The sequence below is a fragment of the Rhodococcus oryzae genome (genome assembly GCF_005049235.1).
Taxonomy (GTDB): domain Bacteria; phylum Actinomycetota; class Actinomycetes; order Mycobacteriales; family Mycobacteriaceae; genus Rhodococcus_G; species Rhodococcus_G oryzae.
In genome coordinates this window covers 338,965-451,095 of sequence record NZ_SUMD01000003.1, presented here as the reverse complement: position 1 = coordinate 451,095, position 112,131 = coordinate 338,965, and the positions used below count along the sequence as shown (strand labels likewise).

Here is a 112,131-nt window from a genome sequence, read left to right as displayed (position 1 = left end):
GTCCAGGTCGGTGGTCAGCGCCGGGCCTGCCGAATCGATCAGCGAACCGACCTCGTTGCTCGCGGCGGTGCCGGTCTCGATGAGGCGCCGCAGGTCAGGATCGCTGGCCCGGAGCTGGGCAGCCACCAGGTCCAGATCGGAGCTGAACTGGCGGATCGCCGAGGACTGCTCCGACTGGGTGTCGAGCACGGTCCTGGTGTCCCGGATCAGCGTCAGCGTCTGCGGCAGGTTGTCGATCCCCTCCTGCGAGAGGGTGTTGAGCGAATCCACCAGTACCTGCAGGTCGTCACCCTTGCCGTTGAACGCCTTGCCGAGCTCGGTGACCGTGGTGTTCAGCGCCTTCAGGGGCACCGACCGCACCAGCGCGTTCGTGCTCGCCAGCACCTCCTCCACCGGCACCGGGGTGGCGGTGTCCTGGCGAACGATCAGCGATCCGTCCTCCAGGTAGGGGCCCTCGTCGCTGCTCGGCTGCAGGTCCACGTACTGCTCACCGATCGCCGACCGGTTCGCCACCACGGCCTTGGCCGAGGACGGGATCTCCGGGGCGCTGGTGTTGATCTTCAGGTCGACCAGCACGCCGTCGTCGGTGAGATGCAGGTCCCCCACCGTGCCGACAGGCACGCCGCGGTAGCTGACCTCGGCGTTGGTGAAGATGCCGCCGGAGTCGGCGAAGTCCGCCTGCACCGTGTACTGGCCGAATCCCAGCAGGTTGTCGAGCCGCACGTACTTCGCGCCGACGTAGAGCAGGCCGACGATCGCGACCAGCGCGAACGCCACCAACTGCCAGCGCACCAGAGCCGACCTCATCGTCCACCCACTCCCAGCTTGTCGAGCAGACCGCTCAGCGGATTCTGGTCCTTCTTCTCAGCGACCGGCTCGGTGCCGGGCGCCACCGGGGCGCCAGGGGCGGGCGCGGGCTTCGGGACGATCGGCGGCAACGGCAGGATCGAGACCGTCGGCCAGCCTGGCCGCGGGCCGTTCCCGTTGTAGTACGGGTTCGACGGGTCCACCTTCGGGACGTATCCGCCGTATCCGGGCGGCGGCGGAACGTAGACCGGGTCGGGCAGTCCCACCCCGAGCGCTTCGAACTGCTGGCCGAGTCGCATGTCCAGCGAGAGGAAGAGGTTCATCGAGTTGCCGTGGATGACCTTCTCCGCACCGTCCGGGAACGGGAACGTCGGGATCAGCGGGAGCACGGTCACCAGGTCCTCGCTCGAGTCGGCGAGCGCCTGCAGGGTCGGCCGCAGCGCGCGCAGGTCGGCGATCAGGTTGTCCTTGGACTGGACCAGCACGTCGGTGCCGACCTGACCGAGCCGATCCAGCTGGGTGAGCATCTGGATGAACTGCGGTTCCTGCTCGTTCAGGACCTGCACCGCGGGAGGGATCTCCGCGAGGATCTTCTCGATCTGATCGGTCTGCTCGTTGACCCGACCGGTGAGGGTGTCGAGCCCGTCGAGGGCCCTGGTGATGTCGTCGCGCTGCTTGTTCAGACCGTCGATCAGCGTGTTCGCCTGGTCGAGCAGACTGCGTGCCTTGGACTCGCGGCCGTCAAGGGCCGTGGTGAGCTCGTGGATGATCGGCTGCAGCTGGGCGACCCCGCCCCCGTTGAGCAGCAGCGACAGCGCGCCGAGCACCTGCTCGATGTCGGTTGCGTGCCGGGTCCGGTCCACGGGGATCGTCGACCCGTCCGTGAGCCGGGCCGCGTCGGCGTTGACGGGCGGGGCCTTGAGTTCGATGAACTTCTCACCGAGCAGGCTGGTCTGCTGCACCGACGCGAGCGCGTTCGCCGGCAGATCGACCGCGGAATCGACGACAACGCCGACGGCCGCCGTCCAACCGTCTTCCGGGACGTCGATGCTCTGCACCCGCCCGACCGGGACGCCGTCGACCTTCACGGTGGACTGGGGCACCAGGTCGAGCACGTCATCGAACTCCACCGTCAGGTGCATCGGGTCGCTACCGAGGTCGGCGCCACCGGGCAGAGGAATGCCGTAGATGCCCTTGGACCCACAACCCGCGACCGTCAACGCGACGACGCATGCGCCGACACCGATCGCAACTGAACGCTTCACAGACCGTTCCTGCATCACTGGCCACCCCGCGGGATGTTCTGGTCGCTGAGGCCGGGGGCCTGCGAGTTTCCGAGTCGGGGCGAGACGTTTCCGGGGACCGTACCGGGCTGCGAGGGCCGCTGGAGGTTGTCGCCGCTGAGGATGCCGAACGGCAGATTCAACGACGGTGTCTTCACGCCCGCGGTCACCTGATCCATGATCATCTTGCAGTTCTGGATCAGCGGCGCCATCTGGCGACCGAGCGCGTCGAACTTCGGGTCGCCCGGCATCAGCTTGCCGAGGTCGATCAGCTTGCACAGCGTCCCGAACGGGTCCTGCGTCTCCGGGAGATTCACCCGTGAGGCCAGCGTTCCGGACTCCGCGTCGTAGGAGTTCACGACGTTGCTGATGGCGATCGGCAGGGTGGTCAACGCGTCGACCAGGTCCTGCCGGTTATCGGCGAGGGTCTGCGTCACCTGGACCAATCCTTCCGCATTGCTCGTGACGGCCTCCTGGTTGTCGCGCACGAACACCGCGACATCACCGAGTGCGAAGGAGAGCTGGTTCAGCGCGTCGCCGAGGTTCTTCCGTTCCCCGGCCAGGAAGCCGCTGAGATCGGAGAGCTGGGAGTTGAACTGGCGGACCTGCTCGTCGTTGGCCGCAAGCGCGCTGACGAAGGTCTGCAGGTTCCGGATCGTCTCGAACAGATCGCCCCGGTTGAGGTTGAGGGTCTCCGCCGCCTTGGACAGCTCGGTGATGGTGGCGCCGAGCGCCTCACCGTTGCCGTCGAGGTTCTTGGCCGCGGTGTCGACGAACTCGGACAGCGCGCCGTCCTTGTTCGCCCCCTCCGGCCCGAGCGCCCTCGACAGTTCGTCGATGCTCGAGTAGAGCTGATCGACCTCGACCGGGGTCGCGGTCCGCTCGCGGGGGATGGTGTCCCCGGACTCCATCACCTCGCCGCCCGAGTACGCGGGGGCGAGCTGGATGTACCGATCGGACACCACCGACGGGGTGATCTGCGCGGCCTTGGCATCTTCGGGGATCTTCACCCCGCGATCGACGCGCATGGTGACCCGGACCTGGTCACCCAGTGGCTCGACCTCGTTCACCGAGCCGACCTTCACGCCGAGCACCCGGACGTCCGAGCCGTCGTAGATGCCGACCGACTTGTCGAAGTACGCGGTGATCTTGGTGGTCCCCGCTCGGGTCAACAGCCACCAACCGCCGAATCCCAGCACCAGCAGCGCCACCAGTACCAGCGCGGTGGCCACGATCTGACGGCTGCTGAACTTCTGCATCCTTCCCGAGGTCACGCCGGTCATCAGTTGCCCCCAATGGTTCGAACGGGATCGCGGTAACCCGGGATGAGCGGGAGCGCGGGCGGCGTCAGGTTCACGACCACCTGGTCGAACCAACGACCGTTGCCGACGATGTTCGCGTACAGCCGGGTGAACGGTGCGTACAGCTTGATCGCCCGGTCCAGGTTGGCGTTGTTGTCCTGCAGAATCTGCACGACGCCGCGGAGCTGCTCGAGCGCGGGACCGATCTGCGCCTCGTTGTCCTTGACCAGCCCGGTCAGCTGCTGCGAGAGCCGCTGGGTGCCGGTGAGCAGCTGGGAGATCGCCTGCTGACGGCTGTTCAGCTCGCCGAGCAGCAGGCCTGCGCTGCCGATCAGCTTGGTGAACTCGGCGTTGCGGTCGGCGAGCACCTTGGAGGTGTCGGCGGTCGCGGCGAAGAGCTTGCGCAGCTCCTCGTCCCGGCTACCGATGGTCTTCGACAGCCGCGTCACCCCGTCGAGCGAGGCCCGGATGTCCGCGGGCGTCTCCGAGAACGCCTCGGACAGCGTCTTCATGCTCTGCGCGAGCTGCGGCGTGTCGATCGCGTCCAGCGTGGTGGTCGCGTCGCCGAAAGCGTCGAGCACGTCGTACGGGGAGGTGGTGCGCTCCAACGGGATCGTGTCCCTGGCGTCCAGGGTGTCGGATCCGCGCGGGTCGAGGGCCAGGTACTTCTGGCCGAGGACCGTCTTGATCTGGATCGATGCGGTGGTCTGGTCGCCCACCCAGGCGTCCTTGACCTTGAACGCGACCTCCACCTTGTCGCCGTCGAGCTCGACGGCGGTCACCTTGCCGACCTTGACGCCCGCGATGCGGACCTCGTTGCTCGGCTTGAGCCCGGCCGCCTCGGTGAACTGGGCCCGGTAGGTGGCGCCCGCACCGATGATCGGCAGGTCGTCGAGGAAGAAGGCCGACACCGTGGCGAGCAGCGCCACCACGATGCCGAGCGCGCCGATGGCGGCTGGGCTACGACGTTGCTTCACTGTCCGGCCCCGTTCGCCGAGCACCGCGGTGCGGAGTTGGTGTAGATCGGCTGATTGACGGTCGGGAGTCCCGTCGGCAGGTTGAGGTACGGCGACTCGCCGGGACCCGCGACGACGTCGAGTCCGCACAGGTAGAACTGGAACCACGACCCGTAGCTCGCGATGCGGGACAGCTTGTCCAGCTTCACCGGCAGGGTGGCCAGGATCTTGTTCACGTCGGCGCTCTGCGCGTTCAGCGTTCCGGCCAGCGTGTTGAGCGCGGACACCGAGCCCTGGATCGACGGCCTCGCCGGTTCGAGCACGTCCGCGGTGGCATCGGCCAGCCCCGCGAGCGAGGTCACCGCGCTCCCGACCACGCCGCGATCATTCGCCAGCCCCGTGACGAGCTGCTCGGTGTTGACGATCAGCGAGCTCAGCTCCTCGTCGTGCTTGTTGACGGTCTCGAGAACCCCGTTGAGGTTGTTGATCACGTCCCCGATCACTCGGTCCTTGTCCGCGATGGTGTTGGTCAGGCTGGCCGTGTTGCGCACCAGTTCGGAGATCGTCCCGCCCTCGCCCTGGAACACCTGGATGATCTGGAACGACAGCTTGTTCACGTCGTCGGCGCTGAGCGTCTGGAACAGCGGCCGGAAGCCGTTGAAGAGGGTCGTCAGGTTGACCGCGGGCTTGGTGCGCTCGATCGGGATGGTCGCGCCGCCGGACAGCTTCATGCCCTGCGCGCCCTCGCCCTGCTCCAGCGCGATATAGCGCTGGCCGACCAGGTTCCGGTATCGGATCGTCGCGGTCGAGCTGGCCGGGAGCCAGTCACGGTCGGTCAGCGAGAACTGGACCGCGGCCTCCCGCTCGTTGACGATCGCGATCTTGTCGACCTGTCCGACCCTTACACCCGCGATCCGGACCTCGTCACCCTTGTTGAGCGAGGCGACGTCCGTGAAGATCGCGTTGAACTTGGTGCCACCGCCACCGCTGGTGTTCGCGATGGTCAAGGCCAGTGTCACGGTCGCCAACACGGTGACGACGGCGAAGATGATGAGCTTGATCAGGGGAGCCGCGAGACCTCTCATCGGACACTCACCTCCGTTCCCCTCAGTGCCGGCGCGCCCAGCAGCGTCGTCCAACCCGGCACCGCCTCCGGCAGGGTGCCGGTGCCCTCCCCATAGATGACTGCCAATGTGTCCTGCTCGAGTGTCGATCCGGTGTAGGCGGCGGGCGTGTTCTGCCCGGCTGCCGGGCTCGGGACCACCGAGTACTGCGGCGCGGCGGGCGACGGCACGAACGAGGGGCCCGGGTTGCGCGAGGGCACCTGATAGGAACCGTCGTTGTACGAGCCGCCCGGGTACTGGCCGAACTTGTAGCCGGGCGCCGCCGGCTCGTAGCACTTGGCGCCGCGGTTGTCGAAGAGCCGGGGCTCGTCCTGGTTCGGCAGGTAACGCCCCTTCGGGTTCACGAACACCGTGGCAGCGCGGGCGCCCGGGTGGTCCTTGAGGCTGCCGTCCGGGTTGAGCCCGAGGATGGCGCTCGCGCTCTCCACGATCGGCACGAACTGCGAAAAGGTGCAGCCGAAGGTCGGCGATGCGGCCGCCAGGACCTCGAGGGCCTCCCGCGAGTCCGCCGCGATGGAGATCAGCGAGTCCTTGTTGACCTCGAGGAAGTCCGCGGTGCTGCCTGCGGTCGCCGTGACCGAGGACATCAGTGCCCGGATCTGGTTCTGCTGCTGGACCACGGTCGCGCCGGTGGTCCGCAGGTTGTCGAACGCGTTGATCAGGTCGGGAGCGGCTTCCGAGTAGGTCTGCGAGAAGTCCGCGAGACCGCGCAGGCCCTCCTGCAGGTTCGGCAGCTCCGTGTTGACCCCGGCGAAGATGGTCTCGAGTCGCTCGATGCTCAACCCGATGTCGTTGCCGCGCCCGGCAAGGGCCTGCGACAGCGCGCCGAGGGTGTTGGCCAGGTCCTGCGGCGGAACAGCCTGCAGCAGCGGCAGCAGCCCGTCGAGCAGTTCACCGACCTCGATCGCGTTGCCGCTCTTGTCCTGGAGCAGTGTGTCGCCCTGCGAGATCGGGGCGGCGGTGTCGCCCGTCGGCACGATCAGCGAGACGTACCGCTCGCCGAACAGGGTCTTCGGCAGCAGCCGGGCCGTCGCATTGGACGGGATCAGCTCGGCCTTGTCGGGGTCGATCGCCAGGACCGAGGTGACCTTGCCGTCCTCGGTCGAAGCGGAACGCACCTCACCCACGATCAACCCGCGCACCTTCACGTCCGCGTGGCTGGGCAGCGAGTTGCCGACCGAGTCGGTCACGAGGTTGACCTTGACGACCTCTTTGAACGACTTGTTGTACATCCCGATCGTGAACACCAGGAACAACGCGAGAACGAGAAAGAAGGCCAGGCCCAGAATGCGTCGGCGCAGCACCGAACCACCGTCGGTCATCCGGCCACCCTCACTGTGGTCGTGGTGCCCCAGATGGCGAGGCTGAGGAAGAAGTCCAGCACCGCGATCGTCACGATCGCGGTCCGCACGGCCCGGCCGACGGCGACGCCGACGCCCGCCGGTCCGCCGGAGGCGTTGTAGCCGTAGTAGCAGTGGATCATGATCAGCACGAAGGCGAAGACCAGCACCTTGCCGAAGGACCAGAGCACGTCCACCGGCGGTAGGAACAGGTTGAAGTAGTGGTCGTACGACCCGCTCGACTGCCCGTTGAAGACAGTGTTGATCAGCCTCGACGCCAGATACGCGGCCATCAGACCGACGATATAGAGCGGCACGACCGCGATGAACCCGGCGATCATCCGGGTGGTGACCAGGAACGGCACACTGGGCACCGCCATGACCTCGAGCGCGTCGATCTCCTCCGAGATGCGCATGGCACCGAGCTGGGCGGTGAAGCCACAGCCGACCGTCGCCGACAGCGCGAGGGCCGCCACGAGCGGGGCGATCTCACGGGTGTTGACGTACGCGGACAGGAAGCCGGTCAGCACGGAACTGCCGAGCTGCTCGAGCGCCGCGTATCCCTGCAGGCCAACGACGACGCCGGTGAAGCCGGACATCATCACGATGACGCCGATCGTTCCGCCGATGACGGCCAGCGCACCGCTGCCGAAGGTGACCTCGGCGAGCAGCCTGAGGACCTCTCGGCCGTAGTGCGTGAGCGTCCGCGGAATCCAGCCGATTGCCCTTGCGTAGAAGGACATCTGGTCGCCGGCGCGATCGAGAACGTGCAGCGGCGCGCGAGTCACCTTGCGCGCACGCATCAGTGTCCAGTCGCCGCGACCCTTGGCGATCGTCATGGGTTAAGCCCCCTTGGCAGGAACGACTTGCAGGTACACCATCGTGAGGATCAGATTGGCGAAGAACAGCAGCAAGAAGGTGATGACGACCGTCTGGTTCACGGCCTCGCCAACGCCCTTCGGCCCTGGATTGGGGTGCAGGCCCTTGTAGGCCGCGACCACACCCGCGATGACGCCGAACACGGCGGCCTTCGCCTCCGCGATGTAGAGGTCCGGCAACTGCGCGAGCGCGGAGAAAGAGGACAGGTAGGCGCCGGGGGTGCCGCCCTGGAGGATCACGTTGAAGAAGTACCCGCCCGCGATGCCGACCACCGAGACCAGCCCGTTGAGCAGCACCGCCACCAGGATCATCGCCAGCACGCGGGGGACCACGAGGCGCTGGACCGGGTTGATACCGAGCACCTCCATGGCGTCGATCTCCTCACGGATGGTGCGCGACCCGAGATCGGCCGTCACCGCCGAGCCCGCCGCACCGGCGATCAGCAGCGCGGTCACGATCGGACTGCCCTGCTGGATCACCGCCAGCACGCTGGCCGCACCCGTGAAGGATTCGGCGCCGAGCTGCTTGATCAGCGATCCGGTCTGCAGTGACACCACCGCGCCGAACGGGATCGCGACCAGCGCTGTCGGCAGGATCGTCACGCTCGCGATGAACCAGGCCTGTTCGATGAACTCCCGGAACTGGAACGGCTTCCTGAACGTGTTCCGCACGACATCGACGAAGAGCTGAAATATCAACCCGGCCTGTGTCAACGCGGCCGTCAGCGGACTGAGCAGCGTGCTCTTGGTACCCCCCATCGGCGCGTGCTACCCGCGTCCCCAGGAAGACGTCTCCATGCCGGAGTCGTCATATGCGGGAATCACCTGAGTGTTGTCCTCGGTGTCAAGGCTCTCCTGGATCGCGATCTGGGCATTGTGCGGCAAGGTGTGCATGATCTGGCGGACGCGCTGCTGACGGCGGGCGACGGCCTGACGGAACGGCATACCGGGGGTTGCCTTCATCTGCGGGACGATGCCCTCGACGTCGTCGACGCCGCCGTGGTGGTGGCCGGCATCGACCATCGCCTGCTCCTGCGCCATCTGCGCCTCGTCCTTCTCCTCGGACATGCCGATCGGGCCGAGCATGCTGCCGTTGAGGAACTGCTTGACCACCGGCTCGTCGCTGGTGAGCAGCACCTCGCGGGGGCCGAACATGACGAGTTCCTTGCGGAACAACATGCCGATGTTGTCCGGCACGGTGCGCGCGAGGTTGATGTTGTGCGACACGATCAGGATCGTCGCGTCGATCTGCGAGTTGATGTCGATCAGCAGCTGGCTGATGTACGTCGTGCGGACCGGGTCGAGACCCGAGTCGGGCTCGTCGACCAGGATGATCTCCGGGTCCAGCACCAGCGCCCTCGCCAATCCGGCGCGCTTGCGCATACCGCCGGAGATCTCGCCGGGGAGCTTGTTCTCGGCACCGATGAGTCCGACGAGCTCCATCTTGCCCATCACGATGTTGCGGATCTCGGACTCGGACTTCTTGGTGTGCTCACGCAGCGGGAAGGCGACGTTGTCGAAGAGGTTCATCGACCCGAACAGCGCACCGTCCTGGAACAGCACACCGAACATCTTCCGGATCTCGTAGAGCTCGCGGCTGGAGCACTCCAGGATGTCGGTACCGTCGATGACGATCGACCCGCGCTCCGGACGGAGCAGGCCGATCAGCGACTTCAGGAACACCGACTTGCCCGTACCGGACGGGCCGAGCAGGGCCGTGACCTCCCCCGGGGGGAGCGTCAGGGTGACGTCCTGCCAGATCTTCTGCGAGCCGAACGACTTGGTGAGTCCCTCGACTACTACCTCTACTCCCACCGAAAACCTCCACGCTTTTCGACACACTGACCCAATGTGGGTTGGGTCACTCTATCGCATCGAAGTGGTACCTGTGACGCTGAATGCTACTCATGAGTAGGGTTCGAGGGCAATCCGGCCCCCCCATGTCCGATTTATCCCCTCTGAACTGCATCGATGCGTCGCCACAACGCTGAACAACCGTCCACTTCCGACACCCCCGAGGTTCGGATTCCGGGCACGAAAAAGGGCCGCTCCCCTGACGGGGAACGGCCCTTTTGTCGAGCGTGAGCGCTGCGTTGTTACGCGGCGGTCTTACTTGATGGAGATGGTGGCGCCTGCGGCGACCAGCTTCTCCTTGGCGGCCTCGGCCGCATCCTTCGCAACCTTCTCGAGGATCGCCTTCGGCGCACCCTCGACGAGGTCCTTGGCCTCCTTCAGGCCCAGGCCGGAGACGACCTCACGGACGACCTTGATGACCTGGATCTTCTTGTCGCCGGCCGACTCGAGGACGACGTCGAACTCGTCCTGCTCCTCAGCGGCGTCCGCGGCGGCGGCCGGGGCACCGGCGGCGGCAACGGCGACCGGCGCAGCAGCGGTGACCTCGAAGGTCTCCTCGAACGCCTTCACGAACTCCGAGAGCTCGAGGAGGGTGAGCTCCTTGAACTGGTCCAGCAACTCTTCGGTGGTGAGCTTCGCCATGATGGCGGTCCTTCCTGTAAGTCCCATGTCGCTGATCCGCGACGAGGTGGGAGTGGTTTGGTACGTGATACGCAAGACCTTGTTCACACCCGTGAGGGCGCCCGTCCGGTCTCGTGCGGATCAGCTTTCGGCTGCGGAGCCTTCCGCGGCCTTCTTGTCCTGCAGCGCAGCGGCCAGACGGGCCATCTGCGAGGCGGGGGCATTGAACAGGCCAGCGGCCTTTGCCAAGTTGCCCTTCATCGCGCCGGCGAGCTTGGCCAGCAAGATCTCGCGGGACTCGAGGTCCGCGATCTTGTTGACCTCGTCCACGGACAGCGCGTTGCCGTCCATGTAGCCGCCCTTGATGACAAGCGCCTTGTTGTCCTTCGCGAAGGCCTTGATGGCCTTCGCTGCGTCAACCGGCTCGCCCTTGATGAACGCAATGGCGGTCGGTCCGACGAACAGGTCGTCAAGGCCCTCGACGCCCGCCTCTGCGGCGGCGCGCTTGACCAGGGTGTTCTTGGCGACGGAGTAGGTTGCGCCTGCTCCGAGCGCGCGTCGCAGCTGCGTCAGACTGGTCACCGACAGACCACGGTATTCGGTGATCACGGCGGCAGTCGAACCCTTGAACTGCTCAGTGATCTCCGTGACTGCGGAGACCTTTTCGGGCTTTGCCATACTTCGCCTCCTCTCGTGACATCGTGTTGGTGCACCCTCGGGATGCGGCCGTGACAATGCAAAACGCCCCGGTGCAGGCACACGGGGCGTTACGAAGAGATCCGGACCCAGCTCGCGCGAAGGCCCACCACTCCCCTACCTCGTCCTCCTGCGTGGGCCGTCGGGCTGTGTCCCGAACCTTCAACCAATGCCTCGCGGCATCGGTGACCAACGGTCTTGGGTAGAACTTCTTGGGGTGAACTCGAAATAGATCGAACTCTTCCGGAGAGAGTACCCGAACGGGCGTGACCATCCAAAACGAGCCGCCACCGGAGCCATGTATCGTGACAGTCATCACATCACACCCCCGGGAGTGACGGACCAGTCTCAAGTTGACTGTTATATGTAGTTACACATAGCGAGTACCGTCACAACCCATGACCACGCTGGAACGCACCAACCCACCCGACAACCGGGTCGAGCTGATCTCCTCGCGCGCAGGGCGATTCGCGGCACTCGCCGTGATCTGCCTCGCGGAACTACTGGTGGTTCTCGACAACACGATCGTCAATGTCGCCCTGCCCTCGATCGGCGTCGAGCTCCATACCGGGGTGAGCGGATTGCAGTGGGTGGTCGACGCCTACACCCTCACCTTCGCCGGCCTGCTGCTGGCCTGCGGCAACCTCGGAGACCGGTACGGCCGCCGACGCATCATGATCATCGGCCTGATCGGCGTCGGGGTGATGTCCGTGGCAGGCGCCAACGCGGAGACCCTCGGGCAGGTCATCGCCGCCCGGGCCGCGATGGGCGTGTTCGCCGCCGCTGTCTTCCCCGCCACCCTTGCCCTGATCATCAACATCTTCACCGACACCCGCGAGCGCGCGCTTGCCATCGCCGCCTGGACCGCCATGGCCGGCTTCGCCATCGCCATCGGACCGATGTCCGGCGGCTGGCTGCTCGAACACTTCTCCTGGCACTCGGTGTTCTGGATCAACGTCCCCGTCGCCGCGGTCGCGATCATCGCGACGCTGCTCCTCGTCCCGGAGTCCAAGGCCGCCGTCGTCGGCCGGCTCGACCTCCCCGGGATCGTGCTGTCCATCGCGGGCATCACGCTGTTGGTCTGGTCGATCATCGAGGCCCCGCGCTACGGCTGGCTCAGCCTCGCCACCCTCGGTGGGATCGCGGCCGCGGCGGTACTCCTCGGCGCGTTCGTCTGGTGGCAGTTGCGCACCCCGACACCCATTCTCGACATGCGCCTGTTCCGGATCCGCAGGTTCTCACTGCCCGCGCTGGCCATCGCGATCGCGTACTTCTCGATGTTCGGGTTCCTGTTCCTGATCACCCAGTACTTCCAGGGCGTGCGCGAGTACACCCCGCTCGAGTTCGGGATCGCCTCACTCCCCTTCGCGGTGAGCGTTGCGGTCGGCGCGCCCATCGCCACCTTGCTCGCGCAACGCATCGGCACCACCGCGGTCATCGTCTTCGGTCTGCTGCTGACCGGGCTAGGCCTCTACCTCGGCGGACTCGTCGACGTCGACAGCACCTACCTCGCCGATGTGTTGCCGTCGATGGTCTCGATGGCGCTCGGCCTGGCGATCGTCCAGGGCCCCGCCACCGAATCGATAATGTCCTCGCTCCCCCTCGACGAGGCGGGTGCCGGCTCGGCCGTCAACGACACCACCCGCGAGATCGGCGGCACCCTCGGTGTGGCCGTGCTCGGGTCCATCGTCGCCTCGTACTACTCGACGAAGATCTCGCCGATCATCGACCGGGTGCCCGCGATGCTGATGAACGACGACGAGAAGGGATTCGCGCGGGCGACGGTCCTCAGTGTTCTCGAGATCCGCAAGCGGGAGATCCCGACGATGCTCGAACCGCAGCGGGAGAACCTGATCACGGCGATGAAGTCGGCGGTACTGCAGGGCTCGCAGACCGCCTCCCTTGTCGCGACCGGTGCGGTGGTGGTCTGCGCGATCATCGTCGCGATCTTCCTGCCCTGGGCGCCGTCGAAGGAGAACGCCGTCCTGCTCGCCTGGCGGAAGGACGAGGCAGACCCACAGGCGTAGGGACCGCAGACACGAAGAAGGCCGGTACGGAGATCCGTACCGGCCTTCTTGTCGAACTGTCTTACTCTGCAGCATCCTCGAGGAGGTTGCGGGTGCGGTTCGGGTCCACCGGGATGCCCGGTCCGGTGGTGGTCGAAACCGTGACCTTCTTGACGTAACGGCCCTTCGCGGAGGACGGCTTCGCACGCAGGATCTCGTCCAGCGCGGCGCCGTAGTTTTCCACCAGCTTGGCGTCGTCGAAGGACGCCTTGCCGATCACGAAGTGCAGGTTGGCCTGCTTGTCGACGCGGAAGTTGATCTTTCCGCCCTTGATCTCGTTGACGGCCTTGGTCACATCGGCGGTGACGGTGCCCGTCTTCGGGTTCGGCATCAGGCCACGCGGTCCGAGGACGCGGGCGATGCGGCCGACCTTGGCCATCTGATCAGGGGTCGCGATCGCGGCATCGAAGTCGAGCCAACCGCCCTGGATGCGCTCGATCAGGTCCTCGGCACCCACCGCGTCCGCACCGGCGGCCTCGGCCTCTGCGGCCTTCTCGCCGACGGCGAACACGATCACACGGGCGGTCTTACCGGTGCCGTGCGGGAGGTTGACGGTGCCGCGAACCATCTGGTCCGCCTTGCGGGGGTCGACGCCGAGTCGAACGGCGACCTCAACGGTCGCGTCCATCTTCGTGGAGGAGGTCTCCTTGGCGAGCTTCGCAGCCTGCAGTGGGCTGTAGAGCTTGGCCTGGTCGACCTTCTCGGCGGCGGCGAGGTACGCCTTGCTGCGCTTTGCCATGTGTTCTGTCCTTACTAATGGTTCAGTTGTGGTTTCGGGCCTGGCCGGCCCTCCCACGCGATCTGGAGCTGCTTAGCCCTCGACGGTGATACCCATCGAGCGTGCGGTGCCGGCGATGATCTTCGCGGCCTGCTCGATGTCGTTCGCGTTGAGGTCTTCCTGCTTGGTCTTCGCGATCTCGCGCACCTGGTCCATGGTCACCGTGGCGACCTTGGTCTTGTGCGGCTCGCCGGAGCCCTTCTGCACGCCTGCGGCCTTGAGCAGCAGTCGCGAGGCGGGCGGGGTCTTCAACTTGAAGTCGAAGGTCCGGTCCTCGTAGACGGAGATCTCCACGGGGATCACGTTGCCGCGCTGCGACTCGGTGGCCGCGTTGTAGGCCTTGCAGAACTCCATGATGTTCACGCCGTGCTGACCAAGCGCGGGACCCACGGGCGGTGCAGGGTTAGCCTGACCGGCCTGGATCTGAAGCTTGATGAGCCCGGCGAGCTTCTTCTTCTTGGGGGGCATCTTTCGTTCCTAATTTCTTGGGTGTGTCTTGCTACTGCAGTGCAAGTTTTTGTGGCTAGATCTTCGCGACCTGCGTGAAGGACAGCTCGACCGGCGTCTCGCGACCGAAGATCGACACGAGGACCTTGAGCTTCTGCTGCTCGGCGTTGACCTCGCTGATGCTGGCGGGCAGCGTCGCGAACGGGCCGTCCATGACGGTGACCGACTCGCCGACCTCGAAGTCCACCTCGATGAGGGGCTTCGCGACGGAGGCTGCGGCTTCGCCGGTTCCTGCGGCAGCGGCGACGGGCTTCTTCGCGCCCTCCTGCGGCATCAGGAACTTGACGACCTCGTTGATGGTCAGCGGCGACGGCCGCGAGGTGGCGCCGACGAAGCCGGTGACACCGGGGGTGTTGCGGACCGCGCCCCACGACTCGTCGTTCAGTTCCATCCGGACCAGGATGTAGCCGGGCAGCACCTTGCGATTGACCTGCTTGCGCTGGCCGTTCTTGATCTCGGTGACCTCTTCGGTCGGGACCTCGACCTGGAAGATGTAGTCGCCGACATCCAGGTTCTGCACGCGGGTCTCGAGGTTGGTCTTCACCTTGTTCTCGTACCCGGCGTACGAGTGGATCACGTACCAGTCGCCGGGGGCGCGGCGGAGCGCGGCCTTCATCTCGGCAACGGGATCGACCGGCTCCTCGGAGTCGGCGGCGATGGCGTCGTCTGCGGAAGCTGCCGGCTCCTCAACGGGAGCGTCACCCTCGCCGAGGACTGCCGCGTCAGCGGACTCCGCGGCGACCGCGTCATCGGCAACATGCTCTGCGGCTGCAGCCTCAATTGCGTCGTTCTCGGGGGTGCTCACTGGCGCACTCGCTTCCTCTCATCACGTTCGGTGTCCGGCGTCAGCCGAACAGCCAACTGACGCCCTCACGGAACGCCAGGTCCAATCCACTGATGAACGCGACCATGAAGGCCACGAACGCCAGTACAACGGTGGTGTAGGTGATCATCTGCTTGCGGTTAGGCCAGATCACCTTCCGGAGTTCCGCGATCACCTCACGGAGGAACTTCCTCAGGCGCTTGAAGAGATTCTCCTTGCGCGGCTTCTCCGGCTTGGCCTTCGTGGCCAAGGGGGTGCCTGCGACCTTCGCGGCCTGCGACTCGGTCGCGGCGGCATGGGTACGACGACCCGGACGCTTTCCAGTCGGACGAGAGGCGACGGGAGCTGAATCACTCGTGCCGGCCGCGGTGGCGTCGGCGTCCGGAGACCCCGCCGCGTTATCGGCCTTTCCGCGATCCTCGCTCACCGTCGTTCCTCTCAGTCGCTGACATCCGGGGCAGGGGCGACAGGACTTGAACCTGCAACCTGCGGTTTTGGAGACCGCTGCTCTGCCAGTTGAGCTACGCCCCTCTGGTTGACCGACGCGTCCCGATCATCATGATCCGGACCGATCAACCTCTCCGTGACCACACAACACGCGCGCTACCCTCAGCGGCCCGAATGGGCACGTAGGGCAGCGCGCAGCGCTGGTTGATCCCAGAAATCTCAGTGTACTGCACGGTAGTCGAACAAACCGAATCGGCTGGTTACTCAGCCGAAGCGCACGGTCGCGGTAGCGCGACCGAAGATCTTCTTGTCGTCCACTTTGGCGACGATGGCGACCACGGCGGAGCGGGTCTCCTCGTCGATGGACTTCACCTTGCCGGTGAGGACGATCACGGCACCCTTGCCGTCGTTGGGCACGACGACAGGACTGGTGAAACGAACGCTGTACTCGGTGACCGCGCCCGGATCGCCGAGCCAGGAGGTCACATAGCCGGCGCCGATGCCCATGGTGAGCATCCCGTGCGCAACCGCACAGGGGAGGCCGAGCTTCTGGGCCGTCGCGTCATCCCAGTGGATGGGGTTCGGGTCGCCGGAAACGCCTGCGTACTGCACCAGGTCGGACCTGGTCAGGGGCACGGTCTCTTCGGGCAGTTCCTGTCCGACGGAGATCTCCGCGAAATCGCGAACGGACATCACTCGACCTCCTCGGCGTGCCGACCGACCAGCGTGGTGTACAGGGTCTGGACGACCTGGCCGTCCTGATCGGTGATCTCGTTGCGGGTCACGATGATGTCGCTACCGCCCATCGTTCGGATCGAGTCGACGTACACGTCGCAGTACAGACGGTCGCCGACCTTGACCGGACGGTGGTAGACGATGCGCTGATCGGTGTGCAGAACCCGGCTGAGATCCAGCTCGACGTCCAGGGCCTTGAAGAACTCTTCCTGCGCGAGGAAGCCGAAGACAGCAATGAAGGTCAGCGGGGCTACGAGCGTGTCGTAGCCGATCTTCCTGGCGGCAGCTTCGTCGCGGTAGACCGGGTCGTCGCTCTTGACGGCGCGCGCATACTCGCGCACCTTCTCACGACCGACCTCGTAGTAGTCGCTGAACCTGTGATGCAGGCCAACGAGATCAGAACTCAACTTCACCGGAACGCAACCTATCTGCTTGGGACGCAGCTAGGCCAGGAAGCCGGGAACCGACCCCTACGATCTCCGCGTCGACTCGAAGAGTACTAGCGCGACTCGCGGTGCGCCTGATGCGTTCCGCAGTTCGGGCAGAACTTCTTGATCTCGAGACGATCGGGATCGTTACGACGGTTCTTCTTGGTGATGTAGTTGCGGTGCTTGCATACCTCGCAGGCCAAGGTGATCTTGGGCCGAACGTCAGTCGAGGCCACGGGATGCCTTCTTTCGGATAAATCTGATCGGGGTCAATCAGGGAGTGTTCTATGTGTCCACTTGTGTAGCGATGGCCGGACTTGAACCGGCGACACAACGATTATGAGTCGTTTGCTCTACCAACTGAGCTACACCGCCTCGGTGCATCGGTGCCAGTCTTGGACACCCAATCCAGCGAGCCCCCTAACGGAATCGAACCGTTGACCTTTTCCTTACCATGGAAACGCTCTGCCGACTGAGCTAAGGGGGCATGCTTCCGCGCACTTCGTTCATGCGTTGAAGCCTCCAAGAGATTACACAGCGGCGGGTCCGAGTGCCAAACCCGCAGGTCAGGAGCTCTTTCCATCCGTGTAATCAACGAGCCCCGGCGAGCTCACGCTCACCGGGACCCGGTTGTGGCAGATGTAGGATTCGAACCTACGTAGGCATAAGCCGACGGATTTACAGTCCGCTCCCATTGGCCGCTCGGGCAATCTGCCGGGTGACATCCAGGTCAGATCCGAAGTACTCCGGACCATCTCTGGCGCGGACAAGAGAATACCTCTACCGGGGCGGGTAAACGCAAACCGTGTGGTTATCGTGGGGTTCTCACGCGCTGGCGCAGGCCCGCGCACGATGAACAAGGGAGTTGCCGTGGCGGATTCGTCCTTCGATGTGGTGAGCAAGGTTGACCGACAGGAAGTGGACAACGCGCTGCACCAGGCAGCCAAGGAGCTCTCGACGCGCTTCGACTTCCGCAACACCGGTGCGAGCATCGACTGGTCCGGCGAGGAGGCGATCACCCTGACCGCCGACACCGAGGAGCGGCTGCTGGCCGCACTCGAGGTGTTCAAGGAGAAGTTGATCCGCCGGGACATCTCGCTCAAGGCGTTCGACGCAGGCGAGCCCGCGCAGTCGGGCAAGATCTACAAGCTGACCGGGACCCTGGTCCAGGGCATCACCACCGAGAACGCGAAGAAGATCTCGAAGAAGATCCGCGACGAGGGGCCCAAGGGCGTCAAGGCGCAGATCCAGGGCGACGAGCTGCGCGTCAGCAGCAAGAAGCGCGACGACCTGCAGGCCATCATCTCGCTGCTCAAGGGCGAGGACTTCGGCATCGCCCTGCAGTTCGTGAACTACCGCTGATCACCCGATAACGCATCGAGGGGACCGCGACGGCCACATCGGCCGCGCGGTCCCCTCTGCGTCGGCGGGGGCCCGGCTCGGCGGGGCCGATCCGCATCCACCCGGAGCAGCCGGCGAACGACCTTGTCCCCCAGTGGCATCCGTCACTCGGGCAGTCGTCGGCCTGCCATCTTCTCCAAGCGGTCGATCCGCTCAGCCATGGGCGGGTGGGTGGAGAACAGCCGGCTCATCTTGTCGCCCGCCCGGAACGGGTTCGCGATCATCATGTGCGACTGTGCGGCGATCTTCGGCTCCGGCGGCAGCGGGGCGGCCTCCACGCCGCGCTCCAGCTTGCGCAGCGCCGACGCGAGCGCGAGCGGATCACCGCTGAGTTCCGCCCCGGACTGGTCGGCCTGGTACTCCCTCGAGCGCGAGACCGCCATCTTCACAACCGAGGCCGCGATCGGGCCGAGCAACGAGACGAGCAGCAGCGCCAGCGGGTTCGGCCTGCCCTCGCCGCGGCCGCCGAACATCGAGGCGAACATCGCCATGTTGGCAAGGCCCGAGATGACCGCGGCCATCGCACCCGCGACCGAGGAGATCAGGATGTCGCGGTTGTACACGTGCGAGAGCTCGTGGCCGAGCACGGCCCGCAGCTCCCGCTCGTCGAGGATCTGCAGGATGCCGCTGGTGCAGCAGACCGCCGCGTTGCGTGGGTTGCGACCCGTGGCGAAGGCGTTCGGCGCCGCCGTGGGGCTGATGTAGAGCCGGGGCATCGGCTGGTGTGCCGTGGTCGCCAGCTCGCGCACGATCTTGTAGATGACCGGCGCCTCGACCTCGGTGACCGGCTGCGCGTGCATGGCCTTGAGCGCCAGCTTGTCGCTGTTGAAGTACGCGTAGCCGTTCATCCCGACCGCGAGGACGATCGAGAAGATGAGGATGCTCCTGTTGTTGAACAGCGCCCCGATGAACACGATCAGTGCGGACATCCCCACCAGCAACGCAAAGGTCTTCAACCCGTTGGAATACCGGTGCACGTTGGGCCCCTTTTCTCGCCGGACACTCAGTTGATCAACGAAAGAGCCCGGTGGGACGTTCCCCCGCACGCAGCGTGTCGGCGAGCCACGTGGACCCGAGCCGAGACGTTACCGTCAGCCGACCCGCGCGATCGTGTAATCCACCAGCCTGCCGAGCGCGTCGTTCGCCGGCCCCTGCGGCAGCTCCGCGAGCTGCGCGTGCGCCAAGTCGGCGTACTCCGCCAGCTTGGCCTTGGCCGCCGCCATGCCGGGGGAACGCTCCAGCAGCGCCAGCGCCTCCGCGACGGCGTCGTCGTCGGTGACCGGGCCGTCGAGCAGCACCCTCAGTCGATCGGCGTCGGGGCCCTCCTCGCGCAGCGCGTAGAGCACCGGCAGGGTGTGCACCCCCTCGCGCAGGTCGGTGCCCGGGGTCTTGCCGGACTGCGCGGCGACCGAGGAGATGTCGATGATGTCGTCGGAGATCTGGAAGGCGGTGCCCACCGCGTCGCCGAGCCGCTCGAGGCGGACGACGTCGTCGGCGCTCGCGCCGGAGAAGGTGCCACCGAACCGACCGCAGGCCGCGATCAGCGATCCCGTCTTCTCCCACACCACCTTCAGGTAGTGCTCGACGGGATCCTGCTGCTCCTTGACGCCGATGGTCTCCCGCATCTGCCCGGTGACGAGCTCGGCGAAGGTCTCGGCGATGATCCGAACCGCCTCGGGTCCGAGCGTGGACACCAGCCGGGAGGCGTGTGCGAACAGGTAGTCGCCCGCCAGGATGGCGATGGAGTTGCCCCAGCGCGAGTTCGCGCTCGGGGCGCCGCGGCGCATCGTCGCCTCGTCCATCACGTCGTCGTGGTAGAGCGTGGCCAGGTGCACCAGCTCGACGACGGTGGCCGCGGTGATGGTCGCCGGGTCCGTCGGATTGGGGCCCAGCTGCGCCGTCAGCAGGGTGAACAGCGGCCGGAACCGCTTGCCACCCGCCTTCGCCAGGTGCAGCGCCGCCTCGGTGAGGAAGTCCTCGCCATCCGAGAGCTCACTCACCAGCAGGCTCTCGACCTCGGCGAGACCCCCACGCACCACCTCGGCCAGCGCCGGATCCCCCAGATCCACGCCGGCAACGACCGTGCCCATCGCTTCGCTCGTGCTCACGATCTCAGTACCCATCCCGTCTCGCGTGATGCCCAGCAACCGATGCCATAACTGTCACGGTAGTGAACCTATCGGGTTCGCGGCCCGTCGGGCTGACCACAGCGGTCGACCCCGGCCTGAGAAGATACTGGGGTGGTGCCCTCGCCTGTCGACCCCGATCCCTCCGCCGCCCGTTCCGAGGCGCCCGATGGCGTCCCCTCGCACGCCGAAGTGGTGGTGATCGGCGCAGGTCCCGCGGGTTCCGCGGCGGCGGCATGGGCCGCGCGCGCGGGCCGCGAGGTGCTGCTCGCCGACTCCGCCACCTTCCCGAGGGACAAGACGTGTGGCGACGGACTCACCCCGCGCGCCGTGGCGGAGCTCGTCCATCTCGGCCTCGGCGACTGGCTCGCCACCCGCGCCACCAACCGAGGCCTGCGGCTGAACGGGTTCGGGCAGGAGTTGGAGCTGCCGTGGCCCGGCGGCTCGCTGCCGAGTACCGGCAGCGCGGTCCCGAGGACCGAACTCGACGACCGGATCCGACAGGTCGCGCTCGACGCCGGTGCCCGGATGGTCCAGGGCGCCAAGGCCGTTGACGCCGACCGGGACGGAAACCGGGTGCGGTCGGTGACCCTCCAGACGGCCGAGGGGCCACGCACGGTCCGCTGCGAGCACCTCATCGTCGCCGACGGCGTGCGATCCACCCTCGGCAAACGTCTCGGACGCGAGTGGCATCGCGACACCGCGTACGGGGTTGCGGCCCGCGCCTATGTCCGCTCGGCCCGCAGCGCCGACCCGTGGATCACCTCGCACCTCGAACTGCGCGACCGCGAGGGGACCCTGCAGGCCGGCTACGGCTGGGTGTTCCCGCTCGGCACCGGCGAGGTCAACCTCGGCGTCGGCACCCTGGCCACCGCGAAGCGGCCCGCGCCCGGCGCCCTGCGGCCGCTGATCGAGCTGTACGCGGAGCAGCGCCGCGACGAGTGGCGGCTCGACGGCCCCGTGCGCGCGGTGGCATCGGCGTTGCTCCCGATGGGCGGGGCGGTGTCCGGGGTGGCGGGGACCAACTGGGCGATCATCGGCGACGCCGCGGCCTGTGTGAACCCGCTCAACGGCGAGGGCATCGACTACGGCCTGGAGACCGGCTCGATGGTGGCCGAGGTGCTCGGGGCCCCGGACCTCACCGAGCTGTGGCCGACCCTGCTGCGGGAGCGGTACGGGCAGGCCTTCTCCATCGCCCGTCGGCTCGCCGGCCTGCTCACCGTCCCCCGGGTGCTGCCTGCCTCCGGGCCGCTGGCGATGCGTTCACGTGCGCTGATGACGATCGCGGTCCGGGTGATGGGCAACCTCGTGACCGACGCGGATCGTGACCTGACCGCGCGGGCGTGGCGGGCGTCGGGGTCGTCCTCGCTGCGACTCGACTCGCGGCCGCCGTTCAGCTGATCCCGGCCCGATCTGCGACGGTCCGCCGAACGGCGAACACGGGGAACCGCTCCCCCGATTCCGCCAGCCGGAACTCCACCCGCACCGACCGCTCCGGATGCACCGGCAGCTCTCCCTCGATCCAGGTGTAGATCCAGGGACCCTCGTCGAGCTCGACGATCGCGAGCGTGCACGGCACCAGCGCCAGCGGGAGGTCGACGGACGAACAGTCCACCACCGTCCACGACACCACGGTCCCCGTGCCCGCGGCCCGCACCCGTTCGAGTTCGTCCCGGCCGCAGGAGGTGCACGCCGTCTCCTCGGGGGCCAACAGCGTCGCGCACTCCTCGCAGCGCAGGATCATCAGCGCCCGCCGCCGGGTCCGGACACTTCTCGCACCTGTGGATGAGCACTGCACCTGTTGCTCGAACATCGGGGGACCTCGGCTTCCTGGAGCTGATGACGACTCAAGTGTCCCTTTTGCCCTGGTCCCCGGCGACGGTGGAACCACCCGGGTGGGTACCTGTTTTCTCCGCTGACCGACCCCGACGCGATCGTCAGAGCGTTCGGGTTTCGACCTGCGCCTGCTCGACGACCCACGCGGCGATCTGCGCGCGGGAGGTGAAGCCCATCTTGGCGAGAACGTGCTCGACGTGGCCCTCGACGGTGCGCGGGGCGATCACCAGTTGCTCGGCGATCGCCCTGTTCGTCAGGCCCTGCGCGACCAGGTCGGCGACCTGCCGCTCACGTCGGGTCAGTGCCGAGGCGGCGCCTTCGGTCGGCGACCCCTGGAGTTGCTCGTCCAGCGCGTACGCGATGCCGTCATCGAAGCTCAGGTTGGCGCCCTGCTCGAAGGCCGACTCGTAGGCGCGCTTGGCGAGCGCGCTGCGGACCTGCAGCTCCGACTCCTCGCGATACGCGAGCAGGGGCGGTATGACGATCCCCGCGCTGCCCACGACCCGCCACAGCGAGTTGGCGATGCCGAACAGCACGGCCGCCCGCCGGGCGAGCCGATCGCCCGCGGCGACCCAGGCCAGCGCCTCGACACAGATCGCGGATCCGAGCGGATCGTCCACGACGCGGCTGAGCCGAAGACCCTGCTCGAGCAGCCCGGCCGCCCGCCGGGGATCGCTCTGCCACAACGCGAGACCGAGGGTCGACAGCGAGTAGGCCCGGTACACGGACTCGCCGCGGGATTGGGTGATCTCGAGAGCCTCCTCCTGGCAGGCGATCGAGCGCGTCGTGTCCCCGAGCAGCCCGCAGGCCAGCGCGAGGCCGAGCAGCGTCGCGAGCCGTAGCACCAGCTCCCGTCCCGTGTGGAACGCGTCGGCGATCTCCTCGAGGGAGGAGGCGGCCAGCTGCATGTCGCCGCTGCACACCGCGAGCTGCCCGACGGCGAGGGTCGCGAGCGCGCGAGCCTGGGCGTCGCCGAGGACCTCGGCGGCCTCACGCGCCCGCTCGACCAGCGCCGCCCCCGCCTCGATGTCGCCCTGGTTGCCGGCCAGCACGCTGTTCGCGTACAGCCCCCATAGCAACTCCACGGTCGGCTGCCCGTCCTGGCGGTCGAGAAACTGATCGAGCCAATGCCTACCCTCGCCGAGCAGGCCCCGGGACAACCAGAACGGGGCGAGGGCATCGGCGGTGCGCAGGCCGGCCTCCTCCTCTCCCGGCTCGGTCAGGCAGAATTCCATCGCCTCACGCAGGTTCGGCTGCTCCCGCCCCAGCCGTGCCATCCACTCCACCTGCCGCGGACCGATCCACTCGGCCTCCACGCAGATCACGAGCTGCTGGTACCAGTCCCTGTGCCGTCGCCGCATCGAGGCGTGTTCACCGGATTCCGCCAACTTCTCACGGCCGTACTCGCGGAGGGTCTCGAGGAGCCGGTAGCGCACCACGGCACCCGCTTCCTCCCGGATCAGGATCGACCTGTCGACGAGCGCCGCCACCACGTCCAGCAGGTCGTCAGGGCTCAGGTCCCCGGCACAGATGCCCTCCGCCGCATCGAGCTCGAAACCACCGGTGAACACCGATATCCGCCGCCACAGCATCCGCTCCCGCTCGGTGCACAGCTCATGGCTCCAGTCGATGCACAGGCGAAGCGTCTGTTGCCGCGTCGGCGCGCCGCGACTACCCCCGGTCAGCAGGCTGTAGCGATCGTTCAACCGGTCCAGGATCTGTTCCGCGGACATCGCCCGCAGGCGCCCCGCGGCCAACTCGATGGGCAGCGGCAGCCCGTCCAATCGCTGACAGATCCGGGCCACCGCGACCTGGTTGTCCTCGGTGAGCCCGAACTCCGGGACGGCGGCGGACGCCCGTTCGGCGAAGAGCGCCACGGCGTCGCCCCCAGCGAACCCGCGCCCGGACGGGCGCCGATCCGGATCCGGGACCGACAGCGGCGGCACCCGCAGAAAGGCCTCCGCTCCGATGCCGAACGGCTCGCGGCTGGTCGCCAGGATCCGGAGGTCCTGGCAGCGCCGCAGTAACGACTCGGCGAGCGCCGCGGCCGCATCGAGTACGTGTTCACAGTTGTCCAGCACCAGCAGCAGTCGTCGATCCGCGAGGTACTCCGCCAGCGAGTCCTGCGTGCGAGACGTCGACTGTTCCCGCAGTCCCAGCGTCGCGGCCACCAGGTCGGGCAGCAGGGCCTCCTCCTGCAGCTCGCCCAGCTCGACCAGCCACACCCCGTCCTCGAACGACCGCCGGGAGTCCTCGGCCACCCGGAGCGCGAGCCTGGTCTTGCCGACCCCGCCGATCCCGGTCAACGTCACCAGGCGCGAGACAGACAGCAGCCGCCTCGTCTCGGTCACCTCGCGGCGACGGCCGACGAAACTGGTCAGCTCGAGCGGTAAGTTCCCGACCTTGCCCCGGACAGCTGTAGCCATCGAACCGTCACTCTCAACACACGGTCCCCTGCCCAATCGACGCTACCCCCGGAGCGGGGTCGAAGGGGGCCGTGTCAGGCGACTCGCACGGCAGGCGCGTGTTGGCAGCCGTGGAACACCGGGTACCGCTCGTCGGGCTCCAGATGGTCGAACTCCACCCGGACCGGGCGGCCGGGGCGCACCGCGATCTCCCCCTCGATCCAACTGCAGATCCAGGGCCCGTCGTCGAGCGCGACGACGGCCAGCATGCACGGCAGGGCGTCGTCGTCCGCGCCGGCCCGCGCGCGGTCGGCCAGCTTCCAGGTCACCATCGACCCGAGCCCGGTCGACGGTACCCGCGACAGGTGGTCGCTCCCGCACGAAGAGCAGGTCACCGCGACCGGCGCGAGCAGCAGCTCACAGCATTCGCAGCGCCGGATCATCAGCGTGCGCGCGGACAGGCCGGCCCACAGGTGGGTCCCGCCCGCGGCCGTCACAACGTCACCGCCGCGGGTGTGTGCGGCTGCGGCTGCTCCGCACCGAACACGGTCGCCATCGCGGTGCCGAATCCGTGCGGGTTGTCGATCAGCCAGCCGTGGTTGCCCGCGACGGTGACAACCGTGGGATTGCGGAGCGCGATGCGAAGGGATTCGAAGCTGGCGCGCGGGATGAACGTGTCGTCACCGCCCCAGAGCAGCGTCACCGGAAGGCCGCGCTCCGCCAACTCGTCGAGTTCGCCGAGCAGGTCCGCGGTTCGGGCCAGGTGCGAGAGGCGCCACATCCCGAGCGGATTGCGCAGCACGTTGCCCACCGCGTCCGCCGTGATCGCCAGCAGGCCCGCGACGGACGGCCGAATGGCGAGGGCGTCGCCGGTGGCCGCCGCGCCCCAGGCCCACAGGGGCCGCTCGCCGATCGGGCGCACGTCGCCGTCCCCAGGGGACCATGCCGCGCCGCCAACGGAGTTGACCAGCACCAGCCGCGCCACCCTTGGTCCGAGGTCGTGTGCGGACTGGATCGCGACCCCACCTCCGAACGAGTGGCCCACGAGCGTCACCGGTCCCGCGATACCGATCGAATCGAGGAACCCGTCGAGCCAGCGCGCGTACCCGGCCAGGTTCCGCTCCTGCGGGGGAAGCTCCGCGGTGCCGCCGAATCCGGGAAGTGAGGGCGCGAACACCCGAACTCCCTGAGCCGCCATCCGCAGCAGTGCGCGGTCATACGCGCGGGGGGTCAGCGCGTACCCGTGCAGGAACACGACCGGAGCACCCGCACCCGCCACCGCATAGGACGCCGCCCGACCCTCGACGAGGGTGTTCTTCCAGCTGGTGTTCCTCGCCTGGCTGACGACGTAGGGGTGGCTTGTCGGGTGCTGCAACATCGAGGGCCTCGGCTTCGCGGTCGCGGATATGACCCAGCACACATTGCCGCTTGCGCCCGTTGACCGTCAGGGCGGAACTACCCGGATGCATACCTGTTTCTGATCAAGCCCCCCGTTGCGCGTCCGACTCCTGCTCCCGCGTCCGCTCGAGATACCAGGCGGCGATCTGGGTGCGCGAAGTGAACGCGAGCTTGGCCAGCACCCGCTCGACATGCCCCTGGGCCGTCCGCGGGGAGATGACCAATTTCTCGGCGATCGCCCTGTTGGTGAGGCCCTGCGCGACCAGCTCGGCGACCTGCATCTCACGCCGGGTCAGGCTCACTGCCTCCTCCACCGCCCGCGGCCCGGCGGGGCGGCGTTCACCGAGTGCGTAGCCGATCGCCTCGCGGAAATCCATCCCCCTGCCGCGGCGCCGCGCATCCTCGAAGGCGCGATCGCCGAGTGCCGCTCGTGCCCGCTGCTTGCACTCCGCGTGGTGGCTGAGCAGGTTGGGCAGGGTCACGGTGATGCCCCCCTCCGCCTTCGCCAGCGCGTTGGCGGCCCCCAACAGCACGGCGGCCCGGTCCGGCGCATCCTCGATCGCCGCGATCCACCCCATCGTCTCGAGGCACCAGGTGGCGATGATCGGGTCATTGACCCGGCGCACCAGGCGCAGGGCCTGCGCCAGCTGTGCGGCCGCCCGCGTCACGTCACCCTTGTGCAGGGTCGCGAGCCCGAGCCCCCACAGTGCGTACGCGCGATAGTAGGACTCGCCACGCGATGCGGTGATGGCAAACACCTGCTCGTAGCAGCCGACCGACCGGTCCTCGTCGCCGAGCAGCCCGCTGGCGACCGCCAACCCGAGCAGGCACCCGATCGCCCGGTGGAGTTCGCCGGTCGGCCGACTCGTCTGCAGCGCGTCTTCGAACGAACGCCGCGCGCCCGTGAGATGGCCGCTGAACAGCGACTGGAAACCGGTCGCGTACCCGGCGGCGGCCCGCAGCATCGGATCGCCCAGCTCCTGGGCGAGCGTGCCGCACTCCTCCACGAGGATGGCGGCGGTGGCGAATTCCTGCTGCATGCCCGTCATGACGCTGCACCCGAACAGCGCGAGCACCCGGTCCGCCGTGCGCCGATCGCCCGACCGCGCCAGCGCGCGATCCAGCCAGCGCCTGCCCTCGCTGATCAGCCCGCGGCAGATCCAGTACAGGTACAGGGAATTGACCATCCGCAGGCAGACGTCGGCCTCGGCGTCACCGGGCGCGGTCAGACTGAACTGCAGGGCCTCGCGCAGGTTCGACGTCTCCCGCGCCAGACGAGCGATCCACGACACCTGGTTCGGCCCGATCCACTCGGCCTCGGCCGTGTGGGCCAACCGCGCGTACCAGTCCCGGTGCCTGCGATGCAGCCCGTCGCGATCACCGGATTCCCGCAGTTTCTCGTTCCCGTAGGCGCGGAGGGTCTCGAGCAGCCGGTACCGCGCCGCGGGACCCTGCTCCTCGCGGATCAGGATCGACTTGTCGACCAACGACGCCAGGACGACGCGCAGTTCGGCCGAGGACAGCTCACCCGCACAGATCCCCTCCGCGGCATCGAACTCGAATCCGCCCGCGAATACCGACAGCCGGGCCCACAGCTCCTGTTCCCGGACCGAGCACAGCTCGTGGCTCCACTCGATGCTGGACCACAATGTCTGCTGACGGGTCGGCGCGCCGCGGCTGCCAAGGGTCAGCAACCGGAAACGATCGGTCAACCGCTGCAGGACCTGCTCGGCCGTCATCGCGCGCAGCCGCACCGCCGCCAACTCGATCGGCAGCGGCAGGCCGTCCAGCCGGTGGCAGATCCCGGCGACCGCCCGCCGGTTGTCCTCGGTGAGGGTGAACTCGGGTACCGCGGCCGAGGCCCGCTCGGTGAACAGCGCCACCGCGTCGTATCGGGGAAGGCCCTGCAACGAGGACGCCTCGTCGCTGCTCGGGGCCGTCAGCGGCGGCACCCGCAACACCGCCTCGCCGCTGATGCCGAGGGCCTCTCGGCTCGCGGCGAGAATACGCATCTCGGGGCAGGCCGTCAGCAACGACTCCGCCAGGGCCGCGACCGCCTCGACGAGGTGCTCACAGTTGTCGAGCACCAGCAGCAGGCGGCGGGTGGCGAGGTGGTCCGCCAACACCTCCTCGGGAAGGTGGGCGAGCTGGTCCCGAAGTCCGAGCGCGGCGGCCACCGTGGCAGGCACCAACGTCGGGTCGTACACCTCACCCAGTTCGACGAGCCATACCCCGTCGTCGAAAGCACGCCGGGAATCCTCGGCCACTCGCAGTGCCAGCCGGGTCTTGCCGACCCCGCCGATCCCGGTGAGCGTCACCAGACGGGACTCGGACAACAGCCGTCGCGCCTCGGTCACCTCATGGCGACGGCCGACAAAACTGGTCAGCTCGAGGGGCAGGTTCCCGACCTTGCCTTGCACGGTGGGCGGCATCGAAGCGTCACTCTCATCACACGGTCCCCTGTGTTTTCCACGTTACCCGCCGCGATCGTGCCTACGGGCGGGTTGCCGTGGGCAGGACTACCGTTCGGCGCGGTGCAACGCCACGACGCCGCCGGTGAGGTTGCGCCACTGCACGTTCTTCCAACCGGCCGCCTCGATCTTGAGCGCCAGCTCCTCCTGCGTTGGCCAGGCCCGGATCGACTCCGCGAGGTACACGTAGGCGTCGGGGTTGCTGCTCACCGTGCGCGCCACCACAGGCAGCGTCTTCATCAGGTACTCCATGTAGACCGTGCGGAACGGGCCGAAGGTCGGGGTGGAGAACTCGCTGACCACCAGGCGACCGCCCGGCTTGGTCACCCGGGCGATCTCCCGCAGGCCCGCCTCGAAGTCGGAGACGTTGCGCAGCCCGAACGAGATGGTCGCGGCGTCGAACACCGCATCCGCGAACGGCAGTGCCATCGCGTCGCCCGCCACCATCGGCACCCGACGGTCGGCGCCTGCCTTCAGCATGCCCTTGGAGAAGTCTGCGGCCACCACCCAGGCGCCGGAACGCCCGAGCTCCACGGTGGACACGCCGGTGCCCGCCGCGAGGTCGAGCACCCGCTCCCCCGGCTTCAGGTCGAGCGCCGCGCGCGTCGCCCTGCGCCAACTGCGGTCCTGCCCGAACGAGAGCACAGTGTTGGTGAGGTCATACCGCTTCGCGACGCCGTCGAACATCGACGCGACCTCGTGCGGATCCTTCTCCAGCGAGGCCCGAGACCCGTGTGTTGTTGCCACATCGTTGACGTTACAGGCGCGCGCCGGGCGCCTCGCGCCCAGATGAGCGCGCGGTGGCTCAGGCCGAGCGCTGCGCCGGGACACCGCGCGAGCCCGTCACGTCCTCGTAGTGGCCCAGCAGTTCGCCGCACACCGAGGACCACGTGCGGTGCAGCACCGACCTCCGGGCGGACGCTCCGAACCGGGCGCGCGTGGCCCGGTCCCGCAGCGCGATCACGGCACTGGGCAGCAGCTCCTCGAAGCGCTCGACCGGCAGCAGGTAACCGTTGCTGCAGTGCGCGACGAGATCACGTGGTCCCCCTGCGTCCGGACCGATCACCGGAACACCGCTGGCCAGGGCCTCCTGCACCGCCTGGCAGAAGGTCTCGTGCTCGCCCGGGTGCACGAACAGATCGAGGCTCGCGTACGCGTTGGCCAGCTCGTCTCCCCCGAGTTGCCCTGTGAACACAGCGGACGGCATCAGCCGCTGCAACCGCGCCCGTTCGGGGCCGTCACCGACGATCACCAGCTGCAGGCCGGGGTCGGCGGCCAGCACGGCCAGCCGCTCGACGTGCTTCTCCGGGGCCAGCCGGCCGACGAACCCGATCACCAACCGATCGGCGTCACACCAGCTCTCCCGCAGCTCGGCGCTGCGCCGGGAGGGCGCGAACCGCGTGGTGTCCACCCCGCGACCCCAGCGGAACACCCTTGGCACACCTCGCGATTCGAGCGCCTCGACGGCGGCCGTGGACGGGGCGAGGGTGCGGGCGGCCCCGCGGTGCAGGCGGCGGGTCCACCGCCACGCCGCCCTGCTGGTCAGTCCGAGGCCGTAACTCTGCGCGAAGCCGGCCACATCGGTCTGATAGACCGCGACGGCGGGCACGTCGAGCCGGTTGGCCGCCGCCAACCCGCCGGCGCCGAGCAGAAAGGGCGACGCCAGGTGCACCACGTCCGGGTCGAAGGACCGCAGCGCGGAGGTGATCCCGGGCTGCGGGATGCCCACGGGCAGGGAGCTGACCCGCGGGATCATCACGGCGGGCACGCGGTGCACCGGGAACCCGTCATGTGAGGTGGGCGCGGCCGGCCGGCCGGCGACACTGTCGGGGGCCACGAGCAGCGCCTGGTGTCCGTGGCGCTTGAGGTGCTCGAGCACCCGGATCACCGAGTGGGTGACCCCGTTCATGTTCGGCAGGAACGACTCCGCGACGATGGCTACTCGCACCAGCCCAGTGTCCGCGCCGCGCGGGCCGGGACGGGAAGGCCGAGGTGTCCGGGCGGCGAAGTTCCGGCGAAACCTGAGCTACCGGGGTCAGTCGGGCGGGGCCGCCGTGACATGAGGCGGCTCGGCCGCCGTGACATCAGGCTGCTCGGCCGCCGTGACATCAGGCTGCTCGGCCGCCGTGACATCAGGCTGCTCGGCCGCCGTGACATCAGGCTGCTCGGCCGCCGTGCGCCGCCGGACCAGCCACAGCGCCGGCAGGGCGATCAGCCACGTCACCGCGATCACCGACCCGGCCGGGACCAGGGCCACCCGGACATCGCGACCGGACACCCGGACCAGGTCCGGATCGGACCTCGCGTACTCGACGTCGATCCGCTGGCCGACGATCAGCTCGGTCGGGTACAACACGCCGAGCCGCGGGTTCTTGGTGACCCCGTCGGGGGTGACGAAGCTGATGGCCGAGCGCAGCCGGCCTGCGGAGAGCACCTCCGCGGTGGCCACGCCCTTGTCGGACTCGATCGTGAGGTCGTTGCGCCAGGCCGCGACCACCAGCAGGACCGCGAGCACCGAGATCCCGATCGCCGCGACCAGGATCCCCTTCCCGACCCGGCCCGCCACCGTCGGCGTCACAGCTGCGCCCGTACCGCGGCGTGCAGTTCGCGCAGCCCGGAACGTTCGGTCGCGACCTCGAGGACCCTGATACCCGCGGTGTTCGGCTCGGTCAGCGCCACCGCCAACTGTTCGGGGTTCACCGCGTGGTGCTCGACCCGGTAGGCGGCGCAGAGCGCGGACAGGTCCATCCCGTGCGGGGTGCCGAACACCCGCTCGAAGACACCCGCGTACTGCGGGTCGCCCTGCTCGAGGAGCTCGAAGATGCCGCCGCCGTCGTCGTTGGCCACGACGATCGTGAGGTCGCGCGGCCGCGGTTCCCCGGTGCCGATGAGCAGGCCGGAGGCGTCGTGCAGGAAGGTCAGATCGCCCATCAGCGCGAGGGTGCGGGTGTTCTCCCCCTGCGCGGCCATCGCCGCGCCCACCGCCGTCGACACGGTGCCGTCGATACCCGCGACACCACGGTTCGACAACACCCGGACGCCTGGCCGTGGATAGCTGACCAGGGCCGCGTCCCGCACCGGGTTGGACGCACCGAGCAGCAGCTGGTCGCCCTCGGACAGCGAGTCCATCACCACCTTGGCCACGTGCAGACCGGTCGGCTTCGGATGCGCCGAGAGCTGTTGCCGCACAGCCTTGTCCGCATGCTCGGTCAGGTGCCTGCAACGCTCGAGCCAGGCCACGTCGGGGGCGCCGGACACGACGGCGCGGGTGCCGGTGGCCAGCACGTTGCCGGACACGTCGGGCCAGCGCGGGCCGGTGGTGAGCGCGAACACCGACACCCGGGGGTCGGCGAGCAGCTTGGCCACCGGGCGGTGCAGCGTCGGCCTGCCGGTGATCACCGCCTGCCGGGGCTTGAGCTGGGGCAGCGCCAGCGGATGCAGCGGGATGCCGTGCATCGGCGCGGTCGGCTCGGCGACCGTCGGCAGACCGACGAGCTCCGGCCGATGACCCGAACCGTGGCCCGAGATCACCACGGTGTCCGGCGTCAGGTCCAGCTCGAGCGGCACGTCGAGGGTCGCGTGCGTGGTGGTCGTCCACGGGGCGCCGTCGGGCCTACCCTCCGGCACCGGGCCCTGGACGTGGGCGCCGGGCACCAGCGGCTCCCGCAGCGGCACGTCGAAATGCACCGGTCCCGCGTTGCCGGACCGTGCGCCCCTTGCCGCGGCCAGGACCCGGCAGACCGCCGAGCGCCACTGACTGTTCTGGTCGACGCCCTCCTCGGCGAGGCCGAGGCTGATGGTGGCCCGCACCTGGCTGCCGAACAGGCCCAGCTGCTCGATGGTCTGGTTGGCACCCGTCCCGAGGAGTTCGTAGGGGCGGTTCGCGCTGAGCACCACGAGCGGTACCCGGGCGTAGTTCGCCTCCAGCACCGCGGGGCCGAGATTCGCCACGGCGGTGCCGGAGGTCATCACGATCGGCACCGGGTGCCCGCTGCCGATCGCCAGGCCGACCGCGAGGAATCCGGCGGTGCGCTCGTCGATCCGCATGTGCAGCCGCAGTCGCCCGGCCGTGTCCGCGGCCTGCAGTGCGAAGGCCAACGGCGCGTTGCGCGAACCCGGGCAGAGCACCACGTCGCGCACCCCGCCGCGGATCAATTCGTCGACGACGGCGGTGGCCTGGGCTGTGGACGGATTCACGGTTCCAGGGTGTCAGACGGCCACCCACCGACGGGCGGCGGTCCGGGCACACCGTCAGTTAGGATTGCCTGAGCTAACCACCCCGCGAGGAACGAGACCATGGCCAAGCGCAGCAAGTTCGTCAAACCCGAGGACCGGCACATCACCAGGGCCCGGGTGCTCGGCAGCAAACAGGTGAGCCCCAACTTCATCCGCGTCACCATCGGCGGCGAGGAGCTGCGCAGCTTCACCCCCATGGGGTTCGATCAGTGGTTCCGCATGTTCATCCCGCAGCAGGGCCAGACCACGCTGCGGGTACCGAGCGCGACCAGCAACCTGTGGTACGCCCAGTACCTGGCGATGTCCAAGAGCACCCGGCCGGTGGTCCGGAACTACACGGTCCGCGGATTCCGCGGCGCGGACGAGGCGGTGTTCGGTGAGAACATCCCCGAGCTGGACATCGATTTCGTCTCGCACGGCGACACCGGACCGGCGTCGGCGTGGGCCGGGTCGGCAACCCCAGGGGACGAGGTCGCGCTGCTCGACGAGGGCCTGATCTACAACCCGACCCCCGAAGCGCAGTGGCAGCTGCTGGTCGGCGACGAGAGCGCACTGCCCGCCATCATGGGCATCCTGGGCTCGGCCCCTGCCGATCTACGCGCCGAGGTCTTCGTGGAGATCCCGCACGCCGAGGACGCCCAGCAGGTGACGACGCCCGAGGGCGTGAACCTGCACTGGCTGGTCCGCTCCGACCCGCACGATCGACCCGGGGTCCTCGCCCTGGAGACGGTGCGGCAGGCGGAGCTGCCGACGGGGCCGTCGTACACGTTCGTCGCGGGCGAGAGCGATCTGTCGACGGGCCTACGACGGCATCTGGTCAACGACCGCAAGGTGCCCAAGTCCGACATCGCCTTCACCGGCTACTGGCGCCACGGCAAGTCCGCACCCTAGGCGGCTGCGCCGCCTGTGAGTCTTTCTGGCCCCGTGAAGGGCCAGAAAGACTCACAGGGGTGACTACGGACGCCCGGTCAGGTACATCCCGCTGTGGTCCTGCCCCGCCGTGTTGCGGCAGGTGAAGTTGCCGCTCGGCTTGGCGTACAGCAGGTCGATGCAGCGGCCGAGCGCGAGCTGGCCGAAGTAGTTCGGGTGCATCGACTCCTGCCGGGTGCCCTGCGTGGTCCACCCCATGTCCAGCCAGCGCATCCACTCGCTGGTAGCCCCTGACGGCGCCGACGAGGCGCTCACCTGCTTGGCCGCCTTGGCGCAGACCTCGTGCCCGTCGAAGGCATCGCCGAGGTCGAGGAACTGCACACCCTTCGCGGCAGCGACACCGGCGAGGCGGTTGGAAATCTGCGGCACCAACGAATCTCGGGCCCAGTTGGCGTCGCCGTCCCAGAGCGGGCAGCCGCCGGTGTTCGCCCGCGCCCAGCCGCTTTCCGAGTACCGGTTATCCGCCGCGCGTGGGGTCGGCGAGGGTGCGGATTGCAGCACCACGCGATAGTCGGCGGCCGCGTAGCCGGCGCCGGACATCACGGCCCGGATCTCGTCGATGGACTTGGCGACACCGGCCATCGCGGCATTCATCTTGCCGTCCACCGCCGCCTGCTGGTCGTCGTTGCAGTAGGAGTACCAGACCAGGTAGTCCTGGACGCAGGTCGAGATGACGTCGGCGAATCCGAGGTCGTTCCCGCCGATCGAGAGGGTGATCAGCTTGACCTTGTTGGCCGCGGCGACCGCGGCCAGCTGATCGGCCTGCGGCGCCTCACCCTTGAAGGCCTGGCCGCCGTTGGCCGCGCGGAAGATGTTGGCGGTGACGGCGCCGGAGCAGGCCAGGTTGATCCTGGTCTGCGCTACGGACGTGGCGCTGTTCACCTCGGCCGAATCGGAGCGGTCGCAGCCGTTGGCGAAGGTGTTGCCGTACACGCGGGCGGGGTCGTAGCCGCTGCCCGTCCAGGCCCGGTCGGTGCCGTCGCGGCTGCCGGAGGTGGTGAGACTGTTGCCCTTCCAACGTCCCGCCTCGCCGGACATGTAGCTGTCGCCCATCGACACGCTCGCCGTCGGCCCGGCGGGAACGGCCGCGGCGGGCGCGGCGAACACCGACAGACCGGCGGCGGCCAGGGGTACCGCCAGCAGGGCGGCGAGCAGACTCCTGGCGCTGCGGCCGGCGGCAGATTTGTGGCAGGTTTCGACCAACGCGGGCTCCTGGGGATGGGCACACCTGTCCTACGAGGACAGGCACGCATTCGTACTGGGGAGGTCGCCGGCCGGTGACGCCAGGGAGTCTGGCACGGGCCCACTTGCTACCGCCGGGTAATCGCAGTTTTTGCGTTAAACACTTCGGCGGCGATCCGACGGCCCGACCCCACATACGACGATGGGCCGGATCCCCCAGGGATCCGGCCCATCGACTACCAGCGTCTTAGCTTGCGTGCTTCTCGACGAGCGCACCGAGTCGCGGCAGCGCCTCGATGACGTTCTTCTTCGCCGACGGGCGCATGGTCGAGTAGACCTTCTTGATGGCGGACTTGCTGGTGCCCTCGATCTTCTCGTCGGTCACGCCGAGCAGCGCGTCCGCGACCTGCTCGCTTCGCGCGCTGAGGAAGTCACCGAAGCCGGCGCCACCCGCCGCGCCGAAGTCCTGCCAGAACGGCTCGAGGCGGGAGATGAATCCGGGCAGCAGTCCCTCGACGGCCTCCGGCACGATCGACGGTCCGACCTTCTTCACGGCTCCGTAGCCGCCCTTGACCGCGAGGCCCGAGGCGCCCGTCTTCTCCGAAACCTCGGCGTCGATCAGCTCCTGCACGTCCGCGACCACGGCGGGCAGCCGGGACGGGTCGAGAAGGGTGTCATTCAGTGCTGCAACCACTTTCAATGCCTCCGATGTTGACTTGGGTGTCGCGCCAGACCTTATACGACGCGGAGCCAACTCGGCTTACTCAGCATCCGCCGAGAGCAGCCCGTGACACCGCTCGAGCCTCGCGACCCACCACCGTGTGCGCTCCGGTGAGGCCAGCAGCCCGGCCAACAGCTCCGGGTCCGGTACGACGGCCGAGGCCGGCAGCGCCCCGTCCACCATCGCGCGTGGCGCCGCGACATCGGCCTCGAACAGTCCGCCGGTGCCGAGCCCGCAGGCGTACTCCAGCTGCGGCAGCGCGGCCGCCGCCGCCAGCCCCGCACCCATCCCCACCGCGGAGTCGAGCGCGCTCGAGACCACCACCGGCACACCGTGACCCGCCAACTGAGCGGCGAGGCGCAGCAGTGCCCGCATGCCGCCGAGGGGCGCGACCTTGACCACCGCCACATCCGCACCGCCCGCGCGGACGACCCTCATCGGGTCCTCGGCCCGGCGGATGCTCTCGTCGGCGGCGATCCGCACCCGTGCGCGACCGGACGCCGCCGCGTGATCGGCCAGGCGCCTACGCAATTCGACCAGTTCGGGGACGGAGGCGCACGGCTGCTCCGCGTACTGGAGCGGTCCATCCGAGGACAGCGCCAGCAACGCCTCCTCCGCCTCGCCGAGACCCCACCCGCCGTTCGCGTCGACCCGCACATGCTCGATCTGCGCACGGACCGCCGCGACCCGCGCCAGGTCCTCGGCGAGCGACTGCCCCCGCTCGGCGACCTTCACCTTCGCCGTCTCCGCGCCGGGGAACCTGGACAGGATCTCGGGCACCCGCGCCGCCTCGACCGCGGGCACGGTCGCGTTGACGGGCACCAGCGCACGCAGCGGCGCGGGCGGGCCCAGCCAGGCCGCCTCGATCGCCGAGCGCAGCCAGGACGCGGCCTCGGCGTCGGCGTATTCGGGGAATGGGGCGAACTCGCCGAAACCGGCGGGCCCGCGCAACAGCATCACCTCGCGAGCGGTGATGCCGCGGAAGCGGACTCGCATCGGAAGGCTCACCACGACGGCGCCATCGCGAAGCTCGGACAGTGGCGGCAGCGGAACCGGTTCGCCGCTCATGACGCGGCGTCCACGAACGCCTCGCCCCGCAGCAGCGGGACCACGGCGCTGGTGTCGAGTTCGGCGGCGATGTCGACATCGTCGCCGAATCCCTTGTCGACGAGCTCCCGGCCGCTCGCGCAGTCATGCAGCCTGCCCCACAGGTCGCTCTCGGCCGCGGCGAAGGCCTCGGCAGCCGCGCGGGCCTCGGGAGACACCGCCTCCGCGCCCAGCGCCCCGAGCGCACGGAGCACCGCGCCCGCACCCCAGAGATCCTCCAGGCCAGGGCGGATGGTCCCATCCGGCCAGCGCTCCCCCGCCGCGATCACCGCCACCCGCGGCGGCCGCGCCGCACCGCCCCGCGCCGAGAGCCAGCGCGCCACCGCGGTGGCGTTGCGCAGCGAGGCCCCCACCACCTCGACCCCGGCGTCGGCCAGCCCGAAGGACAGCGCAGATCCGTTAGGGGACGGCAGCACCAGCCGCTGCCCGCGCGAGTCAGGAGGCCGGGCCGGGCCGAAGGCGGCCCGGACCGATCCGGGCGAGAGGCTAACCTCTCCCGGCACCGCGCGCGATCGGCCGACCGCAAGGGTCGCCCCGCGTTCGGCGGCGTAGCCGGCGGCGGACTCGGGGTCCCATCGATAGGGGTAGACGCTCACGCCGCCGTCCAGCGCGACGGTCAGTGTGGTGGTGAACGACAGCACGTCGACGACGACCGCGACGTCGCAGTCCTCGATCAGGGCAGCGGCGCCCGCCGGTCCCCAGTCGAAGCGGAGTCGGTACGCACCCTGACGGTGAGCGGGAAGCATGCCGTCATCCTCGCACCTGACCTCATGGCAGGCCCGGCAGCAACACCACCATCAGCGCCCCGCGGTCGGGCGGGGCCTATCCTTGGCGATCGTGACCTTCAATGCGCAGCTGTGGCGTCCGGTTCCCGGGTTCGAGAACCTCACCGATATCACCTATCACCGGCACATCACGCAGGGCACCGTCCGCGTCGCCTTCAACCGTCCGGAGGTGCGCAATGCGTTCCGGCCGCACACGGTCGACGAGCTGTACGCCGCCCTCGACCATGCCCGGATGACCTCCGATGTGGGCGCGGTGCTGCTGACCGGCAACGGTCCCAGCCCCAAGGACGGCGGCTGGGCGTTCTGCTCGGGAGGCGACCAGCGCATCCGCGGACGCAGCGGCTACCAGTACGCCGCGGGCGAGACCGCCGACACCGTGGACAAGGCGCGCGCGGGCCGGCTGCACATCCTGGAGGTGCAGCGCCTGATCCGTTTCATGCCGAAGGTGGTGATCTGCCTCGTCAACGGCTGGGCCGCGGGCGGCGGGCACTCGCTGCACGTGGTCTGTGACCTGACACTGGCCAGCCGCGAACACGCCCGGTTCAAGCAGACCGATGCAGATGTCGGCAGCTTCGACGGCGGATACGGCAGCGCCTATCTCGCGAAGATGGTGGGGCAGAAGTTCGCCCGCGAGATCTTCTTCCTCGGCGATGCGTACACCGCCGAGCAGATGCATCAGATGGGCGCGGTCAACAAGGTCGTCGACCACGCCGAGCTCGAGGACGTCGCGCTGGAGTGGGCCGAGAAGATCAACGGCAAGTCCCCGCAGGCGCAGCGGATGCTCAAGTACGCGTTCAACCTGGCCGACGACGGCCTGGTCGGCCAGCAGCTGTTCGCCGGTGAGGCCACCCGGATGGCCTACATGACCGACGAGGCCGTCGAGGGCCGAGATGCGTTCCTGGAGAAGCGCGATCCCGACTGGTCGCCGTACCCCTGGTACTTCTAGGCCTACAGCCCGAGCGCCTGCCGCAACGTGGGCCACGCCTTGGGCAGCCGGTCCTCCCAGTAGGCCCAGGCGTGAACACCGGTGGGCTCGTAGTCGACGGTGGCCGGGATGCCCAGCTCCTGCAGCTTTCGGTCGAGCCGCTTCGTGCACTGGTTTGCCGCGGCCTCGATGGCCCCGCCGACCACGAACCGCTCGGCGTCGGTGCCGGGGCCCTCGTGCTTCCCGGGAATTCCGGTGCCGACCGACAGGTAGATGGGCTTGCCGCGCAACGCCTCCGCGTGACGCACCGTGTCCTGCGCTTCCCACTCGGGACCACCAGGCACACCCCACATGTTGGCCGGATCCCCGCCGCGGGAGGAAACCGTGACCTGCGTGCTCAGCCGCCCGACGTCGTCGGTGGTCGAGTAGCACCCACTGAAGACCGCGACGCCGCGGTAGAGGTCGGGACGCCGGTGCGCGAGCATCATCGCGCCCTGCGCGCCCATCGAGGTGCCCGCGATCGCGTTGACGCCGTTGGTCTTCAGCCGCGCGTTGATCAGTGGCGGCAGCTCCTTGGTGATGAAGGTCTCCCACTTGTGCAGCCCGATCTTCGGATCGCGCTTGTCCCAGTCGGTGTAGAGGCTGGCCACCCCGCCGTTGGTCATGACCACGTTGGCGTTCTTGTCGGCGAAGAACTCCGGGGCCCCGCCCATGTACATCCACCCGCTCTGGTCCTCGCCCGCGCCGACGCCCTCGAGCATGTACAGGGTGGGCCGCGGGACGCTGCCGTCCGCGGGCAGGAGCACGTCCACGCCGACCTCACGGTGCAGCGCGGGCGAGGCGATGAGGAACCGCGCGACCCGTTCCGAGGTGAACTTCTCCGAGACGATCGCCGGGGTGACGATGTCGTCGCGCAGTGGGGGTATCGGGCCCGGGTCGTCCTGCCACGACTCGGGCATCGTCGATCCGGAGGTGACGCTGCCCGAGTCCGAGCTGCCGCCCGCGCTGCCCGAATCCGAGCTACCCGAACTGCCCGCGCTACCCGAGTCGCTGCCCGTGCCCGGTGCCGCGACGGCCTCGCCGGACCCTGCCAACACCGCGATCGCGACCAGGGCCACACCCATTGCCCGGCCCCACACAGGACGACGACACGCGAAATTCATGGACTCCCCCAGCCTCGATGGTGTCGATCGGATACGGGCACCAGACGGCCCGGACCGCCGGCCTCCTGGGCGACGGCACCGATCGCCGAGACGGTACCGCGTTCGGGTTGGCCGCGCAGGGGAATTCGTTTGCCACTGTCACGAATCTCGCGCCCGCGACCGACACCGGATCGGGCACACTGAACGCATGGGCGTCGACCGCGAAGAGCCTGCACCCGAACACCGTCGGCCCGACGGTGTCACCGACGCCGAGATCGCCGCCGCCGGACGGGTCTCCGAGGCCCTCGAGACTGTGGAGCGGGCCCGCGGGCACCTATACGGGTTCCACCAACTCATCGGGCACGCACACCTGCAGCTCGCCGAGGCGGCCGATATGCTGCGCGCGGCCGGCCACAGCGAGCGGGCCGACAAGATCCTGGAGGAGCTGGTCGGCCGCAATGTGCTGGCGGGCCGCTGGACCTTTCAGGTGGTGGAGGAGTTCGACGACGGGTACTGGTCGGAATTCCGCGAACACGAGCAGGCGGTGCGCGAGGAACTGCTCGGCGGGCGCAGGCACCTGTACGAGGCGGAGATGAAGCAGCGCAGACGGACACCGGGCAGGCCCGGGCACGAGGCCCGACCCGCGGAGCAGGAGTGAGCATGGAGATTCTGAGCAGCCGGACGATCCTGCGGCCGGCCGACTATCCGACCACCCTGGCGTTCTACGCGCAGACCCTGGAGCTCGCGGTCGCGCGCGAGTATCCGGGCGGCACCGTGTTCTTCGCCGGGCAGGGATTGATCGAGGTCGCCGCGCACGGCGCATCCGGGGTGAGCACCCGCTTCGACGGCGCCCTCTGGTTTCAGGTTCGCGATCTCACGGCCACGCAGACGGAACTGGTGCTCAAGGGCGTGCAGATCATCAGGGAGGCGCGGCAGGAACCATGGGGCCTGCACGAGTTGTGGATCGCCGACCCCGACGGCGTCCCGATCGTGTTGGTGCAGATCCCGGCGGACCACCCGATCCGGAGGGACGGCCGCCCGGCCCCCTAGGCGGTTGCGGGACCGGTTCTCTCGGCGCGGCGCCGTTGACGACCGGGGCCCTGGCAGCGGACGATTCGTGCACTGCGGAACCCATCGACCCCGAGGTCACCGATGAGCACAGCTGCTCGGCGCACATCCTCCACCCGAACTGGCAGCGGTACAGGCAGCGGCCTGGTGCTCGCGGTGCTGGCCTCCGGCCAGTTCCTGATGACGCTGGACAGCTCCGTCATGAACGTCTCGATGGCCACCGTGGCCGCGGACCTGAACACCACGATCACCGGGATCCAGACGGCCATCACCCTGTACACCCTCGTCATGGCCACGCTGATGATCACGGGCGGCAAGGTGGGCAGCATCCTCGGCCGTCGCCGTGCCTTCGGCATCGGACTGGTCATCTACGCCGCGGGGTCCTTCACCACGGCCCTGGCACCGAACCTGGGCGTGCTGCTGATCGGCTGGTCACTCCTGGAGGGCATCGGCGCCGCGCTGATCATGCCCGCGATCGTCGCCCTGGTGGCGAGCAACTTCGCGCCGGAACGTCGCCCCGCGGCCTACGGCCTGGTCGCCGCGGCCGGGGCGATGGCCGTCGCCGCGGGCCCCCTCATCGGCGGCGCGGTCACCACGTACGCGTCCTGGCGCTACGTCTTCCTCGGCGAGGTCGTCATCGTCGTGTTGATCCTGTTGGTGCTCAGGAGAATCGAGGACACCCCTCCTGCGAAGGTGCACCTCGACCTGGTGGGATCGGCCCTGTCGGTGCTGGGGTTGGGCATGCTCGTGTTCGGTGTGCTCCGCTCGAGCGAATGGGGCTGGATCCGGCCAACGCCCGACGGCGTCCAGTTGATGGGGGTATCGGCGACCCTGTGGTTGATCCTCGCCGGGTTGCTGGTCGTCTATGTGTTCCTGCTCTGGGAGACCCGCCTGTCCAAGGCCGGCGCCGAACCGCTCCTCGATCCCCGACTCCTGCAGAACCGCCAGCTCAGCGGCGGCCTGACGATGTTCTTCGCGCAGTTCATGGTGCAGGCCGGGATCTTCTTCGCGGTCCCGCTGTTCCTCTCGGTGGTTCTCGAACTCGACTCGCTGCAGACCGGCCTGCGTCTGCTCCCGCTGTCGGTGGCTCTCCTGCTCGCCGCCGCGGGCATTCCCAAACTCTGGCCTCGTGCGGCTCCCCGCCGGGTGGTGCGGTGCGGTCTCGGTTCGATGATCGTCGGGATCCTGGTCCTCGTCGCCGGGTTGGACCCCGGCGCCAACGCCGCGATCGTCGCCGTCCCGATGCTCCTGATGGGGCTCGGGCTGGGCGCGCTGGCGTCCCAGCTCGGCGCGGTCACCGTGTCCGCGGTGCCGGACTCGCAGAGCGCCGAGGTCGGCGGGCTGCAGAACACGGCGACCAACCTCGGCGCGTCGCTGGGGACCGCACTGATCGGTGCGGTGCTCATCACGACGTTGAGTGCCGCGACCGTCGACGGAATCCAGGACAACCCCGACGTGCCCGTCGCCGTGCAGCAGCAGGCCACCACCGAGCTGGCCGCCGGGGTCCCGTTCCTGTCCGACACCCAGCTGACCGCGGCGATGGACGAGGCCGGGGTGAGCGGCCCGACCGCCGACGCCGTCCTCGCGGTCAACGCGGACGCCCGGCTGGAGGCGCTGCGAGTGGCGTGCGGCCTCGCCGCGCTCCTCGCCGTCCTCGCGCTGTTCTTCACCGCGAACATCCCCCGCGAACCGGTCGGGTCGGGCGGCCAACCGCGGCGTGAAGAGTGACGGGTCCTGGCCCCTGCATGCGGCTCGGCGATCCGATCGGTCCGCCCCGGTGAGCTTCGACACATTTCGTTCCGGACTCTGACGATTCGCATGCCGACGGAGCGGTGCGCGCGCCGTTCGGGGCCCGCCCGAACCGCCCGGACCTGGCCCGACGGTCGGCGGCGCGGCGCGCTCGAAAGCACGCGCGAACAGCGGGTACAGACTCGACTTTTACGCGTTCGTAACGGAGGATCGAGGCCGTGAACGCGGAACTCATCGTTCTTCTTGTCGTAGTTGTCACAGCCCTCGGGTTCGACTTCACCAACGGCTTCCATGACACCGGCAACGCGATGGCGACGTCGATTGCGACCGGGGCACTCAAACCCAAAGTCGCGGTTGCGCTTTCCGCAATCCTCAATCTGGTGGGCGCGTTCCTCTCGGTGGAGGTCGCGGCCACCGTCGCGAAGGGCGTGGTCAACCTCAACTCCGTCGGAGGCGAGGATCTGCTGTTCATCGTCTTCGCCGGACTTGTCGGCGGAATCATCTGGAACCTGGCCACCTGGCTGTTCGGCATCCCCTCGAGTTCCTCGCACGCACTGTTCGGCGGCCTGATCGGCGCGGCCCTCGCCTCCCTCGGGATGAACGGCGTGGAGTGGGGCGGCGTGCTGAGCAAGGTGGTCATCCCGGCACTGCTGGCACCGGTCGTCGCCGGCCTCGTCGCCACGGCGGGAACCTGGCTGATCTACCGGATCACCCGCGGCGTCAGCGACGAGACCAAGGATTCCGGATTCCGGCTCGGCCAGGTCGGCTCCGCGTCGCTGGTGTCCCTCGCGCACGGCACCAACGACGCGCAGAAGACGATGGGCGTGATCTTCCTGGCCCTGGTCGCGCACGGCACCCTCAACGCCGACTCCGACATGCCGTTCTGGGTGAAGCTGAGCTGCGCGGTCGCGATCGCCCTCGGCACCTACCTCGGCGGCTGGCGCGTGATCCGCACCCTCGGCAAGGGCCTGGTGGAGATCGCGGCGCCGCAGGGCATGGCCGCGGAGGCGTCCTCGGCCGCCATCATCCTGACCTCCAGCCACCTGGGGCTGCCGCTGTCCACGACGCACGTCGCCACCGGCTCGATCATGGGTACCGGCGTCGGCCGCCGCGGCGCCGAGGTGCGCTGGGGCGTCGCGGGCCGGATGGCGGTCGCCTGGCTGATCACCCTGCCGTCGGCCGCGCTTGTCGGCGCCGTGTGCTGGGGCATCGCGCAGCTCATCGGCGGCCTGCCGGGCGTGCTGGCGGTGTTCGCGATCCTGCTGCTGCTGGCGGGCTGGATGTATGCGCGTTCACGCAGGCAGCCGATCGATTCGAGCAACGTCAACGCGGAATGGGACGGCGGCCTGATCCCCGCCGAGGACATCCCCGGGCCGCCGGCGGCGAACCCGACCCCCGCGCCCGCACCGGCCGCGGAGCCTGCCCCGCGCGACAACGTGACAGCCTGAGGAATACAGCACCATGGATCTTCTCTCGAAAACCGTCGATTCGCTGTGGCAGGTCATCGCGGTGGGGCTGCTGCTCGGGGCCGGCCTGCCCGCGATCTTCGCGCTCGGCCTGCGGGCACTGGACTCCGGTTCCACCACCGATCCCGCCACGGCGACGACCACCCGCAAGCCAGTCGCCGTCATCGCAGCAGGCGCATGCTTCGCCGTGGTGATCGTGGCGATCATCACCGGCATCCTGTTCGTCATGCAGGGCTTCCTCAGCCACACGTTCGGCATCGAGATCTTCTAGCGTCGGCCCACGAGTCGAGAGGCAACAATTCGTGACCTCAGCAAAACAAGCGTTCCCACTGTCCGTACTGACCTGGCTGCAGGACGGGTACCCGCAGGGCATCCCGCCGAAGGACCGCATCCCCTTGGTGGCCCTGCTCCACCACGAGCTGACCGCCGAGCAGATCAAGGACGTGGCCGTCGCGCTCGCCGAATCGCGGGGCGAGGGCGAGGACCCGACCGTCACCCGCGCCGAGATCGGCGACCTGATCGAACAGATCACCCACGAGGCCCCGTCGGATCACGACATCGCCCGGGTCCGGTCCGTGCTCGCCGCGGCCGGGTGGCCGCTCGGCGACGAGCCGTAGGACGCACCGCCGTGGCCCTTCCACCGTTCCTCACCTCGATACTCGGGTGGCTGCGTGCCGGGTATCCCAACGGTGTGCCCGAACAGGACTACATCCCGTTGATCGCCCTGCTCCGCAGGCGCCTTTCCGACGAAGAGGTCCACGCGGTCACCGACGCACTGGTCGAGCAATTCCCGCCGCCGATCGACAAGATCGACATCCAGGTGCTCATCACCAAGGTCACGGACGAGATGCCCGTCGAGTCCGATGTCGAGCGGGTGCGCGCACACCTCGCGGCCGGGGGCTGGCCGCTCGCCGACGAACCCGGTGACGGGCCGAACGGGGCGACGACCCTGCGCGCGCTCGACCGTGACGCCGAGTCGGCCGCCGACGACGGGGCATCGGCGGACGGGGACACTCCCCCGGAGACCGGCTAAGCGATCAGCCCGTCGATGATCCCGCGGGCAACCGGCGCCGCCTCCGACTCCCCCATCCGCAGCGCGGTGTTGACCGCACCGAGCAGCGCTTCGATCTCGAACGCCAGCGCCGCGGCATCCTTCCCCTGCGCCGCGCCCTGATCCTGGGCCCGCCGGATCTCGCGCGTGAGCAGCTCGCGCCAGTCCCGCTGATCGGCCGCGATCGCGTCACGCACCGGCCCGGGCCTGCTGTCGAACTCGGAGACGGTCGCGACCCGGAAGCAACCGCCGGGGAACACCGGCGCCGACACGAAGTCGAACCAACGGTCGATCAGCGCCCGTAGCCGAGGCATCCCGCCGGGCTCCTTCAGGCTCGGCCGGACGACGTGCTCGATGAACACCTCCCTGGCCGACTGCACCGCGGCGACCTGAAGGTTCTCCTTGCTGCCGAACAGTGTCGCGACGCCGCTCTTGCTCAGCCCGAGGTCGGTGGCGAGCCTGCCGATGCTCAGACCGGTCAATCCCTCGACCGAGGCGACGTCCGCCGCGTGCCGGGCGATCGAGGCGCGAGCCAGCGCCCCCTTGATCAGCCGCTGGTCGGAAGTCTGAGCCGTATCCACCATCGCTCCATTCTCCACGAGTTCTTGCCAAATTGCACGAACGGTCGTACGTTCAGTATCTACACGAACGATCGTACGTTTTCTTCGCCCCGGCCACCCTCGTCGGACCCCCTCCGAAAGGAACCCACCATGACCGAAGTGTCCGAGCAGGCACCCTCTCCGGCGCGGGCGTCCTCCCGCATCGCTCTCCTGATCGCCTGCAGCGCAACCTTTGTCGCCTTCCTCGACCTCTCCGTCGTCAACATCGCGTTCCCGGCGATCGCCCGGGACTTCACCACTGCCGCACCTACCACCCTCACCTGGGTGGTGAGCGGCTACGCGGTGGCATTCGCGGCACTCCTGACGCCGGGAGGCCGACTCGCCGACAGTCTGGGCCGACGGCGGATCTTCCTCGTCGCCCTGGTCGGGTTCGCCGTCACCTCGCTGCTGTGCGCGGTCGCACCGAGTGCGCCGTGGCTGATCGGCAGCCGCGTCCTGCAGGGCGCGACCGCCGCGCTGATGATCCCGGCGGCACTCGCACTGGTGTTGGCCACCACCGCCCCCGACCGGATCACCGCCGCGATCGGCGCATGGTCCGCCGCGGGTGGATTGGCGGCGGTGGTCGGCCCCGCGATCGGCGGCGCTCTCGTCGAGTCGTTCGGCTGGCGCGCCGTGTTCGTCATCAACATTCCGATCGCGGCGGCCCTGGTGGCGCTCGCCGCGGGCCTCCGAACCGGCGAGCCCGCGCACCGGGAAGTCGGCGCACCGGCCGTCCCCGACATCGTGGGCACCCTGGCCGCGGCGCTCGGCATCGGCGCGGTGGTGGCGGGCGTGACCGAGGGGCAGAGCTGGGGCACGACGTCGCCTGCGACGCTCCTCACCGTCGGCGCCGGACTGATCCTCGTGGCGGTCGCCCTCGTCCGGTCCAGGCGGCATCCGAGTCCGGCGATCGCGGTCGACCTGTGGCGCAATCGGCGATACGCCCTCACCAACGCCACCTCGTTCGTGTTCGGTGCGGCGATGTTCGCCTGGCTGCTGGCCGGCCCCCTGTTCCTCGACGCGATCTGGGGTTACACAGTCCTGCAGTCCGCCGCGGCGCTCAGCGTCGGAGCGGTGGCCGCCATGGTGACGGCGACGGTAGCCGGCCGCGCGGGCTCCGCCAACGCACTACGCCTACTGGGGGTGCTGGGCGCACTGATGTTCGCGGGCTCGGCGTTCTGGGCGAGCACCGATGCGTTCGGCGCAACGCCGCACCTGTGGTCCGTCTGGGCTCCCGCCTCCCTCCTGGGCGGCGGCGGTATCGGCTTACTCGTCACGGTCCTCGGCACCGCCGCGGCGAGTTCCCTTCCGCCTCAGCAGTTCGCGTCGGGGGTCGGGATGAACCTGATGTCCCGCCAGGTCGGCGGTGCGCTCGGCGTTGGCGTGCTCGCCTCGATCCTCGCCGCCCATCCGGGCGACGCGCTGGCCGGTTTCCACCTCCTCTTTCTCACCTGCGCGGTCACCGCGGTGGCCGCCGGAATCCTCGTCGCCGCCCTGACCGAGAAGCAGGCGACCCATTCCGACACCGACACCGACACCACGATTCTCGCCGAGAGCTAGGGGTAACAGCGATGAGCCACAACATGATCCGAACCGAGGCGACCGATCCGATGTGCCTCGACGCCGACGAGATCCGCGCCCTGCTGACCGACGCGCCCTGGTCGCGGTTCGCGGTCATGGGCGACTCGATAGCGAAGGGCATCGGTGATCCCAGCCCCGGCTACGAGACCGCCACCTGGGCGGACCGGGTCACGACGGGACTGCGGTCGGCGCGTCCGGACGTGTCCTACCTGAACACCGGGCGGATGGGCGCGACCAGCGCGCAGGTCCTCGACGAGCAACTGCAGACCGTGCTCGACTTCGACGCCGACCTGGTGCACATCACCTTCGGCGGCAACGACCTGTGGCTTCCGGATGCCGACCTCGACGCGATGGCCCGTAATCTCGAGACCGCATTCGCGGCGATACACCGGTCCGGCGCACAGATTTCCACGCTCGCGCTGGCCGACGTCTTCGTCGACAAGCAACTTCGGACCATGCGCGATCGCATCGCCCATCTCAACGACGTCACCCGCGCCCTGGCCGCTCGCTATGACGCGGTCCTGATCGACCTGTGGGAGCACCCGCTTCGGCTGCGGCCGGATCTGATGAGCGCGGACCAGATCCATTTCACGATGAGTGGGTACGCCGTGGTGGCGTCGGAGATGGTGCGGGCGCTGCACGATCGCCTCGCACGAGCGACGCTCTCGGCGTGAGGGCCTGAGACGCCCGCTGGGGATTGGCCGCGGCCGGCCGCTACGGGAGACCGTCTGCGGCCGGCCCTTCGCCCCGCGCATCTCGCCGCGGCCATGACCCACCCCGCTCGCGTATGCCGGCCTCCCTGCGGGCGTTGGCCTTTCGCCGGGCGCGCTCGAGAAGCTGTCGCGGGTGATGGCGGTGGTTGACGCGGGGTTTCTGCTCAGGGTCGATGTGCGGCGGTGCGATCCACTCGGTGCGGCCCGCATATTCGGTGCCCTCGGGGGCAGTGACGGTCTTCCAGCCGCCGGGCCCGTCGTGGATGAGGGCGTGGCAGCCGTCGCACCCGAGGGTCAGCGCGCCGATGTCGGTGACGCCGCCCCTGGACCAGTCGTGGACGTGGTGGACGGCGGTCATCGTGGCCGGGGCGTCGCAGCCGGGCCGGGTGCAACCACCTTCGGCCGCGATCAATGCGAGCCGTTGGTCGGCGGTGGCGAGGCGTTTGCTCCGTCCGAGGTGTAGTGGTCTGCCGTTGTGGTCGAAGAGCACCAGCACGGGATGTGACCGTTCGGCGAGCTTGAGGGCGTCCTTGATGGGGACGATTCCCCCGGATGCGGTGGTGACCACACCTGTTTGTTGTTCGAGTTGATCGACGGTCATCGTCAGGATCGTCGTCACCGGCAGCCCGCGATGGGAGCCGAGGACGCCGGAACCCAGAAGGGCGCGCAGCGCTTCTTTGAAGGCGTCGTGGTTGCGTTGTGCGGTGGTGCGGGTGTCGCGTCCGGCGGCGGCGGCAAGCTGGTCGCGGTCGACACCAGGGTGTTCGGCGGCGCCGGTGGGTGATTCGGGGTCGTAGGGATTGTTCATCCCGGGCCGCGCCCACTTCGCCAAGATCGGGTCGAGCAATGCTCTGGCTTCGGGGTCGAGGTGACCGGAGATCGGGGTCATGAGGTTTTTGTCCTGGCGGCCGAGGCGGATCCCGCGCAGACGCTTGCGGTCTCTCTCGTCGGTGAGGTTGCCGTCCGGATTCAGGTGCGCGAGCAGCTCGTGCCCGGCCTTCTCGACGTCCTCCGGTGTTGCCGAGCGCGCCAGCTCGGCGAGGACCTGCTCCGCGGCGGTGACGTCGGTACTGCTGACTGCGTGGGGGATCTTGCGGATGGTCTCGCGTATCGCGCGGGCGTGGTCCGGTCCGATGTTGCCGTCGCGTTGCGCGGCAGCGGTTTCGGGCAGGTCCGCGGGTAGCGGCTGGCCGGACAGCGCATGCCAGGTGCCCAGCGATTTCGCCGCGGTGACCCGAGCGGAGGCATCGGCCGCGGAGATCCGCAGCACGGCGATGAGCAGTTTGTTGACGGACTTGTGGCCCAGCTTGCCGGGTAGGGATCGTTCTGCCGTCTCCACGATCAGCCGGTGCCCCACCGCCCCGGCCCGACGAAGCGACTTTTCGACCTGCTGCATGACCGACGTCAGCTCGCCGTCAGACAACCCGGTCAGATCGCACGCAGTGAGCCCATCGATAGCGGCGGCCAACGCAGACAGGTGTTCCTGCACCTGCTCCCCGGCCCCGACCCCATCGATCGAACTCATGTTCTAATTCTACTGCCAGGGTCCGACATCCATCCGGCGACACACTCCGAGCTACCGGATCCGTCAAGCGGCGATGAGAGTCGGTTCAGTTACTGATTGCCGGTGCCGCTCCGATGTAGGTGACACTGCCGACCTGCGCGGCCGTGAACGCGGCGATGTCCGCACGGGTGATCGACCACCCGATCTTGTCGGTGCCGAAGAACCCCTCATGCGCGACGCCCTGTGCGGTGCCGGTCCTTCGGGGCGATGAAACGGACGAAGGTCCAGTCGAGCCCGAAACGGCGAACTTCATCGTGCGGTTACTCCTCGTTCTGTTCCGACCGCGTCACGCACACGAGGGGACAATGTCGGCCGAGAGACGGGCCGTCGATTCCCGAGACCTGGTGGGCGCGCACAGGATCTTCAACCGCAACGCAGGTCATGCAGTCGCGATCCTGAGCACCACCGCGGCGACTGCCGCCAGCCCGAGCACGACCGCGGGCGCGATCGCATAGTCGTGGGCACGCACGTGCGCGACGACGGCGCCGAGGAAGTACAGCGCGACACCGACCGCCGCCGCCACACCGATCACCGGCACCACGAGGCCGATCAGCAACCCGGCGGCGCCCGCCGCCTTGGCGAGGGCGAGACGCGGCAGCAACGCATCGGGAACACCGAGTTCCGCGAAGCCCCCGACCAACTTCTCGTTGCGGGTGAAGGTGAGAAATGCCGAGGTACTGAGAGCTAGGGCGAGGACCACAGCGATGACGGCATAGGCGATGAACATGAGCGACCTCCAATGGTTAACAGGCAAAGATCGTTGAAGCGTAACAATGATTGAGGAGTCTCCAAAATGGAGGTGCTGATACGGTGGCTGAATGGCTGCAGAACGGGTCGACGGCGCCCCCACCGACCGCCTCGGATTCCTCCTCGCCTGGCGCGGCGAGGCCACCAGCGCCCGGATTCGCGGCGCCCTCGGGGTAACCGGACTGCACCCGCGCCACGCGATGACTCTGATGCACCTCGGCACCGGCCCGGTGAGCCAGCGAGCGCTTTCCGACATGCTCGAGGTCGACCCCAGCCAACTCGTCGCGATCCTCAACGAACTGGAGAGCGATGGCCTGGCCGAGCGCCGCCGCGATCCCGCCGACCGGCGGCGACACATCGTGGAGATCACCGAGGCGGGGACGGCGGCACTCCGGAAGGTCGACTCCGCGCTGAACGAGGCCGAACGCGAACTGTTTGCCGCCTTCTCCGAGCGCGACCTCGCGTCGCTGAGGACCATGCTCGACTGGGTCGACGTGGCGTCCGTGCAGCACGAGTGCTCGGAAGACTGAGTCGGTGACCGGCACGCTCGAGGTCCTACCCGTCCGATCCGGCCCGGCCACCCGAGAAGCACTCCCCCAGCTCGAACGCGCGCTCGCGGGCGACGGACCGGCGCTGCTCCCCGTGCCCGCCGACGACGACCGTGAGATCCGGCGCCTGACCGATGCCCTGCACCCGGGTGAGCCGATCGACGGATCAACCGCTCTGGTCGTCGCGACTTCGGGGACCACCGGGACCCCCAAGGGGGCCCTGCTCACCGCCGCCGCGCTACGCGCCAGCGGCGAGGCCACCCACTCCCGCCTCGGCGGGCCGGGGTCGTGGCTGCTGGCGCTCCCCGCACACCACATCGCGGGGATCCAGGTGCTGTTGCGCGGCCTGCTCGCCGGCACCGAGCCCGTGATAGTCGACGTCGCAACGGGTTTCGACCCCACTGTCCTGCCGGGCGCGATCGCTGCGATGACCGGGCCGCGCCGCTACACCTCGCTGGTGCCGACCCAGTTGATCAAGGCGCTCGATCACCCGGCGGCCACTGCCGCGCTGGCCGAACTCGACGCGGTGCTGCTCGGCGGCGCCGCCACCCCGGCGCCGGTACTCGAACGGGCGCGCACCGCGGGCATCACGGTCGTCCGTACCTACGGGATGAGCGAGACCTGCGGCGGCTGCGTCTATGACGGGGTACCGCTCGACGGGGTACGGGTGCGGATCGAGGACTCCCGCGTGCTGTTGGGCGGACCGGTGTTGGCCTCGGGGTATCGCGGGCTGCCCGACCATCCGGCGTTCGCGGAACCGGGCTGGTTCCGTACCGACGACGCGGGCCTGCTGTCGGACGGCGTGCTGTCGATCACGGGCCGGCTGGACGAGGCGATCTCGACGGGCGGGCTGACGGTCGTCCCGCAGGTGGTGGAGGCGGCCCTGTCCGCCCATCCCGCGGTGGCCGAATGCGCGGTGTTCGGGGTTCCCGACGCGCGGCTCGGCCAGCGCGTGGTGGCGGCGGTCGTGCCTGCCGCGGGCACCGCGCCCACCCTCGAGGATCTGCGCGCCCACGTGGAGCGGACCGTGGACTCGACCGCGGCGCCCCGCGAACTGCACCTGATGCCTGCGCTGCCGCTACGCGGACCCGGCAAGGTGGACCGCCGGGCACTGGCCGAGCAGTTCACCGGCCCCGCGACGGGATAGCGCTCTCACTCAGCGCGATGCGATCCCGTCGAGGACCGCTCGCACCAAGCCGTCGACCAGGGTTGACTCACCGGGCTTGCACCGCGACAGCAACGACTTCGCGCCGCGACAGCGCCCGCATGCGCGACGCAAGGCCCGTGCAAGGGCGGCCCCGCACTGTTGTGTCATTCGAATTCCACGAAAGGACACCGCATGAACCTCTCGGTTCCCCCCGCCATCGAAGCGGTTGGGTTGGTCAAGCGATTCGGAGACGCCACGGCCGTCGACGGCGTCAGCCTCACCGTCCCGACCGGTTCCGTCTACGGCGTGCTCGGCCCCAACGGTGCGGGCAAGACCACCACCGTCCGGATGCTCGCCACCCTGCTCCGACCCGACGGCGGGCAGGCCCGGATCTTCGGCCACGACGTGGTGCGCGAACCCACCGCCGTCCGCTCCCTGGTCGGGGTCACCGGCCAGTACGCGTCCGTCGACGAGGACCTCACCGCCACCGAGAACCTGATGATCTTCTCCAGGCTGCTCGGCCTGTCCCGATCGGACGCCCGCCGCAAGTCCGCCGAACTGCTGGAGGAGTTCGACCTCGTCGAGGCCGCGACCAAGCCACTGAAGAACTTCTCCGGCGGCATGCGTAGGCGCCTCGACCTGGCCGCCAGCCTGATCGCGCACCCGCCGCTGCTGTTCCTCGACGAGCCCACCACCGGCCTCGACCCGCGCACCCGCGCCCAGATGTGGGAGACCATCCGCCGACTCGTCGCGGAGGGATCCACCGTCCTGCTCACCACCCAGTACCTCGACGAGGCCGACCAACTGGCCGACCGGATCGCGGTCATCGACCGAGGCAAGGTCATCGCAGACGGCACCGCCGACGAACTCAAGGCCTCGGTCGGGATGTCCGCGCTGCAGCTCAAGCTCGTCGACAAGACGCGCGTCGAGCAGACCCGATCGCTGCTCGCCGAGTCTCTCGGCGTCGAGGTCGCGATCACCCCGGAGGCGGGCAGGCTCACCGCCCCGCTGACCGATCCGTCGGTCACCCCCGAACTGCTGATCCGGCTCCGAGAGCACGGGATCGCGGTCGACGAGATCACGGTCAGCAAGCCCAGCCTCGACGAGGTCTTCCTCACCATCACCGGCCACGGAACCGACGAATCCGATTCCGCCGCAGCCGAGTCCGATACCGAACGGAGCGTCGCATGACTACCGCCACCCTCGCGCCCGACACCAGGAGCACCCATCCCGGACCGCCGCCCGCGGCTCGGTCGATCAGCCTGAGCGAGACCGTCACACAGTCGATCACCATGGCCCACCGTGGCCTGATCAAGCTCAAGCACAATCCCGAGCAGCTGTTCGACGTGGTAATCCAGCCGCTGATCTTCACGGTGATGTTCACCTATATCTTCGGCGGCGCCATCTCCGGCGACGTCAAGTCCTACCTGCCGATCATCATTCCCGGCATCCTCGTGCAGACCGTCATCACGGCCTCGATCGTGACCGGCACCCAGCTGCGCGAAGACATGGACAAGGGCGTGTTCGACAGATTCAAATCCCTTCCCATCGCCCGCATCTCGCCGCTCGCGGGCGCGCTGCTCTCAGACATGGTCCGCTACTTCATCGCCACCACCATCACCTTCGCCATGGGCCTGGCGATGGGCTACCGACCGGGCGGCGGCGTGATCGGCGTCGTCTCGGCGGGACTGCTGGTGATGGTGTGCGCCTTCGCCATCAGCTGGATCTTCGCGCTGATGGGCGTGCTGATGAACAAGGCCTCGTCGGTGCAGGGCATCTCGATGCTCATCCTGTTCCCGCTGACCTTCATGTCCAACGCGTTCGTGCCCTCTCACACCATGCCCGGCTGGATGCAGGCCTTCGTGAACGTGAACCCGGTCTCGCACCTGGTGACCGCGGTGCGCGATCTGGCCAACGACGGCCACTTTGGCATCCAGGTCGTATGGGCCCTGCTCGGTGCCGCGATCATCGTCGCGGTGATGGCCCCGCTGACCGTCCGGACCTACATGCGCAAGACCTAGCCGCGGCGTTTTCCACCCGAGAGATCCGTATCCCGTTCGGGGTACGGATCTTTCGTGTCGCGGCTACTCCGAATCGTTCGCCTCGGCGGTTCCCGAGTTCCCCGGGCGCGGCCAGGGCCGCCCGGCGAGTCGTTCGATGTCGGTGTTGAACCGCTTGAGCCACCCGGCGAACGCCTCGACGTCCTCCGGTGCCCAGTCGGCCATCACGCTCCCCAGCGCGCGGACGTTGTAGGACCGTTCCGCCTCGAGGCGGCGGTCCCCCTCGGCGGTGATGGCGAATTTGCGGGCCATGCCGCCGTCGGGGTCCGGGATGCGTTCGACGAGTCCGGAATTCAGCATGGCCGAGGTCTGGCGGTGCAGGGTCGAGACATTGAGCCCGAAGGCATCGCTGAGCTCCCCGATGGACATCGGGCCGCCCATGCTGATCCGGCTGAGCAGGGTGTAGGCACTGCGATCGAGCTGATACTCGTCGCGCCGCGGGCGGGGATTGTGCAGGTTGAGATGCCGCCCGAGCAGCATCGTCTCGAACTCGATCAAGTGCGTGGGCTTGTCCATGCGGCCTTCCGTCGATCCCCGTGGCGCCCGCCGGTCCGGGCTTCCAGAGCGGGTGTCGCCTCGGTTGCACGATACCCATCGCACGCACGGTGCAGGCGATTTGCATTATGCAATTGATGTGTATTGTGCAATCTCTGTGTATCTAGCACATCCAGTGCTTCAGTGAAATCGAGGAGATGGTCCGTGTCAGGTCCGAGCCCCACCGTCAACCCGAATGGCCTGGTCGGGGTGCTTGCCTTCACCGGCATCGTCGCCGCGCTCATGCAGACACTGGTCGTCCCCCTGATCGGGGACCTGCCGCGCCTGCTCGACACGACCGCGTCCAACGCCTCCTGGGTGATCACCGCGACGCTGCTGGCCGGAGCGGTCGCGACCCCCGTCACCGGACGACTCGGGGACCTGTACGGCAAGCGCCGCATGCTGCTGGTCTGCTCGGTACCGCTGATCGCCGGCTCGATGCTCTGCGCGGTGGCGTCGTCCGTGCTACCGATGATCGCCGGACGGGCCCTGCAGGGCATCGGGATGGGCATGATCCCGCTGGGCATCAGCGCCCTGCGGGACCTGGTGCCGCCCGCGCGCCTGAACTCCTCGATCGCCCTGATGAGCGCATCCATGGGTATCGGCGGCGCGGTGGGCCTGCCGCTCGCCGCGGCAGTGGCCGAGGGCACCAGTTGGCGTGCGCTGTTCTGGGGCGCCACCGCCCTGAGTGTCCTGGTCGCAGTGGCGATCTGGCGGTTCGTGCCGGGTACCCCCGTGCTGGGCGCGGGCGGCCGGTTCGACCTGCTCGGCGCGCTCGGGCTCGGCGTCGGCCTGGTGTGCCTGCTCACCGCCGTCTCCAAGGGCGCCACCTGGGGCTGGACCAGCGGCACCACCGTCGCCCTGTTCGTCGGCGCCGTCCTGGTGCTTCTCGCCTGGGGCTGGTGGGAGCTGCGCACCGTCGACCCGCTGGTCGACCTGCGGGTGACCGCGCGACGGCAGGTGCTGCTGACCAATATCGTCGGCGTGGTGATCGGCTTCGCGATGTACGCGCAGTCGCTGATCATCCCGCAGTTGCTGCAGATGCCCGAGTCCACCGGGTTCGGCCTGGGTCAGTCGATGCTGGCGATGGGCCTGTGGATGGCGCCCGGCGGCCTGGTGATGATGCTGGTCGCCGCCCTCGGTGCCCGGCTCTCCACTGCGCGCGGACCGAAGATCACCCTGCTGGCGGGCAGCCTGGTCATCGCCACGGGCTACGGGTCCTCGATGCTGCTGATGGGCTCGACCTGGGGCCTACTGATTGTGGTCTGCATCTGCAGCGCAGGCATCGGCCTCGCCTACGGGGCGATGCCCGCGCTGATCATGGGTGCGGTACCGCTGTCCGAGACCGCGTCCGCCAACAGCTTCAACACCCTGATGCGCTCCCTCGGCACCTCGATGGCCGCGGCCGTCGTCGGCGTGGTGCTCGCCCAGATGAGCGTCCAGGTCGGGGATTACACCCTGCCCACCGAGAACGGGTTCCGGACCGGACTGCTGATCGGCTGCGGGGTCGCGCTCGTCGCCGCCGCTGTCACCGCGGCCATCCCCGCACGCCGCGCGAGCACCCCGGCGCCGAGCCCCTTCGCCACCGAACCACACGAGCTGTCGAAGGCCTGACCGTCATCGGCTGCCCGCGCCCCGGCGCGGGCAGCCGGTTCACAGTGGCGTTTTCTCCCCGTCCGTACGGTCACGCAGGGCCACCAGGATCTCGTCACGCGCGACCCGCCGCGGCATCCGCTCGACCCGTGCCAGTTCCGCGTCCACCCGTTCCACGCCGAGCGCCTCGCGCGCCACGCCCAGGTGTCGCGACGACTGCATCGACGGAAAGTCCTGTCGGGCGGCGACCCTGGTCGACAGGGCGATCATCCGCAACCCGCCCTCGGGGTTCCTCCCTGTCGCGATGTCGAAGCTGCCCACCGCGCACGCCACCCCGCCGGTCTGCGGAAGATCCGGGTAGCCGTCCGGACCGAGATGTGTCATGACCATCCCAGCGTAGGTGTCGACCAGATCCGCGATCTCGTCGCCGCGACCCGCCAGCGCGTGCGCGGCCACCGTCGCCGCCAGCAGCATGAATCCGAACGGATCGGGGGTCACTCCCGTGTTCTCCCAGCCGACCAACTCCAGCGCGTGCCGGTACCCGCGCAGCCCCGCATCCACCGAGCCCTCGGCCAGGTCCACCTCGGCCATTGCCGCCGCGATCGCGCCCGCGCTCTGCCTGGCATCGCCAATGCCGAACGTCGACCGATCCCCCGCGATGGACAGTTCCACCGCCTCGACAGCCGAGCCGCCCGCCACCAGTTCCCGTCGAGCCTCCTCGACACGGCCGGCACCGACGAGCGCGGCCCCGATATAGCTGCGCAGCGTGGTGCTCTCCTCGTACGCGTGCAGGTCCCAGAGCAGTTCGGCGGCCCGCCGGTAGTACCCGACCGCCTCTCCGTACCGCGCGGACTGCCCGGCCAGGCTGCCGAGGTGCTGCAGCACCATCGCCAGGCCCCAGACGTCTCCGCCCGCCTCCGCGATGTCCCTGGCTGCCATGGCGTCGGACCAGGAGCCGTACAGGTCGCCGCTGTTCTCCCGCAGGTTGGCCCGCGCCATGTACGCCGACGACCGCGCCGACGGGTTCTCGGACCGGATTGCGCGAGCGAGCTTGCGGGCCAGACCCTTTCCCGATACGGGCATGATCACCAGCGAGGCGTTCATCCGCACCGCCTCGTCGATGTCCGTCCGAGACGCCAGGATCGCCCGGAGCCTGAGCCGGGTCACGGCCAGTGCCCTGCTGACGCCGACGAACGCGGTGTGGCCGACGATGACCAGGTAGGTCAGCGCCAGGCAGTTCCCCGACAGCGACTCAGGGCTGTACCTCCTCGGGTCGATCTCGAGGACCCTCGGCGCGAGTGCGATCACCTCGGAATGGGCCCCGCGGAAGGACCACGTGACACCCAGCACCGGGAACACCGTCAATGCGCCGACCCCGTCACCGACGGACAGCGTGTGGCGCAGCACGGCGAGCAGGTTGTCGTGCTCGGCCTCGATCCGGAGGGCGGTGGCGACCTGATCGCCATCGAGGAAGTCCCGCACCGCAGCCAGGCAGAACGACTGTGCCCAGGCGACCGTCCTGGCAGTGACCTCGTCCGATTCGTCCGCGCGCGCCAACTGCCCGTCGCCGAATTCCCGCACTGTCTCGAGCATGTGATAGCGCAGGCCCGACGAGTCCGCCCCCTCGACAACCGAGAGCATCGACTGGTTCACCAATCCGTCGAGGGCATCGGCGATATCGGACACCTCACCCCACTGCGCCACCTCGACGGCCGCGGCGAGGGTGAAACCCGCAGGGAACCGGCACAATCGACGCAGCGCGGCCTGCTGGTCCGGTTCGAGCAGATTCCAACTCCACTCGATCACCGCCCGCAAGGTCCGGTGCCGCTCCGGCGAGGTCCGGTCACCGGAGCGCAGCAGCGCGAACCTGTCGTCGAGCCTGGCGTTGATCTCCGCGACGCTCATCGTGCGGACCCGGGCGGCCGCCAACTCGATGGCGAGCGGTAGGCCGTCGAGCGTCCGGCACAGCCGCGCGACCTCCACCGGATCGAGCCGAGCCGCCGGACGCACGGCCAGCGCGCGAGCCCGGAAAAGATCCGTTGCGGGCGAACCGGACTCGTCGATCACCAGGGGCGGCAACGGGTACACGGCCTCGGCGGTGATCGCCATCGGGGCCCGGCTGGTGGCCAGCACGGTCAGGTTCACGCTGGCCGCCACCAGGTCGGCCACCACCTCCGCGACATCGTCGATCAGGTGCTCGCAGTTGTCCAGGATCAACAGCGTCGGCCGGGCAGACAACGCCTCCCGGAGCCGATCGCGAGCGTCGTAGATACGGGCCCTGTTCAATGCGGTGCCGGGGGTGAGTTCGGCCTCGCTGAGCCCGAGCGTGCCGCTGATGGCCGTGACCACATCCTCGCCGCTGCGCAACGATGCGAGCTCGACAAGGGCGACCGGAACCCGCTCCGCGGCCCGCGAACCGAGCGCGTGCGCGACTCGGGTCTTTCCGGTTCCACCGGGACCGAGCACCGTCACCACCCTGGAGGTCGCCAGCAGGTCCTCGATCGCGTCCAGATCCCCCTCGCGTCCCAGCAGCGCGTTCGGCGCTGCGCGCAGGCCGACCGCCATCAGGGCAGGCCGGGGCGCAGCATGAGCGGGCTCCGGCGCCGCGTCCGCCTGGACCGCACGCACCGGCAGTTCTCCGTTCAGCACAGCGGCATTGAGCCGAACCAGCCGCGGTGAGGGGTCTGTCCCGAGTCGGTCCGCGAACCTGCCGCGGAGTCCGGCGAACACCTCCAGCGCGTCGTTCGCGCGACCGAGTCCGTTCAGCACCACCATCAGCTGTTCGTGCGCGCGCTCGTCGAGCGGGGCGCGCGCGGCCCTGTTCTCGGCCAGCGGCAGCGCCTCACCCAGTTCACCCGCCTCGATGAGGGCGACGACCTCGACCGTGGCGAGCGCAGCCAGTCGCGCCTGCCCTTCGTCGACGAGTTCCCGCGCCAGCTCGCCTGCCGGCAGGTCCGCGCCCGGTTCGCCGCGCCACAACGACTTGGCCCGGCGGATCGTATCGATGGCCCCACGCGGATCGCCCTCGGAGATCAGCTGCTGCGCCTGTTGCTCCCACATCCGGGCGAGCGTGAGGTCGACCTGCGCCCGGGTGAGGTCGAGCCGGTATCCCGCGGGCCCCATCTCGATCGCGCCCTCGGGCAGTGCACCGCGCAACCGCGAGATCTGGGTGTGCAGCGCATTGATCGGCGAACGCGGCGGAGTGTCTCCCCACACGTCCTCGATCAGGGCCTGGGCGCTGCGGCTGCGGCCGGGCCTGCAGGCCAACGCCACCAGCAGGCTGCGCGCCCGTGCCCCCGGCAACGGCACCAGCTCACCGCCCCGGCGCGTCGAGATATCACCCAAAAGGGACACGACAATCAGTGGCCGGGGATCAGCGGTCACTGCGGAGTCGCTCGTATCGGGTTGCACCGGCGACAATGCTAATCGGAGCGGCGGTCCGCGTGCGGAATGTGGGTAGGTGCAAGGATCGCCTCATGGCTTCTGTCTCGCAGTGGATCGAGGGTGCCCGACCGCGCACCCTGCCGAACGCGATCGCCCCGGTGCTGGTCGGCACGGGCGCCGCGGCCTCCCTGAGCGGCGCGGTGTGGTGGAAGGCCGTGCTGGCATTGGTGGTCTCGGTGGCGCTCATCGTCGGGGTGAACTACGCCAATGACTACTCCGACGGAATCCGCGGCACCGATGACGTCCGGGTCGGGCCGCTGCGACTGGTCGGCTCGAAGCTGGCTTCACCCGCCGCCGTGAAGCGTGTGGCCTTCGCCTGTTTCGGGCTCGCCGGGGTGGTCGGGGTGGTGCTCGCACTGTCCTCGGCCTGGTGGTTGATCCTGGTCGGCGCGCTGTGTATTGCCGGCGCCTGGTTCTACACCGGCGGCAGGAATCCGTACGGGTACAGCGGGTTCGGCGAGGTCGCGGTGTTCGTCTTCTTCGGACTGATCGCCGTGCTGGGCACCCAGTTCGTCCAGGCGGAGCGAATCGACTGGGCGGGCGCGGTCTCGGCCGTCGCGGTCGGGTCGTTCTCGAGCGCGGTCCTGGTGGCGAACAACCTGCGCGACATCCCGACCGACACCGAGTCCGGCAAGCGCACCCTCGCGGTGCGGCTCGGCGACCGGGGCACCCGCACCCTGCACCTGGCGCTGCTGGTGGTGCCGTTCGTGGTGACCCTGGTCCTGATTGCCCGCACCCCGTGGGCGCTGGTGGGACTGCTCGCACTTCCGTTGGCGGTCAAGGCCAATGCCCCCGTGCGCTCCGGCGGGCAGGGCCTGGCCCTGATCCCGGCGCTGGCCGGGACCGGGCTGGCGATGCTGGTGTGGGGCGCAACGACCGCGCTGGCGCTCGGCCTGGGCTGAGCTGAGCTAGAGCGCCGAACAGACGAACGGCGCGGCACCGGCGTACAGGTTGTCGAAGGGGTTCGCGTCGAGCCCGACCCCGAAGGCGGACGCGACGACGGGGTTGAGGATGAGCGCGGTGGAGAACGTGTCGTTGTCGTAGACCACCGTCTGGCCCGGCGCGATCTCGGCGGCGTGGTTCGTCACCGAATATGTCAACGGAATCCACACCGAGGTCCCGACCCCGCGCACCGGCGCCGACCCGACATTGGTGACCGTCGTGAAGACGTGCGCGGAGGTGCGCCAGTCCGCGGGGCCGGTGCCCGTCGTGCGGCAGCCGTAGCCGACGCTGACCCGCAGGTCCCCGATCCCCGCGCTGCCGGCGCTACCCGCGCTGCCTGAATCCGCCGCCGCCGCGGGGCCCGCGCCCAGTGAGAGCGCCGTCACCCCCACTGCGGCCGACACTGCTAACCGTCGAAAGTTCACGGAGCCTCCCGGGTTGACGCACGACCGTCGCCTGACGCCTGTCCTGTTCGTATCGACGTCGGCTGCCTCAGCGTTTCGCCGAGGGCACCACCGCGGTGAGCACGAAATTCACGATCGAGATGATCAGCGCGCCCCAGACCGCCGTCCAGAACCCGTCCACGGAGATACCGAACTCGGTCGTCTCGGTGATCCACGAGGTGAGCATGAGCATCAGCGCGTTGATCACGAGGGTGAACAGGCCGAGGGTGAGGATCAACAGGGGCAGCGACAGCAGCTGCACCAGCGGCTTGATGAAGGCATTGATGACGGTGAACACGAACGCGATGAACAGGATCACCAAAATGTCGTTGCCCGTTCCCCCGTCGGAGGTGGCGATGTCGATGCCGGTCACCCAGGAGGAGGCCAGCCAGATCGCGATCGCGTTGATCGCCAGACGAATCAGCAAAGTCATGCGTGCATGCTGGCACACCGGAGAAAGCGGGCGGCGCGGCGGCGGCCCAGCGGCTAGAAAGGACGGGTGATCCGTTCGGCCACCGCCACAGACCTCGTCCACCTGCCCGCCATCGAGATCGCCGCGGGCGTGCCGTTCCGCTCGGTCGGGATGGACGCGGTGGCCGACGACGCCCCGCCCACGGTGAGCGAGCTGGCCGAGTATCAGCGCGCTGGCCGCGCCTGGGTCGCGACCACGGACGACGACACCGCGATCGGTTACGCGCTCGCCCTGGTGGTCGACGACTCCGCCCACGTCGAGCAGGTGTCCGTCGACCCCGCCCACGCCGGGCGTCGACTGGGTGCGGCGCTGATCGACGAGGTCGAGCGCTGGGCCGCCGAGAGACACCTCCCCTGGCTGACCCTCACCACATTCACCGAGGTGCCCTGGAATGCCCCGTACTACGAGCGGCTGGGGTTCCGGGTGGTGCCCGCCGACGAGGTGACGCCCGGGCTGAGGTCCATCCGCGAGCACGAGGCGGAACACGGCCTCGACGCCTGGCCCCGGGTGACCATGCGGCGCATCGTGGGATCGACACTTCCGCAGCGGCCGAACCGGCGCGATACTGACTGAGGGAGGGCCCCGGCCGGGTTCGAGCACGCGGACGACCCGGGCGGCGCAACGCCGGGGGCACGAGGAGCCATCATGAGCGTGGTCGTCATCCTGCACTTCGACGTCGCGGATGTGTCCGCGGCCAAGCAGTCACTCGCCGACAACGCCGCCATGCTCGACGAGATCAGCGGCGACGCGAAAGCTCTCGGTGCCCGACATCACCGGTTTGCGGCGAACTCGGGCGGACTGGTCGTGGTCGACGAGTGGGACAGCGCGGATGCCTTCCAGCGATTCTTCGACGGCAACGACAAGGTCGCACGGGTCACGGCGGCGGCGGGCGTCCAGGGCCCGCCGACGATCGAGGTCCTGGAACCGGTCGAGGCGGCAGGCAGCTTCTGACCGAGCGGGACGCCCCCTCAAGGCCCTAGGCCGCGCGGTCGAGCAGTTCGAGAATCTTGCCACGCAGTTCGTCCGGGTCGACCTGCGCCGCCATCACGTCGCGGGCACCCGCGTCGTCCGTACGGAGAATGCCGAGCAGGATGTGTTCGGCACCGATGTGGTCGTCCTTGCGCGCCAGGGCCTCCCGGAGCGAGAGCTCGATGGCCTTCTTCGACGCCGCCGTGAATGGGATGTGCCCGCCGACCAGCCGGCCGAACCAGCCGCGCCGCTCGCCCGGTTCCGCGCGATCGAGGGCGTTCTCACCGAAGCCCGCGTCGAGGCTCTCCCGCACCGCATCGAGATCGATGCCGATCGACCTGAGTGCCTCGGCGTCCTCCGCGCCGAGCGCCCGGCCGCCCCTCGCCTCGGCGGCCGCGGCACGCGTCGCCTCGAGCGTGAGTCCGGCATCGTCGAGCGTGCGCCCCAGCGGTGTATCTGCCGCTGCCGCGACCACGCCGAGCAGCAGGTGCTCGGTGCCGATCTGCGGGGCCTTGAGCGCCTTGGCCTCCGCCTGCGCCCCGATCACCGCGGTGCGCGCCTCGGTCGTGAACCGTTCGAACATCCCGCTACCTGCCCTTCCTGTTGTGCTTCTGGTGAACTGCCTGCCTGCTGACCTCGAGCGAGTCGGCGATGGCCTGCCAGGACCAGCCCTGCCTACGGGCGTTCTGGACCTGGATCGTCTCCAGTCGCTCGAGCAGCCTGCGCAGCGCGAGCACCGCCCGCAGGCCCACCTTGGGGTCGGGGCTGCCCGCCGCGGCTGCCAGATCCGTTGCTTCGGTCATGTCTGTCAATTTAAATTGACAACCCGAAGGTGTCAAGCAGGGTTGACACGAGGGGTCGCGACAGAACAACGGCTACCGTGGTGACGAGTTGACGTCGATCCGAGGAGCATCACCGATGGCATTGCCCAAGACCGCCGTATCCGCGCTCGCCGCAGGAGGACTCGTCGGCGGTTTCGCCGTCGCCCAGCAGACCGGCAACCGCCCGCTCGGCGGCGCCGTGCTGGCCGCGGTCGGCGCCGTGTGCACCACCAGCTGGGTGCAGGGATCGGGACCCGCGCGGGGTGTCGCGTTGCTCGCCACCTACCTCGGCGCGTTCGGCGCCTCGCATCCGCTGGCGAAGAAGATCGGCGCGTGGCCGTCGGTGGGAGCGGTGGCGGCGGGCACCGCCCTCGCCTCGCAGCTGATCAGCAAGAGCTAGGTCGGGCTCAGCCCGCCTGTCGCCCGCTCAGAAGAGTGACTTCGGCTTGATGTGCGCGACAATGGCGTGGATGGTTCCGTCCGGGACCTCGAAGGTCTCGGTGATCTCGACGGTCATCAGGCGCACATCGCCGACGCCCGCGTCCAGCAGGTACGTGGTGGTGACGACGTCGCCGGACTCGGACATCCGCAGGTCCCTGATGCCCCGGATCACCCGATACTGCGGGCCGTGCTCGAGGTCCCTGGTCATCTGCGGGCCGTTGAAGCCGGTCTTGAGCCCGGCCTCGACCCGGGTCGCGTCGGGGGCGAACTTCACGGCGGACGCATCGTGCGAGATCAGCGCGTCGATATAGGCCCTGGCCACCGCCTCGCGCTCGGTGTCGACCCGTGCCGGGTCGGCCGACACGGCCGGACCGGCGGTCGCGGGTCCGGCCGCGACCACCGCGACGGCCACCGCAGTGGCGATTCCGGCGGCTGACAGGGCAAGGATTCGACGAGTGCGCATGGGCGAATCCTAGCTAGAACCTGTTCCAGATGCGACGAGTTCCGGCAGCGTGCGAGTCGATCGACCCGACCGTTCCGTCGCGGAATCGCTCGGACTGCGGGACCATCGATACAGGCGAGAGCCGTGCTGCGGGCAATCCCGCCCCGCCGCCGCCTCGGTTCTCCGAACGAACGGATCCGGAATGACCGCCGTGACCAAGTTCGCCCGACTGGCCGTACCCGCCGCCCTCGCCACACTGTGCGCGGTGAGTGTCGGCGCTCCCGCACTGGCCACGCCGCCGTCGGGCGTGACCGCGGAGGACCTCGCCGAGCTCGAACTCAACCCGTCGCTGCTCCCCCCGCCGCCGCCCGGGCACCCGCCGGTCCCCGGCGAGGTGGAGGGCACCCTGCGCCGGATCGTGATCGCCCCCGGCGGCAGTACGGGATGGCACCACCACAACGGCCACGTCCAGGGGATCGTCGCCGCAGGCACGCTGACCCGCGTGTTCGCCGACTGTTCCCGCCAGTCCTCCCCCGCCGGCTCGTGGGTCACCGAGGACCCAGGCGGGGACCACGTCGGACTGAACCTGGGAACCGAGCCGGTGGTCCTGCTCGTGACGTATCTGCTCCCCGACGACGAACCCTTCGCCCAGGACGCGCCCGCGCACTGCCCCTGAGGACCCTCGGCGATGACCGGAACACCGGCTTGACCTCAAGTTCACTCGAGGTCTTACGGTCGGTGCAGACGGACGGGAAATCCGGGTATGTCGGACCCCCGCCGTAGCGTTGCACCGGTCACAACCAAACCCGAGAGGTCCACCATGAGCATGGAATCCGTCGCGTGGAGCTCGATGTACCGCATGATGAACTCCCACGACGAGAAGCGACCCTTCTCGATGGCGACGGTCCGTCGAATCCTCGGCTTCGCCACCCCGCACCACCGCAAGCTCGCAAAGTTCCTGCTGATCAGCGTCGTCACGGCCGCCCTCGCCGTCGCCACCCCCGTGCTGGCGGGACGCGTGGTCGACGGCATCGTCAACGGCTCCGACACCAGCGTCGTGATCAAACTCGCGGTGTTGATCGCGCTGATCGCGATCGTCGAGGCGGGCCTCGCGCTGTACAACCGCTTCCTGTCCGCGAGCATCGGCGAGGGCCTGATCCTCGACCTGCGCACCGCCGTCTTCGACCACGTGCAGAAGATGCCGATCGCGTTCTTCACCCGCACCAGGACCGGGGCGCTGGTCAGCCGCCTCAACAACGACGTCATCGGCGCCCAGCGGGCGTTCAGCGACACCCTCTCCGGCGTCGTCGCGAACCTGGTCACCCTCACCCTGACCCTCGTCGTGATGCTCAGCATCTCCTGGCAGATCACCGTGCTCTCGCTGCTGCTGCTGCCGGTCTTCGTGTTGCCTGCCCGCCGGATCGGATCCCGGATGGCGCACCTGCAGCGCGAGGCCGCGAACCACAACGCGACCATGAGCACGCAGATGACGGAGCGGTTCTCCGCTCCCGGCGCGACGCTGGTCAAGCTGTTCGGCCGCCCCGCAGAGGAGTCCGCCGAGTTCGCCACCCGAGCAGGCCGGGTGCGCGACATCGGGGTGCGCACCGCGATGGTGCAGTCCGCCTTCGTCACCGCGCTGACCCTCGTCTCCGCCCTTGCCCTCGCGCTGGTCTACGGACTCGGCGGCTTCTACGCGCTCAAGGGTCAGCTCGACGCGGGTTCTGTTGTGGCCCTGGCGTTGCTGCTGACCAGGCTGTACGCCCCGCTGACCGCCCTCGCGAGCGCACGGGTCGAGGTGATGAGCGCGCTGGTCAGCTTCGAGCGGGTCTTCGAGGTGCTCGACCTCGAGCCGCTGATCGCCGAGAAGCCGAACCCGCTTCCGGTGCCGGACGGGCCGGTGTCGGTGGAGTTCGACAAGGTCCGCTTCGCCTACCCGTCCGCGGACAAGGTGTCGCTTGCCTCGCTCGAGGAGGTCGCGCAGCTCGACAACCGCGGCGGTGTCGAGGTCCTGCACGAGCTGTCGTTCCGTGTGGAGCCCGGCCAGATGGTCGCGCTGGTCGGCTCCTCCGGCGCGGGCAAGTCGACCATCGCGCAACTCGTGCCCCGGCTCTACGACGCCGACTCCGGCGCCGTCCGGCTGTCGGGGGTGGACGTGCGGGAGCTGTCCGCGGCGTCGATCCGCGGCGCGGTCGGGATGGTCACCCAGGACGGGCACCTGTTCCACGAGTCGATCCGGGCGAATCTGCTCCTGGCCCGGCCGGGGGCGACCGAGGAGGAGCTGTGGGAGGTGCTCGGCCGGGCCCGCCTGACCGAACTGATCGCGGCGCTGCCCGACGGACTCGACACCGTCGTCGGCGAGCGGGGATACCGCCTCTCCGGCGGCGAGCGTCAGCGACTGACGATCGCCCGCCTGCTGCTCGCGCATCCGCGGGTGGTGATCCTCGACGAGGCCACCGCGCACCTGGACTCCACCTCGGAGGCCGCTGTGCAGGCTGCACTCGGCGAGGCCCTGGCCGGCCGGACCTCGGTGGTGATCGCGCACCGACTGTCCACGATCCGGGCCGCGGACCAGATCCTGGTCATCGAGGAAGGCCGGGTCCTCGAGCGCGGCACCCACAACGAGCTGCTCGCCGCAGGCGGACGGTACGAGGAGCTGTACCGCACCCAGTTCGCGGACACCGACGCCGACGCGAAGGTCACCGCGAGCTGAGAGTCCGGGCAGGCCGCGGTCGACGATCGCGGCCTGCCCGGTCCCGGCGTCCGATCGGGCCGGAATTATCCGGTCGCGGTGACCACGGCCAGCACCGACTCGAGCGCCGACGCGGTGACCGAGGAGTCCAGCCCGACGCCCCACCGTGTGGTCCCGTCGATTCGGCACTGCGCGAACGTGATCGCCCGGCCGTCGCTGCCCTCGCCCACCGACTGCGCCGCCAGGCTCAGCACCTCCAGTTCCCACCCGTACCCGGACAGGATCCTGGTCAGCGCCTCGACGGGTCCGCTCGCCGTCGCGGCCCCCACGACGGGTGCGCCGCCCACCGTGGCCTGGATCCGCAGCTCGTCACCGTCCTCCCGGTGCTCGACCGTCCACCGCGCGAGCCCACCGTGGTTCCCGTACTCGGCCAGCAGCAGGTCCCACAGCTGCCGCGCGGTCACCTCGGCCCCGCTGTGGTCGGCGGTGCGCTGCACCCGCCGCGCGAAGTCGATTTGCAGGCCCCTGGGCAGGTCGATGTCGTAGCCGCTCTGCAGCAGGTACGCGATGCCACCCTTGCCGGACTGGCTGTTCACCCGGATCACGGCCTCATAGTCGCGGCCGATGTCACGGGGGTCGATCGGCAGATAGGGCACGTCCCATGACGCCCGGTCCGGATCCGTCCCCGCAGCCCGCGCCGCGGCGTGGTGGTGGGCGAAGCCCTTCTTGATCGCGTCCTGATGAGTGCCCGAGAACGCGGTGTACACAAGGTCGCCGCCGTAGGGATGGCGCTCGTGCACGTCGATCCTGTTGCAGTGCTCCACCGTTCGGCGCACCGCGTCGAGGTCGGAGAAGTCGATCATCGGGTCGACGCCCTGGGCGTGCAGGTTCAGCCCCAGCGTCACCAGGTCCACGTTGCCGGTCCGCTCGCCGTTGCCGAACAGGCAGCCCTCCACCCGCTGCGCGCCCGCCAGCACCGCCAGTTCCGCGGCCGCGACGCCGGTGCCGCGATCGTTGTGCGGGTGCACCGAGAGGATCACCGAGTCCCGCCTGGCCAGGTGTCGGTGCATGTACTCGATCTGATCGGCGTAGACGTTCGGGGTGGCGATCTCCACCGTCGCGGGCAGGTTGTGGATCACCGGCCGGTCCGGGTCGGCGTCCCACAGTTCGGTGAGGCTGTTGCACACCTCGAGGACGAAGTCCGGCTCGGTCAGGTTGAACACCTCGGGCGAGAACTCGAAGCGCGTGCCCGTCGCGGTGTCGCCGCACCGGGCCACGTCCTGCGCCGCATCGAAGATCAAGCGGTGCAGCTCATCTCGATCGCGTCCGAGCACGACCGACCGCCAGGTCGGTGCGGTCGCGGTGTACATGTGCAGCACCACGTTCGGCAACCCGCGCACCGATTCGAAGGTTCGCTCGATCAGGTCGGTGCGGGCGGCGGTGAAGACCACAATGGTGACGTCGTCGGGTACCAGCCCGAGCGTCACGAGGTCGCGGACGAAATCGAAATCGGTCTGGCTGGCGGACGGGTAGCCGACCTCGATCTCCTTGTATCCCATGGCGATCAGTTGCTCGAAGAAGCGACGCTTGCGGGCCGGATCCATCGGCTCGGCGAGCGCCTGGTTGCCGTCGCGCAGATCGACGGGCACCCAGAGCGGCGCGACGGTGGTCCGGTTCGAGGGCCAGGTGCGCTCGGTCAGCGGCACGGGCACCCGGTCGGGGTACGGCCGGTAGCGGTGCGAGGGCATCGGGGACGGGGCTTGGGGATTCCAGTTCACGGTGGGGCTCCTGTGCGGATCGCGATCGATCGACCGGCACGGCCGAACCCCGCGGCGGGGAGCCGGTCCGGTCAGACCCCGCCGCGGCGTCCGAGGAGCAGTCCGCGAATGGCCACGTCGGCTAAGCTAGACGAAAACAACTTGTCTGACAACCTGAGGAGTTTGTGTGGTCGCGGCGCCCCGTCGAAACCTGCTCGCCGACCAGACCGCCGAGCTGCTGCTGGCGCGACTGAGCACGGGCGAATGGGCGGTCGGCGCGAAACTGCCGGGCGAGACCACCCTCGCCGCCGAACTCGGCGTCGGTCGATCCACCGTCCGCGAGGCGCTCCGGATGCTCTCCGGGCAGGGACTGCTGCGGTCGCGGCAGGGCGCGGGCGTGTTCGTCGAGCGCACCGAACCGCTGCCAGCCGACGGCTGGGACGGCGTGCTCCGCGCCGAGGCCATCGCCGCGGTCGTCGAGGTGCGCAACGCGATCGAGGTGGAGGCCGCCCGGTTGGCTGCGCAGCGCGCCACCACGCGGGACGTGACGGCGATGCGGCGCGCACTCGAGCTGCGTGCGGCCGCCGTCACGGCGGACCATCACGCCTTCGTCGAGGCCGACATCGCGGTTCACCGCGCGGTGGTCGCGGCCGCGCACAACCGGGTTCTCAGCGAACTGTTCGAGACCTTCGTGCCACGGCTGACCGAGGCGCTGGTCGAGATGATCGAGCTGCTCGACCTGCGCAAGGCGGATCCGGAACCGAACTCGGACGAGCACGTCGCCCTGGTGGAGGCGATCGCGGCGGGCGACGAGGAGGTCGCGGTCCGGGTCAGCCGCGCACACCTCGGCGGAATGCTCGCGGCGGTCCGCACGCCCGGCTGACGGCGGCGATCGGCACCACCCGGCGAGGCGACGTCAGGCGGACCAGCGCCCGGTGGCCGCGAAGGCCTCCAGCACCGCGGTCGGCTCGGTCAGGTCCATGCCCTCGCCGCGCACCCACTCGTCGTTGAAGTACGTTCCGGCGTACCGTTCCCCGCCGTCGCAGAGCAGGGTCACCACGCTGCCCGTGCGGCCGGCGGCCAGCATCTCCGCGATCACGCCGAAGGCGCCCCACACGTTGGTCCCGGTGGACCCGCCGACCCGTCGGCCGAGGACCTCGCTGACGTGCCGGGCGGCCGCGATCGACCCCGCGTCCGGAACCGGCACCATCCGGTCCACGACCTGCCCGACGAACGAGGGCTCTACCCGCGGCCTGCCGATGCCCTCGATCCGCGATGGCATTCCGGTCTCGTAGGCGGCGGACGCGGTCTCGTAACCACCGATGAACGCGGAGTTCTCGGGATCGACCACCAGCAGCCGGGTGGCGTGCCTGCGGTAGCGGATGTATCGCCCGATGGTGGCGCTGGTGCCGCCGGTGCCCGCACCGACCACGACCCAGTCCGGGATCGGATGCTGCTCGAGCGTCATCTGCTGGAAAATCGACTCGGCGATGTTGTTGTTCCCGCGCCAGTCGGTGGCCCGCTCCGCGTGGGTGAACTGGTCCATGTAGTGGCCGTTGCACTGGGACGCGAGCCTGCTCGCCTCGGCGTAGATCTCCGAAGGGCGATCGATGAAGTGGCAGCTGCCGCCCTGCGCCTCGATGAGCGCGATCTTCGCTGGGCTGGTGCTCCGCGGCATCACGGCGACGAAGTCCAGGCCCAGCAGCTTCGCGAAGTAGGCCTCGCTGACCGCGGTCGACCCCGATGACGCCTCGATCACCGTGGTGCCCTCGGTCACCCAGCCGTTGCAGATGGCGTACAGGAACAGCGACCGCGCAAGCCGGTGCTTGAGGCTGCCGGTGATGTGGGTGGACTCATCCTTGAGATAGAGCTGGATGTTCCACTCGACCGGCAGCGGATAGCGCAGCAGGTGGGTGTCCGCACTCCGCTGCGAATCGGCGTCGATCAGCCGAACCGCGTTGTCCACCCAGTCCCTGGGCGCGCTGTGGTCGACGACCCCCATCGCGGCGGTCACTTGCGGCCGTCTGCGTCACCGGATCCGTCGCCGCGCAGCTTGGCCCGCAGATCGTCGCGGTCCGCTCGGCGCTTGGCGTCCACCGCGGAGATCTCCTCGTTGACCCGGGTACGCAGCTTGCCGAACAGCACGAGCGAGAGCGGCAGCGCGATGATCACCGCGAAGATCAGCGCCACCAGCAGCGGCACGTCCACGTTCAGCAGCGCACTGACCCCGAGGATGATCGCCGCGATCAGGACGACGAGACCCAGCCGGGCCACGGTGTACAGACCGAGGTCCCGCGCCAGCGAGCGTTTGGCGTTCGACGGGGCGGGGTTCTGCGAGGAATCAGTCACCCTCCCAGGTTACCGACCCGCCGATCACCGACCCCGGGTGCCGGACTTATCCGATTTGCGAATTACCTCCGCTTTACCAAATCGGGATTGTTCGAGTACCCGGGGCACCGGGTGCCAGGATGTCCGCACGTTCGTACCGCACAAGCGCATGGAGGATTCTCGATGAGCGCCCCGTCGTTCCGCGCCGCCCAGGAATCGCTGCTGACCCCAGGTCAGGTTGCCGCCCTGTTCCACGTCGACCCGAAGACGGTCACCCGATGGGCTCACGCCGGACGCCTCGGCTCCCTGCGCACCCCCGGCGGTCACCGCCGATTCCGCGAGTCCGAGGTGATGGAGCTGCTGCAGTCGCTGACCACCGAGGCCACCATCCGCTGACCGAGCCCGGCCCGCCGCCTCACGTCCGCTAGGGTTCCGGCGGCACGGCCGCGCCCTCGCGCGCATCGCGCTCGGCCCACTCGAGCAGCGGCGCGATGTCGAACGTCGCGTCGTCGATCCCCTTGTGCAGGTCGCCGAGCTCGGCGAATCGAGCGGGCATCGTGCCGATCGTGAAGTCCTCGGGCCGCGCATCGTCGACCTCGTCCCAGCGCAGCGGCGCCGACACCCGCGCGTCCGGGACACCGCGCACCGAGTAGGCCGCGGCCATCGTGTGGTCGCGGGCGTTCTGGTTGTAGTCGACGAACAGCGCTGCCGGGTCCCGATCCTTGCGCCACCAGGTGGTGGTCACCTCCTCCGGCGCGCGCCGCTCGACCTCCCGCGCGAACGCCAGCGCCGCCAGCCGGACGTCGCCGAAATCGTGCTCCGGCGTGATCCGGACGTAGACGTGCAGGCCGCGCCCGCCGGACGTCTTCGGCCATCCGGTCGCGCCGATCTCGTCGAGCACCTCATGGACGACGGCCGCGACCCGACGCACCCTGCCGAAGTCGCACTCCGGCATAGGATCCAGGTCGATCCGCCATTCGTCGGGCTTCTCGGTGTCAGCGCGACGGCTGTTCCAGGGATGGAACTCGACCGTGCTCATCTGCACCGCCCAGGCAACGGCTGCCAGTTCGGTGACGCACAGCTCGTCGGCGTACCTGTCGTAGCGCGGGAAATGCAGGCGGACCGTCTCCAGCCAGGGCGGCGCGCCGCGGGGGATCCGCTTCTGGTGCACCTTCTCCCCCGCCAGTCCCTCGGGGAACCGGTGCAGCATGCACGGCCGCTCGTAGAGCGCGCGCACGATGCCGTCGCCGACGGACAGGTAGTACTCGACGAGGTCGAGCTTTGTCGCTCCGGTTGCGGGAAAATAGACGCGATCCGGGTTCGAGACACGCACCAACCGGCCGTCGACCTCGATCTCGACGGCCGGACTCCCGCCCTTGCCGGCAGCCATGGTTCACAACGTATCCGGATCGGACGCCCGCTGGGCGGGATCTCGCCCTCGACATCGCCGATCCCGTGCGATACTGCAACACGTTCTACTTCGGGGCACCGGCCCCGACCGTCCGATCAGGCTCGACAGCAGATGAGGTTTGCATGAGCGACACCGCCACACAGGCCGCCGGCGACAGCGTCACACCAGCAGTAGCGGGCTGGTTCACCACCGGCCCGGCACCGGCCCTGATCGGCACCTCGTGCCAGTCGTGCGGCACGATCTCGTTCCCGCGGGAGACCACCTTCTGCAAGAACCCGGCCTGCTCGGGCGAGGAGTTCGAGGACGTCGAGCTCTCCCGCCACGGCAAGGTGTGGTCGTACACCGACGCCCAGTACCAGCCGCCCGCCCCGTACATCCCGGCCACCGACCCGTACGTGCCGTTCGCACTAGCCGCGGTCGAGCTGCCGGAGGGCCTCGTCGTGCTCGGACAGGTGGCCGACGGGTTCGGCGTCGACGACCTGAAGGTCGGCGACGACGTCGAGTTGGTCGTCGAGCCGCTCTACACGGACGAGACCGGCGTGCGCACCATCTGGCGCTGGAAGCCGACCACCACCGACACGAACCCGAACGGAGCACAGGCATGAGCGGCGCAGGATCCAACAACGACGTCGCGATCCTCGGCGTGGGGATGCACCCCTGGGGCAAGTGGGGCCAGTCGTTCGTCAAGTATGGCGTCGCTGCGGCCCGTGCCGCCCTCGCCGACTCCGGCGTGAACTGGAAGGACGTCGACTTCATCGTCGGCGGCGAGACTGTCCGCAATGGCTATGGCGGATACGTCGCGGGCGCCACCTTCGCCCAGGCCCTTGGCTGGAACGGCGCCCGCGTCGCCACCTCGTACGCGGCGTGCGCCACCGGCGCCCAGGCCCTGGACACCGCCCGCGCGCGGATCCTCGCCGGCCTGAGCGAGGTCGCCCTCGTCGTCGGGGCCGACACCACCCCGAAGGGCTTCCTGGCCCCGGTCGCAGGCGAGCGCTGGGACGACCCGGACTGGCTGCGGTTCCGCCTGATGGGCATGACCAACCCGGCGTACTTCGCGCTCAACGCGCGCCGCCGCATCGACCTCTACGGTGCGACTGCGGAGGACTTCGCCGCGGTCAAGGTCAAGAACGCCAAGCACGGCCTGAACAACCCGAACGCCCGGTACCGCAAGGAGGTCACGGCGGCCGACGTGCTGGCCTCCCCCGTGGTGTCCAACCCCCTGCACCTGCTGGACATCTGCGCGACCTCCGACGGCGGCGCGGCGATCATTCTCACCTCGATGGAGTACGCCCGCAAGATGGGCATCGCGGAACCGGTTCGGATCAAGGCGATCTCGACCGTCACGCCGACGTTCCCGCAGACCATCATGGACATGCCGAACTTCTCCACCGACTCGGCCTCCGCGGTGCCCGCCCCGGAGCGGACCTTCAAGGAGTCGATCGGCTACGCGGCGTACGAGGAGGCCGGCATCTCGCCGGAGGACGTCGACGTCGCCGAGGTCTACGACCTGGCCACCTCGGTCGAGCTGGACTGGATCGAGGACCTCGCGCTGTGCAAGCGCGGCGAGGCCGAGCACCTGCTGCGCGCGGGCGAGACCACCATCGGCGGCCGGATCCCGGTCAACCCGTCTGGCGGCCTGGCATGCTTCGGCGAGGCCGTGCCCGCCCAGGCGCTGGCGCAGGTCTGCGAGCTCACCTGGCAGCTGCGCGGACAGGCGGAGGGCCGTCAGGTCGAGGGCGCCCGCATCGGCATCACTGCGAACCAGGGCCTGTTCGGCCACGGCTCCTCGGTGATCGTCTCGGCCTGACATCACACGCCTGTCACGAACGGGCGGTCATCGGAGCATCGGTCGACAGACCTGCCCGAAGACCGCCCGTTCGTGTGTTCCGACAATGGTGCCGCCGCGCCGTGACGCGGCTACGCTCGAATCAAGGAGGTGCGTCGTGATCTATCTGGTGACGCTGATAGCGCTGGTGATACTGGCGGTGCTGTTGTGGAAGGCCTTCGGCCCCGACACCTCCGCGCCGCCCGCGGGACGTGTTCTCGGTCCGGACGACGACCCGGAATTCTTGTGGCGGATGAACCGTCGGGCCCACCCCACCACGGGCGAGAACCCCGAGAGCGGCCCGGTCGACCCCAAGGAGTGAACGGGACGCCAGTGATCAGGGAGTCGGCGGCTTCGCCATCTCCTTGAACAGCTTGCTTGTCATCTTCACGGCCTGGTCCGAGCCGTCCGCGTCCTTGACGAAGACCGCGAACGCCAGATCGCCCTTCGACCCGTAGAACCACCGGTCGTCCTCGAACGAGCCGGTCATCCCGATGAGGTCGCCTTGATCAGCCAGCATCGAGGCGGGCCCGCGGTGCACGTTCTCCCACATCATCGTGCGCAGCCGGTCGTTCACCTCCCGTGGCATCGGTGCGGGCGACTCGTCGGTGGTGGCCGGCTGACCTGCGGCGATCACCGGCACCGCGGTCGATCCGCGGGCGACCGAGGCCGCGACGAGGGTCATCCCGAGGGGGCTGACCTTCACCTGCTTGTCCGTGTCGGGTCCCGACGCCGTCCGCATGAGGTTGGCGCCCTTCCCGTCGAGGTCGTCGGTCCGCTGTTCGAGGCCGGGCATCTCGTAGTCCATGCCGAGGCCGAGCTGGCGGGCGGCCTGCTGGATGTCGGTGTTCTGCGCGGTGGCCGCGGCGCCGACCAGGTCGAGGGTCGATCCGGCCGGGAACTGCCCGGTGAACGCCACCGGCCCCATCTCCGCGGCCTGGTTGTTCTGGGTGACCGCCAGCACCGCGCCGGTGGAGGGCTGCATCATCACGATGACGGCGGGCGTGCCGACGCTGACCACCGCCTCTTCCGCGGCCAGCTGCACCCGCGGGTCGAGGGTGGACCGGATGTCGGGCCCGGGCGGCCCCTGGAATCCGGTCTGCCGGATCAGCGTGCCGTCGGGGTCGACCGCGTGCACCGCCCAGCCCGCCGTCGCATCTCGGTTGAGCTGCCAGACGTTGCGCATGGCGTCGACCATCGGCCCCGAGACCCGGCGGTCGTTGCTGATCAGCTTGAGTCGCTGATCGATAACGACGCCGGGGACGGCCCGCAGGTCGTCCTCGAGCACCGCGAAGTCGTCGTCGCGCAGGCTCACCGCGGTGATCCGCTGGCCCGGCGTCGCGGCCAGTTCCTGCATCAACGTGGGCCCGGTGATGAGCGGCGCGACCGGCTCGATGACCTTGGCCAGCCTGTTCGTGCTGAGCACAGGGTCCGGCATGGCACCGGGGTCGAGGGTGACCGTGTTGATGCGCTGCTCGGTCATCATCAGATTCCCCGCGATGTCGAACACCCGCGGGGGCGCGGCGTCCGTGCGGTCGTAGCGCAGGGTCCGGCCCTGGCCCAGACCCGGCGCGAGGGTCTGCGGTTGCCACGAGACCCGCCAGCCGATGCTGAGCTTCCTGACGCGGCCATCGATGTTGTACTGCCAGTTCTTTCCGTCGCCGAAGCTCCAGTCCGCGGTCGCGTTGAAGATCCCTGCGTCGTCGCCGAGCGGGATGTACTGGTTGACGTCGAACGTGGCCTTCTCGGCGTGCAGACCGTCGAAGGCTTGGGTGATGGCCGCCTCGGCCGCCGCCGGGTACGAGGTCAGCTCGGCGGCCTCGCCGATGTCACCCTCGGTGAGGGCCGCGGCGAAGCGCTCGACCACGGATTCGGGGTCGGTCTTGGGCTCATCGAAGAACCCGCTGACCACCCCGACCGCAAGGGAGAGTGCCGTGGCCAAGGCAATGCCGTTCCACATCCGAAGCTTGTGCCGGACCGCGCGCATGTTCCGATCATCCGCCCGAAGCCCGTTATCGCAGCGAACACGGGGTCACAAGTCCGCCACAGTTGGGTGACGTTGCGCGAACGCTGAGGGTGACCTTCAGGGTCAGGTCACGCGATGCTCACGGTCCGATCACGAGCAAATCGCTTGCGTCAGAGCCGATCTTGCATCGCGAAACTCGACATCGGGAAGTCCGCGGCAACCGCTGCGGCCAGCTCGAGCAGGGCGTTCCTGGTCTGCGGGCGGAGCCGGTCGAGGTCGATCTCGGCCCCCTCCTCCAGGTGCGGGTCGAACGGGATCAGGCGAACCGCCCGGCAGCGCTGCTCGAAGTGCTCGACGACCTTCGCGAGGTCCACCTTGCCCGACCGCGGGCGAACGGCGTTGACCACCGCCACCGACTTGCTCACCAGATCCGCGTAGCCGTGCGCGTCGAGCCAGTCCAGCGTCGCCGACGCGCTGCGGGCACCGTCGACGGAACCCGAGCTCACCACGACCAGTGAGTCGGCCTCCTGGAGGATGGTCTGCATCGCCGAGTGCATGAGTCCGGTGCCGCAATCGGTCAGCACGATCGAGTAGAACTTCTCGAGCATGTCGATGGTCGTCGAGTAGTCCTCGGCGCTGAATGCCTCGGAGACGGCCGGGTCACTGTCCGAGGCGAGCACCTCGAGGCGATGCCCGCTCTGCGAGGTGTACCCGCGGACGTCGCTGTACTTCTCGATGCTGTCGGCGTCGCGCAGCAGGTTGCGCACGGTCGCGGGCGTCTCGAGCGGGATCTTCTGGCTCAGGGTGCCGCGGTCCGGGTTCGCGTCGACCGCGATGACCCGGTCGCCGCGCAGCGAGGAGAAGGTGGAACCGAGCGTCGCGGTCGTCGTGGTCTTGCCGACGCCGCCCTTGAGGCTGAGCAGCGCGATTTTGTAGCAGCCCTGCAGCGGCTGGTTGACCTGCTTGGTCAGCTCCAGGCGGCGCTGCTCCTTGGCGCTGTTGCCGACGTTGATGTACCGGCCCGACAGCTGGTAGAGCGCCCTGCGCCACCCCCCGGTCGGGGCCGGCTTGACCTGCTTGAGCAGCAGCGACGTCGACAGGTCACGGGCCGAGACGACGTGGTGTCTCTCGGGTGCCTGCTGCGCGGCCGCGTGCCCGGCCTGCGCGAACGGATCCGGCACCTGGACGGGACGGGCAGGCGCGGATGGCGCGGACGGGCCAGACGGCTCTGCCGCCTCCGGACTCACGGACTCCCACGAACCGACGTTGTTCTGCGCCACGGCGGCACTCCCCCTGTTGCTGACACTTCCCCCAGAACTCGCCCCAGCGCCGAGTCCGCGCTGGACAATAGCAGGCCGCGCGGTCTGGTTCCTATCGGAGAATCAGTTCAGACCGGCGTAGGAGTGCAGGCCGGAGACCACCATGTTGATGATGAACAGGTTGAACAGCATCGCGACGAACCCGGCGATGTTGATCCACGCGGCCCTGGTGTCGCGCCAGCCGGAGGTCGCCCGCGCGTGCAGGTAGGCGGCGTAGATCACCCAGGCGATGAAGGACACCGTCTCCTTGGGATCCCAGCCCCAGAACCTGCCCCAGGCCGCCTCCGCCCAGATGGCGCCGAGGATCACGCCCGCACCGAACAGCGGGAAGGCGATGATCGTGGTCTTGTAGGCCAGCCGGTCGAGGGTCTGCGCGTCGGGCAGTCGCTCGGCGACCTTGCCCCAGAAGCCGTCGCCCTCCTCGCCCTTCGGCTGCCGCATCCGGAGCAGGAACATCAGGCTCGCGACGCCGGAGACCAGGAAGATGCCGCTGCCGGTGGCGACGATGGTGACGTGGATGGGCAGCCAGAACGACCGCAGCGCAGGCACGACCGGGGCAGCGTCCGCGTAGAGCACGGTCGCGGCCATGAACATCAGCGGGACCACCACGACGAGCACGAACACCCAGAGCGAGCGGTAGGTCTGCTTGCGCAGCAGCACCAACCCGATCAGCATCGCGGCCGCGGTCGCCATCGTGACGAACTCGTACATGTTGCCGAGCGGGAACCGGTCGGTCGCGAAGCCGCGGAGCACGATCGACCCGATGTGCAGCGCGACGCCCACCACCAGCAGCGACAGTGCCATGTTGCCGAGCCGCTCGGACCACGGCTTACGCGGCGCCTCGACCACCTTGCCCGGCACGGACGGCGCCGCGGGCGCGGTGACGCCACCCGCGGCCACCAGCTCGCGCGCCTCGCGGGCCTGCACCTCGTTCGCCCGGGCTGTCGCGTACTGCGCGATCAGCAGCACGAAGGCCAGGACGTAGATCGCGAACGCAGACTCGAACGCCCAGTCGCTGTACTGGGCAATGGTCTCGTTGATCGGCATGGTTTTCTCCTGCGCCTCAGGCGCGGTTCTCCGAGGTGGTCTTCGTGTTCAGATCCGCGAGCAGACGGCTGCTCAGCCGGTCGAACTCGTCGCCCCAACCGGCCTGGTCGGTACGGGCGAGCCCGCCCAGCTCTACTACGGTACGTCGTCGATGCGGATCCAATGTATCCGACATCGTGTCGGCATCCGGATCGGCGGGGTACACGCGCACCCAGATCCGGCGCCGCTTGATCAGCAACGACACCAGCAGGCCCGCCATCATCGAGATCGCGAACACCAGCACCCACTGCTGCGCGGGGTCGTGCGAGACCTGGAGGTTGACGAATTCCTTGGCCCCGTCGAACTGCACCTTGGTGCCGTCCGGCAGGGTCGCGCTCTCGCCCGGCCGCAGGTTGACCCGGTCCTGCTTGGCCATCCGGCCCTGGTTGACGAGTTCCTTGCTGAGCGAGAACAGCGACTGGGGGTTGCCGGTGTCGAGCCCGGTGTCGCCCTTGTAGATGTCGATCGCGACGGCCGGGTCGGTCATCGCCGGGTAGCTCGACGCCAGCAGGTTGCCGTGGAACAGCGCGGTCGGCGCGAACAGGCCCTCGATGCCGATCTGGTTCTTCCGGCGCTCGGTGGAGTCGGGGTACATCCCGCCGGGCGGGTCGAACCGCATCGCCCCGCTGGAGAGGAAGGTCGTCGCGTCGTCGGGGCGCCACTGCAGCGTCTCGGTCCGGGTCTCCCCGTTCGGGAAGGTCACGGTGAAGGTCGGCGCGTAGCCGTGGCCCTGCAGGTACACCCGGTCGCCCGCGACCCGCAGGGGATGGTTCACCTGCAGCCGATCCTCGCGCCAGGTGTTGTTCGCCAGGTCATCGCCCGCCTGGTACTCGATGTTGGAGGTGAACATCTCGGCCTGGCCGTTGTCCAGGTAGTCGGCCTTGAAGTCCTTGACCTTCACGCACAGCGGCGTCATGCCGGTGCCGTCCTGGGTGTTGCCGGCCCGGAACGAGTCGAACACCGCCGGCGAGGTGGTGCAGAAGCCGGGACCGCCGTCGGCGATCACCACGACGTTGCCCTCGTAGCCGACCAGCTTGCCGATCGCGATCGCGGCCAGCAGGCCGACCAGCGACAGGTGGAAGAGCAGGTTGCCAGCCTCGCGCAGGTAGCCCTTCTCCGCCGATACCGTGACCTCGCCGGGCCTGCCAGCACGCAGCTCGTCGCCGGTGCGGGTGACCGTGCGCCAGCCGCGCAGCTGCCCGCGGACCAGGGCCGCGACGGCCTCCGGCTCGTCGGCGACGGTGGCCTCGGTGTGGTGCGGGAGCCGGGCCAGGTTGCGCGGCGCCGCGACCGGCTTGGTGCGCAGCGCCTTGTAGTGCTCCCAGCAACGGGGGGTGATGCAGCCGACCAGCGACACGAACAGCAGCACGTAGATGGCGGTGAACCAGAAGCTGCCGAACACGTCGAACAGTTCCAGCTTGTCCATGAGCGGACCGAGGGTGGGCCGGTTCGCGATGTACTCGTCGACCTTGCCCGCGTTCAGGCTGCGCTGCGGCAGCAGCGCGCCGGGGATGGCCGCGAATGCCAGCAGGAACAGCAGCACCAGCGCGGTCCGCATGGAGGTGAGGCCGCGCCAGGTGTTGCGCACCAGCGCGACACCTCGTCCGGCGAGGGACTGGCGCCGCGGCGGCGTCGAGGCAGGCCTGTCTTCTGTCACCGTCATATCGGCAACGTCACCTCCGAGATGAACGCGTCACGAACCCAACCAACGAAGACGTCCCAGGCGCCGGTGACCAGGGCGACGCCCACCGCCACCAGCATCAGGCCGCCGAAGATCTGAATGGCGCGCGCATTGCGGCGCAGCCAGCCCACCCCGCGCAGCGCGCTCACCGAGCCGAACGCCAGGATCACGAACGGCAGCCCGAGGCCGATGCAGTACGCCACGATCAGGGCAACGCCCCGCGCGGCGGTCGCACCCTCGGTGCCCGCCGCCACGGACAGCACCCCGGCCAGGGTCGGGCCGAGGCACGGCGTCCACCCGAGCCCGAACACCGCGCCGAGCAGCGGCGCGCCGATCAGCCCGGACACCCGACGCGGCTCGAAGCGCACGTCCCGCTGCAGCGCGGGCACCAGCCCGATGAACACCAGGCCCATCGCGATGGTGATCACGCCGCCGACCCGCTGCAGCACCTCCCTGTTGACGGTGAGGGCGGAGATCAGGCCGAACACCGAGGCGGTCGCCAGCACGAAGACCACGGTGAACCCGAGCACGAACAGCCCGGCGGCGCCCGCGACCCGCAGGCGCGCGGCGGACCTGGTGTCGGCCTCGGTCTTGAGGGCGCCCGCCTCGGCCGCGGTCACCGCGGGTGCGTCCGCGCCGACGATTCCGGCGAGGTAGGACAGGTAGCCCGGCACCAGCGGCACCACACAGGGCGAGGCGAAGGACACCAGTCCCGCGAGCATGCAGGCGCCGAAGGCGAGCAGCAGCGGCCCGGAGGCCGCGGTGTTGCCGAAGGTCTCACCGATCCCGGCGGCCAGGACGGCGTCGTTCATGGTGCTCACTGTTCCCGCGCAACCCTCTCCACCACCGGCTGGAGATCCTCCGCCAGCAACGCCTTGAGGTACACCGCGGCGACCCGGTGCTCCTTGTCGAGCACCAGGGTGGACGGGATGACGCTCGTCGGGAACTTGCCGCCGAGCGCGGTCAGCGTGCGCATCGACGGGTCGTAGATCGACGGATAGCCGACGTTGTTGTCGGTGACGAAGTCCTGGGCCTTGTCCTGCTGCAGATCCCGGACGTTGATGCCAAGGAAGGCGACGCCGAGATCCTTGGTGTTCTCGTAGACCTTCTCGAGGTCGTCGGCCTCACCGCGGCACGGTCCGCACCACTGGCCCCAGAGGTTGATGACCACCGGTTGGCCCTCGAAGTCCGACAGCGACGTGGTCTTGCCCTCGACCATGAGGTCGGGCCCGGAGATGTTGCCGATGGTGCCGCGTTCGCTGGGTGGGTTGTAGAAGATCTCCGTCTGCCCGCCGGGCGAGACGAAGTCGAACGTGCCGCCCTGCGCGACGGCGTCGGTGCCGGTGCCGCAGCCGGCGGTGACGGCGGCGACCGCCAACACCGCGGCTGCCACCCGGACGACCCGCCTCATGCCCCGGTCACCCTCGGATCGGATGCGCCCGCGGGCTCCGAGTAGACGATGTCGACCAGGGTGTCGCCCTCGTAGACCAGCGAGGTCAGCGAGGCCAGTCCGCACTGGCGGTGCCGCGGGTCGTGCCAGAGCCGCTCACCCTGCAGGAACCGGCGCAGCGTCCACACCGGCAGCTGGTGGCTGACGCAGACGGCCTCGTGTCCGACGGCGGCGACGCGCGCGGTGTTGACCGCGGCGAGCATCCGGTGCGCGATCTGCAGGTACGGCTCGCCCCAGGACGGGGTGAACGGGTCGCGCAGCTTCCACCAGTGCCGCGGCCTGCGCAGGGCACCGTCGCCTACCGAGACCTTGAGCCCCTCGAAGTCGTTGCCCGCCTCGATCAGGTTGTCGTCGGTGACGAGGGTCAGCCCGTGCTCGCCCGCGATCGGCGACGCGGTCTCCTGCGCGCGCTGCAGCGGCGAGGCGACGACGTGGGTGATGTCGTGATCGGCGAGCACCGAGGCGACCGTGCGGGCCTGCGCCTGGCCGGTCACGGACAGCCGGTAGCCGGGCAGCCTGCCGTACAGGATGCCCTTCGGGTTGTGCACCTCGCCGTGACGAAGGACGTGCACGATGGTGCGCGACTCGGCGGGATCGGGCGTCGGCGTCTGCTGCAGGGTGCTCACGTGGATTGGCTCCGTGATCTAGGGGTGCGTGGTCTAGGTGGTGGGTGCCTGCGCGGCCGCGGCCGCCTTGGCTGCGGCCGGCAACGCGGCGGCGATACGGTCGAAAGCTGCGTCGTCGAGGGCGGCGGAGACGAACCAGGCCTCGTAGGCGCTCGGCGGTGCGTAGACGCCGCGGGAGAGCAGCGCATGGAAGAAGGCGGGGAAGCGCCAGGTGTCGCTCGCCTTCGCCTCCGCGTAGTTGGTGACCGGGCGGTCGGCGAAGAACACGCTCACCATGGTGCCTGCAAATTGCACCTGGTGCCGCACGCCCGCCTCGGTGAGGGCGTCGCCGAGCAGTCGGCCGAGGGTCGCGGAGTTGCGTTCGAGGGCGTCGTACACGCTCTGATCTGCCGCGCGGAGGCTGGCGAGGCCAGCAGCGACGGCAACGGGGTTACCGGACAGGGTGCCCGCCTGGTACACCGGGCCCGCGGGCGCGAGGTGGCCCATCACGTCGGCGCGGCCGCCGAAGGCCGCGGCGGGCAGTCCCCCGCTCATCACCTTGCCGAAGGTCATCAGGTCGCCCGCGACGCCGTCGATCCCGTACCAACCGGCCGAGCTGACGCGGAAGCCGGTCATCACCTCGTCCATGATGAGCAGCGCGTCGTGCGCGGTGCACAGCCGGCGCAGACCCTCGTTGAACCCGGGCTTCGGCGCGACGGCGCCCATGTTGCCCGCCGCGGCCTCGGTGATGACGCACGCGATCTGCTGGGGGTTCGCGGCGAAGGCCTGCGCGACAGCGTCCAGGTCGTTGTAGGGCAGCACGATCGTGTCGGAGGCCTGCGCACCGGTGACGCCGGGCGAGGTGGGCAGGCCGAGGGTGGCGACGCCGGAACCCGCGTCGGCGAGCAGGGCGTCCACGTGGCCGTGGTAACAGCCGGAGAACTTGATGATCTTGGAGCGGCCGGTGAACCCGCGGGCCAGCCGGACCGCGCTCATGGTGGCCTCGGTGCCGGAGTTGACCAGGCGGACCTGCTCGACGGGACCTACCCGGTCGACGATCGCCTCGGCGAGCTCGATCTCACCCTCGGTGGGGGCACCGAACGAGAGCCCGGTGGTCGCGGCCTTCTGCACGGCCTCGACGACCGCCGGGTGCGCGTGCCCGAGGATCATCGGTCCCCACGAGCAGATGAGGTCGACGTAGTCGTTGCCGTCCACGTCGGTGAGCGTGCAGCCGGACGCCTTGGCGATGAAGCGGGGGGTGCCGCCCACCGACTGGAACGCCCGCACCGGGGAGTTGACGCCCCCGGGGATGACGGCTCCTGCCCGCTCGAAGAGCTGCGCTGAGGTGCTGGCGGGCTGGAAAGAGGCGCTGGTGGGAGCAGTCACGGCCTCCAGTGTCCCAGTTCGCGAGAATTTGCCAACGACAGGGTGTAGGAGGGGACCGACATCACAGCCCAGCGGGCTGTCGAAGAGTGATGTCAGGATGTTCGGCATGGAACCCATGCTGGACGCACTGCAGGCGCACCGACACGAGCTCTACGAACACTTCCAGGCCGCCCGGGTCGCCGTCTCAGCCGACGGTCGGGAGGTCTCCTTCATGGCCCCCGTCGAGACCGGCGTCGAGGTCGGCGGGTTCGCGGTGATCGAGTTCGAGGGCGCGCGCCGGGTCGCGGTCCAGGTGCGCGAGGTCCGCATGGTCGAGCGGGAGGGCCCGCAGCTCGACTTCGCCGTGCGCGACCAGATGACCAAGCTCGGCGTCGTCGCGGCCAGCGCCCGTCCGATGATGCGATCGCTGAGCGGCACCGCAACCACGCTCGGCGAGTTCGACGGCGAGTTCTTCCTCGAGCGGCATGCGGTCGAGCCGTTCGGCGAGCGCCCGATCCGGCCCGCGACCGAGGACGAGGTCGGCTTGATCGCCGGCGGCCTGACCGGGACCGCCGCCGCCATCGAGATCGGGGTGCTGCGGCAGGCGTCGAGCGTTCCGGCCCGGCTGCGATCGACGGGCTTCGCGCGCCACACCTTCATGTGCGGGCAGTCCGGCTCCGGCAAGACCTACACCACCGGGGGCCTGCTCGAACGACTGCTCGGCTCGACCGAGCTGCCGATCATGGTGCTCGACCCGAACTCCGATCACGTGTTCCTCGGGTCCTGCGACCCCGAGGACTGCTCCCCCGCCGCCGCGCGGCACCGTGAGGTCGCGGCCGGGGTGCACGTGGCGCGGGCCCGCGGCTACGGCGCCGCGCACACGCTGTGCCTGGACTTCAGCGACCTCGACCTCGACGTCCAGGCGCTGCTGCTGCGGATGGACCCGATCCGCGACCTCGATGATTTCCGTGCGCTGCGACAGGTCACCGCAACGCTGACGGCGCCGTATTCCGTCGATGACCTGGAGGCCGCGGCCGCCGCCCACCACGACACCGAGCGACTGGCCGCCCGGATCGGCAACCTCCGGATCGGCGAGTGGGATCTGTGGCGGCGCGGCGACGAGCGCTCCGCGATCGAGTACGACGTGAGCCGGGCGCGCTGCATCGTCGTCGACATCGGGAGCCTGTCGCGGCCGGACGAGCGGACGGCGGTCGCGCTGGCGATCCTCGGCAGGCGGTGGGCCGGCCGCCGGGACCGCGAGCCGGTGCTGCTCGTCATCGACGAGGCGCACAACGTGCTGCCCGCCACCACCGAGGACCCGCTGCTGGCGGCGACCGCGGAACTCGGCGCGCTGATCGCAGGCGAGGGCCGCAAGTTCGGCCTGCACCTGTTCGTCGCCACCCAGCGGCCGGGCAAGGTGCACCCGAACGTGGTCTCGCAGTGCGACAACCTGGTGCTGATGCGGATGAACGGCGCCGCCGACATCGACGACCTGAGCACCTTGTTCTCACACGTGCCCGCGCCGATGCTGCACCGCGCGACCGGATTCGGGCTCGGTCAGGCGCTTTTCGCCGGGCCGATCGCGCCGGTGCCGCTGCTCGCCCAGGTGGGTACCCGGGTCAGTCCCGAGGGCGGCGGCGACGTGCCGACGACCTGGGCGGGGTGAGGTCCCGCCTCAGAAGACCGGGCTGGGGCTGTCCACGATCACACCGTGGCAGACGCCGGTCGGCAGGCAGACCTCGTTGATCCGGACCATCCCGATCCGGGCGCCGTCGACGAGCCGGTAGAAGGAGAAGTTCCGGCCGTCGATGCTGTGCGCGCGGACGCCGGGCACCGAGGTGAAGTCCTTGTTGGTGTTCAGCACGTCGTCCTCGGTGAGCACCGGGTTGACCTGGTACTCGCTGTGACTGCCGTCGACCAGCAGGGTGTACGGCGCGGCGGACGCCGCTGGGGCGGCCGTGGCCGTGGCGGCCGTACCGGCGGCGATGGCGATTGCTCCGAGTGTTCCGGCAACGATGCGGGTGACTGAGCTCATAAGTAGTCGATAGAACACGACTCGTGGACGGTTCGCCAGCGCAACGAGTACCGATCCGGTCACGGCGGTCGCCGGTGGCATCGCGTCAGAGGTTTCCGCGTGCCGCCTGCTCGCGCTCGATCGACTCGAACAGGGCCCGGAAGTTGCCCTTGCCGAAGCCGAGCGAGCCGTGCCGCTCGATCAGCTCGAAGAACACCGTCGGCCGGTCGCCGAGCGGTTTGGTGAAGATCTGCAGCAGGTAGCCGTCCTCGTCCCGGTCCACCAGCACGCCGCGGCGTTTGAGCTCGGCGACCGGCACCCGCACCCGACCGATCCGGGCCCGCAGCTCGGGGTCGTCGTAGTAGGCGTCGGGGGTGTCCAGGAACTCGACGCCCTCCGCGCGCAGCGCGTCGACCGTGCGCAGGATGTCGCTGGTGGCCAGGGCGAGGTGCTGGCAACCGGGTTCGCCGTAGAAATCGAGGTACTCGTCGATCTGCGACTTCTTCTTTCCCGGCGCCGGCTCGTTGAGCGGGAACTTGACCCGGTGGTTGCCGTTCGCGACGACCTTGGACATCAGCGCCGAGTATTCGGTGGCGATGTCGTCACCGACGAACTCGGCCATGTTGGTGAAGCCCATGACCCGGTTGTAGAAGCGGACCCAGTGATCCATCCGGCCCATCTCGACGTTGCCGACGGCGTGGTCGAGCGCCTGGACGAGGCGCTCGGGCGCACCGGGGCGTCGGACGAATCCCGAACTGTGCGGGGCGAATCCGGGCAGGTACACCCCGCCGTAGCGGCTGCGGTCGACGAGCGTGTGCCGGGTGCTGCCGTAGGTGGCGATGGCGGCTCGGCGCACAGTGCCGAAGTCGTCGGTGACGTCGTGCGGTTCCTCGAGGACCGTGGCGCCCTGAGACCGCGCCCGCTCGATACAGCGGTCCACGTCGAGCACCTCCAGCGCCAGGTCCACCACGCCGTCGCCGTTTCGGCGGTGCCGGTCGGCCAGCGGACTGTCGGGGCTGACCGCCCCCTCGAGGACGAACCGGACGGAGCCGGACTCGAGCACGAACGACTTGTGGTCGCGCTGACCGGTTTCCGGCCCCGCGTACGCGACCAGGGTCATGCCCCAGGTGGAGACGAAGTAGTGGGCGCTCTGGGTGGCGTTGCCACAGACGAACACCACCGCGTCGATCCCGACCACCGGGAAGGGGTCGGCCGCGTCGTCGTGTTCGACCAGCCCGACGAGCCGGTGCAGATCGTTCGCGCGCAGGTGCGCGGCGCGCTCGCGAGGGGTCAACCGAATGTCCGCGATGGTCATGAATTCACTGTGACCTCGGCCCCCGACCTGCGCAACGATGAGGATTGACGCTGCTCAATATGTACAGAATGCTGGAGCGCGACGGTGAATTGTTGGACAAAGTGACCAGGAGCGCACCGATGAGCATCGATCGCCTCGACGCCGACCTGCTGGAGCTCCTGCACGCCGAGCCGCGGGTGGGGGTGCTGGAGGCGTCCCGCCGGCTTGGCGTCGCCCGCGGCACCGTGCAGGCCCGCCTGACCCGCCTCGAACGCGAGGGAGTGATCGAGAGCCTGGCCCCCACCCTCAATGCCGAGGCCCTTGGCTTTCCGGTCACCGCGTTCGCAACCCTGGAGATCGTCCAGGGCAGGGGGCACCGCGCGGTCGTCGAGCACCTCGCCGCGATTCCCGAGGTGCTCGAGGCGCACACCACCACCGGCGCGGGCGACGTGCTGATCCGGGTGGTGGCGCGGACACATTCGGACCTGCAGCGGGTGATCAACCAGATCGTGGACGGGCTGAACGTGCTGCGGTCGTCCACGGTGATCGCGCTCGAAAACCAGATCCCGCTTCGCCACCTGCCGCTGGTGCGGGCTGCGGTGCGCTGACCGCCGAGTGTGCAGTTTCCGTCGCCCGCACTCGGTCGATGCCGCGGCAACTGCACACTCGACGGGGCGCCGGGCCGCCACCGCTCGCTAAAATATGTAGACCGGTCTATATTGAGCTCATGAAGAAGGGCGAGGAGACCAGGCTGCGGATGATCACGGTCATGGCGGCGGCGGTCGAGGAGAAGGGGGTGGCGGCGACCGGCGTCACCGAGGTGCTCGAACGAAGCGGGGCGCCGCGCGGTTCGCTCTACTTCCACTTCCCCGGCGGCAAGGACGAGCTGGTCGAGGCCGCGCTCCGGCAGAGCGCGGGCACGCTCGACGATCTGATGGCCGGCTCCCTCGGCGGCTCGCCGGCGGATGTCATCACCCGGATCCTGGAGGCGCTCGCCGACCGACAGGTCGCCTCCGACTTCACCAAGGGCTGCCCGATCGCGACGGTCGCCCTCGAGACGGCGGGCACCGACCCGCTCGGCGGGGTGTGCGCCGAGATCTACGCCGACTGGGAGGCCTCCCTCGCGGACCTCCTCGGCGACGCCGCGCTCGCCACCGAGGTATTCGCCCTCATCGAGGGCGCACTCCTGGTCGGCCGGGTCCGGCGGTCCCGCGAACCCATCGACGCCGCGGTCCGCGCGGTCCGGAAATTGCTGGCACGGAGCCTGCGCAGCGACCCGAACACACTGGAGGCCTCATGAGTACCCCCGACACCCTGGTCATCGGCTCCACCGGACTGATCGGCCGGTGGCTGATCCCCGAACTCACCCGCCAGGACAGGCACGTCGCCGCCATGGTCCGGAACGCGGCCGAACGCGGCGACGAACTCCGCGGCTGGGTGGCCGCCCACGGTGGGAACACCGAGCTGCTGACCGTCGTCGACGGGGACCTGACCGCGCCCGACCTCGGCCTGGATCCGCTGCCCACCGTGCGCGACGTCTACAACCTGGGCGGCCGGTTCGCCTTCGGGCTCACCGAGTCCGAGGCCCGCGCCGTCAACGTCGACGGGGCGGTGGCCGCGCTGCGCTGGGCGCAGGAACTCCGGCAGCTGCGACGGTTCGTGCACATCAGCGGGTATCGCGTGGCAGGCGCGACCGTGACAGCGACGCTCTACCGGGACAAGGGCGCCTACGAGGCCAGCAAGATCGAGGCCGACCACGCCGTGCGCGATCACGCCGAGGCCAGCGGCATCCCATACGCGATCGTCAACCCGTCGACGGTCATCGGCGACTCCGAGACCGGCGAGACCACCCAGTTCATCGGGCTGGCCGACATGGTCCGCGACCTCCACCTCGGCAAGCTCCCGGTGATCCCCGGCGGCAGGGACGTCTGGGTCCCCGTGGTCACCGCGGACTACTTCGCCCGGTTCCTCGCCGCTGTGCCCGAGCACGCGGAACCCGGTGCGGCGCTGTGGGTTCTCGACGAGGACACGCCGCTGCTGGGCGACCTGCTCCGCGACGTCGCGCAGACCCTCGGCGTGCGGCCCCCTCGATTCCACGTGCCGGTCGGGCTGATCCGGCGGCTGCCCGCGCGGCTGACCGGCGCCGATCCGGAGACGCTCGGCTTCCTCTCCGCCGACCGGTACCCGACCGAATCCGCGCGGGCACTCGCCGAGCGGGCCGGACTGGCGACCCCTCCCCTTCCCCAGGCCATCCGAGCCTGGGTTGGCTACCTGGTCGCGAGCGACTTCGGGAAGCACATCCCGGCTCCAACGCCGGTTCGCTAGTCCACCAACCACTCCCGCCGGGTCAGCCCTAAAACGTCCGGCGAGTGTGCGCCTCCCGACACTCCCACTCGGCCGATGCCCCGGGAGGTGCACACTCGGCGGCCAACGGCTCAGCGGCGGCGGGCCAGCTGACCGCCGAGCCAGGCGGTGTAGGCGAACAGGCCGACCGAGCCAAGGACCCGGGTCCGGCGGTAGACGATCGCCAGTCCGAGCAGCAGCTCGGTCGCGCCGTTGCGGTAGGTCCACTGCCGCGTCTCGCGGGGGAAGGCCTTCGCGGTCAGCCCGTCGAACGCGCGTGGTGCGGTGAAATGCGCAGCACCGGCGCCCGCCAGGGCCACTCCGAGCACCCGCGCGGGAATGCTGTCCGCGCTGCGGGCCCGGATGACGACCGGGTTCTTCGGCTCCCTGCCTGCCACCAGAGCCTGTGCTGCCCTGCGCTTTCTGCGACTCATCTGTCCTCCTGGGTGTGTGGATGGGGCTAGAGCAACTGGACGTTGGCGAGCTTCCACTCACCGCCGTCCCGGACGAGGGAGAGCTGCATGCGGTTTCGGTCCACCCTCGGTTCCGGCGAGTTGGAATTGGTGACGGTCTGGTCGAGGAACACGATCACCTCCGCGCTGTCGCGGCCGGTCTCGGCGAGTCCCGCCGCGATGATCTCGGCCGACGAGGTGGCCTTGTACTGCACGATCATGTCCTTGAGGTTCGACGCCACCTGCGTGTACTGCCCGGCGAACTCGCCCACCGAGTTCCCCCTGACCACGGACAGGTTGTTGTCGAGGTTCTCGAAGCTGTACGTCGCCAGATCGGTTGCGAATCGCCGACCCGCGTCGAGGGCCTCCGTCCTGGCCTGCTCCTGCTGGTGGTCCGCCCAGATCGTGTACGAACCCCAGCCGAGCAGGCCGAGCAGGACCACCGCGGCGGCGAGCGCCGCCAGCGCGCGTCTGGTGAGCCGCCGACCCTTTTCCTGCCCGACGGTTTCCGCGTCCGGCATGGCCGCTGGTTCGACTGTGGTTGTCTCGCTGTCGCTCATTGCGTTCCCTGTAGTAGTAGAGCTGCCCACGATTGGTCACCGAGGATCTGCGTTTGCCCGCCTGCCAGGCCCATCCGGACGGCGGTGCCGTCGCCCGCCGGGATCCGACCCGAGGCGGGGTCGTAGGAGGTGACGCCCGCGAACTCCCGCACTCCCCCGGCCGAGTCCGCCTGCGGCGGTGCCGGAGGCGAGTCCGGACGCGGCACGTTCTGCGAGCCACGCTTCTGCACCCGGCCCGACTCGTCCGTGCAGTACTGGTCCCGGTCCAGCTCGCGGGCGGTGGTGTCTTGCACCGACCGCCGCTCGGTGTCGTAGAAGCACACCGGTCCCACCGCGGTCACGAGGTCGAGCTGGGCGCGACCGTCACGGACGATGCTGCCGAGCTTGGTGAACCCGTTCGGGACGGCGACCAGCAGGGCGTCGACCGCGGGCATCCGAGCCGCGACGATCTGCGAGGAGACCAGCGAGTTGGCGAGCAGCAGCGTGAAGGACTCCCGGTTCTGTGCCAGGAACGGGACCACCAGATCGGCCAGTATCGCGGGCGTCTCGTCGAGAAGCTCGCGGATCTCGGGATCCGCCTCGCGCACCTGATCGGTGATCTGCCGCAGCGACGCCGCGATCTGCGGGAGGGCCCGCACATTCTGCTCGTTCGCCTCGAACAGGTCCCGCGAACTGTCCACCATCGACACGACCTTCGGCTGGTTCAGCTCGATCATCGACACGATGGAGTCGAAGTTCTCCACCGTCTTCCGGAGGTCCGGGCCCACCCCGCGCAGACCGTCGCCGAGCTCCTTGGCGAGCGTCTGCAGGTCCGCGGGCGCCACGGTGTCCGCGATCGCGTTGAAGTTCGTGATCACGGTGCCGAGCGGGACCGGGATGCTGGTCTGTTCCTTGGGGATCAGGGAACCCTGCCCCAAGAAGGGGCCAGCGTCCGAATCCGAGGACAGCTGCATCTTGAGCACGGGCGCCGCCGTGTCCTGGGCGACCGCCGCGTGCGAGTCGGCGGGGATCTCGACGTTCCGCCGCAGCGTCAGCGTGAGGTCGACGGTGGACCGATCCGGCGCCAACTCGACGGCGGCGACCTTGCCGACGGTGACGCCGCGGTAGGCGACCTCCGAGCCCGCCGCGATCCCGGCGCTGTTGTCCATCTGCACGGTGACCTCGTAGGAGCCGCGGAGCGGATCCGGCCCGCCGACCTGTGTGACCACGTAGACGGTGCTCACCACGGCGAGGACCAGGAAGGCGACGATCTCGAAGTAGACGGTGCGCTTCTTCATCGCGTGCCGCCCGTCACGAGCTGGGACAGGCCCTCGATCGCCGGATGGGACGCGGGCATGGCCGCGGGCGGCGCGGGCACGGGCGGCGCCGCCCCCGGGATGACCTCACTGAGCAGTCCGCGCACCGAAGCCCCGAGGTCGACGTTGAGGTCGATGTTGACGTAGTCGCCTGGTGCTGCGCGCAGCACCAGGTCCCGCGCGCCCTCGAGCTTGCCCATCGTGTCCGAGAGCGTCGGGCCCATCGCCGCGAACTGGTCGAGGATCGGGGTGAGGTTGCCGACGATGTCGACGATCTGATCGCCGGACTGCTCCAGCACCGCGTTCGTCTGGACGCTCAGCGCGTGCGACTTGTCGAGCAGCGTCATGATGGCCTGCCGCTGCTCGGTGAGCACGTCGACGGCGGGTGCGGCCGCCCGCAGACCCTGATCGATGGTCGCGCTCTCGGCCGAGACCGTCGCGGACAACCGATTGAGCGAATCGATGGCCCCGTTGATCGAATCCCTTCTGCCGTCGAGGGTGCCGAGCAGGCGGTCCACCCGCCCCAGCAGGTCCCGGATCATGTCCTCACGGCCGGAGAGGATCTGGTTCGACTCCTCGACGATCGTCTTCACCTGGGCGATCCCGCTGCCGTTGAGCATCGTTCCCACGACGGACAGCAACTGCGCGACGTCCGGTCCGCGCGCGGTGTCGGAGACATCGATCGTCGCGCCCGGCGGGATGGTTCGCGCGTCGCCCTGGTCCGGAACCCTCAGATTGACGAACGCATCCCCGATGGGGGTGGTCAGCTCGATGCGGGCGGTGGTCCCGACGGGCAGGCGGATGTCCTCGCGAATGTTGGCCCGCACCAATGCCTGGAACCGCTCCACCGTCATCGAGCTCACCCGGCCGACCACGGCCTGGCCGATACGCACCTCGCCGCCGACCGGAAGTAACGAGGCGTCGGTGAACTCGAACGCGATCGGATACGACGGGCCGTCCACCTCGCGCCCCACCGGGAGGTGCTGGAAGTTGGCACCGCACCCGGACAGCACCGCGGCCGCGAGGAGCGCTGCGGCACAACCGGTCACGCGGCCCATCACCTGCCCCCCGCGAACAGGTAGCTCAGGTCGGTGCCCTCGAGGTTCGGCGGGAACTCGATCGGGTTGACCAGCCCCGGCCCCTGGCACATCGGGATCGGGAGCTTCTCGCACAGCGCCTTCGTCGCGGGGAACTGCGAGAGATTCGTCGACACGTTGAGCCGGACCCGGGCCCTGCCGTCGTCGGTCACCAGGTTGGACACGTTCTCGAATCCGGTTGGCGCCGTGTCGAGGATCTCCGCGAGCTGGTTCTGCTTGGTCGCGATCGCGCCGGTGAGCTGGGCCAGCTGGGCGACATCGGAGGTCAATCCGGCGCCGTGCACGGACAGCAGCGCGGAGACCTGTCCGAGCAGCTCGGTCAGTGCGGACAACGCACCGGTGATGTCGTCGCGCTGTCCGGAGAACTCGTCGGCGGTGACCGTGATCGAGTCGACGAGCGAGTTGACCGTGCCCTGGTTGTCGGAGATCGCCTGCACCAGGACGTTGAGACCGTCGACGAGTTGCGTGATGTCCGCGGACTTCCCGGCGACCACCGATGTGGCCTGGGTGATCGTCGTGACCGCGTCGTGGAAGGGCTGACCGTTCCCCTCGAGCGCGTTGGCCGTGGTGTGCAGCAGGTCGCCGATCCCCGCGCCCGGTGCGGCCGCCGCGGGGTTGAGGGCAAGGGTGAGCTCGTTGACCGACCGGGTCAGCTGATCCCAGGAGAGCGGAGAGTGGGTGCGCTCGAGCGGGATCACCGCGCCGTCCGGCAGGCTCGGACCGTCGACGTACCCGGGGTCGAGCTCCACTGTGCGGTCGCTGACCACCGACGGCGACATCACCCAGGCCTGTGCGTCCGCCGGGATCTTCGTCCCCCGCGGCAGACTCATCGTGACGCGCACGCGCGAGCCCGCGGGGGTGACCGTCTCGATCCGTCCGGTCGGCACGCCGAGCACAGTCACCCGGTTGCCGGGGAACACGGCGTCCGTCTGCGCGAACTCGGCGGTGATCGTCATCGTCGCCTCGGGCCGCACCACGTAGGCGACGAGCCCCGCCGCGACCCCCACCACCGCGGCGAGGGCACCGATGCGCCATCCGATGGCCCGCCGCATCACTTGCACCCCTGGACGAGTCCGGACACGCAGAGCCAGTTGTCGCCGATCAGGGTGGACGGGAAGTTCAGGTCGAGCCAGTTCCCGTTGCCCGTCGCGTTGGTGATGTAGCGGACGCTGGGCGCGAAGTTCTCGAGCAGGGTCGTGAGGGTCTGCTCGTTCTCGGTGAGGACGGCCGTGACGGCATCGAGTTCGGTGAGCACCGAGTCCAGCAGGGGCTGGTTCTCGCCGAGGAACTGGCTCGCCGCGGTGGTGAGCCGGTTGATGTCGGCGATGAGCGACCCGATCACGGCGCGGCGGTCGGCGAGCGTGCTGGTGAGCAGCTCGGCGTTGCCCAAAAGGGTCACCAGGGCGTCCTTCTGGTCGACCAGGGTCTGCGTGGTGGCCTGCGCACTGCTCAGCAGCGCTCCGATCGACTCCGAGTTGCGGGTGACGGCCTCGTTCACCGTCGTGATGCCCTCCAGTGACCGTCCGATCAGCTCGGGGTCGTCGGGGGCGACCTGCCCGATCGTCTCGACCATTGCCCGCAGCTGCTCGAGATCGAGGTTCTCGGTGGTGTTCTCGGCGCCACGGCCCAGGTCGTCGAGCGTGAACGGGACGCTCGTCCGCTCGAGGGGGATGGCCCCGCCCGGCGCCATCCGCCCCTGGCCCGCGGGGACGATGTCGAGGGATCGGCGGCCGAGCAGGGTGTAGATCTTGATCTCCGCCGACGTCCGGTCACCGAGCACGACGCCGTCGTCCAGCCGGAAACCGACATCGACGGTGTTGCCGCGCACGGTCATCGAGGTCACCACCCCGCTGGGCACCCCGGCGACGTTGACGGTGTCCGCGGGCGCGAGCCCGGTCGCGTTGGCGACAAGGGCGTGGTACTCGCCTGTCCGCAGCGACAGGATCAGCTTGGGGACGGCGAGCGCGGCCGCGATGATCCCCAGCGCGACGAACACGCAGATCACCCCGGCCCGGGCCGGGTGCTTGACCGTCAACCAGTTCACCGGCACACCGCCGACCGCTGCGGTCCCTCGAGCGACACCGACCGGTCCAGGGCGCTCCACCGGACGTTGCACAGGTAGATGTTGACCCAGCTGCCGTAGCTCGCGGCCACACCGAGCTTGGTGAACAGCTCGTCGAAGGCCACGGTGCCGTCGTGCAGGGCCGTCTGATTCGCGACCACGACGTCCGCGGTCGCGTCGAGCGAGCGCAGGGCCGGCGCCAGGTCGGGCTGCACCTGGTCGAAGACCCCCGCCAGGTTGTTCGCAAGGGCCCCTGCCGAATCCAGCGCGTTCCCTATCTGGTCGCGGTCCTCGGCCAGCCCGCCGACGAGGGCATTCAGCGAGTCGATCAGCTCGACAAAGTTCGGGCGATTGTCGACGGTCACCTTCAGCACGCCGCCCAGGTTCGCGATCAGCTCGTCGATGATCGCGTCCTTCGAGGCGAGGTTCTCCGTGACGGCCACGGTGCGGCGCAGCAGGCTCTCCATGGTGGCGCCCTGCCCCTGGAACACCCGGACGATCTCAGTCGCGAGCTGGTTCACCCCGGCTGGGTCGAGCGCGTCGAACAGCGGGCGGAATCCACCGAGGACCGAGGTCAGGTCCAGCGCCGGCTGGGTGCGCTCGACGGGAATCGTCGAACCGGGCGAGAGGAATTCGGACGTCATCGGGCCGCTAGGACCGGGTTCGATGGTCACCGCGCGCGCCCCGAGCAGGTCGGCGTAGCGGACCACGGCCCGGCCGTCGATCGGGATCCGCTGGTCGGCCTCCACCCGGAAGGTGACCACCGCCTGGTTGTCCACCAGATCGACGCCGTTCACCCGGCCGACGCGCACGCCGGAGATCTGCACGTCGCTGCCCGGCACCAGCCCGGTGCCGTCGGTGAACACCGCCCGATACTCGGACGACGCCCCGGCGACGGGGTTGATGAGCGTGCTGAACACGACGAGGGTGCTGGCAAGCGACAGCGCGGCGAACACCGCGAAGCGAACGAGACTGGACCGGACCGACATCAGCGCACCACCGTGGTGCCGCGCAGGATCGGCCCGGCCATCACCGACTCGAGATCGCCGGCTGTCCCGAACAACCGGGAGATCTGCGACTTCTCCGCGGGGCCGCCCACCGGGCCAACGGTTCCGCCGAACAGCGGCGCGAGCGGGTTGGGCGCCGTCTGTGTGCAGCTCGGCCCCTCGAGGTCACCGTAGGTGGGGCACTGCGCCTTCCGGTACGGCTGCAGGTCATTGGCCGAGAGCTTGAGGTCGGAGTTCAGCCATGGCCCGCTCGCGACGGCGGGTGGCAGCGTCGTCACCAGGTTCTGCAGGCCCTGATAGACGGTCGTGATCTGCCCGGGCCTGGCGGTGAGCGAGTCGAGCAGCCCGTCGGTGTCGTCGACGAGGGTGATGATGCGATCTCGGCTGTCGCCTGCGGCGGTGGCCTCCTCCGCCGTGCGGGTGCCCGCCGCGAGCAGCGCGGCAAGGCCCTGCTGCTTTTCGACGATGGTCCTGGACACGGTGATCGAGTTGTCCAGGGTGGCGAGCACGTCTGGGGCCGCCGCGTCGAGTTCGCCTGCCAGCTCGGCGATGTCGTCGAGGTCGTCGCCGAAGCCGTCCAGCACCGGCTCCGAGGCGGCCAGCGTCCGGTGCAGCGCGTCGAGCGACTCCCCCAGCCGGGCGCCCTCACCGTCGAGCGCGGTGGCCACCGCGGTCAGTGCGGCGTTGAGGTCGGCCGGGTCGATCGCGCCGACCAACTCGTAGATCCGCGAAAACGCCTGGTACAGCTGGACGGCGGCCTCCGACTGGTCCGCCCGCACGGTGCCACCGGGCCGCAGGGACGGGGCCGCGGCGCTTCGGTCCGCGGATTCCGGCGATACCAGGTCCACGTAGTAGTCGCCGAAGACCGTGCGTGGCATGAGCCGCACCTGGACGTCGGCGGGGATGCTCGCCATCGCCTCCTCGTCGAATCCGAGGGTGATCAGCGAGTCCCTGGTACCCGCGTCGATCCGCTCGACCCGGCCCACGTTCACCCCGCGGTACTGGATGGCCGAGTCCACCTTCAACGCGCCCGCGCTCGCCGGGACGGTCGCGGTGACCCGGGCGGGCGACTCGAATGTCCTTGCTCCCCATGCGAACAGGAACACGTAGGCGCCGCCGAACACGAGCACCGCGAGCGCGCCGCGCAGTGCGAGCGCGGCCGTGCCGCCACCGAGGACCGTCGACCGCAGGCTCATCCGGTCAGCCCCGGCACCTGCGGCTTGAGGCCCCACAGCGCGACGGTCATGGCGACGTCGGTGAAGGCGAGGAACACGATGCTGGTGCGCAGCGCCCGGCCTGCGGCCCTGCCGACGCCCTCCGGCCCGCCGGTGGCGGTGTACCCGTAGTAGCAGTGCACCAGCGTCACCACCACCGCGAACACCAGCACCTTCACCAGCGAGAGCCAGATGTCGTTCGGCGAGAGGAACAAGCTGAAGTAGTAGCCGTAGGTGCCCTCCGACTGTCCCTTGACGCCGACAACCGCGAGGGCCGTCGCCATGTACGAGGCGAAGAGGCCGACCAGGTAGAGCGGGATGACCGCGATCATGGCCGCGAGCACCCGGGTGGTCACCAGGTACCGCAGCGACGGGATGGCCATCACGTCGAGCGCGTCGATCTCGTCCGAGATCCGCATCGCGCCCAACTGGGCGGTGAAACCCGTGCCGACCTTGGCCGCCAGGGTGATCGCGGCGACGAGCGGCGCCACCTCCCTGGTGTTCGCGATCGCCGACATGACCCCGGACAGCGGGGCGAGCCCGACCAGGTTCAGCCCGCGGTAGCCCTCGAGCCCGATCTGCGAGCCCGCGAAGAAGGAGATCGCGAAGATGACCACGACGCTGCCCCCGCCCGCCAGCAGGGTGCCCGACCCGAACGCGATCTGGGCGATCAGGCGCATGACCTCGCGCCAGTAGCGGACGATCGTGGCGGGGACGGCGGCGACGACCTGGGCGTAGAAGGTGAGCTGCTCGCCGAGCCGGGCGAACAGCGAGACGGTCCGTTGACCGAAACGCCTGGTGCGGATCGCGACGGGAAGGTGCATCAGTAGGCGCCCTTCACCGAGACGAAGAGCGGATAGAACTGGGTGATCGCCAGGTTCGCGATGAACACGAGGATGAACGAGAGCACCACGGTCTCGTTGACGGCATCCCCGACGCCCTGCGCGCCCTTCTTCACGGTCAGGCCCCGGTAGCTGGCGACGATTCCCGAGATGAGGGCGAAGGCCACGGCCTTGAGTCCGGAGACGACGAAGTCGGCGGGCTGGCTGAACTGCACGACGTTGCGCAGAAAGCTCTGTGAATTGCCGTCCAGGATGAGCACGTGCACGAGCAGGCTCGCGCCGAGCCCGATGACGAGGACGATCGAGTTGAGCAGCACGCACACCACGGCGATCGCGATCATCCGCGGCACGACGAGCCGTTCGAGCACCGGCAGTCCGAGGACCTCGAGGGCGTCGATCTCCTCGCGGATGGTCCTGGCGCCCAGGTCCGCGCAGATCGCGGATCCGCCGACGCCCGCGATGATCAGGGCGCAGACCAGCGGGCCCGCCTGACCGATGATGAGGAACGCCACCACCGCGCCGCTGTAGGCCCCCGCACCGATCTGGTCGGCCAGCGAGCCGATCTGCAGCGCGACCCCCACGCCGAGCGGAATCATCACCAGGGCCGAGGCGACCGTGGTGACGTGGGCGAGGAACCACATCTGGTCGACGCATCCGCGCCAGGCCAGCCTGCGGCGGCGCACGCTGGTCAGCGCGGCGAGGGCGACCCGGACGGTGAACACGAACAGCAGGCCCATCTCCGCGGAGAAATGCGCGAACATGTTCGGCTTGTCCGGCGCCGTGGCCGGCTCCGCCTCGGCGGGCACGGCGAGCACCACCGCCGGTTCTTCAGTCGCCGCCATCCCGCTCCCGCCTCGCGTGTGACTCGAGCCTCGCGAGCACCGCCCCCGTGGCGCCCATCACAGGGTCGTGAGCGTAACAGAGTTCCTGACTTCTGAGTAAGGTTACTTTTCAGTAAGTTACCGGGCGGCGGCAGCCCGGATTCCGCCGAGTGTGCACCTGCCGGCGCGTCGCCCGAGAGCGAGCGCCGGCAGGTGCACACTCGGCGATCAGCGGCGGGGGTCAGGCCGCCGGCAGATGCGGCTCCAGTGCCCGCATGATCGCCGCGCGGGGCTTGGCGCCGACCATCGTCGTGACCACGTCTCCGCCGATGAACAATGCCATGGTCGGCATGCTCATCACCTGATACTCCCTGGCAATCCCGGGGTTCTCGTCGACGTCCAAGGCGATGACGGCGAGGCGACCGGACTCCTCGTCCGCGATCTGCTCGAGGACCGGCGCGACCATCTTGCACGGAGGGCACCAGCTGGCGGTGAACTCGACGAGGACCGGCGTCTCGGACGAGAGCACGTCGGCGGCGAAGGCGGCATCGGTGGTGGTTGCCAGGGACATGGAGCACTCCTTTGTCTCGGTACTTGCTGTCTCGGTACTTGCTGTCTCGATATCTGCGACAGGATCGAGCGTCGGACTCAGCGGTTGACCTGGGCGATGACTCGGTCGTGCACATCCGCGTCGCCGCCGCATTCACACACAAGGCGCGCGGTCACCCGGCCGCCGCAGCCCGTGTGCCGGTAGACCACCTCGGGCACCCCGCCGTCGGCGAGGTGCTTCTCCCCCCAGTCGGAGAACGCGGCCAGCACCGGCAACAGGTCCAGCCCCGCATCGGTGAGGACGTACTCCTGCCTGGCCCGGCTGCCCGGGACCCGGTAGTCCCTGGTGGCCAACACGCCCGCGGCGATGAGCCGCTGCAGGCGGTCCGACAGCACCCCGCGCGGCGCGCCGGTGGCGGCCCGGAGCTCGTCGAAGCGGCGGAGGCCGAGCGCGACCTCGCGAACGATCAGCAGGGCCCACCGCTCGCCGACCACGGCGAGGGTTTCAGAGAGGGTGCATGTCACGGTACTGAGTCTAGACCCAGGACTTAGCCATCTGCCAGACCCGCGGCGATATAGTGACGACTGATGTGATCCGCATCACACAACGGGTCCGAGGGGGCGGTCCGCAGCTCGACGCCGGGAGGAACGTCATGCCCTTCTACCGCCAGGTCGGCCAGGTGCCACCGAAGCGCCACACGCAGTTCCGCGCGCCCGGCGGCGACCTCTACCGCGAGGAACTCATGGGCGAGGAGGGCTTCTCCTCCGACTCCGCGCTGCTGTACCACCTCGGCACCCCCTCGGCGATCGTCGACTCGACGGCATGGGGACTCCCCGACCAGTCGCTGACGCCCAACCACCCCCTCCGGTCGCGGCACCTCAAGCTCCACGAGCTGGCGCGGAGTCCCGGGGACACCGACCCCGTGACCGGTCGACGCCTCGTGCTCGGCAACGACGACGTCCAGATCTCCTACGTCGCGGCGCAGCTGGATTCGCCCCTGTACCGGAATGCCGTCGGCGACGAGTGCGTCTTCGTCGAGGCCGGTTCCGCCACCGTCGAGACCGTGTTCGGGTCGCTGGGCGCCCGCCGTGGCGACTACGTCCTGCTCCCGCGCGGCACCACCCATCGGTGGCTGCCGAACCCCGGTGAACCGTTGTGCGCGTACGCGATCGAATCGAGCAGCCACATCGGTCCCGTCCACCGCTACCTGTCGCGCTTCGGGCAGTTGCTCGAACACGCGCCCTATTGCGAGCGCGACCTGCACGCGCCGACCGAGCCGCTGCTCCGCGACGCCGCCGACGTCGAGGTGCTGGTCAAACACCGCGGGAGAACCGGGCTCGTCGGCACCCGCCTGGTCTACCCCACCCACCCGTTCGACGTGGTCGGATGGGATGGCTGCCTCTACCCGTACACCTTCAACGTCGCCGATTTCGAACCGATCACCGGCCGGGTGCACCAGCCCCCGCCCGCCCATCAGGTGTTCGAGGGCGCGGGGTTCGTGATCTGTAACTTCGTGCCGCGCAAGGTCGACTACCACCCGCTCGCCATCCCGGTGCCGTACTACCACTCCAACGTCGACTCCGACGAGGTCATGTTCTACGTCGACGGCGACTACGAGGCGCGCAGGGGCTCGGGCATCGGCCGCGGCTCGATCTCCCTGCACCCCGGCGGAATCGCGCACGGACCGCAGCCGGGGGCGGCCGAGGCCAGTATCGGCGCCGAGTTCTTCGACGAACTCGCGGTCATGGTCGACACCTTCCGGCCGCTCGCTCTCGGCGAGGGTGGGCTGGCCGTCGAGGATCCCGCCTACGCCTGGTCCTGGTCTGGCCGGGGGCCGTCGTCATGACCGCCCTGCTCGCGCACCTGGTCGACGACGCAGGCCTGTTCGAACCCGCCGGGCTCGACATGGCGGCGGCGGTGACCCGCCACCGCCGCGACCTCGCGTCCGGCCAACCGATGCTCACGCACCGGTTCGTGTGCCCCGCGTCGCGGATCCCCGAGCTGCTCGGCCACCTCGACGCCGACGACCGGTTCGCGGTGCTGGTCACCACGGACTTGCCGGCGCTCGCGGACGCCCTTGCGGCACTGCACCACTCCCCCTGCGCCGAGGTGGTCGGCGTCGAGTCGAGGCTGACGGCGAGACCCGGCGACCTGGCTGCGCTGATCGACGCCGCCGGGGGCGCGAAAGCGGCGGTGCCCTTGTTCGTGGAGCCGGCGACCTTCGCCGACGCCGCCGGGGTGATCACCGCGCTTGCCGAGCGCCGGGCCGGAGACGGGGCGCCGCTCGGGGTCAAGCTGCGCTGCGGCGGGACCGACGCCGAACTGTTCCCGACGCCGGCCGCCCTGGCCGCCGCGCTGGTGACGGCCGCGGGCGCGGGAGTGCCCGCCAAGGCCACCGCAGGGCTGCACCACGCGATCCGGCAGACCGACCAGTCGACCGGCATCACCCATCACGGGTTCCTCAACCTGGTGCTGGCCGCGGACAGCGCTCGATCCGGATCGGCTGCGGAGACCGCCGCGATGCTGGCCGACGAGGACCGAGACCGGCTGCGCGGGGTCGCCCGCGCGCTGCACGACCCGGTGCCTGCCCGGGCGGTGCTGACCTGTTTCGGGTCGTGCGACACCGAGACCCCGATGCTCGAGGCGGTCCGGCTCGGCCTCGCGCCCACCCGATCGGGCGGCGGCCCTGCCACTTTCGGACTGGGAGGGACCCAGGAATGACCGAACAGCTCCCGTACGGCGTGTTCTCCACCGGCGCCCTGCACCGGCACATCGGTGTCGCGATCGGCGACCAGGTGCTCGACCTCACCTCAGTCGTCGACGAGGCCGCGCTGCGGTCGACCACCCTCAACGCCTTCCTCGCCCTCGGTCGCGCGCGCTGGGCGGAGGTACGCGCTGAGATCACCGAGCTGGTGGCGGACCCGGCGAACCGACAGCGGATCCGGCCGTATCTGCACCCGCTGTCCGAGGTGCAGATGCACCTGCCGTTCGACGTCGCCGATTACGTGGACTTCTACGCGTCCGAGCAGCACGCCACCAACCTGGGCCGGATGTTCCGTCCCGGCGAGCCGCCGCTACCGCCGAACTGGAAGCACCTGCCGATCGGCTATCACGGCCGCGCCGGCACGGTCGTACCATCCGGCACCGCAATCGTGCGACCCACCGGCCAGCGCAAGGCCCCGGACGAGTCGTCTCCAACCGACGGTCCGACCCGCAGGCTCGACATCGAGGTCGAGCTGGCTTTCGTGGTCGGTACCCCGAGCGATCTCGGAACCTGCATCCGGACAGCGGACTTCGCCGATCACGTCTTCGGCGTCGTCCTGCTCAACGACTGGTCCGCCCGCGACCTGCAGTCCTGGGAGTACGTGCCGCTCGGCCCCTTCCTCGGCAAGTCCTTCGCCACCTCGATCTCGCAGTGGGTGGTACCCCTGGCCGCGCTGGAGGCGGCCCGGCTGCCCATCGGAGCGCAGGACCCGGAGCCGCTCGACTACCTGCACGACACCGAGAACTGGGGTCTGGACATCGATTTCGAGGTCCAGCTGAACGGGCAGGTCGTCTCCCGGCCCCGCTACCGCGGTATGTATTGGTCGCCCGCGCAGATGTTGGCGCACCTGACCGCCAACGGCGCCCGCCTGCGCACCGGTGACCTGTTCGCCTCGGGGACCGTCTCCGGGCCCGGACGCGACGAGGTCGGCTCGCTGATCGAGCTGACCGACGCGGGCCGGGCACCGATCACCCTGGCCGACGGCAGCACCCGCGCCTTCCTGGAGGACGGCGACGTGGTGACCATCGCGGCCACCGCACCCTCCCCCGCAGGCGGACGGTTCGGGCTGGGCGAGGTGACCGGGACGATCCTGCCCGCGGTGCCGCGCAGGAGGTGAACCGCTACCCGTCGCCCTCGACTCGCTGACCGACGGTGTGTTGCACCACGACGGCCGGATTCCAGGGGACGATCTCGTCCACCGAGGCCTGGAGATCGTCGATCGGTGGTAGGTCGGCCGGGCTCGTGACATCGACGAGGACGGTGTCCGACTGGACCGTCACCGTGCCGACCTCGGCGGACGGGGTCCCACTGAGCCACTGCTCCGTGGCATCGCGCACCTGGCTCGCCCAGAGACTCGAGAGCGAATTGAGCACCATCGGGACGGCCACGACGACGGACGCCGCGGCAATGGCGAGGTAGGCGCGGGTGCGCCGAACCGTCCCGGGGGTTTCGGCCGCATCACGCGCGTAACCCGCGAGCATGAGGACCATCGTGCAGGCGGTGACGAGGGCCAGCATGTTCGACAGGAACAGCACCAGCGCCCCGGCGGCGAGGGACGGCGCACCCGACCCGAGGCAGACGCCGACGACTCCCAGCGGCGGTACGAGCGAGATGGCGATCGCCACCCCGGGGAGCACGTCACCGACGTCGCGGCGGGCGATGGCGATCGACCCGGCGAACCCGGTAGCGATCGCGGCCAGCAGATCCATCAGCGTCGGCGAGGTGCGCCCCGTCACCTGCGAATTGGTCAGCACATTGGTGGGATTCGGGAGAAGCTGCGCGATCAGCGCACCGAGCGCGACGACGGCGATGGCACTGACGAGGACGTACAGAATGCTCCGGCCCACCGCACCGGCCCGTCCGGTGACGATGCCGAGCCCGATGCCGAGGATCGGGGTCGATAGCGGGGCCACGATCATCGCTCCGATGACGGTCGCGGTGGAGTCGCTGATCACACCGGCGACGGCGATCGTCGCGGACAGCAGCAACATCAGCCAGTAGGCCGACCGTTTGGCTGTGACATCACCGACCTCGAGGTCCAGGCGATCGCCGAGCTCGTCGAGGGTGCGGCGTTGGTTGTCGGGTATCAGCGTGATCATCGTCGTCCTCGCGCATCGGCATCTCGACCCTGACCTGGCGAGGTCAGCATAGGGCGGCGGGCACCCTCCGAGCAGCACCGTCGACCCGCGCGCCGGAACGCGCCGCGACGCCGGCGCATGACCGCCACCGCTGCGCTACCGTCGGACCCATGGCCACCACAGCGGACCACCTGCGGACCACACTCGACGGGCAGTGGCGGGAGGTGCGCGAGAAGGTCCGGGTGGACCTGACCCGCGAGGAATTCGCCCCGCACTTCACCCCCGACCTCCAGGCCGCCCGAGCCACGGCGCTCGAGCAGATGCGGATTCTGGCCGAGTCCGGCTACGCGGCCAACGGCTTCGCGGCCGCGCACGGCGGCACCGGCGACGTCGGCGCCGCGGTGACGAGCATCGAGATGCTCGCCATGTCGGACCTCTCGCTGATGGTCAAGGCGGGCGTCCAGTGGGGTCTGTTCGGCGGCGCCATCGAGAACCTCGGCACCGCACGCCATCACGCGGCCTACGTCAAGCCGCTGATCGACCTCGACCTGCTCGGCTGTTTCGCGATGACCGAGACCGGCCACGGCAGCGACGTGCAGGCGCTGGAGACCACCGCGACCTACGACCCGGCCACGCAGGAATTCGTGATCGACTCCCCGACCCCGTCGTCCCGCAAGGACTACATCGGCGGTGCGGCCCAACACGCCCGGATGGCGGCGGTGTTCGCCCAGTTGATCACCGCGGCACCGGGCGAGGAGGCGACGTCGCGGGGCGTGCACTGCTTCGTGGTGCCGATCCGCGGCGAGGACGGCGCCGACCTGCCGGGGGTCACCACCTCCGACTGCGGACACAAGGGCGGCCTGCCCGGGGTCGACAACGGCCGGATCGTCTTCGACCAGGTGCGGGTGCCGCGGGAGAACCTTCTCAACAAATACGCCGACGTGGCGGAGGACGGGACGTACTCCTCCCCGATCGAGAACCCGAACCGGCGCTTCTTCACCATGGTGGGCACCCTGATCCGCGGCCGCGTCACCGTCGGCGGTGCCGCGGGCGCGGCCGCCCGGGTCGCGCTGAGCATCGCGACCCGATACGCGTTGCAGCGCAGGCAGTTCGACAAGCCCAAGAGCGACGACGAGGTCCTCGTCATGGACTACCTGGTCCACCAGCGCCGGCTGCTGCCGCTGATCGCGAAGTCCTACGCCCTGCATTTCGCGCAGAACCAGCTGGTGACCCGGCTGCACGACATCCAGACCGCGGACGAGGTGGACCCGCAGGAGCAGCGCGAACTGGAGGCCAGGGCTGCCGGCCTCAAGGCCGCCAACACCTGGCACGCCACCCGCGCGATCCAGGAATGCCGCGAGGCCTGCGGCGGCGCCGGGTATCTCACCGAGAACCGGCTCGTCGCGCTCAAGGCCGACACCGACGTGTTCACCACTTTCGAGGGCGACAACCACGTCCTCACCCAGCTCGTCGCGAAGGAGCTGCTCACCTCGTATGCCGACGAGGTGCGCGGCATGAGTCCCGTCGACTGGATGCGCTTCGCCGCCACCACCGTCTCCGATGTGGTCAAGAAGCGCACCGCGGCCCAGCAGATCATCCAGACCATCCTCGACACCCGGCAGGACAACGAGGAGGACGGCAGCCTGTTCAACCGGGGCACCCAGCTGAATATGTTCGAGGACCGCGAGGAATACCTGCTGTCCACGGCGGCCCGGCGGCTGCAGGCCGCGCAGAAGCGCGAGGACGATCCGTTCGACGCCTTCAACTCCGTCCAGGACCACGTGCTGCGCGCGGCCGAGGCGCACATCGACCGGGTGGTGCTGGAGGCGTTCGTCGCAGGCATCGACTCGTGCGAGGACGAGACCGCAGCCGACCTGCTCGGTGACCTGTGTGACCTGTACGCGCTCACGGTCATCGAGGACGACAAGGCCTGGTTCATGGAGCATCGGCACCTGTCCGTCGAGCGCGCGAAGGCGGTGACCCGCGGCGTCAACGAACGCTGCCGGACGCTGCGCCCGCACGCCCTGACGCTGATCGAGGGGTTCGCGGTGCCGGAGTCCACCCTCGGCGTGGCGATGCTGGGCGGCTGATCGGCGGCCCGGCCGCGGCGCCTCGTCACGGACACAGCGTCGTCACCTCGCCGCCGATCGATGCGGCCACGCAGCCCGGCTGCACCGCTCCGAGGTCGGCATCCTCGAAGGCGCGATCGCCGAAGTTCGCCGTGACCTCGAGCATTCCGTCGCCGAAGGTGGTGCGCTGCACCGTGCGGTCCTCGGTCAGCCAGCGGAAGTCGGTCATCGGCTCGGTCCCGGCTGCCTCCTGGATGGTGGCGAAGAACTTCTGCATGGTCGCCATCCGCGGACCCTCTTCGGCGATGGTCTGTGCGTTCAGGGCGTAGTTCAACGGGGTGTTGTAGAGCATCGCGAGCAGCGCGCGGGCGGTCTGCTCGGACGGCAGCTTGTTGAAGGACAGCTCCCACCGATCCGTGCTGACCACCGAATCGTGCAGCACCGTCTCGTACAGCGGCACACGGTACCTCGGGTCGAACATCCCGGTTCGCAGCTTCGCGGGCAGCTCGACCGGCTTGAAGAAGGCCGCCGGTCCGTTCTTCCCCCAGTACGCACCCCACGTCGCCTTGTCCCGCTCCACCTTCCAGAGGTCGTTCAGCACCGGCGTGCTCGAGCCGTGGCTGAAGGACACGACGCCGTTGGCCCACGACCCCACCGTCTCCGATCCCAGCACCAGGTCCTCGCCGATCACCCCCATCCGATCGAGGCGGTTCTGCCGGTCCCCGGACTGGGTCATGGGGTGGTCGGGACTGTGATCGTCGAACACCTCGCCCATCGCATCCACGTCGAGGAAGTAGCTGTTCGCGCCGTTGTCCACCTTCGCGGCGACCCGACTCGCCAGCAGATCCGGGCGCGCGGCCAGCGCCTGGGAGCTCAGATAGCAGCCCCGGCCGCCGAATCCGCCCACCCGCTCGCCGTTCTCGTCGACGACGCAGTCCCCCGGCCACACCCCGTCGGGCCATCGGGACGACGGATTGTCGACCTCGCCCGCCGGGTCCTGCGCGTTACCGAAGGTGTCGTACGGGCCGACGAGATAGCCGGCGGCCGTTGCGGTCTCGACGGCCTCCCTGCTCATCGGCTGCTCGTCCGAGTCGTAGCCCAGCCACATCCTCGAGATGCCGAGCTCCTCGAGCCTGCGCATCGCCTCGGGCGTGCGGCCGTCTCCCCACAGGTAGGCGTGGAAGGCGCCGACGAGCTTCTCGGTGTCCGGGTTCGCCGCGATCTTCTGCTTCAGGGTGCGCAGGCCGCCCTGCTGCAGCAGCAGCGCGCGGTAGTCCTTGGCGGCCGCCACCGGCGATCCGTCGGTGACCGACAGCGCCACGGTGTACGTGCCGGTGTCCCTGGCCTCACTGAACTCGTGCACGGACGTGCTGCGCAGCCGGCCGTCGACCGAGCTGAACTCCAACGTGGTGCCGATGTCGGTCGGGACAAGGTAGCTCGCGCCGAGAGCGCCTGCGCTGTATCCCCAGAACGGCATGGTCAGGTCCTGCAGCCGCTCGCCCTCCTCCCCGACCAGGCCGGTGCCGGGGTCGTTCCAGAAGGCGTCGTCGACCGGGATGCTCAGCCCCTCACCCCGCGGCAGCTGCAGGTCCCGCGCACCGGCGCCCGTGACCGGCCACGCCAGCTCCTGATCGCCGCGGCCGGTCATGTCGACGACGAGCCGACCGTCGCGGGCGGTCGCCGTGACGTCGAGACCGCGCTCGGGATACGACCAGTGCGCGCCGGCGGTGTCCACCGAGATCCCCCCTGGTGTGCCCAGGTCCGTCGCCGCGGCGGCGGACAGCTCGATGGGACCGCGAACGGTCAGGTCGTTCACGTCGACCCGCGCCTCACCCCCGGCAATCGGCACGATCACCGAGCTCCCGTCCACACGGATCGCCGAATCAGACTGCCCTGCAGAACATCCCGATGCCGCAAGCGCCAATGCCGCGGCCCCAACCGTTGCCGTCGCGACAGCTCGAGTCGATTTCAGTGCTCTCATGACCAGCGAAGGTAGGCGCCGAACGTTAGAAGAAGATCAGAGCGCGCCGAGCCGCGGGCGGCTCACCGGGAGGGTGGCAACCGCACCGTGAAGAGCGCGCCACCGTCGGGTGCGTTCGCCGCGGTGATCACCGCCCCGTGCGCTCGGGCGATCTGCTGCGCCATGGCGAGACCGAGCCCGGACCCCGCGGTGCCCCGCGTGCGCGCCGATCGGTAGAAGCGCTCGAAGACCAGGCCCAGGTCCGCCTCGTCGATGCCGGGGCCGTGATCGCGCACCGTGAGGACGCCCTCCGCCAGGGTGATGTCGACCGCGCCGCCTGCCACGGTGAACTTGGCCGCGTTGTCGACGAGGTTCGAGACGAGCTTCGCCAGCCGCGCGCGAGTTCCGTGCACGGTGTGCGCGCCGACCGAGACCCGGAAGTCGATCACCGGCCAGTGCGCGCGGGCGGCCTCGACCACCTCCACCACGACATCGTCGAACGCCACGTCCTCGGTCGCGATGTCCGGTTCGGATCCCTGTGCGAGGCCGACGATGTCGTCGATCAGCGTGCGCATGTCGGCGGTGCTGCGTGCCAGCGCCGCCCGCACCCTGGTCTGCTGCTCGGCGGTCAACCCGTCGCCTCTCGCCAATAGCTCGGCGTTCGCGATGATCCCCGTCAACGGTGTCCTCAGCTCATGCGAGGCGTCGGAGACGAGCTGACGCTGAGCTCGGAGGGAGTCGTCGAGGGCCCGAAGCATGGTGTTGATCGATTCGCCGAGTTGCGCCAGTTCGTCGGACCCGTCCACGACGATCTCCCGACTCGGATCGCGTTCCTTCGCGACCCACTGCGCCTCGCGGGAGAGTCGGGCGACCGGGCGCAGGGTGTAGCGCGCCACCGCGTAGCCGAGCGCGGCGCTGATCACGATGCCGACGCCGCACAGCAACGCCAGGAACCGGGCGATCTGGTCCAGCGCCCGGAATTGCTGATCGGCGCGGACGGCGACCAACAGCGCACCGCCGTCCAGCAGCGGGGTCACGTACATCCGACCGGGAAGGCCCACGAGATCGATATTGGTCAGGAATGGATCCGACTCGCCTCTGATGACGGCGTCGACGCCCTCCGGTTCCGGCAACACGACGGGCCGCTCGTCCACGGTGTCGAGCACCTCGAAACACGCGGGCGAGGCGAGGGTCGCGCATTCGGTCCCATCACCCAGATCCTTGCCCGCATGCAGTTGCAGCTGCAGCGCGGTCGCCTCCCGGATCAGCCCGAGGTCCAGGCTCCGGTACACCTCACGAGAAGAGATCCAGTAGGCCCCCGCCGCGCAGGCGAGCACCACCGCCGCCACCGCTAGCGACGTGACGATCGCCATGCGCGTCCGCAGCGGCAGGCGGCCCCGCCTCACGGCGGCGCCAACCGATAGCCGAGTCCGCGGACTGTCTGGATGATGCGCGGCTCGCCGCCCGATTCCAGCTTCGTGCGGAGATAGCTGACGTAGACGGCCAGCGAATTGGACTGGGGTCCGAAGTCGTGCCCCCAGACCCGGTCGGTGATGACCTCTCGCGTCAGCGTCTGACCGGCATTGGCCATCAGCAGCTCGAGCAGCGCGAACTCGGTCTGCGTGAATTCGATGCTCCTACCCGACCGGACGCCACGACGTGTCTCCGGGTCGATCGTGAGGTCCCCGAATTCCACGGCCTCGGGGGGTGCCGCCCGGCGCAGCAGGGCCCGCACCCGGGCCGCGAGTTCATCGATGTCGAAGGGCTTCGGCAAGTAGTCGTCCGCGCCTGCGTCGAGTCCGGCGATCCTGTCGCCCACCTCGGAGCGGGCCGTCAGCACCAGGATCGGGATCCGATCGCCCTGCCCCCGCAGCAGCCGGCACACCGACAGCCCGTCGACACCCGGCATCATGACGTCGAGGACCATCGCCGCGAAGGGGTCCTGCGCGAGTGCCGCCAGCGCCGCACTCCCGTCGCCGACCGACCGCACCTGGTGTCCGTCGAGTTCGAGCGCGGTCACGACGGCCTCGCGCACCGAGGGATCGTCGTCGACGACAAGGATCATCACCCCATCGTGCCCGACGTCAGCTCGATACGGGCCGGACCGCACGGGCGACCCGGCGGTGTCACGTCCCGGTTCGGCGGAGCCGGGAACCTACCGAGTCACCATGCGAGGTGGTTTTACCGCCGAGGTCGCGTTTGTGCTGAGGAACTCGTCGAGGACGCGGTAGAAGAGGTCCGGTTCGTCCAACTGCGGGAAATGCCCTGCGCCGCGAAATATCTCGACGCGACTGTTCGGCACTTCCCGTCGGACGTTGTCGGCGTGGGACGCGGGGATCATCGTGTCCCGGCCGCCCCAGATGAGCAGCGACGCGATGGTGTCGAACCTCGAGAAGTGCTGCGTGGCGCTGACCGTCTGACCGCGCGGCCCCACGACCGCACGGGCGGACGCCAGGAATGCCGCGCGGGTGGGCTTGTCTGCCACCGTTCCGAACGACCGCCAGGTCTCGGCGACGCTAGGGCTGGGCTGGAACGGCAGCCGGAGTCGACCCAGCTGCGCGAGGGCGGCCTCGGTGTTTCGCCTGACCCAGTCGGAGGCGAGGACCGGCAGGACCAGCTCGCTTCCCGGCAGGGTGGCGGCCTTGAGGAACGGGCTCACCTCACGCCCGAGTCCACCGCTACTCACCAGGCAGAGGCTGTCGACCCGCTCGGGAAACAGGTATGTCATCTGCATGGAGATCCCGCCGCCAAGCGAATGCCCCACAAAGGTCGCCGCCGAGATGTCGAGATGTTCCATCAGGTCGCGGACAGTCGCGGCGTGGGCACTGAGGGAGTAGTCACCGGACGGTTTGTCCGATTGACCGTGACCGAAGAGGTCGGGAGCAATGACGCGATAGTTCTTGGCCAGCTTGTCGATCTGCGGGCCCCAGGACTCGTGCGATCCGAGCAGTCCGTGCACGAGCACGATGGGAGGTCCGTCTCCGACGTCTACGTACTTGAGTACATCGTTGTGAAGAACCAGGGACTTCAGATCATTCCGTGGCATCGCTACCTTCTTCCTCAGTGCACAGACGTTCACCTGGATGACGGGCTGAATATCGGAACCAGCCGCCCTCACCCAGGAGTGCCGGGCTGCCGAAATTGAGATTCCAGGCCCGTGATTCAGACGACATCGTCCACACGGAATCGCTATCAGTGAACGACCGTACACCGAACAGTGTCCCACCACAGCGCCCGAATCTGTCAACTGAAGGTAAGGGAACAATCACCGGAGACCGCGCCATGACCGTCGTCACTGACCGCTTAAGGAATCTTGAGGAGGTTTGAGTAACTCGTGGCCGCCGCGGTCCACGCGTCGCGTCCGCAACCAGTACTGCCACGAGAAGCCGGGCCAGATGGAGTGGTTGACGCCGCGGGCATCCACGTACCAACTCCTGCAGCCGCCGGTGCTCCAGACCCCGTCGGCGAGCCGCACGTGCAGGTCGTCATGAAATGCGGCCTGCACCTCCGGGCGGACATCCAGCGCGTTCGCGCCCTCGCGGTCCACCAGATTCATCGCCCTGAGCGCGTAGCTCACCTGCGCCTCGATCATGAAAACGACCGAGTTGTGTCCGAGACCGGTATTCGGTCCGGTCAGGAAGAACGCGTTGGGAAGGCCCGACACCGAGATCCCCAGGTGCGCCCTGATCCCGTCCCGCTGCCACAGCTCCTGCAGGCTGACGCCGTCGCGCCCGACGAGCGGCAGCCGGGCCAGCGAGCCGGCAACCCGGAACCCGGTCGCGTACACGATGACGTCCGCCGCGCGCTTCGTCCCGTCCTCGGTGACGATGCCGGCCGGCGTGATCTCGGCGATCGGGTCAACGATCAGCTCCGTGCCCGGCCTGGTCAGTGCCGGGAGATAGTTGTCGGAGCGCAGGATTCGCTTGCAGCCGATCCGGTAGTCCGGGGTGAGTTTCGCCCGAAGGGCGGGGTCAGGGACCTGACGCCGGAGGTGCCGCTTCGCCCGCCACTCCATCGGTCGGGTCAGGGCGGGGCGCCGGTTGAGACCCACGGCCAGGAGTTCGGCGTTCCAGTAGGTCAGGCTCCTGACGAGTCGGCGGAGCAGCGGGGCCCGCCCGACAGTGCGCGCGAGCCGCCCGGCCTCCCGGCGCGGCAACACCCAGGGCGGCGTGCGCTGGTACAGCTGGACCGAGCCGGCCACGGCCGCGATCTCGGGCACCATCTGGATCGCGCTCGCGCCGGTTCCGATGACCGCGACCCGCTTGCCGGCGAGGTCGACGCTGTGGTCCCATCGCGCCGAATGAAACGCGGGTCCGCCGAAGGACGCGGCCCCCGGCGTCTTCGGCACCTTGGGCAGATGGAGGGCTCCGGTGCCGACCACCAGGTACTGCGCGACGAACTCCCGGCCAGTGGTGGTGAACAGGTGCCACCGCCCGTCGACCTCGTCCCAGTGACCGCGCTCGACCTCGACGCCGAATTCGATCTTGTCCCGGAGGCCGTACTTGACGCTCACCCTGCGCAGGT

At 69.3% G+C, this 112,131-nt stretch carries 114 protein-coding genes, 4 tRNA genes and 1 pseudogene (2 of these 119 cut by a window edge); 38 read left to right on the top strand and 81 right to left on the bottom strand.

The features are described 5' to 3' along the window. The 11 genes from FCG67_RS08450 to rplJ all read right to left on the bottom strand — a co-directional run. Positions 1–807 carry the 5' portion of an MCE family protein gene (locus tag FCG67_RS08450; RefSeq protein ID WP_136908846.1) on the bottom strand. Its footprint begins 441 nt before the window's first position, so the window shows 807 of its 1,248 coding nt (coding positions 1–807); the start codon lies at positions 805–807; the stop codon falls past the left edge of the window. Then, entirely contained in the window at positions 804–2,072 is a 1,269-nt protein-coding gene (locus FCG67_RS08445; RefSeq protein ID WP_211243147.1) for an MCE family protein, read from the bottom strand. Before FCG67_RS08445 ends, FCG67_RS08450 begins: the two co-directional genes overlap by 4 nt. A gap of 14 nt (positions 2,073–2,086) precedes the next feature. Next, on the bottom strand, positions 2,087–3,349 hold the full coding sequence (locus FCG67_RS08440; protein ID WP_136909088.1) for an MCE family protein: 1,263 nt from the start codon (positions 3,347–3,349) through the stop codon (positions 2,087–2,089). A gap of 23 nt (positions 3,350–3,372) precedes the next feature. Then, positions 3,373–4,368: an MCE family protein gene (locus FCG67_RS08435; RefSeq protein WP_097211091.1), complete on the bottom strand. Its 996-nt coding sequence runs from the start codon at positions 4,366–4,368 to the stop codon at positions 3,373–3,375. Next, on the bottom strand, positions 4,365–5,432 hold the full coding sequence (locus FCG67_RS08430) for an MCE family protein (protein ID WP_136908842.1): 1,068 nt from the start codon (positions 5,430–5,432) through the stop codon (positions 4,365–4,367). Before FCG67_RS08430 ends, FCG67_RS08435 begins: the two co-directional genes overlap by 4 nt. Further along, the gene (locus FCG67_RS08425; protein ID WP_136908840.1) at positions 5,429–6,793 is read right to left on the bottom strand and encodes an MCE family protein; all 1,365 of its coding nucleotides are present in this window, start codon (positions 6,791–6,793) and stop codon (positions 5,429–5,431) included. Before FCG67_RS08425 ends, FCG67_RS08430 begins: the two co-directional genes overlap by 4 nt. Beyond that, positions 6,790–7,650, bottom strand: a complete 861-nt coding sequence (locus FCG67_RS08420) for an MlaE family ABC transporter permease (RefSeq protein WP_136908838.1) — start codon at positions 7,648–7,650, stop codon at positions 6,790–6,792. The genes FCG67_RS08425 and FCG67_RS08420 overlap by 4 nt, the downstream gene beginning before the upstream one ends. Before the next feature lie 3 nt (positions 7,651–7,653). Further along, positions 7,654–8,448, bottom strand: coding sequence for an MlaE family ABC transporter permease (locus FCG67_RS08415; RefSeq protein WP_027500658.1), 795 nt, complete (start codon positions 8,446–8,448; stop codon positions 7,654–7,656). A 9-nt stretch (positions 8,449–8,457) separates the two neighbouring features. After that, positions 8,458–9,504: an ABC transporter ATP-binding protein gene (locus FCG67_RS08410; RefSeq protein ID WP_136908837.1), complete on the bottom strand. Its 1,047-nt coding sequence runs from the start codon at positions 9,502–9,504 to the stop codon at positions 8,458–8,460. Between the two features lie 294 nt (positions 9,505–9,798). Then, a complete protein-coding gene (rplL, locus tag FCG67_RS08405; RefSeq protein WP_136908835.1) occupies positions 9,799–10,185 on the bottom strand; it encodes a 50S ribosomal protein L7/L12 in 387 nt (128 codons plus the stop codon). Positions 10,186–10,305: 120 nt separating this feature from the next. Beyond that, on the bottom strand, positions 10,306–10,842 hold the full coding sequence (rplJ, locus tag FCG67_RS08400; RefSeq protein ID WP_027500661.1) for a 50S ribosomal protein L10: 537 nt from the start codon (positions 10,840–10,842) through the stop codon (positions 10,306–10,308). Positions 10,843–11,258: 416 nt separating this feature from the next. Between rplJ and FCG67_RS08395 the strand changes: the two genes are divergently transcribed. Beyond that, the gene (locus FCG67_RS08395) at positions 11,259–12,887 is read left to right on the top strand and encodes an MFS transporter (protein WP_136908833.1); all 1,629 of its coding nucleotides are present in this window, start codon (positions 11,259–11,261) and stop codon (positions 12,885–12,887) included. 61 nt (positions 12,888–12,948) lie between these two features. Here FCG67_RS08395 and rplA read toward each other — a convergent pair whose 3' ends face one another. The 11 genes from rplA to FCG67_RS08340 form a co-directional block, all read right to left on the bottom strand. After that, positions 12,949–13,665 (bottom strand): 50S ribosomal protein L1, encoded by a 717-nt coding sequence (gene rplA, locus FCG67_RS08390; RefSeq protein ID WP_077040733.1) that lies wholly within the window; start codon positions 13,663–13,665, stop codon positions 12,949–12,951. Between the two features lie 72 nt (positions 13,666–13,737). Beyond that, the gene (rplK, locus tag FCG67_RS08385) at positions 13,738–14,172 is read right to left on the bottom strand and encodes a 50S ribosomal protein L11 (RefSeq protein ID WP_027500664.1); all 435 of its coding nucleotides are present in this window, start codon (positions 14,170–14,172) and stop codon (positions 13,738–13,740) included. A gap of 55 nt (positions 14,173–14,227) precedes the next feature. Beyond that, complete coding sequence (gene nusG, locus FCG67_RS08380; protein ID WP_136908831.1) at positions 14,228–15,016, bottom strand: transcription termination/antitermination protein NusG; 789 nt, start codon at positions 15,014–15,016, stop codon at positions 14,228–14,230. A 40-nt stretch (positions 15,017–15,056) separates the two neighbouring features. Then, a complete protein-coding gene (gene secE / locus FCG67_RS08375) occupies positions 15,057–15,461 on the bottom strand; it encodes a preprotein translocase subunit SecE (RefSeq protein WP_169310471.1) in 405 nt (134 codons plus the stop codon). A 31-nt stretch (positions 15,462–15,492) separates the two neighbouring features. Next, positions 15,493–15,565: transfer RNA gene (locus FCG67_RS08370), tRNA-Trp, on the bottom strand. Between the two features lie 180 nt (positions 15,566–15,745). Further along, complete coding sequence (hadB, locus tag FCG67_RS08365) at positions 15,746–16,174, bottom strand: (3R)-hydroxyacyl-ACP dehydratase subunit HadB (RefSeq protein ID WP_077040730.1); 429 nt, start codon at positions 16,172–16,174, stop codon at positions 15,746–15,748. After that, positions 16,174–16,629 carry a (3R)-hydroxyacyl-ACP dehydratase subunit HadA gene (gene hadA, locus FCG67_RS08360; protein WP_077040729.1) on the bottom strand — a complete coding sequence of 152 codons (456 nt, stop codon included), beginning with the start codon at positions 16,627–16,629 and terminating at the stop codon, positions 16,174–16,176. The genes hadB and hadA overlap by 1 nt, the downstream gene beginning before the upstream one ends. A gap of 86 nt (positions 16,630–16,715) precedes the next feature. Next, positions 16,716–16,880, bottom strand: a complete 165-nt coding sequence (gene rpmG / locus FCG67_RS08355; RefSeq protein ID WP_027500669.1) for a 50S ribosomal protein L33 — start codon at positions 16,878–16,880, stop codon at positions 16,716–16,718. A 66-nt stretch (positions 16,881–16,946) separates the two neighbouring features. After that, a tRNA-Met gene (locus tag FCG67_RS08350) sits at positions 16,947–17,019 on the bottom strand. A 39-nt stretch (positions 17,020–17,058) separates the two neighbouring features. After that, positions 17,059–17,131: transfer RNA gene (locus FCG67_RS08345), tRNA-Thr, on the bottom strand. Between the two features lie 146 nt (positions 17,132–17,277). After that, a tRNA-Tyr gene (locus FCG67_RS08340) sits at positions 17,278–17,360 on the bottom strand. A gap of 154 nt (positions 17,361–17,514) precedes the next feature. On the opposite strand from FCG67_RS08340, the gene FCG67_RS08335 reads away from it, so the two are divergent. After that, positions 17,515–18,006, top strand: a complete 492-nt coding sequence (locus FCG67_RS08335; RefSeq protein WP_169310470.1) for a YajQ family cyclic di-GMP-binding protein — start codon at positions 17,515–17,517, stop codon at positions 18,004–18,006. A gap of 143 nt (positions 18,007–18,149) precedes the next feature. Here the strand turns inward: FCG67_RS08335 and htpX are convergent, their stop codons facing one another. Next, positions 18,150–19,022: a zinc metalloprotease HtpX gene (gene htpX / locus FCG67_RS08330; RefSeq protein WP_077040728.1), complete on the bottom strand. Its 873-nt coding sequence runs from the start codon at positions 19,020–19,022 to the stop codon at positions 18,150–18,152. Positions 19,023–19,136: 114 nt separating this feature from the next. Continuing rightward, the gene (locus FCG67_RS08325) at positions 19,137–20,168 is read right to left on the bottom strand and encodes a polyprenyl synthetase family protein (protein WP_136908825.1); all 1,032 of its coding nucleotides are present in this window, start codon (positions 20,166–20,168) and stop codon (positions 19,137–19,139) included. A 195-nt stretch (positions 20,169–20,363) separates the two neighbouring features. On the opposite strand from FCG67_RS08325, the gene FCG67_RS08320 reads away from it, so the two are divergent. Continuing rightward, entirely contained in the window at positions 20,364–21,572 is a 1,209-nt protein-coding gene (locus FCG67_RS08320; protein WP_246044957.1) for a geranylgeranyl reductase family protein, read from the top strand. Here the strand turns inward: FCG67_RS08320 and FCG67_RS08315 are convergent. The 9 genes and pseudogenes from FCG67_RS08315 to menD form a co-directional block, all read right to left on the bottom strand. Continuing rightward, positions 21,565–21,915 carry a Zn-ribbon domain-containing OB-fold protein gene (locus tag FCG67_RS08315; protein ID WP_246044937.1) on the bottom strand — a complete coding sequence of 117 codons (351 nt, stop codon included), beginning with the start codon at positions 21,913–21,915 and terminating at the stop codon, positions 21,565–21,567. The two genes, FCG67_RS08320 and FCG67_RS08315, sit on opposite strands and share 8 nt — an antisense overlap. A 193-nt stretch (positions 21,916–22,108) precedes the next feature. Next, the gene (locus FCG67_RS08310; RefSeq protein ID WP_136908820.1) at positions 22,109–24,469 is read right to left on the bottom strand and encodes an ATP-binding protein; all 2,361 of its coding nucleotides are present in this window, start codon (positions 24,467–24,469) and stop codon (positions 22,109–22,111) included. Positions 24,470–24,507: 38 nt separating this feature from the next. Then, positions 24,508–24,909 (bottom strand): Zn-ribbon domain-containing OB-fold protein, encoded by a 402-nt coding sequence (locus tag FCG67_RS08305; protein ID WP_136908818.1) that lies wholly within the window; start codon positions 24,907–24,909, stop codon positions 24,508–24,510. Next, positions 24,906–25,790: an alpha/beta fold hydrolase gene (locus tag FCG67_RS08300; protein ID WP_136908816.1), complete on the bottom strand. Its 885-nt coding sequence runs from the start codon at positions 25,788–25,790 to the stop codon at positions 24,906–24,908. Before FCG67_RS08300 ends, FCG67_RS08305 begins: the two co-directional genes overlap by 4 nt. Positions 25,791–25,893: 103 nt before the next feature. Continuing rightward, positions 25,894–28,242, bottom strand: coding sequence for an ATP-binding protein (locus tag FCG67_RS08295; protein WP_136908814.1), 2,349 nt, complete (start codon positions 28,240–28,242; stop codon positions 25,894–25,896). A gap of 87 nt (positions 28,243–28,329) precedes the next feature. Next, on the bottom strand, positions 28,330–29,028 hold the full coding sequence (locus FCG67_RS08290) for a demethylmenaquinone methyltransferase (protein ID WP_136908812.1): 699 nt from the start codon (positions 29,026–29,028) through the stop codon (positions 28,330–28,332). Positions 29,029–29,086: 58 nt separating this feature from the next. Then, entirely contained in the window at positions 29,087–30,229 is a 1,143-nt protein-coding gene (locus FCG67_RS08285) for a glycosyltransferase family 4 protein (protein ID WP_211243146.1), read from the bottom strand. Between the two features lie 198 nt (positions 30,230–30,427). Further along, positions 30,428–30,859 (bottom strand): annotated as a pseudogene (locus FCG67_RS08280) (DUF3592 domain-containing protein); the annotation flags it as partial. Continuing rightward, positions 30,856–32,478 carry a 2-succinyl-5-enolpyruvyl-6-hydroxy-3-cyclohexene-1-carboxylic-acid synthase gene (menD, locus tag FCG67_RS08275; protein WP_136908811.1) on the bottom strand — a complete coding sequence of 541 codons (1,623 nt, stop codon included), beginning with the start codon at positions 32,476–32,478 and terminating at the stop codon, positions 30,856–30,858. The pseudogene FCG67_RS08280 and the gene menD, both read right to left, overlap by 4 nt. Before the next feature lie 99 nt (positions 32,479–32,577). Between menD and FCG67_RS08270 the strand changes: the two genes are divergently transcribed. Next, positions 32,578–33,408 (top strand): siderophore-interacting protein, encoded by an 831-nt coding sequence (locus FCG67_RS08270; protein WP_136908809.1) that lies wholly within the window; start codon positions 32,578–32,580, stop codon positions 33,406–33,408. Positions 33,409–33,471: 63 nt separating this feature from the next. Here FCG67_RS08270 and FCG67_RS08265 read toward each other — a convergent pair whose 3' ends face one another. The 4 genes from FCG67_RS08265 to FCG67_RS08250 form a co-directional block, all read right to left on the bottom strand. Beyond that, positions 33,472–34,650: a GDSL-type esterase/lipase family protein gene (locus tag FCG67_RS08265; protein WP_211243145.1), complete on the bottom strand. Its 1,179-nt coding sequence runs from the start codon at positions 34,648–34,650 to the stop codon at positions 33,472–33,474. Between the two features lie 226 nt (positions 34,651–34,876). Then, on the bottom strand, positions 34,877–35,323 hold the full coding sequence (locus FCG67_RS08260; protein ID WP_077040721.1) for a DUF6918 family protein: 447 nt from the start codon (positions 35,321–35,323) through the stop codon (positions 34,877–34,879). A 66-nt stretch (positions 35,324–35,389) separates the two neighbouring features. Next, positions 35,390–36,418: an o-succinylbenzoate synthase gene (locus tag FCG67_RS08255; protein ID WP_136908807.1), complete on the bottom strand. Its 1,029-nt coding sequence runs from the start codon at positions 36,416–36,418 to the stop codon at positions 35,390–35,392. Beyond that, the gene (locus FCG67_RS08250; protein ID WP_136908805.1) at positions 36,415–37,203 is read right to left on the bottom strand and encodes a 2-phosphosulfolactate phosphatase; all 789 of its coding nucleotides are present in this window, start codon (positions 37,201–37,203) and stop codon (positions 36,415–36,417) included. The genes FCG67_RS08255 and FCG67_RS08250 overlap by 4 nt, the downstream gene beginning before the upstream one ends. Positions 37,204–37,294: 91 nt before the next feature. Between FCG67_RS08250 and FCG67_RS08245 the strand changes: the two genes are divergently transcribed. Then, complete coding sequence (locus tag FCG67_RS08245) at positions 37,295–38,188, top strand: 1,4-dihydroxy-2-naphthoyl-CoA synthase (RefSeq protein WP_136908803.1); 894 nt, start codon at positions 37,295–37,297, stop codon at positions 38,186–38,188. Positions 38,189–38,190: 2 nt separating this feature from the next. Here the strand turns inward: FCG67_RS08245 and FCG67_RS08240 are convergent, their stop codons facing one another. Then, a complete protein-coding gene (locus FCG67_RS08240; protein WP_246044936.1) occupies positions 38,191–39,291 on the bottom strand; it encodes an alpha/beta hydrolase in 1,101 nt (366 codons plus the stop codon). A gap of 226 nt (positions 39,292–39,517) precedes the next feature. On the opposite strand from FCG67_RS08240, the gene FCG67_RS08235 reads away from it, so the two are divergent. The 7 genes from FCG67_RS08235 (at position 39,518) to FCG67_RS08205 (ending at position 44,625) form a co-directional block, all read left to right on the top strand. After that, entirely contained in the window at positions 39,518–39,967 is a 450-nt protein-coding gene (locus tag FCG67_RS08235) for a hypothetical protein (RefSeq protein WP_136908799.1), read from the top strand. A gap of 2 nt (positions 39,968–39,969) precedes the next feature. After that, positions 39,970–40,359 (top strand): VOC family protein, encoded by a 390-nt coding sequence (locus FCG67_RS08230; protein ID WP_097210935.1) that lies wholly within the window; start codon positions 39,970–39,972, stop codon positions 40,357–40,359. A 102-nt stretch (positions 40,360–40,461) separates the two neighbouring features. Further along, the gene (locus tag FCG67_RS08225; protein WP_136908798.1) at positions 40,462–42,105 is read left to right on the top strand and encodes an MFS transporter; all 1,644 of its coding nucleotides are present in this window, start codon (positions 40,462–40,464) and stop codon (positions 42,103–42,105) included. Between the two features lie 239 nt (positions 42,106–42,344). Next, positions 42,345–43,574, top strand: a complete 1,230-nt coding sequence (locus FCG67_RS08220) for an inorganic phosphate transporter (protein WP_136908797.1) — start codon at positions 42,345–42,347, stop codon at positions 43,572–43,574. A 13-nt stretch (positions 43,575–43,587) separates the two neighbouring features. After that, positions 43,588–43,863 carry a hypothetical protein gene (locus FCG67_RS08215; RefSeq protein WP_136908796.1) on the top strand — a complete coding sequence of 92 codons (276 nt, stop codon included), beginning with the start codon at positions 43,588–43,590 and terminating at the stop codon, positions 43,861–43,863. A gap of 31 nt (positions 43,864–43,894) precedes the next feature. Further along, positions 43,895–44,209, top strand: a complete 315-nt coding sequence (locus FCG67_RS08210; protein WP_136908795.1) for a DUF3349 domain-containing protein — start codon at positions 43,895–43,897, stop codon at positions 44,207–44,209. Between the two features lie 11 nt (positions 44,210–44,220). Next, a complete protein-coding gene (locus tag FCG67_RS08205; protein WP_136908794.1) occupies positions 44,221–44,625 on the top strand; it encodes a DUF3349 domain-containing protein in 405 nt (134 codons plus the stop codon). On the opposite strand, the gene FCG67_RS08200 is transcribed toward FCG67_RS08205, so the two are convergent. After that, entirely contained in the window at positions 44,622–45,227 is a 606-nt protein-coding gene (locus tag FCG67_RS08200) for a TetR/AcrR family transcriptional regulator (protein ID WP_136908793.1), read from the bottom strand. The two genes, FCG67_RS08205 and FCG67_RS08200, sit on opposite strands and share 4 nt — an antisense overlap. Positions 45,228–45,353: 126 nt before the next feature. Here FCG67_RS08200 and FCG67_RS08195 point away from each other — a divergent pair, with 126 nt between their 5' ends. Together FCG67_RS08195 and FCG67_RS08190 are read left to right on the top strand one after the other, a co-directional pair. Then, the gene (locus FCG67_RS08195; RefSeq protein WP_136908792.1) at positions 45,354–46,802 is read left to right on the top strand and encodes an MFS transporter; all 1,449 of its coding nucleotides are present in this window, start codon (positions 45,354–45,356) and stop codon (positions 46,800–46,802) included. Positions 46,803–46,825: 23 nt separating this feature from the next. Further along, on the top strand, positions 46,826–47,497 hold the full coding sequence (locus FCG67_RS08190; protein ID WP_246044935.1) for an SGNH/GDSL hydrolase family protein: 672 nt from the start codon (positions 46,826–46,828) through the stop codon (positions 47,495–47,497). A 40-nt stretch (positions 47,498–47,537) separates the two neighbouring features. On the opposite strand, the gene FCG67_RS08185 is transcribed toward FCG67_RS08190, so the two are convergent. From FCG67_RS08185 to FCG67_RS08175, 3 genes are all read right to left on the bottom strand, one after another. Further along, positions 47,538–49,061, bottom strand: a complete 1,524-nt coding sequence (locus FCG67_RS08185; protein WP_136908790.1) for an HNH endonuclease signature motif containing protein — start codon at positions 49,059–49,061, stop codon at positions 47,538–47,540. A gap of 85 nt (positions 49,062–49,146) precedes the next feature. Further along, the gene (locus FCG67_RS08180) at positions 49,147–49,353 is read right to left on the bottom strand and encodes a hypothetical protein (RefSeq protein WP_211243144.1); all 207 of its coding nucleotides are present in this window, start codon (positions 49,351–49,353) and stop codon (positions 49,147–49,149) included. A gap of 126 nt (positions 49,354–49,479) precedes the next feature. Beyond that, a complete protein-coding gene (locus tag FCG67_RS08175; RefSeq protein WP_136908788.1) occupies positions 49,480–49,827 on the bottom strand; it encodes a DoxX family protein in 348 nt (115 codons plus the stop codon). A 91-nt stretch (positions 49,828–49,918) separates the two neighbouring features. On the opposite strand from FCG67_RS08175, the gene FCG67_RS08170 reads away from it, so the two are divergent. The 4 genes from FCG67_RS08170 (at position 49,919) to FCG67_RS08155 (ending at position 53,563) form a co-directional block, all read left to right on the top strand. Then, the gene (locus FCG67_RS08170; protein WP_136908787.1) at positions 49,919–50,377 is read left to right on the top strand and encodes a MarR family winged helix-turn-helix transcriptional regulator; all 459 of its coding nucleotides are present in this window, start codon (positions 49,919–49,921) and stop codon (positions 50,375–50,377) included. Between the two features lie 4 nt (positions 50,378–50,381). After that, the gene (gene menE / locus FCG67_RS08165) at positions 50,382–51,542 is read left to right on the top strand and encodes an o-succinylbenzoate--CoA ligase (protein ID WP_136908785.1); all 1,161 of its coding nucleotides are present in this window, start codon (positions 50,382–50,384) and stop codon (positions 51,540–51,542) included. Between the two features lie 192 nt (positions 51,543–51,734). Continuing rightward, complete coding sequence (locus tag FCG67_RS08160) at positions 51,735–52,733, top strand: ATP-binding cassette domain-containing protein (RefSeq protein WP_136908783.1); 999 nt, start codon at positions 51,735–51,737, stop codon at positions 52,731–52,733. Further along, positions 52,730–53,563: an ABC transporter permease gene (locus FCG67_RS08155; protein WP_136908781.1), complete on the top strand. Its 834-nt coding sequence runs from the start codon at positions 52,730–52,732 to the stop codon at positions 53,561–53,563. The genes FCG67_RS08160 and FCG67_RS08155 overlap by 4 nt, the downstream gene beginning before the upstream one ends. Before the next feature lie 63 nt (positions 53,564–53,626). Here the strand turns inward: FCG67_RS08155 and FCG67_RS08150 are convergent, their stop codons facing one another. Continuing rightward, positions 53,627–54,118, bottom strand: a complete 492-nt coding sequence (locus tag FCG67_RS08150; protein ID WP_136908779.1) for a MarR family winged helix-turn-helix transcriptional regulator — start codon at positions 54,116–54,118, stop codon at positions 53,627–53,629. A 183-nt stretch (positions 54,119–54,301) separates the two neighbouring features. Between FCG67_RS08150 and FCG67_RS08145 the strand changes: the two genes are divergently transcribed. After that, the gene (locus FCG67_RS08145) at positions 54,302–55,750 is read left to right on the top strand and encodes an MFS transporter (protein ID WP_136908778.1); all 1,449 of its coding nucleotides are present in this window, start codon (positions 54,302–54,304) and stop codon (positions 55,748–55,750) included. Positions 55,751–55,789: 39 nt separating this feature from the next. Here the strand turns inward: FCG67_RS08145 and FCG67_RS08140 are convergent, their stop codons facing one another. Further along, positions 55,790–59,083 carry an AfsR/SARP family transcriptional regulator gene (locus tag FCG67_RS08140; protein WP_246044934.1) on the bottom strand — a complete coding sequence of 1,098 codons (3,294 nt, stop codon included), beginning with the start codon at positions 59,081–59,083 and terminating at the stop codon, positions 55,790–55,792. A gap of 122 nt (positions 59,084–59,205) precedes the next feature. On the opposite strand from FCG67_RS08140, the gene FCG67_RS08135 reads away from it, so the two are divergent. Continuing rightward, a complete protein-coding gene (locus FCG67_RS08135; protein ID WP_136908776.1) occupies positions 59,206–60,075 on the top strand; it encodes a 1,4-dihydroxy-2-naphthoate polyprenyltransferase in 870 nt (289 codons plus the stop codon). Positions 60,076–60,081: 6 nt separating this feature from the next. Here FCG67_RS08135 and FCG67_RS08130 read toward each other — a convergent pair whose 3' ends face one another. Together FCG67_RS08130 and FCG67_RS08125 are read right to left on the bottom strand one after the other, a co-directional pair. Further along, positions 60,082–60,519 (bottom strand): hypothetical protein, encoded by a 438-nt coding sequence (locus FCG67_RS08130; RefSeq protein ID WP_136908774.1) that lies wholly within the window; start codon positions 60,517–60,519, stop codon positions 60,082–60,084. 88 nt (positions 60,520–60,607) lie between these two features. After that, positions 60,608–60,991: a phage holin family protein gene (locus FCG67_RS08125; protein ID WP_097210309.1), complete on the bottom strand. Its 384-nt coding sequence runs from the start codon at positions 60,989–60,991 to the stop codon at positions 60,608–60,610. Positions 60,992–61,057: 66 nt separating this feature from the next. Between FCG67_RS08125 and FCG67_RS08120 the strand changes: the two genes are divergently transcribed. Both FCG67_RS08120 and FCG67_RS08115 read left to right on the top strand, forming a co-directional pair. Then, the gene (locus FCG67_RS08120) at positions 61,058–61,603 is read left to right on the top strand and encodes a GNAT family N-acetyltransferase (protein ID WP_136908772.1); all 546 of its coding nucleotides are present in this window, start codon (positions 61,058–61,060) and stop codon (positions 61,601–61,603) included. Positions 61,604–61,675: 72 nt separating this feature from the next. Further along, entirely contained in the window at positions 61,676–61,981 is a 306-nt protein-coding gene (locus tag FCG67_RS08115; RefSeq protein WP_136908770.1) for a hypothetical protein, read from the top strand. Between the two features lie 25 nt (positions 61,982–62,006). Here FCG67_RS08115 and FCG67_RS08110 read toward each other — a convergent pair whose 3' ends face one another. Both FCG67_RS08110 and FCG67_RS08105 read right to left on the bottom strand, forming a co-directional pair. Then, positions 62,007–62,582 carry a Clp protease N-terminal domain-containing protein gene (locus tag FCG67_RS08110; RefSeq protein WP_136908768.1) on the bottom strand — a complete coding sequence of 192 codons (576 nt, stop codon included), beginning with the start codon at positions 62,580–62,582 and terminating at the stop codon, positions 62,007–62,009. A gap of 4 nt (positions 62,583–62,586) precedes the next feature. Next, positions 62,587–62,802: a hypothetical protein gene (locus FCG67_RS08105; RefSeq protein WP_027500706.1), complete on the bottom strand. Its 216-nt coding sequence runs from the start codon at positions 62,800–62,802 to the stop codon at positions 62,587–62,589. A 115-nt stretch (positions 62,803–62,917) separates the two neighbouring features. Between FCG67_RS08105 and FCG67_RS08100 the strand changes: the two genes are divergently transcribed. Further along, on the top strand, positions 62,918–63,220 hold the full coding sequence (locus tag FCG67_RS08100; protein WP_136908767.1) for a hypothetical protein: 303 nt from the start codon (positions 62,918–62,920) through the stop codon (positions 63,218–63,220). 27 nt (positions 63,221–63,247) lie between these two features. Here the strand turns inward: FCG67_RS08100 and FCG67_RS08095 are convergent, their stop codons facing one another. Further along, positions 63,248–63,724 carry a DUF8021 domain-containing protein gene (locus FCG67_RS08095; RefSeq protein WP_136908765.1) on the bottom strand — a complete coding sequence of 159 codons (477 nt, stop codon included), beginning with the start codon at positions 63,722–63,724 and terminating at the stop codon, positions 63,248–63,250. Positions 63,725–63,905: 181 nt separating this feature from the next. On the opposite strand from FCG67_RS08095, the gene FCG67_RS08090 reads away from it, so the two are divergent. Together FCG67_RS08090 and FCG67_RS08085 are read left to right on the top strand one after the other, a co-directional pair. Beyond that, complete coding sequence (locus FCG67_RS08090) at positions 63,906–64,379, top strand: cupin domain-containing protein (protein ID WP_246044933.1); 474 nt, start codon at positions 63,906–63,908, stop codon at positions 64,377–64,379. Between the two features lie 144 nt (positions 64,380–64,523). Beyond that, complete coding sequence (locus FCG67_RS08085; protein WP_136908763.1) at positions 64,524–66,413, top strand: ABC transporter ATP-binding protein; 1,890 nt, start codon at positions 64,524–64,526, stop codon at positions 66,411–66,413. Positions 66,414–66,478: 65 nt separating this feature from the next. Here the strand turns inward: FCG67_RS08085 and FCG67_RS08080 are convergent, their stop codons facing one another. Continuing rightward, positions 66,479–68,140, bottom strand: coding sequence for a 2-isopropylmalate synthase (locus FCG67_RS08080; protein WP_169310479.1), 1,662 nt, complete (start codon positions 68,138–68,140; stop codon positions 66,479–66,481). A gap of 196 nt (positions 68,141–68,336) precedes the next feature. Between FCG67_RS08080 and FCG67_RS08075 the strand changes: the two genes are divergently transcribed. Then, complete coding sequence (locus tag FCG67_RS08075; RefSeq protein ID WP_136908759.1) at positions 68,337–69,032, top strand: FadR/GntR family transcriptional regulator; 696 nt, start codon at positions 68,337–68,339, stop codon at positions 69,030–69,032. 33 nt (positions 69,033–69,065) lie between these two features. On the opposite strand, the gene cds1 is transcribed toward FCG67_RS08075, so the two are convergent. Then, a complete protein-coding gene (gene cds1 / locus FCG67_RS08070) occupies positions 69,066–70,151 on the bottom strand; it encodes an L-cysteine desulfhydrase Cds1 (protein WP_136909078.1) in 1,086 nt (361 codons plus the stop codon). 8 nt (positions 70,152–70,159) lie between these two features. Beyond that, the gene (locus FCG67_RS08065) at positions 70,160–70,498 is read right to left on the bottom strand and encodes a DUF4229 domain-containing protein (protein WP_136908757.1); all 339 of its coding nucleotides are present in this window, start codon (positions 70,496–70,498) and stop codon (positions 70,160–70,162) included. A 162-nt stretch (positions 70,499–70,660) separates the two neighbouring features. Between FCG67_RS08065 and FCG67_RS08060 the strand changes: the two genes are divergently transcribed. Continuing rightward, positions 70,661–70,873, top strand: coding sequence for a BldC family transcriptional regulator (locus tag FCG67_RS08060; protein WP_136908755.1), 213 nt, complete (start codon positions 70,661–70,663; stop codon positions 70,871–70,873). Between the two features lie 28 nt (positions 70,874–70,901). Here FCG67_RS08060 and ligD read toward each other — a convergent pair whose 3' ends face one another. Next, the gene (gene ligD / locus FCG67_RS08055) at positions 70,902–71,867 is read right to left on the bottom strand and encodes a non-homologous end-joining DNA ligase (protein ID WP_136908754.1); all 966 of its coding nucleotides are present in this window, start codon (positions 71,865–71,867) and stop codon (positions 70,902–70,904) included. Between the two features lie 143 nt (positions 71,868–72,010). On the opposite strand from ligD, the gene FCG67_RS08050 reads away from it, so the two are divergent. The 3 genes from FCG67_RS08050 (at position 72,011) to FCG67_RS08040 (ending at position 74,035) form a co-directional block, all read left to right on the top strand. Next, positions 72,011–72,493 (top strand): Zn-ribbon domain-containing OB-fold protein, encoded by a 483-nt coding sequence (locus FCG67_RS08050; RefSeq protein ID WP_136908752.1) that lies wholly within the window; start codon positions 72,011–72,013, stop codon positions 72,491–72,493. Next, positions 72,490–73,695, top strand: a complete 1,206-nt coding sequence (locus FCG67_RS08045; RefSeq protein WP_136908750.1) for a lipid-transfer protein — start codon at positions 72,490–72,492, stop codon at positions 73,693–73,695. Before FCG67_RS08050 ends, FCG67_RS08045 begins: the two co-directional genes overlap by 4 nt. Before the next feature lie 136 nt (positions 73,696–73,831). Next, a complete protein-coding gene (locus FCG67_RS08040) occupies positions 73,832–74,035 on the top strand; it encodes a hypothetical protein (protein WP_077040692.1) in 204 nt (67 codons plus the stop codon). A gap of 15 nt (positions 74,036–74,050) precedes the next feature. Here FCG67_RS08040 and FCG67_RS08035 read toward each other — a convergent pair whose 3' ends face one another. The 8 genes from FCG67_RS08035 to hemL form a co-directional block, all read right to left on the bottom strand. After that, positions 74,051–75,700 (bottom strand): NTF2-like N-terminal transpeptidase domain-containing protein, encoded by a 1,650-nt coding sequence (locus FCG67_RS08035; protein WP_136908748.1) that lies wholly within the window; start codon positions 75,698–75,700, stop codon positions 74,051–74,053. A 149-nt stretch (positions 75,701–75,849) separates the two neighbouring features. Then, positions 75,850–77,028 carry a MinD/ParA family ATP-binding protein gene (locus FCG67_RS08030; RefSeq protein ID WP_246044955.1) on the bottom strand — a complete coding sequence of 393 codons (1,179 nt, stop codon included), beginning with the start codon at positions 77,026–77,028 and terminating at the stop codon, positions 75,850–75,852. Between the two features lie 33 nt (positions 77,029–77,061). After that, entirely contained in the window at positions 77,062–78,045 is a 984-nt protein-coding gene (gene ccsB, locus FCG67_RS08025; protein WP_136908744.1) for a c-type cytochrome biogenesis protein CcsB, read from the bottom strand. A 16-nt stretch (positions 78,046–78,061) separates the two neighbouring features. Continuing rightward, the gene (gene resB, locus FCG67_RS08020) at positions 78,062–79,747 is read right to left on the bottom strand and encodes a cytochrome c biogenesis protein ResB (RefSeq protein WP_136908742.1); all 1,686 of its coding nucleotides are present in this window, start codon (positions 79,745–79,747) and stop codon (positions 78,062–78,064) included. Beyond that, on the bottom strand, positions 79,744–80,577 hold the full coding sequence (locus tag FCG67_RS08015; RefSeq protein ID WP_136908741.1) for a cytochrome c biogenesis CcdA family protein: 834 nt from the start codon (positions 80,575–80,577) through the stop codon (positions 79,744–79,746). Before FCG67_RS08015 ends, resB begins: the two co-directional genes overlap by 4 nt. Before the next feature lie 5 nt (positions 80,578–80,582). Then, positions 80,583–81,176, bottom strand: coding sequence for a TlpA disulfide reductase family protein (locus FCG67_RS08010; RefSeq protein ID WP_136908739.1), 594 nt, complete (start codon positions 81,174–81,176; stop codon positions 80,583–80,585). After that, positions 81,173–81,841 carry a histidine phosphatase family protein gene (locus FCG67_RS08005; protein ID WP_189636600.1) on the bottom strand — a complete coding sequence of 223 codons (669 nt, stop codon included), beginning with the start codon at positions 81,839–81,841 and terminating at the stop codon, positions 81,173–81,175. Before FCG67_RS08005 ends, FCG67_RS08010 begins: the two co-directional genes overlap by 4 nt. Positions 81,842–81,874: 33 nt before the next feature. After that, positions 81,875–83,206 carry a glutamate-1-semialdehyde 2,1-aminomutase gene (gene hemL, locus FCG67_RS08000; RefSeq protein WP_246044932.1) on the bottom strand — a complete coding sequence of 444 codons (1,332 nt, stop codon included), beginning with the start codon at positions 83,204–83,206 and terminating at the stop codon, positions 81,875–81,877. A 106-nt stretch (positions 83,207–83,312) separates the two neighbouring features. Here hemL and FCG67_RS07995 point away from each other — a divergent pair, with 106 nt between their 5' ends. After that, positions 83,313–84,851, top strand: a complete 1,539-nt coding sequence (locus FCG67_RS07995) for an ATP-binding protein (protein WP_246044931.1) — start codon at positions 83,313–83,315, stop codon at positions 84,849–84,851. A 9-nt stretch (positions 84,852–84,860) separates the two neighbouring features. Here the strand turns inward: FCG67_RS07995 and FCG67_RS07990 are convergent, their stop codons facing one another. After that, a complete protein-coding gene (locus tag FCG67_RS07990; protein ID WP_136908734.1) occupies positions 84,861–85,220 on the bottom strand; it encodes a hypothetical protein in 360 nt (119 codons plus the stop codon). An 85-nt stretch (positions 85,221–85,305) separates the two neighbouring features. Continuing rightward, positions 85,306–86,514, bottom strand: a complete 1,209-nt coding sequence (gene hppD / locus FCG67_RS07985; protein ID WP_136908733.1) for a 4-hydroxyphenylpyruvate dioxygenase — start codon at positions 86,512–86,514, stop codon at positions 85,306–85,308. Between the two features lie 119 nt (positions 86,515–86,633). On the opposite strand from hppD, the gene FCG67_RS07980 reads away from it, so the two are divergent. The 3 genes from FCG67_RS07980 to FCG67_RS07970 all read left to right on the top strand — a co-directional run bounded on the left by FCG67_RS07980 (position 86,634) and on the right by FCG67_RS07970 (position 88,818). After that, positions 86,634–87,101, top strand: coding sequence for an Lrp/AsnC family transcriptional regulator (locus tag FCG67_RS07980; RefSeq protein ID WP_169310469.1), 468 nt, complete (start codon positions 86,634–86,636; stop codon positions 87,099–87,101). A gap of 119 nt (positions 87,102–87,220) precedes the next feature. Then, complete coding sequence (locus FCG67_RS07975; protein ID WP_136908729.1) at positions 87,221–87,793, top strand: TetR/AcrR family transcriptional regulator; 573 nt, start codon at positions 87,221–87,223, stop codon at positions 87,791–87,793. Continuing rightward, the gene (locus FCG67_RS07970; protein WP_136908727.1) at positions 87,790–88,818 is read left to right on the top strand and encodes an SDR family oxidoreductase; all 1,029 of its coding nucleotides are present in this window, start codon (positions 87,790–87,792) and stop codon (positions 88,816–88,818) included. The genes FCG67_RS07975 and FCG67_RS07970 overlap by 4 nt, the downstream gene beginning before the upstream one ends. 110 nt (positions 88,819–88,928) lie before the next feature. On the opposite strand, the gene FCG67_RS07965 is transcribed toward FCG67_RS07970, so the two are convergent. The 12 genes from FCG67_RS07965 to FCG67_RS07910 all read right to left on the bottom strand — a co-directional run bounded on the left by FCG67_RS07965 (position 88,929) and on the right by FCG67_RS07910 (position 99,260). Continuing rightward, positions 88,929–89,270 (bottom strand): hypothetical protein, encoded by a 342-nt coding sequence (locus FCG67_RS07965; protein ID WP_246044930.1) that lies wholly within the window; start codon positions 89,268–89,270, stop codon positions 88,929–88,931. 26 nt (positions 89,271–89,296) lie between these two features. Further along, entirely contained in the window at positions 89,297–89,848 is a 552-nt protein-coding gene (locus FCG67_RS07960; protein WP_211243143.1) for a hypothetical protein, read from the bottom strand. Further along, positions 89,845–91,125 (bottom strand): MlaD family protein, encoded by a 1,281-nt coding sequence (locus tag FCG67_RS07955; protein WP_136908725.1) that lies wholly within the window; start codon positions 91,123–91,125, stop codon positions 89,845–89,847. The genes FCG67_RS07960 and FCG67_RS07955 overlap by 4 nt, the downstream gene beginning before the upstream one ends. Continuing rightward, on the bottom strand, positions 91,122–92,201 hold the full coding sequence (locus FCG67_RS07950; RefSeq protein WP_136908724.1) for an MCE family protein: 1,080 nt from the start codon (positions 92,199–92,201) through the stop codon (positions 91,122–91,124). Before FCG67_RS07950 ends, FCG67_RS07955 begins: the two co-directional genes overlap by 4 nt. Beyond that, the gene (locus FCG67_RS07945) at positions 92,201–93,292 is read right to left on the bottom strand and encodes an MCE family protein (RefSeq protein WP_136908722.1); all 1,092 of its coding nucleotides are present in this window, start codon (positions 93,290–93,292) and stop codon (positions 92,201–92,203) included. Before FCG67_RS07945 ends, FCG67_RS07950 begins: the two co-directional genes overlap by 1 nt. Beyond that, positions 93,292–94,284: an MCE family protein gene (locus FCG67_RS07940; RefSeq protein WP_246044928.1), complete on the bottom strand. Its 993-nt coding sequence runs from the start codon at positions 94,282–94,284 to the stop codon at positions 93,292–93,294. The genes FCG67_RS07945 and FCG67_RS07940 overlap by 1 nt, the downstream gene beginning before the upstream one ends. Beyond that, complete coding sequence (locus FCG67_RS07935; RefSeq protein ID WP_136908718.1) at positions 94,281–95,291, bottom strand: MCE family protein; 1,011 nt, start codon at positions 95,289–95,291, stop codon at positions 94,281–94,283. Before FCG67_RS07935 ends, FCG67_RS07940 begins: the two co-directional genes overlap by 4 nt. Then, on the bottom strand, positions 95,291–96,505 hold the full coding sequence (locus FCG67_RS07930) for an MCE family protein (protein ID WP_136908716.1): 1,215 nt from the start codon (positions 96,503–96,505) through the stop codon (positions 95,291–95,293). Before FCG67_RS07930 ends, FCG67_RS07935 begins: the two co-directional genes overlap by 1 nt. Next, on the bottom strand, positions 96,502–97,347 hold the full coding sequence (locus FCG67_RS07925; protein ID WP_136908714.1) for an MlaE family ABC transporter permease: 846 nt from the start codon (positions 97,345–97,347) through the stop codon (positions 96,502–96,504). The genes FCG67_RS07930 and FCG67_RS07925 overlap by 4 nt, the downstream gene beginning before the upstream one ends. After that, entirely contained in the window at positions 97,347–98,207 is an 861-nt protein-coding gene (locus tag FCG67_RS07920; RefSeq protein ID WP_246044927.1) for an MlaE family ABC transporter permease, read from the bottom strand. The genes FCG67_RS07925 and FCG67_RS07920 overlap by 1 nt, the downstream gene beginning before the upstream one ends. A gap of 220 nt (positions 98,208–98,427) precedes the next feature. Next, positions 98,428–98,757: a thioredoxin gene (trxA, locus tag FCG67_RS07915; RefSeq protein WP_136908712.1), complete on the bottom strand. Its 330-nt coding sequence runs from the start codon at positions 98,755–98,757 to the stop codon at positions 98,428–98,430. Positions 98,758–98,834: 77 nt separating this feature from the next. Beyond that, the gene (locus FCG67_RS07910) at positions 98,835–99,260 is read right to left on the bottom strand and encodes a winged helix-turn-helix transcriptional regulator (protein WP_077040672.1); all 426 of its coding nucleotides are present in this window, start codon (positions 99,258–99,260) and stop codon (positions 98,835–98,837) included. A 128-nt stretch (positions 99,261–99,388) separates the two neighbouring features. On the opposite strand from FCG67_RS07910, the gene FCG67_RS07905 reads away from it, so the two are divergent. Genes FCG67_RS07905 through fahA form a run of 3 tightly spaced genes read left to right on the top strand, consistent with a single transcriptional unit; the run spans position 99,389 to position 102,617 of the window. Continuing rightward, positions 99,389–100,582 carry a homogentisate 1,2-dioxygenase gene (locus FCG67_RS07905; RefSeq protein WP_136908710.1) on the top strand — a complete coding sequence of 398 codons (1,194 nt, stop codon included), beginning with the start codon at positions 99,389–99,391 and terminating at the stop codon, positions 100,580–100,582. Further along, entirely contained in the window at positions 100,579–101,457 is an 879-nt protein-coding gene (locus FCG67_RS07900; RefSeq protein ID WP_136908708.1) for a hypothetical protein, read from the top strand. The genes FCG67_RS07905 and FCG67_RS07900 overlap by 4 nt, the downstream gene beginning before the upstream one ends. Next, entirely contained in the window at positions 101,454–102,617 is a 1,164-nt protein-coding gene (gene fahA / locus FCG67_RS07895) for a fumarylacetoacetase (protein WP_136908706.1), read from the top strand. The genes FCG67_RS07900 and fahA overlap by 4 nt, the downstream gene beginning before the upstream one ends. 4 nt (positions 102,618–102,621) lie before the next feature. On the opposite strand, the gene FCG67_RS07890 is transcribed toward fahA, so the two are convergent. Beyond that, positions 102,622–103,599: a DUF389 domain-containing protein gene (locus FCG67_RS07890; protein WP_136908704.1), complete on the bottom strand. Its 978-nt coding sequence runs from the start codon at positions 103,597–103,599 to the stop codon at positions 102,622–102,624. Between the two features lie 149 nt (positions 103,600–103,748). Between FCG67_RS07890 and FCG67_RS07885 the strand changes: the two genes are divergently transcribed. Then, positions 103,749–105,668 (top strand): acyl-CoA dehydrogenase family protein, encoded by a 1,920-nt coding sequence (locus tag FCG67_RS07885; protein ID WP_136908702.1) that lies wholly within the window; start codon positions 103,749–103,751, stop codon positions 105,666–105,668. 25 nt (positions 105,669–105,693) lie between these two features. Here FCG67_RS07885 and FCG67_RS07880 read toward each other — a convergent pair whose 3' ends face one another. From FCG67_RS07880 to FCG67_RS07860, 5 genes are all read right to left on the bottom strand, one after another. Beyond that, positions 105,694–107,502, bottom strand: a complete 1,809-nt coding sequence (locus FCG67_RS07880; RefSeq protein ID WP_136908700.1) for a glycoside hydrolase — start codon at positions 107,500–107,502, stop codon at positions 105,694–105,696. Positions 107,503–107,690: 188 nt separating this feature from the next. Beyond that, a complete protein-coding gene (locus FCG67_RS07875; protein WP_136908698.1) occupies positions 107,691–108,980 on the bottom strand; it encodes a HAMP domain-containing sensor histidine kinase in 1,290 nt (429 codons plus the stop codon). Positions 108,981–109,009: 29 nt separating this feature from the next. Then, on the bottom strand, positions 109,010–109,675 hold the full coding sequence (locus FCG67_RS07870) for a response regulator transcription factor (protein ID WP_246044926.1): 666 nt from the start codon (positions 109,673–109,675) through the stop codon (positions 109,010–109,012). An 87-nt stretch (positions 109,676–109,762) separates the two neighbouring features. Next, the gene (locus FCG67_RS07865) at positions 109,763–110,653 is read right to left on the bottom strand and encodes an alpha/beta fold hydrolase (protein WP_136908694.1); all 891 of its coding nucleotides are present in this window, start codon (positions 110,651–110,653) and stop codon (positions 109,763–109,765) included. Between the two features lie 246 nt (positions 110,654–110,899). After that, positions 110,900–112,131 carry the 3' portion of a flavin-containing monooxygenase gene (locus FCG67_RS07860; RefSeq protein ID WP_246044925.1) on the bottom strand. 274 nt of this gene lie beyond the right edge of the window, so the window shows 1,232 of its 1,506 coding nt (coding positions 275–1,506); the start codon falls outside the window, past its right edge; the stop codon is at positions 110,900–110,902.

Bases quoted from the DNA above. Each gene is read 5' to 3' on its own strand.
- FCG67_RS08440 (WP_136909088.1), bottom strand. From the start codon at position 3,349: ATGCAGAAGTTCAGCAGCCGTCAGATCGTGGCCACCGCGCTGGTACTG.
- FCG67_RS08430 (WP_136908842.1), bottom strand. From the start codon at position 5,432: ATGAGAGGTCTCGCGGCTCCCCTGATCAAGCTCATCATCTTCGCCGTC.
- FCG67_RS08425 (WP_136908840.1), bottom strand. From the start codon at position 6,793: ATGACCGACGGTGGTTCGGTGCTGCGCCGACGCATTCTGGGCCTGGCC.
- FCG67_RS08420 (WP_136908838.1), bottom strand. From the start codon at position 7,650: ATGACGATCGCCAAGGGTCGCGGCGACTGGACACTGATGCGTGCGCGC.
- FCG67_RS08415 (WP_027500658.1), bottom strand. From the start codon at position 8,448: ATGGGGGGTACCAAGAGCACGCTGCTCAGTCCGCTGACGGCCGCGTTG.
- rplL (WP_136908835.1), bottom strand. From the start codon at position 10,185: ATGGCGAAGCTCACCACCGAAGAGTTGCTGGACCAGTTCAAGGAGCTC.
- rplJ (WP_027500661.1), bottom strand. From the start codon at position 10,842: ATGGCAAAGCCCGAAAAGGTCTCCGCAGTCACGGAGATCACTGAGCAG.
- FCG67_RS08395 (WP_136908833.1), top strand. From the start codon at position 11,259: ATGACCACGCTGGAACGCACCAACCCACCCGACAACCGGGTCGAGCTG.
- rplA (WP_077040733.1), bottom strand. From the start codon at position 13,665: ATGGCAAAGCGCAGCAAGGCGTACCTCGCCGCCGCCGAGAAGGTCGAC.
- rplK (WP_027500664.1), bottom strand. From the start codon at position 14,172: ATGCCCCCCAAGAAGAAGAAGCTCGCCGGGCTCATCAAGCTTCAGATC.
- hadB (WP_077040730.1), bottom strand. From the start codon at position 16,174: ATGTCCGTTCGCGATTTCGCGGAGATCTCCGTCGGACAGGAACTGCCC.
- FCG67_RS08325 (WP_136908825.1), bottom strand. From the start codon at position 20,168: ATGGGTACTGAGATCGTGAGCACGAGCGAAGCGATGGGCACGGTCGTT.
- FCG67_RS08315 (WP_246044937.1), bottom strand. From the start codon at position 21,915: ATGATCCTGCGCTGCGAGGAGTGCGCGACGCTGTTGGCCCCCGAGGAG.
- FCG67_RS08300 (WP_136908816.1), bottom strand. From the start codon at position 25,790: ATGTTGCAGCACCCGACAAGCCACCCCTACGTCGTCAGCCAGGCGAGG.
- FCG67_RS08295 (WP_136908814.1), bottom strand. From the start codon at position 28,242: ATGCCGCCCACCGTGCAAGGCAAGGTCGGGAACCTGCCCCTCGAGCTG.
- FCG67_RS08270 (WP_136908809.1), top strand. From the start codon at position 32,578: ATGGCCAAGCGCAGCAAGTTCGTCAAACCCGAGGACCGGCACATCACC.
- FCG67_RS08255 (WP_136908807.1), bottom strand. From the start codon at position 36,418: ATGAGCGGCGAACCGGTTCCGCTGCCGCCACTGTCCGAGCTTCGCGAT.
- FCG67_RS08250 (WP_136908805.1), bottom strand. From the start codon at position 37,203: ATGCTTCCCGCTCACCGTCAGGGTGCGTACCGACTCCGCTTCGACTGG.
- FCG67_RS08240 (WP_246044936.1), bottom strand. From the start codon at position 39,291: ATGGGTGTGGCCCTGGTCGCGATCGCGGTGTTGGCAGGGTCCGGCGAG.
- FCG67_RS08235 (WP_136908799.1), top strand. From the start codon at position 39,518: ATGGGCGTCGACCGCGAAGAGCCTGCACCCGAACACCGTCGGCCCGAC.
- FCG67_RS08230 (WP_097210935.1), top strand. From the start codon at position 39,970: ATGGAGATTCTGAGCAGCCGGACGATCCTGCGGCCGGCCGACTATCCG.
- FCG67_RS08225 (WP_136908798.1), top strand. From the start codon at position 40,462: ATGAGCACAGCTGCTCGGCGCACATCCTCCACCCGAACTGGCAGCGGT.
- FCG67_RS08215 (WP_136908796.1), top strand. From the start codon at position 43,588: ATGGATCTTCTCTCGAAAACCGTCGATTCGCTGTGGCAGGTCATCGCG.
- FCG67_RS08200 (WP_136908793.1), bottom strand. From the start codon at position 45,227: ATGGTGGATACGGCTCAGACTTCCGACCAGCGGCTGATCAAGGGGGCG.
- FCG67_RS08195 (WP_136908792.1), top strand. From the start codon at position 45,354: ATGACCGAAGTGTCCGAGCAGGCACCCTCTCCGGCGCGGGCGTCCTCC.
- FCG67_RS08190 (WP_246044935.1), top strand. From the start codon at position 46,826: ATGATCCGAACCGAGGCGACCGATCCGATGTGCCTCGACGCCGACGAG.
- FCG67_RS08185 (WP_136908790.1), bottom strand. From the start codon at position 49,061: ATGAGTTCGATCGATGGGGTCGGGGCCGGGGAGCAGGTGCAGGAACAC.
- FCG67_RS08180 (WP_211243144.1), bottom strand. From the start codon at position 49,353: ATGAAGTTCGCCGTTTCGGGCTCGACTGGACCTTCGTCCGTTTCATCG.
- FCG67_RS08175 (WP_136908788.1), bottom strand. From the start codon at position 49,827: ATGTTCATCGCCTATGCCGTCATCGCTGTGGTCCTCGCCCTAGCTCTC.
- FCG67_RS08170 (WP_136908787.1), top strand. From the start codon at position 49,919: ATGGCTGCAGAACGGGTCGACGGCGCCCCCACCGACCGCCTCGGATTC.
- FCG67_RS08160 (WP_136908783.1), top strand. From the start codon at position 51,735: ATGAACCTCTCGGTTCCCCCCGCCATCGAAGCGGTTGGGTTGGTCAAG.
- FCG67_RS08155 (WP_136908781.1), top strand. From the start codon at position 52,730: ATGACTACCGCCACCCTCGCGCCCGACACCAGGAGCACCCATCCCGGA.
- FCG67_RS08150 (WP_136908779.1), bottom strand. From the start codon at position 54,118: ATGGACAAGCCCACGCACTTGATCGAGTTCGAGACGATGCTGCTCGGG.
- FCG67_RS08135 (WP_136908776.1), top strand. From the start codon at position 59,206: ATGGCTTCTGTCTCGCAGTGGATCGAGGGTGCCCGACCGCGCACCCTG.
- FCG67_RS08125 (WP_097210309.1), bottom strand. From the start codon at position 60,991: ATGACTTTGCTGATTCGTCTGGCGATCAACGCGATCGCGATCTGGCTG.
- FCG67_RS08115 (WP_136908770.1), top strand. From the start codon at position 61,676: ATGAGCGTGGTCGTCATCCTGCACTTCGACGTCGCGGATGTGTCCGCG.
- FCG67_RS08110 (WP_136908768.1), bottom strand. From the start codon at position 62,582: ATGTTCGAACGGTTCACGACCGAGGCGCGCACCGCGGTGATCGGGGCG.
- FCG67_RS08105 (WP_027500706.1), bottom strand. From the start codon at position 62,802: ATGACCGAAGCAACGGATCTGGCAGCCGCGGCGGGCAGCCCCGACCCC.
- FCG67_RS08100 (WP_136908767.1), top strand. From the start codon at position 62,918: ATGGCATTGCCCAAGACCGCCGTATCCGCGCTCGCCGCAGGAGGACTC.
- FCG67_RS08095 (WP_136908765.1), bottom strand. From the start codon at position 63,724: ATGCGCACTCGTCGAATCCTTGCCCTGTCAGCCGCCGGAATCGCCACT.
- FCG67_RS08090 (WP_246044933.1), top strand. From the start codon at position 63,906: ATGACCGCCGTGACCAAGTTCGCCCGACTGGCCGTACCCGCCGCCCTC.
- FCG67_RS08085 (WP_136908763.1), top strand. From the start codon at position 64,524: ATGAGCATGGAATCCGTCGCGTGGAGCTCGATGTACCGCATGATGAAC.
- FCG67_RS08080 (WP_169310479.1), bottom strand. From the start codon at position 68,140: ATGCCCTCGCACCGCTACCGGCCGTACCCCGACCGGGTGCCCGTGCCG.
- cds1 (WP_136909078.1), bottom strand. From the start codon at position 70,151: ATGGGGGTCGTCGACCACAGCGCGCCCAGGGACTGGGTGGACAACGCG.
- FCG67_RS08060 (WP_136908755.1), top strand. From the start codon at position 70,661: ATGAGCGCCCCGTCGTTCCGCGCCGCCCAGGAATCGCTGCTGACCCCA.
- ligD (WP_136908754.1), bottom strand. From the start codon at position 71,867: ATGGCTGCCGGCAAGGGCGGGAGTCCGGCCGTCGAGATCGAGGTCGAC.
- FCG67_RS08050 (WP_136908752.1), top strand. From the start codon at position 72,011: ATGAGCGACACCGCCACACAGGCCGCCGGCGACAGCGTCACACCAGCA.
- FCG67_RS08045 (WP_136908750.1), top strand. From the start codon at position 72,490: ATGAGCGGCGCAGGATCCAACAACGACGTCGCGATCCTCGGCGTGGGG.
- FCG67_RS08035 (WP_136908748.1), bottom strand. From the start codon at position 75,700: ATGCGCGCGGTCCGGCACAAGCTTCGGATGTGGAACGGCATTGCCTTG.
- ccsB (WP_136908744.1), bottom strand. From the start codon at position 78,045: ATGCCGATCAACGAGACCATTGCCCAGTACAGCGACTGGGCGTTCGAG.
- resB (WP_136908742.1), bottom strand. From the start codon at position 79,747: ATGACGGTGACAGAAGACAGGCCTGCCTCGACGCCGCCGCGGCGCCAG.
- FCG67_RS08015 (WP_136908741.1), bottom strand. From the start codon at position 80,577: ATGAACGACGCCGTCCTGGCCGCCGGGATCGGTGAGACCTTCGGCAAC.
- FCG67_RS08010 (WP_136908739.1), bottom strand. From the start codon at position 81,176: ATGAGGCGGGTCGTCCGGGTGGCAGCCGCGGTGTTGGCGGTCGCCGCC.
- FCG67_RS07995 (WP_246044931.1), top strand. From the start codon at position 83,313: ATGGAACCCATGCTGGACGCACTGCAGGCGCACCGACACGAGCTCTAC.
- FCG67_RS07990 (WP_136908734.1), bottom strand. From the start codon at position 85,220: ATGAGCTCAGTCACCCGCATCGTTGCCGGAACACTCGGAGCAATCGCC.
- hppD (WP_136908733.1), bottom strand. From the start codon at position 86,514: ATGACCATCGCGGACATTCGGTTGACCCCTCGCGAGCGCGCCGCGCAC.
- FCG67_RS07980 (WP_169310469.1), top strand. From the start codon at position 86,634: ATGAGCATCGATCGCCTCGACGCCGACCTGCTGGAGCTCCTGCACGCC.
- FCG67_RS07975 (WP_136908729.1), top strand. From the start codon at position 87,221: ATGAAGAAGGGCGAGGAGACCAGGCTGCGGATGATCACGGTCATGGCG.
- FCG67_RS07970 (WP_136908727.1), top strand. From the start codon at position 87,790: ATGAGTACCCCCGACACCCTGGTCATCGGCTCCACCGGACTGATCGGC.
- FCG67_RS07965 (WP_246044930.1), bottom strand. From the start codon at position 89,270: ATGAGTCGCAGAAAGCGCAGGGCAGCACAGGCTCTGGTGGCAGGCAGG.
- FCG67_RS07960 (WP_211243143.1), bottom strand. From the start codon at position 89,848: ATGAGCGACAGCGAGACAACCACAGTCGAACCAGCGGCCATGCCGGAC.
- FCG67_RS07955 (WP_136908725.1), bottom strand. From the start codon at position 91,125: ATGAAGAAGCGCACCGTCTACTTCGAGATCGTCGCCTTCCTGGTCCTC.
- FCG67_RS07950 (WP_136908724.1), bottom strand. From the start codon at position 92,201: ATGGGCCGCGTGACCGGTTGTGCCGCAGCGCTCCTCGCGGCCGCGGTG.
- FCG67_RS07945 (WP_136908722.1), bottom strand. From the start codon at position 93,292: ATGCGGCGGGCCATCGGATGGCGCATCGGTGCCCTCGCCGCGGTGGTG.
- FCG67_RS07935 (WP_136908718.1), bottom strand. From the start codon at position 95,291: ATGTCGGTCCGGTCCAGTCTCGTTCGCTTCGCGGTGTTCGCCGCGCTG.
- FCG67_RS07930 (WP_136908716.1), bottom strand. From the start codon at position 96,505: ATGAGCCTGCGGTCGACGGTCCTCGGTGGCGGCACGGCCGCGCTCGCA.
- FCG67_RS07925 (WP_136908714.1), bottom strand. From the start codon at position 97,347: ATGCACCTTCCCGTCGCGATCCGCACCAGGCGTTTCGGTCAACGGACC.
- FCG67_RS07920 (WP_246044927.1), bottom strand. From the start codon at position 98,207: ATGGCGGCGACTGAAGAACCGGCGGTGGTGCTCGCCGTGCCCGCCGAG.
- trxA (WP_136908712.1), bottom strand. From the start codon at position 98,757: ATGTCCCTGGCAACCACCACCGATGCCGCCTTCGCCGCCGACGTGCTC.
- FCG67_RS07905 (WP_136908710.1), top strand. From the start codon at position 99,389: ATGCCCTTCTACCGCCAGGTCGGCCAGGTGCCACCGAAGCGCCACACG.
- FCG67_RS07900 (WP_136908708.1), top strand. From the start codon at position 100,579: ATGACCGCCCTGCTCGCGCACCTGGTCGACGACGCAGGCCTGTTCGAA.
- fahA (WP_136908706.1), top strand. From the start codon at position 101,454: ATGACCGAACAGCTCCCGTACGGCGTGTTCTCCACCGGCGCCCTGCAC.
- FCG67_RS07890 (WP_136908704.1), bottom strand. From the start codon at position 103,599: ATGATCACGCTGATACCCGACAACCAACGCCGCACCCTCGACGAGCTC.
- FCG67_RS07885 (WP_136908702.1), top strand. From the start codon at position 103,749: ATGGCCACCACAGCGGACCACCTGCGGACCACACTCGACGGGCAGTGG.
- FCG67_RS07875 (WP_136908698.1), bottom strand. From the start codon at position 108,980: ATGGCGATCGTCACGTCGCTAGCGGTGGCGGCGGTGGTGCTCGCCTGC.
- FCG67_RS07865 (WP_136908694.1), bottom strand. From the start codon at position 110,653: ATGCCACGGAATGATCTGAAGTCCCTGGTTCTTCACAACGATGTACTC.